This is a genomic window from Undibacterium sp. RuTC16W, from assembly GCF_049339445.1.
GTDB lineage: Bacteria > Pseudomonadota > Gammaproteobacteria > Burkholderiales > Burkholderiaceae_D > Undibacterium.
In genome coordinates, this window is record NZ_JBMPPE010000002.1 from 115,344 (window position 1) to 230,686 (window position 115,343).

The 115,343-nt window shown below is 49.9% G+C and carries 105 protein-coding genes (2 of these 105 cut by a window edge); 62 read left to right on the forward strand and 43 right to left on the reverse strand.

Annotated elements, in window-relative coordinates; translation table 11 throughout:
* Window positions 1–31, forward strand: partial view of a DUF3667 domain-containing protein gene (locus ACO0K4_RS04980; protein ID WP_422955520.1) — the 3' end only. The gene continues 1,337 nt to the left of window position 1, outside the view; 31 of the gene's 1,368 nt are visible here — the last part of the coding sequence; its start codon lies off the left edge, out of view; the stop codon is at window positions 29–31.
* A gap of 311 nt (window positions 32–342) precedes the next feature.
* Complete coding sequence (locus ACO0K4_RS04985; RefSeq protein WP_422955521.1) at window positions 343–1,767, forward strand: DHA2 family efflux MFS transporter permease subunit; 1,425 nt, start codon at window positions 343–345, stop codon at window positions 1,765–1,767.
* Window positions 1,768–1,800: 33 nt separating this feature from the next.
* Here the strand turns inward: ACO0K4_RS04985 and ACO0K4_RS04990 are convergent, their stop codons facing one another.
* Both ACO0K4_RS04990 and ACO0K4_RS04995 read right to left on the reverse strand, forming a co-directional pair.
* On the reverse strand, window positions 1,801–2,436 hold the full coding sequence (locus ACO0K4_RS04990) for a DUF7482 domain-containing protein (protein ID WP_422955522.1): 636 nt from the start codon (window positions 2,434–2,436) through the stop codon (window positions 1,801–1,803).
* Between the two features lie 404 nt (window positions 2,437–2,840).
* On the reverse strand, window positions 2,841–4,088 hold the full coding sequence (locus ACO0K4_RS04995; RefSeq protein WP_422955523.1) for a sensor domain-containing diguanylate cyclase: 1,248 nt from the start codon (window positions 4,086–4,088) through the stop codon (window positions 2,841–2,843).
* A 365-nt stretch (window positions 4,089–4,453) separates the two neighbouring features.
* Here ACO0K4_RS04995 and ACO0K4_RS05000 point away from each other — a divergent pair, with 365 nt between their 5' ends.
* The 3 genes from ACO0K4_RS05000 to ACO0K4_RS05010 all read left to right on the forward strand — a co-directional run bounded on the left by ACO0K4_RS05000 (window position 4,454) and on the right by ACO0K4_RS05010 (window position 9,242).
* Window positions 4,454–6,676 (forward strand): alpha/beta fold hydrolase, encoded by a 2,223-nt coding sequence (locus ACO0K4_RS05000; RefSeq protein ID WP_422955524.1) that lies wholly within the window; start codon window positions 4,454–4,456, stop codon window positions 6,674–6,676.
* Window positions 6,677–6,850: 174 nt separating this feature from the next.
* The gene (locus ACO0K4_RS05005; RefSeq protein WP_422955525.1) at window positions 6,851–8,584 is read left to right on the forward strand and encodes an alkaline phosphatase family protein; all 1,734 of its coding nucleotides are present in this window, start codon (window positions 6,851–6,853) and stop codon (window positions 8,582–8,584) included.
* A 148-nt stretch (window positions 8,585–8,732) separates the two neighbouring features.
* Window positions 8,733–9,242, forward strand: coding sequence for a DUF3016 domain-containing protein (locus ACO0K4_RS05010; RefSeq protein WP_422955526.1), 510 nt, complete (start codon window positions 8,733–8,735; stop codon window positions 9,240–9,242).
* Window positions 9,243–9,344: 102 nt separating this feature from the next.
* Here ACO0K4_RS05010 and ACO0K4_RS05015 read toward each other — a convergent pair whose 3' ends face one another.
* Both ACO0K4_RS05015 and ACO0K4_RS05020 read right to left on the reverse strand, forming a co-directional pair.
* Window positions 9,345–12,545 (reverse strand): efflux RND transporter permease subunit, encoded by a 3,201-nt coding sequence (locus ACO0K4_RS05015; RefSeq protein WP_422955527.1) that lies wholly within the window; start codon window positions 12,543–12,545, stop codon window positions 9,345–9,347.
* A 2-nt stretch (window positions 12,546–12,547) separates the two neighbouring features.
* Complete coding sequence (locus tag ACO0K4_RS05020) at window positions 12,548–13,741, reverse strand: efflux RND transporter periplasmic adaptor subunit (protein ID WP_422955528.1); 1,194 nt, start codon at window positions 13,739–13,741, stop codon at window positions 12,548–12,550.
* 389 nt (window positions 13,742–14,130) lie between these two features.
* On the opposite strand from ACO0K4_RS05020, the gene ACO0K4_RS05025 reads away from it, so the two are divergent.
* Window positions 14,131–14,733: a hypothetical protein gene (locus ACO0K4_RS05025; RefSeq protein ID WP_422955529.1), complete on the forward strand. Its 603-nt coding sequence runs from the start codon at window positions 14,131–14,133 to the stop codon at window positions 14,731–14,733.
* Window positions 14,734–14,832: 99 nt separating this feature from the next.
* Here ACO0K4_RS05025 and ACO0K4_RS05030 read toward each other — a convergent pair whose 3' ends face one another.
* Complete coding sequence (locus ACO0K4_RS05030; protein WP_422955530.1) at window positions 14,833–15,468, reverse strand: 3'-5' exonuclease; 636 nt, start codon at window positions 15,466–15,468, stop codon at window positions 14,833–14,835.
* 323 nt (window positions 15,469–15,791) lie between these two features.
* Between ACO0K4_RS05030 and ACO0K4_RS05035 the strand changes: the two genes are divergently transcribed.
* Complete coding sequence (locus ACO0K4_RS05035) at window positions 15,792–16,823, forward strand: Leu/Phe/Val dehydrogenase (RefSeq protein ID WP_422955531.1); 1,032 nt, start codon at window positions 15,792–15,794, stop codon at window positions 16,821–16,823.
* 168 nt (window positions 16,824–16,991) lie between these two features.
* Here ACO0K4_RS05035 and ACO0K4_RS05040 read toward each other — a convergent pair whose 3' ends face one another.
* The 7 genes from ACO0K4_RS05040 to ACO0K4_RS05070 form a co-directional block, all read right to left on the reverse strand.
* Window positions 16,992–17,321, reverse strand: a complete 330-nt coding sequence (locus ACO0K4_RS05040; protein WP_422955532.1) for a DUF2322 family protein — start codon at window positions 17,319–17,321, stop codon at window positions 16,992–16,994.
* Window positions 17,322–17,483: 162 nt separating this feature from the next.
* Complete coding sequence (locus ACO0K4_RS05045) at window positions 17,484–18,665, reverse strand: serine hydrolase domain-containing protein (RefSeq protein WP_422955533.1); 1,182 nt, start codon at window positions 18,663–18,665, stop codon at window positions 17,484–17,486.
* Window positions 18,666–18,841: 176 nt separating this feature from the next.
* The gene (locus ACO0K4_RS05050; protein WP_422955534.1) at window positions 18,842–20,275 is read right to left on the reverse strand and encodes an L-cystine transporter; all 1,434 of its coding nucleotides are present in this window, start codon (window positions 20,273–20,275) and stop codon (window positions 18,842–18,844) included.
* Between the two features lie 258 nt (window positions 20,276–20,533).
* Window positions 20,534–20,929: a VOC family protein gene (locus ACO0K4_RS05055; protein WP_422955535.1), complete on the reverse strand. Its 396-nt coding sequence runs from the start codon at window positions 20,927–20,929 to the stop codon at window positions 20,534–20,536.
* A 303-nt stretch (window positions 20,930–21,232) separates the two neighbouring features.
* Entirely contained in the window at window positions 21,233–22,177 is a 945-nt protein-coding gene (locus ACO0K4_RS05060; protein ID WP_422955536.1) for a polysaccharide deacetylase family protein, read from the reverse strand.
* Window positions 22,178–22,385: 208 nt separating this feature from the next.
* Window positions 22,386–23,720: a cyanophycinase gene (locus ACO0K4_RS05065; RefSeq protein ID WP_422955537.1), complete on the reverse strand. Its 1,335-nt coding sequence runs from the start codon at window positions 23,718–23,720 to the stop codon at window positions 22,386–22,388.
* An 833-nt stretch (window positions 23,721–24,553) separates the two neighbouring features.
* On the reverse strand, window positions 24,554–25,243 hold the full coding sequence (locus ACO0K4_RS05070) for a hypothetical protein (protein WP_422955538.1): 690 nt from the start codon (window positions 25,241–25,243) through the stop codon (window positions 24,554–24,556).
* 566 nt (window positions 25,244–25,809) lie between these two features.
* On the opposite strand from ACO0K4_RS05070, the gene ACO0K4_RS05075 reads away from it, so the two are divergent.
* From ACO0K4_RS05075 to gloA, 8 genes are all read left to right on the forward strand, one after another.
* On the forward strand, window positions 25,810–26,073 hold the full coding sequence (locus ACO0K4_RS05075; protein ID WP_422955539.1) for a TM2 domain-containing protein: 264 nt from the start codon (window positions 25,810–25,812) through the stop codon (window positions 26,071–26,073).
* 124 nt (window positions 26,074–26,197) lie between these two features.
* Window positions 26,198–26,701: a DUF805 domain-containing protein gene (locus ACO0K4_RS05080; protein WP_422955540.1), complete on the forward strand. Its 504-nt coding sequence runs from the start codon at window positions 26,198–26,200 to the stop codon at window positions 26,699–26,701.
* Between the two features lie 225 nt (window positions 26,702–26,926).
* The gene (gene glyQ / locus ACO0K4_RS05085; protein WP_422955541.1) at window positions 26,927–27,868 is read left to right on the forward strand and encodes a glycine--tRNA ligase subunit alpha; all 942 of its coding nucleotides are present in this window, start codon (window positions 26,927–26,929) and stop codon (window positions 27,866–27,868) included.
* A gap of 150 nt (window positions 27,869–28,018) precedes the next feature.
* Window positions 28,019–30,157 carry a glycine--tRNA ligase subunit beta gene (gene glyS, locus ACO0K4_RS05090; RefSeq protein ID WP_422955542.1) on the forward strand — a complete coding sequence of 713 codons (2,139 nt, stop codon included), beginning with the start codon at window positions 28,019–28,021 and terminating at the stop codon, window positions 30,155–30,157.
* Between the two features lie 150 nt (window positions 30,158–30,307).
* Window positions 30,308–30,871 (forward strand): D-glycero-beta-D-manno-heptose 1,7-bisphosphate 7-phosphatase, encoded by a 564-nt coding sequence (gmhB, locus tag ACO0K4_RS05095; RefSeq protein ID WP_422955858.1) that lies wholly within the window; start codon window positions 30,308–30,310, stop codon window positions 30,869–30,871.
* Between the two features lie 164 nt (window positions 30,872–31,035).
* Window positions 31,036–31,776, forward strand: a complete 741-nt coding sequence (locus ACO0K4_RS05100; protein WP_422955543.1) for a lysophospholipid acyltransferase family protein — start codon at window positions 31,036–31,038, stop codon at window positions 31,774–31,776.
* Window positions 31,777–31,857: 81 nt separating this feature from the next.
* Window positions 31,858–32,739, forward strand: coding sequence for a M48 family metallopeptidase (locus ACO0K4_RS05105; RefSeq protein ID WP_422955859.1), 882 nt, complete (start codon window positions 31,858–31,860; stop codon window positions 32,737–32,739).
* A 112-nt stretch (window positions 32,740–32,851) separates the two neighbouring features.
* Window positions 32,852–33,259, forward strand: coding sequence for a lactoylglutathione lyase (gene gloA, locus ACO0K4_RS05110; protein ID WP_422955544.1), 408 nt, complete (start codon window positions 32,852–32,854; stop codon window positions 33,257–33,259).
* 125 nt (window positions 33,260–33,384) lie between these two features.
* On the opposite strand, the gene ACO0K4_RS05115 is transcribed toward gloA, so the two are convergent.
* The 7 genes from ACO0K4_RS05115 to ACO0K4_RS05145 form a co-directional block, all read right to left on the reverse strand.
* Window positions 33,385–33,675 (reverse strand): hypothetical protein, encoded by a 291-nt coding sequence (locus ACO0K4_RS05115; RefSeq protein ID WP_422955545.1) that lies wholly within the window; start codon window positions 33,673–33,675, stop codon window positions 33,385–33,387.
* 38 nt (window positions 33,676–33,713) lie between these two features.
* Window positions 33,714–33,836 carry a hypothetical protein gene (locus ACO0K4_RS05120; protein WP_422955546.1) on the reverse strand — a complete coding sequence of 41 codons (123 nt, stop codon included), beginning with the start codon at window positions 33,834–33,836 and terminating at the stop codon, window positions 33,714–33,716.
* Window positions 33,837–34,003: 167 nt separating this feature from the next.
* Window positions 34,004–35,650, reverse strand: a complete 1,647-nt coding sequence (gene pgi, locus ACO0K4_RS05125; protein ID WP_422955547.1) for a glucose-6-phosphate isomerase — start codon at window positions 35,648–35,650, stop codon at window positions 34,004–34,006.
* 108 nt (window positions 35,651–35,758) lie between these two features.
* A complete protein-coding gene (gene rsmA, locus ACO0K4_RS05130) occupies window positions 35,759–36,547 on the reverse strand; it encodes a 16S rRNA (adenine(1518)-N(6)/adenine(1519)-N(6))-dimethyltransferase RsmA (RefSeq protein ID WP_422955548.1) in 789 nt (262 codons plus the stop codon).
* Window positions 36,548–36,696: 149 nt separating this feature from the next.
* Window positions 36,697–37,764: a 4-hydroxythreonine-4-phosphate dehydrogenase PdxA gene (gene pdxA, locus ACO0K4_RS05135; protein WP_422955549.1), complete on the reverse strand. Its 1,068-nt coding sequence runs from the start codon at window positions 37,762–37,764 to the stop codon at window positions 36,697–36,699.
* On the reverse strand, window positions 37,761–39,146 hold the full coding sequence (locus ACO0K4_RS05140) for a peptidylprolyl isomerase (RefSeq protein WP_422955550.1): 1,386 nt from the start codon (window positions 39,144–39,146) through the stop codon (window positions 37,761–37,763). The genes pdxA and ACO0K4_RS05140 overlap by 4 nt, the downstream gene beginning before the upstream one ends.
* A 141-nt stretch (window positions 39,147–39,287) precedes the next feature.
* Window positions 39,288–41,582 carry an LPS-assembly protein LptD gene (locus tag ACO0K4_RS05145; RefSeq protein ID WP_422955551.1) on the reverse strand — a complete coding sequence of 765 codons (2,295 nt, stop codon included), beginning with the start codon at window positions 41,580–41,582 and terminating at the stop codon, window positions 39,288–39,290.
* Window positions 41,583–41,871: 289 nt separating this feature from the next.
* Here ACO0K4_RS05145 and ACO0K4_RS05150 point away from each other — a divergent pair, with 289 nt between their 5' ends.
* The 4 genes from ACO0K4_RS05150 (at window position 41,872) to ACO0K4_RS05165 (ending at window position 46,435) form a co-directional block, all read left to right on the forward strand.
* Window positions 41,872–42,894, forward strand: a complete 1,023-nt coding sequence (locus ACO0K4_RS05150; RefSeq protein WP_422955552.1) for an aminoglycoside phosphotransferase family protein — start codon at window positions 41,872–41,874, stop codon at window positions 42,892–42,894.
* Between the two features lie 202 nt (window positions 42,895–43,096).
* Entirely contained in the window at window positions 43,097–43,825 is a 729-nt protein-coding gene (gene murU, locus ACO0K4_RS05155; protein ID WP_422955553.1) for an N-acetylmuramate alpha-1-phosphate uridylyltransferase MurU, read from the forward strand.
* Between the two features lie 22 nt (window positions 43,826–43,847).
* Complete coding sequence (locus tag ACO0K4_RS05160) at window positions 43,848–45,218, forward strand: aminopeptidase P N-terminal domain-containing protein (protein WP_422955554.1); 1,371 nt, start codon at window positions 43,848–43,850, stop codon at window positions 45,216–45,218.
* Window positions 45,215–46,435, forward strand: coding sequence for an FAD-dependent monooxygenase (locus ACO0K4_RS05165; RefSeq protein WP_422955555.1), 1,221 nt, complete (start codon window positions 45,215–45,217; stop codon window positions 46,433–46,435). Before ACO0K4_RS05160 ends, ACO0K4_RS05165 begins: the two co-directional genes overlap by 4 nt.
* Before the next feature lie 239 nt (window positions 46,436–46,674).
* On the opposite strand, the gene ACO0K4_RS05170 is transcribed toward ACO0K4_RS05165, so the two are convergent.
* Window positions 46,675–47,130: an Lrp/AsnC family transcriptional regulator gene (locus ACO0K4_RS05170; RefSeq protein WP_422955556.1), complete on the reverse strand. Its 456-nt coding sequence runs from the start codon at window positions 47,128–47,130 to the stop codon at window positions 46,675–46,677.
* A gap of 231 nt (window positions 47,131–47,361) precedes the next feature.
* Here ACO0K4_RS05170 and ACO0K4_RS05175 point away from each other — a divergent pair, with 231 nt between their 5' ends.
* The 5 genes from ACO0K4_RS05175 to ACO0K4_RS05195 all read left to right on the forward strand — a co-directional run bounded on the left by ACO0K4_RS05175 (window position 47,362) and on the right by ACO0K4_RS05195 (window position 52,451).
* Window positions 47,362–48,435: an ornithine cyclodeaminase gene (locus ACO0K4_RS05175; RefSeq protein WP_422955557.1), complete on the forward strand. Its 1,074-nt coding sequence runs from the start codon at window positions 47,362–47,364 to the stop codon at window positions 48,433–48,435.
* 18 nt (window positions 48,436–48,453) lie between these two features.
* Window positions 48,454–49,365: an arginase gene (gene rocF, locus ACO0K4_RS05180; protein WP_422955558.1), complete on the forward strand. Its 912-nt coding sequence runs from the start codon at window positions 48,454–48,456 to the stop codon at window positions 49,363–49,365.
* 259 nt (window positions 49,366–49,624) lie between these two features.
* Window positions 49,625–51,154 carry a serine/threonine protein kinase gene (locus ACO0K4_RS05185; RefSeq protein WP_422955559.1) on the forward strand — a complete coding sequence of 510 codons (1,530 nt, stop codon included), beginning with the start codon at window positions 49,625–49,627 and terminating at the stop codon, window positions 51,152–51,154.
* Window positions 51,138–51,644, forward strand: coding sequence for a TssQ family T6SS-associated lipoprotein (locus ACO0K4_RS05190; RefSeq protein ID WP_422955560.1), 507 nt, complete (start codon window positions 51,138–51,140; stop codon window positions 51,642–51,644). The genes ACO0K4_RS05185 and ACO0K4_RS05190 overlap by 17 nt, the downstream gene beginning before the upstream one ends.
* Before the next feature lie 66 nt (window positions 51,645–51,710).
* Window positions 51,711–52,451, forward strand: coding sequence for a hypothetical protein (locus tag ACO0K4_RS05195; protein ID WP_422955561.1), 741 nt, complete (start codon window positions 51,711–51,713; stop codon window positions 52,449–52,451).
* 155 nt (window positions 52,452–52,606) lie between these two features.
* Here ACO0K4_RS05195 and ACO0K4_RS05200 read toward each other — a convergent pair whose 3' ends face one another.
* The 4 genes from ACO0K4_RS05200 to ACO0K4_RS05215 form a co-directional block, all read right to left on the reverse strand.
* Window positions 52,607–54,052, reverse strand: coding sequence for an NAD(P)(+) transhydrogenase (Re/Si-specific) subunit beta (locus tag ACO0K4_RS05200; protein WP_422955562.1), 1,446 nt, complete (start codon window positions 54,050–54,052; stop codon window positions 52,607–52,609).
* Window positions 54,052–54,375, reverse strand: coding sequence for an NAD(P) transhydrogenase subunit alpha (locus tag ACO0K4_RS05205; protein WP_422955563.1), 324 nt, complete (start codon window positions 54,373–54,375; stop codon window positions 54,052–54,054). Before ACO0K4_RS05205 ends, ACO0K4_RS05200 begins: the two co-directional genes overlap by 1 nt.
* Window positions 54,376–54,428: 53 nt before the next feature.
* The gene (gene panD, locus ACO0K4_RS05210) at window positions 54,429–54,791 is read right to left on the reverse strand and encodes an aspartate 1-decarboxylase (protein WP_262835309.1); all 363 of its coding nucleotides are present in this window, start codon (window positions 54,789–54,791) and stop codon (window positions 54,429–54,431) included.
* 95 nt (window positions 54,792–54,886) lie between these two features.
* A complete protein-coding gene (locus tag ACO0K4_RS05215) occupies window positions 54,887–56,002 on the reverse strand; it encodes a Re/Si-specific NAD(P)(+) transhydrogenase subunit alpha (protein ID WP_422955564.1) in 1,116 nt (371 codons plus the stop codon).
* A gap of 479 nt (window positions 56,003–56,481) precedes the next feature.
* Here ACO0K4_RS05215 and ACO0K4_RS05220 point away from each other — a divergent pair, with 479 nt between their 5' ends.
* The 8 genes from ACO0K4_RS05220 to ACO0K4_RS05255 all read left to right on the forward strand — a co-directional run bounded on the left by ACO0K4_RS05220 (window position 56,482) and on the right by ACO0K4_RS05255 (window position 66,031).
* The gene (locus ACO0K4_RS05220) at window positions 56,482–56,988 is read left to right on the forward strand and encodes an NUDIX hydrolase (RefSeq protein ID WP_422955565.1); all 507 of its coding nucleotides are present in this window, start codon (window positions 56,482–56,484) and stop codon (window positions 56,986–56,988) included.
* Between the two features lie 39 nt (window positions 56,989–57,027).
* Window positions 57,028–58,128, forward strand: coding sequence for a tRNA 2-thiouridine(34) synthase MnmA (gene mnmA, locus ACO0K4_RS05225; protein ID WP_422955566.1), 1,101 nt, complete (start codon window positions 57,028–57,030; stop codon window positions 58,126–58,128).
* A 120-nt stretch (window positions 58,129–58,248) separates the two neighbouring features.
* Window positions 58,249–60,480 carry a TonB-dependent receptor plug domain-containing protein gene (locus ACO0K4_RS05230; protein WP_422955567.1) on the forward strand — a complete coding sequence of 744 codons (2,232 nt, stop codon included), beginning with the start codon at window positions 58,249–58,251 and terminating at the stop codon, window positions 60,478–60,480.
* A gap of 791 nt (window positions 60,481–61,271) precedes the next feature.
* Window positions 61,272–61,586, forward strand: coding sequence for a collagen-like protein (locus ACO0K4_RS05235; protein ID WP_422955568.1), 315 nt, complete (start codon window positions 61,272–61,274; stop codon window positions 61,584–61,586).
* Between the two features lie 182 nt (window positions 61,587–61,768).
* A complete protein-coding gene (locus ACO0K4_RS05240; RefSeq protein ID WP_422955569.1) occupies window positions 61,769–61,960 on the forward strand; it encodes a Thivi_2564 family membrane protein in 192 nt (63 codons plus the stop codon).
* Between the two features lie 117 nt (window positions 61,961–62,077).
* The gene (locus tag ACO0K4_RS05245) at window positions 62,078–63,697 is read left to right on the forward strand and encodes an FMN-binding glutamate synthase family protein (RefSeq protein WP_422955570.1); all 1,620 of its coding nucleotides are present in this window, start codon (window positions 62,078–62,080) and stop codon (window positions 63,695–63,697) included.
* Window positions 63,698–64,074: 377 nt separating this feature from the next.
* Entirely contained in the window at window positions 64,075–65,025 is a 951-nt protein-coding gene (locus ACO0K4_RS05250) for a MurR/RpiR family transcriptional regulator (protein WP_422955571.1), read from the forward strand.
* A gap of 196 nt (window positions 65,026–65,221) precedes the next feature.
* Window positions 65,222–66,031, forward strand: coding sequence for a prohibitin family protein (locus ACO0K4_RS05255; RefSeq protein ID WP_422955572.1), 810 nt, complete (start codon window positions 65,222–65,224; stop codon window positions 66,029–66,031).
* Window positions 66,032–66,165: 134 nt separating this feature from the next.
* Here ACO0K4_RS05255 and ACO0K4_RS05260 read toward each other — a convergent pair whose 3' ends face one another.
* Entirely contained in the window at window positions 66,166–66,684 is a 519-nt protein-coding gene (locus tag ACO0K4_RS05260; protein ID WP_422955573.1) for a carboxymuconolactone decarboxylase family protein, read from the reverse strand.
* Window positions 66,685–66,772: 88 nt separating this feature from the next.
* Window positions 66,773–67,321 (reverse strand): peroxiredoxin, encoded by a 549-nt coding sequence (locus ACO0K4_RS05265; protein ID WP_422955574.1) that lies wholly within the window; start codon window positions 67,319–67,321, stop codon window positions 66,773–66,775.
* Between the two features lie 445 nt (window positions 67,322–67,766).
* Between ACO0K4_RS05265 and asd the strand changes: the two genes are divergently transcribed.
* Window positions 67,767–68,627 carry an archaetidylserine decarboxylase gene (gene asd, locus ACO0K4_RS05270; RefSeq protein ID WP_422955575.1) on the forward strand — a complete coding sequence of 287 codons (861 nt, stop codon included), beginning with the start codon at window positions 67,767–67,769 and terminating at the stop codon, window positions 68,625–68,627.
* A gap of 105 nt (window positions 68,628–68,732) precedes the next feature.
* Here the strand turns inward: asd and ACO0K4_RS05275 are convergent, their stop codons facing one another.
* Window positions 68,733–69,395 (reverse strand): hypothetical protein, encoded by a 663-nt coding sequence (locus tag ACO0K4_RS05275; protein WP_422955576.1) that lies wholly within the window; start codon window positions 69,393–69,395, stop codon window positions 68,733–68,735.
* A 321-nt stretch (window positions 69,396–69,716) separates the two neighbouring features.
* Between ACO0K4_RS05275 and hemP the strand changes: the two genes are divergently transcribed.
* The 5 genes from hemP (at window position 69,717) to bfr (ending at window position 72,084) form a co-directional block, all read left to right on the forward strand.
* Window positions 69,717–69,956, forward strand: a complete 240-nt coding sequence (hemP, locus tag ACO0K4_RS05280; RefSeq protein WP_422955577.1) for a hemin uptake protein HemP — start codon at window positions 69,717–69,719, stop codon at window positions 69,954–69,956.
* A 109-nt stretch (window positions 69,957–70,065) separates the two neighbouring features.
* Entirely contained in the window at window positions 70,066–70,383 is a 318-nt protein-coding gene (locus ACO0K4_RS05285; RefSeq protein WP_422955578.1) for a hypothetical protein, read from the forward strand.
* A gap of 85 nt (window positions 70,384–70,468) precedes the next feature.
* Entirely contained in the window at window positions 70,469–70,735 is a 267-nt protein-coding gene (locus tag ACO0K4_RS05290) for a (2Fe-2S)-binding protein (RefSeq protein ID WP_422955579.1), read from the forward strand.
* Between the two features lie 2 nt (window positions 70,736–70,737).
* Window positions 70,738–71,439 (forward strand): energy transducer TonB, encoded by a 702-nt coding sequence (locus ACO0K4_RS05295; RefSeq protein WP_422955580.1) that lies wholly within the window; start codon window positions 70,738–70,740, stop codon window positions 71,437–71,439.
* A gap of 168 nt (window positions 71,440–71,607) precedes the next feature.
* On the forward strand, window positions 71,608–72,084 hold the full coding sequence (gene bfr, locus ACO0K4_RS05300; protein ID WP_422955581.1) for a bacterioferritin: 477 nt from the start codon (window positions 71,608–71,610) through the stop codon (window positions 72,082–72,084).
* Window positions 72,085–72,326: 242 nt separating this feature from the next.
* Here bfr and ACO0K4_RS05305 read toward each other — a convergent pair whose 3' ends face one another.
* Entirely contained in the window at window positions 72,327–72,935 is a 609-nt protein-coding gene (locus ACO0K4_RS05305) for a glutathione S-transferase N-terminal domain-containing protein (protein ID WP_422955582.1), read from the reverse strand.
* Window positions 72,936–73,317: 382 nt separating this feature from the next.
* On the opposite strand from ACO0K4_RS05305, the gene purB reads away from it, so the two are divergent.
* The 5 genes from purB (at window position 73,318) to ACO0K4_RS05330 (ending at window position 77,471) form a co-directional block, all read left to right on the forward strand.
* Window positions 73,318–74,745, forward strand: coding sequence for an adenylosuccinate lyase (gene purB, locus ACO0K4_RS05310; RefSeq protein WP_422955583.1), 1,428 nt, complete (start codon window positions 73,318–73,320; stop codon window positions 74,743–74,745).
* Window positions 74,746–75,149: 404 nt separating this feature from the next.
* Complete coding sequence (locus ACO0K4_RS05315) at window positions 75,150–75,686, forward strand: cytochrome b (RefSeq protein WP_422955584.1); 537 nt, start codon at window positions 75,150–75,152, stop codon at window positions 75,684–75,686.
* 41 nt (window positions 75,687–75,727) lie between these two features.
* Window positions 75,728–76,333 carry a YceI family protein gene (locus ACO0K4_RS05320; RefSeq protein WP_422955585.1) on the forward strand — a complete coding sequence of 202 codons (606 nt, stop codon included), beginning with the start codon at window positions 75,728–75,730 and terminating at the stop codon, window positions 76,331–76,333.
* A gap of 39 nt (window positions 76,334–76,372) precedes the next feature.
* A complete protein-coding gene (locus tag ACO0K4_RS05325; RefSeq protein ID WP_422955586.1) occupies window positions 76,373–76,945 on the forward strand; it encodes a YceI family protein in 573 nt (190 codons plus the stop codon).
* A gap of 85 nt (window positions 76,946–77,030) precedes the next feature.
* Window positions 77,031–77,471 carry a MarR family winged helix-turn-helix transcriptional regulator gene (locus tag ACO0K4_RS05330; protein ID WP_422955587.1) on the forward strand — a complete coding sequence of 147 codons (441 nt, stop codon included), beginning with the start codon at window positions 77,031–77,033 and terminating at the stop codon, window positions 77,469–77,471.
* 304 nt (window positions 77,472–77,775) lie between these two features.
* Here ACO0K4_RS05330 and ACO0K4_RS05335 read toward each other — a convergent pair whose 3' ends face one another.
* From ACO0K4_RS05335 to yajC, 5 genes are all read right to left on the reverse strand, one after another.
* A complete protein-coding gene (locus ACO0K4_RS05335; RefSeq protein WP_422955588.1) occupies window positions 77,776–80,862 on the reverse strand; it encodes an efflux RND transporter permease subunit in 3,087 nt (1,028 codons plus the stop codon).
* Window positions 80,859–82,178: an efflux RND transporter periplasmic adaptor subunit gene (locus ACO0K4_RS05340; protein ID WP_422955589.1), complete on the reverse strand. Its 1,320-nt coding sequence runs from the start codon at window positions 82,176–82,178 to the stop codon at window positions 80,859–80,861. Before ACO0K4_RS05340 ends, ACO0K4_RS05335 begins: the two co-directional genes overlap by 4 nt.
* Window positions 82,179–82,577: 399 nt before the next feature.
* Window positions 82,578–83,516, reverse strand: a complete 939-nt coding sequence (gene secF, locus ACO0K4_RS05345; protein WP_422955590.1) for a protein translocase subunit SecF — start codon at window positions 83,514–83,516, stop codon at window positions 82,578–82,580.
* A 38-nt stretch (window positions 83,517–83,554) separates the two neighbouring features.
* A complete protein-coding gene (secD, locus tag ACO0K4_RS05350) occupies window positions 83,555–85,420 on the reverse strand; it encodes a protein translocase subunit SecD (RefSeq protein WP_422955591.1) in 1,866 nt (621 codons plus the stop codon).
* A gap of 75 nt (window positions 85,421–85,495) precedes the next feature.
* On the reverse strand, window positions 85,496–85,762 hold the full coding sequence (gene yajC / locus ACO0K4_RS05355) for a preprotein translocase subunit YajC (RefSeq protein WP_422955860.1): 267 nt from the start codon (window positions 85,760–85,762) through the stop codon (window positions 85,496–85,498).
* Between the two features lie 429 nt (window positions 85,763–86,191).
* Here yajC and ACO0K4_RS05360 point away from each other — a divergent pair, with 429 nt between their 5' ends.
* The 3 genes from ACO0K4_RS05360 (at window position 86,192) to ACO0K4_RS05370 (ending at window position 90,073) form a co-directional block, all read left to right on the forward strand.
* The gene (locus ACO0K4_RS05360; RefSeq protein WP_422955592.1) at window positions 86,192–87,553 is read left to right on the forward strand and encodes a S1 family peptidase; all 1,362 of its coding nucleotides are present in this window, start codon (window positions 86,192–86,194) and stop codon (window positions 87,551–87,553) included.
* Window positions 87,550–88,527 (forward strand): FHA domain-containing protein, encoded by a 978-nt coding sequence (locus tag ACO0K4_RS05365; protein WP_422955593.1) that lies wholly within the window; start codon window positions 87,550–87,552, stop codon window positions 88,525–88,527. Before ACO0K4_RS05360 ends, ACO0K4_RS05365 begins: the two co-directional genes overlap by 4 nt.
* An 85-nt stretch (window positions 88,528–88,612) precedes the next feature.
* The gene (locus ACO0K4_RS05370; protein WP_422955594.1) at window positions 88,613–90,073 is read left to right on the forward strand and encodes a DUF2867 domain-containing protein; all 1,461 of its coding nucleotides are present in this window, start codon (window positions 88,613–88,615) and stop codon (window positions 90,071–90,073) included.
* On the opposite strand, the gene ACO0K4_RS05375 is transcribed toward ACO0K4_RS05370, so the two are convergent.
* From ACO0K4_RS05375 to queA, 3 genes are all read right to left on the reverse strand, one after another.
* Window positions 90,036–90,983 (reverse strand): TraB/GumN family protein, encoded by a 948-nt coding sequence (locus ACO0K4_RS05375; RefSeq protein WP_422955595.1) that lies wholly within the window; start codon window positions 90,981–90,983, stop codon window positions 90,036–90,038. The two genes, ACO0K4_RS05370 and ACO0K4_RS05375, sit on opposite strands and share 38 nt — an antisense overlap.
* Window positions 90,983–92,116 (reverse strand): tRNA guanosine(34) transglycosylase Tgt, encoded by a 1,134-nt coding sequence (tgt, locus tag ACO0K4_RS05380; protein ID WP_422955596.1) that lies wholly within the window; start codon window positions 92,114–92,116, stop codon window positions 90,983–90,985. The genes ACO0K4_RS05375 and tgt overlap by 1 nt, the downstream gene beginning before the upstream one ends.
* A 124-nt stretch (window positions 92,117–92,240) precedes the next feature.
* On the reverse strand, window positions 92,241–93,311 hold the full coding sequence (queA, locus tag ACO0K4_RS05385) for a tRNA preQ1(34) S-adenosylmethionine ribosyltransferase-isomerase QueA (protein WP_422955597.1): 1,071 nt from the start codon (window positions 93,309–93,311) through the stop codon (window positions 92,241–92,243).
* 367 nt (window positions 93,312–93,678) lie between these two features.
* Here queA and recG point away from each other — a divergent pair, with 367 nt between their 5' ends.
* From recG to ACO0K4_RS05420, 7 genes are all read left to right on the forward strand, one after another.
* Window positions 93,679–95,796: an ATP-dependent DNA helicase RecG gene (gene recG / locus ACO0K4_RS05390; RefSeq protein WP_422955861.1), complete on the forward strand. Its 2,118-nt coding sequence runs from the start codon at window positions 93,679–93,681 to the stop codon at window positions 95,794–95,796.
* A gap of 134 nt (window positions 95,797–95,930) precedes the next feature.
* Window positions 95,931–96,416 (forward strand): GNAT family N-acetyltransferase, encoded by a 486-nt coding sequence (locus ACO0K4_RS05395; protein ID WP_422955598.1) that lies wholly within the window; start codon window positions 95,931–95,933, stop codon window positions 96,414–96,416.
* Between the two features lie 99 nt (window positions 96,417–96,515).
* Entirely contained in the window at window positions 96,516–97,421 is a 906-nt protein-coding gene (locus tag ACO0K4_RS05400; protein ID WP_422955599.1) for an SDR family NAD(P)-dependent oxidoreductase, read from the forward strand.
* A 480-nt stretch (window positions 97,422–97,901) separates the two neighbouring features.
* Entirely contained in the window at window positions 97,902–98,846 is a 945-nt protein-coding gene (locus ACO0K4_RS05405; protein WP_422955600.1) for a hydrogen peroxide-inducible genes activator, read from the forward strand.
* Window positions 98,847–99,054: 208 nt separating this feature from the next.
* Entirely contained in the window at window positions 99,055–99,366 is a 312-nt protein-coding gene (sugE, locus tag ACO0K4_RS05410) for a quaternary ammonium compound efflux SMR transporter SugE (RefSeq protein ID WP_422955601.1), read from the forward strand.
* Between the two features lie 22 nt (window positions 99,367–99,388).
* Window positions 99,389–99,943, forward strand: a complete 555-nt coding sequence (gene rimJ, locus ACO0K4_RS05415; protein ID WP_422955602.1) for a ribosomal protein S5-alanine N-acetyltransferase — start codon at window positions 99,389–99,391, stop codon at window positions 99,941–99,943.
* A gap of 149 nt (window positions 99,944–100,092) precedes the next feature.
* The gene (locus tag ACO0K4_RS05420; protein WP_422955603.1) at window positions 100,093–102,360 is read left to right on the forward strand and encodes a patatin-like phospholipase family protein; all 2,268 of its coding nucleotides are present in this window, start codon (window positions 100,093–100,095) and stop codon (window positions 102,358–102,360) included.
* Between the two features lie 27 nt (window positions 102,361–102,387).
* Here ACO0K4_RS05420 and ACO0K4_RS05425 read toward each other — a convergent pair whose 3' ends face one another.
* Window positions 102,388–103,179 carry a helix-turn-helix domain-containing protein gene (locus ACO0K4_RS05425; protein ID WP_422955604.1) on the reverse strand — a complete coding sequence of 264 codons (792 nt, stop codon included), beginning with the start codon at window positions 103,177–103,179 and terminating at the stop codon, window positions 102,388–102,390.
* 218 nt (window positions 103,180–103,397) lie between these two features.
* Here ACO0K4_RS05425 and ACO0K4_RS05430 point away from each other — a divergent pair, with 218 nt between their 5' ends.
* Together ACO0K4_RS05430 and ACO0K4_RS05435 are read left to right on the forward strand one after the other, a co-directional pair.
* Entirely contained in the window at window positions 103,398–104,033 is a 636-nt protein-coding gene (locus ACO0K4_RS05430; RefSeq protein ID WP_422955605.1) for an outer membrane beta-barrel protein, read from the forward strand.
* Between the two features lie 181 nt (window positions 104,034–104,214).
* A complete protein-coding gene (locus tag ACO0K4_RS05435) occupies window positions 104,215–104,427 on the forward strand; it encodes a hypothetical protein (RefSeq protein WP_422955606.1) in 213 nt (70 codons plus the stop codon).
* Window positions 104,428–104,447: 20 nt separating this feature from the next.
* Here ACO0K4_RS05435 and ACO0K4_RS05440 read toward each other — a convergent pair whose 3' ends face one another.
* From ACO0K4_RS05440 to ugpB, 4 genes are all read right to left on the reverse strand, one after another.
* Entirely contained in the window at window positions 104,448–105,527 is a 1,080-nt protein-coding gene (locus ACO0K4_RS05440; RefSeq protein ID WP_422955607.1) for a sn-glycerol-3-phosphate import ATP-binding protein UgpC, read from the reverse strand.
* Window positions 105,528–105,614: 87 nt separating this feature from the next.
* Window positions 105,615–106,466, reverse strand: coding sequence for a sn-glycerol-3-phosphate ABC transporter permease UgpE (ugpE, locus tag ACO0K4_RS05445; RefSeq protein ID WP_422955608.1), 852 nt, complete (start codon window positions 106,464–106,466; stop codon window positions 105,615–105,617).
* Window positions 106,463–107,347 (reverse strand): sn-glycerol-3-phosphate ABC transporter permease UgpA, encoded by an 885-nt coding sequence (ugpA, locus tag ACO0K4_RS05450; protein WP_422955609.1) that lies wholly within the window; start codon window positions 107,345–107,347, stop codon window positions 106,463–106,465. Before ugpA ends, ugpE begins: the two co-directional genes overlap by 4 nt.
* Window positions 107,348–107,651: 304 nt before the next feature.
* Window positions 107,652–108,989: a sn-glycerol-3-phosphate ABC transporter substrate-binding protein UgpB gene (ugpB, locus tag ACO0K4_RS05455; RefSeq protein ID WP_422955610.1), complete on the reverse strand. Its 1,338-nt coding sequence runs from the start codon at window positions 108,987–108,989 to the stop codon at window positions 107,652–107,654.
* Window positions 108,990–109,222: 233 nt separating this feature from the next.
* Here ugpB and ubiA point away from each other — a divergent pair, with 233 nt between their 5' ends.
* From ubiA to ACO0K4_RS05475, 4 genes are all read left to right on the forward strand, one after another.
* Window positions 109,223–110,083 (forward strand): 4-hydroxybenzoate octaprenyltransferase, encoded by an 861-nt coding sequence (gene ubiA, locus ACO0K4_RS05460; RefSeq protein WP_422955611.1) that lies wholly within the window; start codon window positions 109,223–109,225, stop codon window positions 110,081–110,083.
* A 131-nt stretch (window positions 110,084–110,214) separates the two neighbouring features.
* The gene (locus ACO0K4_RS05465; protein ID WP_422955612.1) at window positions 110,215–110,523 is read left to right on the forward strand and encodes a DUF883 family protein; all 309 of its coding nucleotides are present in this window, start codon (window positions 110,215–110,217) and stop codon (window positions 110,521–110,523) included.
* 3 nt (window positions 110,524–110,526) lie between these two features.
* Window positions 110,527–110,910: a phage holin family protein gene (locus ACO0K4_RS05470; protein WP_422955613.1), complete on the forward strand. Its 384-nt coding sequence runs from the start codon at window positions 110,527–110,529 to the stop codon at window positions 110,908–110,910.
* Between the two features lie 5 nt (window positions 110,911–110,915).
* Window positions 110,916–111,224 (forward strand): YqjK-like family protein, encoded by a 309-nt coding sequence (locus tag ACO0K4_RS05475; RefSeq protein WP_422955614.1) that lies wholly within the window; start codon window positions 110,916–110,918, stop codon window positions 111,222–111,224.
* A 13-nt stretch (window positions 111,225–111,237) separates the two neighbouring features.
* On the opposite strand, the gene proC is transcribed toward ACO0K4_RS05475, so the two are convergent.
* Window positions 111,238–112,065, reverse strand: coding sequence for a pyrroline-5-carboxylate reductase (gene proC, locus ACO0K4_RS05480; protein ID WP_422955615.1), 828 nt, complete (start codon window positions 112,063–112,065; stop codon window positions 111,238–111,240).
* Window positions 112,055–112,771 carry a YggS family pyridoxal phosphate-dependent enzyme gene (locus ACO0K4_RS05485; RefSeq protein WP_422955616.1) on the reverse strand — a complete coding sequence of 239 codons (717 nt, stop codon included), beginning with the start codon at window positions 112,769–112,771 and terminating at the stop codon, window positions 112,055–112,057. The genes proC and ACO0K4_RS05485 overlap by 11 nt, the downstream gene beginning before the upstream one ends.
* A gap of 147 nt (window positions 112,772–112,918) precedes the next feature.
* Between ACO0K4_RS05485 and ACO0K4_RS05490 the strand changes: the two genes are divergently transcribed.
* The 3 genes in view from ACO0K4_RS05490 to ACO0K4_RS05500 are tightly spaced (at most 50 nt apart) and all read left to right on the forward strand, a layout consistent with a single transcriptional unit that may run on beyond the window.
* A complete protein-coding gene (locus tag ACO0K4_RS05490; protein ID WP_422955617.1) occupies window positions 112,919–113,962 on the forward strand; it encodes a type IV pilus twitching motility protein PilT in 1,044 nt (347 codons plus the stop codon).
* 50 nt (window positions 113,963–114,012) lie between these two features.
* Window positions 114,013–115,149 (forward strand): PilT/PilU family type 4a pilus ATPase, encoded by a 1,137-nt coding sequence (locus tag ACO0K4_RS05495; RefSeq protein ID WP_422955618.1) that lies wholly within the window; start codon window positions 114,013–114,015, stop codon window positions 115,147–115,149.
* Window positions 115,146–115,343, forward strand: the beginning of a protein-coding gene (locus tag ACO0K4_RS05500) for a glutathione peroxidase (protein ID WP_422955619.1). 285 nt of this gene lie beyond the right edge of the window; only the first 198 of its 483 coding nucleotides appear in the window; the start codon lies at window positions 115,146–115,148; the stop codon falls past the right edge of the window. Before ACO0K4_RS05495 ends, ACO0K4_RS05500 begins: the two co-directional genes overlap by 4 nt.

Below are 115,343 nucleotides of genomic sequence, written 5' to 3' on the forward strand. Positions count from 1 at the left end.
CGCGATCATTGTGACGGGGATGAGTATTTGATCATTCGATTCTTATAAAATATCTGATCGTCTTATTCACTCACTCCTCACTGAAAAAGAAGAGTGAGTGCATCAGCTCATTGATGCCCATTGATGCCCATTGATGCTCATTGATGCTCATTGATGCTCATTGATGCCTACTAATGCCGCCCAGACTAGAAATCAATAGCATCTCTGCGCAGGTCATCAAACGATCATTGCCATATCACGTGTACCACCGGGTATCACGACCTGATCAGTCTAACCTCGAAGAACTCCATTTTCAGCTGAGTGCTATCATCGCTTCCTTGTGCCACGCTCTCTCATCGCACCATGTCATCCATATCAGAAACAACGGATCACGCCGCTACTGTCAAACGCTATTTACCCTGGGTCGTTGCGACGGCGCTGTTTATGGAGCAGCTTGACTCGACGATTATTAATACTGCAGTACCGTCAATGGCAGCGAGTTTGCAGGTGTCACCGCTGAGCCTGAAGGCTGTGGTCACGAGTTATATCCTGAGCCTGGCTGTCGGCATCCCGATTAGCGGCTGGATTGCTGATCGCTATGGTACACGGCGGGTATTCAGTATTGCCGTGGCGATTTTTACTTTGTCGTCTGTGCTATGTGGTTTGTCTCTGAACTTGCCAATGCTGATCGCCTCACGCATCTTGCAGGGAATGGGGGCTGCGATGATGATGCCGGTGGGGCGACTGACGATCATCCGTACATTTGCCAAATCAGAATTGCTGATGGCAATGAACTTTGTGATTATCCCCGCGCTGATCGGTCCTTTATTGGGTCCGACTATCGGTGGTCTGATCGTGCACTGGATGTCATGGCGGGTAATCTTCTTTATCAACGTACCGGTCGGCCTGGCGGCGCAATATCTGATTCATCGTCATATGCCGGATTATTACGGCGACAAACCAAGACCGCTTGATGTGATTGGCCTGGTGCTGTTTGGCACTGGCACAGCGCTGCTATCGTGGTTGCTTGAAATCTTTGGCGAACACACGATTGATGTGACGTCAACGATGGTGCTGTTTGCTTTATCTCTCAGCTTGCTGGCGGCATATGGCTGGCATTCGCGACAAATTCCTTTTCCTTTATTGCGCCTGAATTTATTTCAGGTAAGGACTTTCCGTGTCTCGGTGGTTGGCGGTTTTATTACGCGACTGGGATTGGGTGGTTTGCCATTTTTACTGCCGCTGTTGTATCAAATAGGATTGGGGCTGCCGGCATGGCAATCAGGTTTATTAATGATGCCTGCTGCATTTGCTGCGATGGGGATGAAACTGATTGCCAGTAAAGTGCTGAGACGTTTTGGCTACCGGCAGGTATTGATTGTGAATACCCTGATGATAGGGATAACGATCTGTTTGTTTTCGACGGTTTCACCGGGTACGCCGCTGGCACTGATTGTGTTATTGGGATTGACGCAGGGATTTTTTAATTCTCTGCAATTCTCAAGTATGAATTCGATGGCATTTGCCGATGTCAAAACGGAGGATTCCAGCATGGCGAGTACGATCGCCAGCACGCTGCAACAACTGTCGATGAGCTTTGGACTGGCTTGCGGCTCACTTGTCACTGGCTGGTATCTGAGCGGCCTGCCTCAGTCGGATCAGCTCGCGGTGGCCAGCGCCTTGCATCATGCATTCATCACGCTGGGTGTGATGACGATGCTGTCGTCCATTACCTTCTGGAGCCTGCGTCCGGAAGATGGCGAGAGCGTGAGTAAAGGAACGGTCTGATTCTGCGGCAAGCGATTGCATTCATCTGCGTGCTCATCTGCGTTCGTTGGTTTTTTGCTGCTTCACATGGATTGTTGCGCCACCCAATAGACCATCTTTAGCAGAATAAATGATAGGGCAATTTACAACGACCGTTGTCGGCGTGAGCTGGATTTCATGCTTGTCGGCGGCGCTCAGGACCTCTTCTTCAGAACGTAAAGTCCGTGGACTTGTACCTGCTTGCCAGGTTACCAGATAGACCACCCATAAAGGCGTGTAAGCCTCGCTGGTGTTTTGGTAGCCGATTTTTTGCGGTGCCGACGGGAACACGCTGCCCTGATTGAAATTGGTGAATTTAAACACACGGTCTACCGCTGTTGGCTGTCCCGGCAGTGGTGCACGTAATGCATACGACAGACGTGACACATAATTGGTACCCGTTTGCTGCGACATTGCCTGATCCGACATATCGGTTGAGATGTAGTGCACGAGTTGCCCTTCGTACCAACCTGCCAGAAGGGGAAGCTCGACCGTCGCCACCGAGTTCTCGTTCAGTTGATGGAGTTGCCTGGCCGGACTGTCAGCGGCCAGCACGCTGACACCACACAGGCTAGCGCACAGCAAGACCACTGCGGACGCTGTAGCGACCATCGTGAATCGGGGCTGCTTGAGTTGAATGACAGACAGCATAGAATTCTTCCCAAAAAAAGATGGCTTACTCGTGACAGAAAAAAATACTTATGCTGAATCTCAGAGCATGAAATTTTTAGAGACTCCCTAAGGGAATTTCTAAAACCGCTGCATTAAGTAATCACATTGATAGGGCTGACGCACAAACCAGGTCCTCTCAACACAGAGAAAAGGCAGAAGTAAGCGATTCCATGAAATATGGCTTAAAGGGTTTTTAAAAGCTTCCATCAAGGCTCGCCTATATTCTATGCGCCCTCCAGGCCTCTTTTGGCCTGAAAGGCGCATGCAGTATGCGGGATCTGTATTGAATTTTAAAAAAATCAGCCATACGCGATTACATCATCTTGATGAGTCGACTGGCAGCTGCATACCTTACAGTCTTTGTCGTGATCAATACAAAATACTTAATCTTTCCAGACCACGCGGTTTCTGCCGCTGTGTTTTGCCTCATACAAAGCTTTATCAGCGCGCTCCAGTAGTTTACCTAAGCGCTCATCATCTTCACGGTTGGTCGATACACCAATGCTGACGGTCAAAGAAAACAGCTCGCCGTTCGGTGCGTTAAACACCAGTTCCTGCACACGTTCACGGATACGCCCGGCAGCAGTCATCGCGTCTTCACGCGGTGCCTGCTGTAACAGAATACAAAACTCCTCACCACCCAGACGCCCGAATAAATCCGATTCGCGCAGCTCTTGCCCTACCGTCTGTGTAAATTTGATCAGCACGTTATCACCGCCCAAGTGACCGTAGCGATCATTAATCGCTTTGAAGAAATCCAGATCCAGCATCAGTAAGGTAATGCCCGTGGTATAGCGCTGGCTGCTTTTAAATAACTGCTCGGCATTTTCTAAAAATGCGCGCCGGTTCTGAATGCCGGTCAGTGTGTCGATAGTTGCCAGACGCTGCAACTCTCGCTCCAGCATTTTGCGCTGAGTCACGTCGCGGTAAATACCTTCGACACCAGCAAATGCGCCTTGCTCATCATAAATTGCCTGACTGCTGATAGAGATGTCGATGATGCGGCCATCCCTGCGTACCATCTGCCCGCCAAAATCGCTGACCTTGCCATCCCTGACGATCGCCTGTTTGAGTGCATCACGGTCCGCCAGGTTCGGGTAATACGACTCGGCTGTTTTGCCGACGATCTCTTCAGGCTCATATCCCAGCACCGTGCGGACACCGGGTCCGACCATCAGCACGACACCTTTGGCATCGGTGCGGTAATACACATCTTGCATATTATCGAAGAGACGACGGAAATTTTGCTCACTGATACGCAGCTGTTCCGAGATTTCACTTTGTGCAGTCATGTCCATGCCGACTAACAAAATGGCGCTTTTATTCTCGAATTCGATAGTCAGGCTAGCGACTAAAAGCATGCGCAAATTACCCTTGACGCTGCGCAAACGAAATTGCTGAGGCGCGTTAGACCATTCTTTACTCTGACGATGCAAGCGGTTATTTGAGCGGGTAATATCGAGCGGATGTACAAAATCACTGACCGGACGCCCGATCAGGACGCTGGCGTTATCGGCTTCCAATAAAATTGCCGCAGCATTGTTGGCGTACGTGATCTGGTTATCCGTCAACACCACCATCGATACCGGCATGATGTCGATCAGATAACGTGAAAATCCGTCTGTAAGCATGCGACCTCATTTCCTTATTTTCATTGTGCTCTGGAGAAAAAATCTGATGCTGAGGTTATTGCCAGGTTTGCTTTTTTTGCGTTAATTTAGAGAGTAACGGGGAACAAATTCAAATAAATTCTACTCGAATAGCGTCAAAAACTTTCTATCCATCGAAAAGATTTTTTCATACTGGTTTTTACCTCAGTTTTTATCACAGCTTTCATCACCTCAGGGGGCTACATAAGGATTCACCAAAACTAGCCATAATTTGGTATCGTGTTGCTCTCTGGATATCCTCCGAACACCCCAAGACTACCCTCCGGTTCAGTCTCATCATGAGTGTGACTGGCGGTGATGTAATACTTAAACCTTCTGGTATTTTTATGCGAATATTGTTGTTTACTCTACTGGCCGCTATGTCATTCTCCACTTCTGCAGAACGTCTCACCATCGACCGCATTTACGACAATGCGAATCTGTCCGGCAGCGCACCGCGCAAACTTCAGGTATCTCCCGATGGCAGCCGCGTGACATTTTTACGCGGTCGCGACAATGACCAGTTCCAGCTTGATCTGTGGGAATTCAATGTCAAAGATCAAAGCATGCGCAGGCTGGTCGATAGCAAAATTCTGCAAGCCGAAGAAAATATCTCTGATCAGGAAAAAGCCCGTCGTGAACGCGAACGCATCGCCAATCTGCGCGGCATCGTCGATTACAGCTGGTCACCTGACGGCAAACAACTCCTGGTACCACTGGCTGGCGATCTGTATCTGATCGATCTGTCGAATACAGACAAAGCGCGCAAGATCGCTTCCGGCCAGGTCATGTCAGCACAAATTTCACCGGGAGGCCGCTATGTCTCTTATGTCCGCGACCAGAATTTATTTGTGTTCGAACTCAGCAGCGGAATTGAGCGCCAGCTGACCAAAGATGGCGGCGGCACAACTCACAATGCCGAAGCAGAATTCGTCGCCCAGGAAGAAATGGCGCAGACCAGTGGCTACTGGTGGGCACCGGATGACTCACGCATTGCGTTTAAACGCTTTGACGAAAGTCCGGTCCCCGTCGCCCGTCGTTTTGAAATTTATGCAAACCGGACCGAAGTCGTTGAACAGCGCTACCCATATGCTGGCGCATCCAATGTCCTGGTCGGCCTGGCGCTGGTGAATCCTGAGAGCGGTACGATACAAGCCATCGATCTGGGCAAAGAGAAAGATATTTATCTCGTCAGAGCGGACTGGAGTGCAGACGCCAGCACCCTGGTATTCCAGCGCCAGAGCCGCAACCAGAAACAGCTAGACCTGATCGCCGTCGATAAGCACAGTCTGGCGCAGCGTAGCATGATTACCGAAACAGCAAGTACCTGGGTCAGCATTCTGGACAAACCTTATTTTCTGAAAAAGACGCAACAATTTTTGTGGATGTCAGAACGTAGCGGTCGTAAGCATTTATACCTGTATGACCTGCAAGGCAAGCTGGTGCATGCCATCAGCCAGGGAGAGTGGGGAATTGACGGCTTGCTCGCCGTTGACGAGCAATCGCAAACGGTCTATGTCGCCTCTAACCGTGATGCCGTATCCGACAAACAGGTCTATGCACTCAAACTCGATGGCAGCACGGCTAATCAACCGCAACGTGTCACCAAAAACGATGGCTGGCACGAAACCCGTTTCTCAGCCAAGGCCGAAATTTTTATCGACACCTGGTCCGACGACAATACACCGCCGCAAGTCAGCTTACGCAAACCGGACGATACATTGATCACCTGGATAGAGCATAACGAACTCAATGCAAGCCATCCTTACGCACGATACAAAGAAGCGCATGTTCCGACTGAATACGGCAGCTTGAAGGCAGAAGATGGTCAGACCCTGTATTACTCTATCAAGAAACCGCTGAACTTTAATCCGGCCAAGCGTTATCCGGTATTTCTGCAAGTGTATGGCGGTCCCGGCGCGCAGACGGTGCAAAGACACTGGGGCAGCCTGTTTGAGCAATACATGGCACAGCAAGGGTATATCGTGTTCAAACTCGACAACCGCGGCTCAGCCCGTCGTGAGCGGCAATTCACCAATACCATCTATAACACGCTGGGGAAACATGAAGTCGCTGACCAGCTTGTGGGTATCAACTGGTTAAGTCAGCAAGGCTTTGTCGATGCAAAACGTATCGGCGTATTTGGCTGGAGTTATGGCGGCTTCATGAGCTTGCGCTTATTGTCGGCCGCATCTGACAAGATCGCGGCGGGGGTCTCCGTTGCGCCAGTCACCGATTGGGCACTGTACGACACGCACTATGTCGAGCAATTCATCAATCAGCCGAAAGACAATGCCGAAGGCTATCGTCAGAGCAGCGTGTTTGCCCACCTCGACGGTTTAAAATCTCCGCTACTACTCATGCATGGCATGGCAGATGACAATGTGCTGTTCACCAATACCACCAAACTGATTGATGATCTGACGACCCGTGGCGTGCTATTCGACCTGATGACCTACCCGGGAGGCAAGCACGGCATTGCCGGTGCGGCGAAGCAGAAGCATGTATTTCATACGATAGAAGCCTTCTTCGCCAAGCATTTGAATAATCCTGTCGGTGGCAAACCTTAAGGATAGTTACTGACCAATGTGCCATAGCGAATTTCGGTTATCTATGGCACATGATGAAGCTGCATAAGGAAATGATTCACAATGCAATGATATTGATCTGCATTCATTTGTAATGGTTTTCTACTTCCGCCGTATTGATTGCTTTATCTCCTCTTCTCCTTCTTCCCTTAAATCATGATGACTCCATTTAATCCGAAAAAATCTGACTTCGCAGCGCGTCGCCGCCTGCTGTCGGGTCTGATCACGACCTGTATCGCCGCCAGCACAGCCTTGTCTTTATCAGCTGGCGCAGCATCGCTGTCCGCCAATACCGTAGCGACCACGCCAAAATTGCTTGTCGTATTGGTTGTCGATGGCTTGCCGCAAGAACAGGTGCAGCGTTATCGCGATCAGTTCGGTCAGGGCGGTTTCCGTCGATTGCTGGATCAGGGTGCCTGGTTTAGCGACAGTCATCAGGCGCATGGCGTCACCGTTACAGCGGTTGGCCATGCAGCGGTACTGACTGGTGCCTACCCATATCAGCACGGCATCATCGGCAATGATTGGGTAGACCGCAACACAATGACATCGACGTACTGCACGGAGGATACCGCGCATACCTATCTCAATGAGAGCACCAAATCCAGCGATGGCACGTCGCCGGCCAATCTGCGCGTCAGTACCGTCGGCGATGAACTCCGTTATAGCAACGGCGGCCAGTCCAAAGTGGTGACAGTCTCTGGTAAAGACCGTGGGGCGATTCTGCTGGCGGGTAAATCCGGCACGGCCTATATGTACATGAGTAAATCCGGCCATTTTGCGAGCAGCACTTACTACATGCAAGATTATCCCGGCTGGTACAACAGCTTTAATGCCGCTAAACCCGAAGATAAATTTTATGGCAAAAAATGGGAATTATTGTTACCGGAAAAAGCCTATCAGAGTGATGCGCCGGATGGTTCGCCGGGAATGGGCAAGCTTGATAATCAGGCCGGGTTCCCGTTTGTGTATGACAGCAAATCCGGCAAACCCGACGCGGAATACTACGGCCGGATTTTTACCGGCCCGTATCTCGATGAACTGACACTCGACTTCGCACGTGCTGCGATTGATGGTGAACAGCTTGGTCATAATCCGGCCGGCGTCACTGATGTAATCGGTATCAGCTTGTCCAGTCACGATTACATCAATCATAGTTTTGGTCCGGAGAGTCGTATGTCGCATGACCATCTGCAACGTCTTGACCGCTTGCTGGCAAAGTTTTTTGACGATCTGGAAAAACGCGTGGGCCTTGATAAGACTCTGGTAGTGCTGACGGCAGATCACGGTTTCCCGAATGTGCCGGAATTTTCACAACGCCGAAAAATCGATGCACAGCGCCTGAACACCAAAAAATTGATGGATGATGTCAACACGCATCTCGCACAAAAATTTGGCATCGCTAATCTGGCCGCTAAATGGTCATCTCCTGCGGTCATGCTCGACTATCCGGCAATAGACCAAAAGGGACTCAAGCGCGACGACGTAGAAAATGCCGTGGCGCGTTTCTTGTCAGCATATCCAGGCGTAGCTCGCACCTATACCCGCACCCAGCTTGAATCAGGTACGCTGCCAGATACCCGTCAGGGCAAGTTAATGCAACGCGGCTGGAACCAGCAATTATCCGGTGATGTCATGGTCGTGACGAAACCTTTCTGGTATTTCGGTAGCGGCACGACAGGTACCTCCCACGGCTCACCATATGCATATGACACCAATGTGCCGCTGATCATGATGGGCAAAAACTGGATCAAACCGGGTGCTTACGGGCAATATGCGGAAGTGGTGGATATCGCCCCGACGCTGGCGCATCTGTTGCACGTACGTCCACCGAGTGCCAGCGAAGGACGGGTACTCACCGAAATCATCAAGGCAGACTCAGTACGCTGATATATATTGTTGAGTAAATCGCTTTGTGTCCTTATGTAACAAAAAAGAGCAGCGCAAAGCGATTTCGCATCCGTTTGTAAGACCTCTTTGACAAATGACAAAACTGACTAAAATGGTGGGGTAGCTGGTCCACAAGTAAGGAGTCAATATGATGCGACGTTCACTGATCACCGCGCTTTTTTGCGCAGCCACTCTCCCCGCCTTTGCAGGCGAAGCTAAAGTTGATTTCGTTCAGCCAGAAAAGTTCACCGATATCCGTAATGTGAACGACAGTTTGGAAGATGCACAAATTCGGGTAAGCAAGGAATTTAGTCTGTATTTTTCCGACCTGGCGAAGACACTTCCCGACGGATACATTCTGGAAGTACAGATCACCGATATCGACCTCGCAGGCAGGATCGAGTACAACTATGCTAGGACTATGCGCGACATCCGCGTACTAAAAGACATCGACTGGCCAAAAATGTCCCTGTCCTATACGCTCAAGAATCCTCAGCAAGAAATCGTCGCTTCCGGTAAAGAAGAGATTCGCGATATGTATTATTTATCGAAAGCAAACTTAAGCAGCAGCGATTACAAGTATGAGGAGCAAATGTTGAAAGAATGGTTCAGGCATCTGCAACGCAATAAGGTATTTCCAACCAGGGAAAAATCCTGATATCTCGCTAAGTGACGTTCACCGATAGCAAATCTACCTGCATACAAAGTAAAAAGCCGCTCAGATCATCTGAGCGGCTTTTTATTTCGCTAGCAATACTCGCTAGGCAGCACGGCGACCACGTCTGAATATAAATGATCCCAGACGTACGATACGGCGATACGTAAAGCGCAGCAAAGTGACCGTCAACAGGGCTTCAATCAAGGTCGTCACGAACGCAAATAAGGTATTCCAGCGGGCATCGCGTGCCAGGAACTTAGCAAACATCCGGTCTCTGGCGATCTCTATACTGTCATAAAAAGTCGGCACTACCAGCAAGGTCAGCAAAGTCGAGGTAATCGTACCGCCGATGATGGCGACTGCCAGCGGACGATAAAATTCTCCCCCCTCACCCAGGCCGATCGCGACCGGCATCATACCAGCGATCAGGGCGAACGTCGTCATCAAAATCGGGCGCAAACGCATGCGACCAGCATACATCAGCGACTCTTCGCGACCAAAACCTTCCGTTTCGCGCTTGCGGGCACAGTCAAGTAACAGAATCGCATTTTTAGCGACTAATCCCATCAGCATAATGACCCCGATGAAGCTCATCAGGTTCAGGGTGCCACGCGTCAGCAGCAACGCCAGAACCACACCAATCAGACTCAGAGGCAAGGACAGCATCACTGCAATCGGTGCCGTAAAAGAACCGAACTGCATGACCAGGATCAGGTACATCAGGCCGATACCTGAGATCAGCGCAATACCCATCTCGGTGAACAATTCCTTCTGATCACGTGCAGCACCGCCAAGCTCAATCCCGTAGCCGGTAGGAAAATCAATCGCGTTCGCGATCTTCATGGCATCTGCCGTGACTTCACCTGGCGAGCGTCCCTGAGCATTGGCAGACACGGCGATCATGCGCTTACCGTCAGAGTGCTGAATCTGCGCCGGACCTTTACCCATCGTGATTTTTGCGATCTGATCAAGGGGAACCATCTTATCGGTACCGCTGACGGCAATAGGTAAATGTTCTATGTTCTCTGCATTGACCCGGTCTTCCGGCTGCAAGCGCACTGCAACGTCACGTGCTTCGCCGGTAGGATCCACCCAGTCACCGACCTCAACACCGGCAAATGCAACGCGCAGAGATTGCGCCGCGTCACCGACGGAAATACCCAGTGAATTCGCCAGTCCGCGATCCAGCTCGATCTGTAGTTCATCAATCGGATCCTGCTCGGATAATCCGACATCAACCGCACCCGGAACCGCACGTAATTTCTCCATATACGCCGTGGTGATCGCCATTAACTTGCGCGAATCAGGGCCAGAGAACTGGATCTGCACTGGCTTACGTGCGCCATTATTCAAGTCGTCCAGCACAACATATTCAGCACCGATGACACCAGCAACTTTTTTGCGCAGATCGACTGCAATTTTTTCAGCAGATCGCTGGCGCTTGGTACTCTTACCCAAGTCCACATAGACCCGGCCACCGCTGGCATTCACATTACTATTCGTTGCCACGGTCTCTGGCAAGGTACGGGCAATCTCTGCCGCTTTTTCTACCTTCAACCGTGCGTAATCCAGACTGGAGCTTGAGGGTGTGCGGATATCAATAATGATGGTACCGTTATCCGCAGCCGGCAAGAAACTCGAACCGCCAAACATCACATGCAGCGTCAGCGCACCGATCAGGCTGACTACCGCAATAATCGCCATCCAGATGCGGTGATGCAGCGCCCAGGCGATTACTTTACTGTAGCGGTCTGCTTGATGATCGAACCAGTGATTAAACTTGGACAGCAATAAACTGATGCCCGTTTTTTTCTCCAGATGATGTCCGACCGGATCACCCCAGTACGCCGACAACATAGGATCCAGCGTAAATGAGATGAACAGGCTGACCAGGACCGAACTGGCAACCGTCAAAGCGAATGGGCGGAACCATTCACCCGCACCGCCCGGCATAAACGCGACAGGAATAAACACGGCAATAATCGAGAACGTAGTAGCGGCAACTGCCAGACCAATTTCACGCGTACCGTTACTGGCTGCAGTGCGACGATCCGAGCCCATTTCCATGTGACGCACAATATTCTCACGCACCACGATCGCATCATCGATCAGCACACCAATTGCCAGCGACAGACCGAGCAAGGTCATGAAGTTCAGTGTAAAACCACAGAGCCAGACAGAGATAAATGCGGCAATCACAGATGTCGGCAAACTCAGTGCCGTAATCAGCGTCGAGCGCCAGGAATTAAGGAAAACGTACACAACAAAAATCGTCAGCACCGCACCGAACATCAGCGACTCGATCACGTTATTCAGACTGCTCTCGGCATCCTTACCACCATCCTGCGTGACTTCGAGCTTGGTTCCTTCCGGCAGTGTTTTGTTGATCTCCTCAACTAAAGTACGGATCTTATTTGCCACCGATACCGTACTCGCATCGCGTGAGCGGGTAATCGAAATACCGACGTTAGGATTACCGTTGCGCATACTAAAACTGTTCAGCTCTGCGAATCCATCGGCAATCTTCGCGACCTGCGCCAGACGAATGACTTCCGTGCCGCGGCGCTTGATGACGATTTGCTCGAACTCAGCAGGCGACTCAATCCGGCCAACCAGACGAATACTTTGCTGATCCAGAATGCCACGTACTTTGCCGACAGGTGCCGTCGTATTCTGGCTGCGCAGGGCATTCACGACTTCGGTGACGGAGACATTGTATTCACGTAATTTTTGCGCATTCAGCAGTACGCTCAGTTCACGACGTAAAGAACCATTGACACTGACAACCGCCACGCCATCGACCGCACGAAACTTATCGGACAGCTCGTCTTCCGCCTTGCGTGAAATTTCTGCATGCGACATGGTTTTAGACGACAAGGCCAGTTGCATGATCGGTTGCGCTGCGGGATCAATCCGCTGCAAAATCGGTTCACGCATTTCTGCCGGTAATTTGTAACGTACCGAAGCGATTGAATTCCGGATCTCATCCGAAGCCTCGATCATATTCTTCTTAAAGTTGAAGATGATCACGATGCTGGCATTGCCTTCGCTGGCAGTCGCGCGGATTTGGTATACACCGGTAATACTTTGCAGCGATTTTTCTACGCGGTTGATAATCTCGCGTTCCACCGTATCGGGTGAGGCACCCGGATAAGGGATATTGATCACCATCACCGGCTGCTCCACATCGGGAATCTGATTCACACGGAGTTTTTTGAGCGCGAGTAAACCCAGACACATCATCGCGATAATAATCACGATGGTCGCAATGGGACGCTTAATACTAAAGTCGGATAGGAACATAATTATTTCCCCGTTGCTGAGCTGGCAGGCGCAGCCATGACGGCGGCCGCTTTCGCTGCACCGGCTGCACCAGCTGAATCGACCAATGCGACTTTCTGACCATCTTTGAGAGTCGATACCGGATTACGCACGACCTTGTCGCCATCCGACAAACCGGTACGGACGACATAATCACCACGGCGCGGATCACGCTCACCTAAAGTAATGCTGACTTTTCTCAGGAGACTATCCTTGACACGCCAGGCATACGCCTTGTCACCGTCACGCACCAGCGCACTGCTCTTGATCATCAGGTTTTGCGTACTGCCTGCCTCGATACGACCTTCGGCATACAGACCAGATACTTTCGGCTGATTGCTGTCAACGAAGTCCACCAGCACCTCGACCTGACGCGTAGTCGCATTCGCGGCAGGATCAACGCGACGCACCTTGCCGATAAAATCTTGTTCGCCATAGCCGTTGACACGGAAACTGACGGGCATACCTGATTTGACATCCTTCACACGGTCTGCGGACACCAGGCCTTGCAGGCGCATGCTGTTCGGATCAATCACTTTAACCAGCTCTTTGCCGATCTGCGCGGTGTCGCCTGCAGATACTTTACGCTCACTGATAATGCCGTCGAACGGTGCGCGGACTTCGGTGCGCTGCAATGTCTGACGGGCTTGCGCAGAACGTGCTTTGGCTGCGACCAGATCGCTTTGGGAGTTATTACGGCGAATCTCGGCATCTTCTAATTGCTGGGTCGACGTCATGCCAGAGGCGCGCAAGGTTTTTAAACGCTGGAATTGGCGCTCCGCCTGATCAAACGATTGCCCGGCAGCACGCACGGCTTCTTCTGCGGAGGTCAGACTGTCACGAATCGAAGTATCGTCCAGGCGCACCAGCAGATCACCACGCTTGACGACATCGCCGTTTTCTTTAAGTACCTGCAAAACAATCGAGGAAATTTCTGCACGCAAATCTGCGCGGCGCTCAGGCTGCACAGAACCGGTAATCACAGGACCAGATGCCAGCGAATTACTTTGCACAGTAATCAGATCTTCGGCTGTGATCTGCAAGGTCACCTCTTCCGAAGCGCTGGCCTTCTTGCTGGCGGAGGCATTGTTTTTGTCGCTTTTATCACCCTGCGCACTCTTGCTACAGGCAACAAGTGTGGTTGCAATGGCGAGGACAAGTAAAGTACGACGCAACATAGACGATCTCCGGAAATATTTAAATTTGAACAAAGCGTTGAGACAAAATAATTGATGCAGGAGCGGCAATGCAAGCTGACATCCGATCTGAAATCCGAGCTAACGATACAAGTCTGATACACGATCTTGTAACAAGTTCTTACAATCTTCACGCGCCAGAGTATCGCCAGCTTGTTGCTTGATGTCAATCACATAATGTAGATCAGGAATATGATTGATTCCTGTCGGTTCTCCAAACAAGCAGCCTCTTCATCTGGATTGCAGATCAAACATCAGGAATCGCTTGAAGTTTGCGTCCAACTCCAGTAGTCTCCGCCCTCTTTCTTGTTTTACCTTGCAATTGCTGAATTGACCGCCCGTGTTGCCGCTGGCGGGTCCGCGCTTTATCTATGACCGTCATTATCGCCACCGATGTATTTGGAAACACCCCGGCTGTCGCCAGCCTGGTTCGCAGTTTGGAACATCCCTGCCTGATCGTCTCACCGCATGACGAACAGGATCACAGCGGCGTCCACTACCGCTCCGAGCAAAGCGCCTATCAAGCCTTTATCTCCCGAGGCGGGCTTGCGCGCTATAGAGACAAACTTGACCGTGTCATACAAAAGCAACAGACAGAGCATCGCAACATTCCCTGCATCACCATTGGCTTTAGCGCTGGCGCCAGCGCCCTCTGGCTGCTGGCCGCGACGGAGACCGCATATCACATCGATCAGATGGTGTTGTTCTATGGTTCACGTATCCGCGATTACACCCATCTGCAACCACGATGCCCCGCAAGGCTGATCTTTGCAGCACACGAAGCCGCCTTTGATCCGCTTACGCTCACGCAACAATTGCGCCAGCAAGGCCAGCCTGCCGAGCTGATTGCGAATACCTCGCATGGATTTATGAATCCTTACTCAGGCGGATTTTGTGTCAAAACGCAGTCATTGTTTTTAGAGGAACTCGCACGGCTAATCCGGCTGGCACATCCATGCGCGTTAGCCGCATGAAACAAAGAACGCTGGCAATACGTTTGAGGATGGACGAGCATCAACCACTGAAGATATCCGCCAACCACCAGACTGGTTACCGCAATCTGGTTCGATAACTTATTTTTTCTGCGCCAGCCAACGACGGTAAGTCAGTAAAGCGACATGCGCATCATCCGCCGCATAGCGGATTTGCCGCTCCGTCAATGGCGCCAGCGACCAGTTTGAAGTCGACGTCTTTTTAGATTTTTGTAAGGCCATTCCCAAAAACCGTGCTGCGGCAGTTTTCGCACCCATATCGCTACCTTTACGCTCGCGCATGGCTCTCGCCAGATCAAGAATCTGTGCAGGATGGATCCCCAAACGCGCACGCAATCGGCTCTGATCATCACCCAGACCAAAACCCACCTTCAATATATGCGGTGCCTCCAGCGCCGCCTTGGCCGGAGCCAGATACGCAGAATCGATGACCGGAAACAGAAACACCTGATCATCCGTGGCAAGTTGAATCAAATGCGGCCCGCCCGAATTCTGCCCTTTGACAAAAGTCGGTCGCGACTCTGTATCAAATCCCAGCACATCCGCTGCCAGCAAAGCCTGCTGCGCCTTCCCGGCCAATTCAGCATTTGTGACTATATGAATAAATGCGGCACTCACACCCTGATAGGCCGGCAAGGAAGGAAGTACGACACCCGACACATCCTCGTCGGGTTCTGCGCTGAGGGATTCTTGCTGATTGGTCAATGTTGAGCTCATTTGTCGAATGATACAGGGCATCTTTAGAAATAAACACTAGCGCAACTAGCGCAGTGCCACAGCGGCAGCGTTCTTTCCCTATGCAAATACTTGTATCAGCGGTGTGAGCAAATCGTCCTGCGAATTTGAGTTTCCTCCCCCTATCGCCTATACTCGTACCCGCGTGACACAATCACCGCCCCGTTGTCGGCAGCACCACACCGCTGCCCATGACTAGTAAGACCTTGTTGTACTGACAGACTATTTTTAACATAACTTTTTTTGCGGCACGTCATCATTCGCCTTATCGGGACGCATGATCACCACCGCGCGGAGCCATAAGCATGACCGCTTTTGTATTTAACGAAATCAATTTTGACGACCACGAACAAGTCGTTTTTGCCTCAGAAGCCAAATCCGGCCTCAAAGCCATCATCGCTGTCCACAATACCCGCCTTGGCCCGGCCATGGGTGGATGCCGCATGTGGAATTACGCCAGCGAAGCCGAAGCCGTACGTGACGTACTGCGCCTCTCACGCGGCATGACCTACAAAAACGCTGTAGCAGGCCTGCCTATCGGTGGCGGCAAAAGCGTCATTATCGGTAACCCGAAAACGGACAAAACACCTGCCTTGTTTGAAGCCCTCGGCGAAGCACTGGAGCGCCTCGGTGGCCGTTATGTCACCGCAGAAGATGTCGGCACCAGCCCTGCAGACATGGCCAATGTCGCGAACAAAACCAAATTCGTCGCCGGTCTCGGTGATCGTGGCGATCCATCACCATTCACCGCGCTCGGCTGCTTCGTCGGCGCACAAGCAGCAGTAAAGCACTTGCTGAAACGCGACAGCTTCGACGGCCTGACCGTCGCGCTGCAAGGCCTGGGCCACGTCGGCTACGACTACGCACGTCGACTGCATGAAGCCGGCGCTAAACTCGTTGTTGCGGATATCGATCAGGCAGCACTCAAGCGTGCACAGGAAGAACTAGGCGCAACGGTTGTCGGTATCGACGCAATCTACGATGTACAAGCCGACATCTACGCTCCTTGCGCCCTCGGTGCGACCTTGAACCCAGATACACTCTCACGTCTGAAAGCCAGGATCGTTGCAGGTGCCGCAAACAATCAGTTAGCCACTGCCGATATCGGTGAAGCCTGCCGTCAAAAAGGTATCTTGTACGCGCCGGATTTCGTTATCAATGCGGGCGGTATTATCAAAGTCTGCTACGAATACCTGAACACGCCGGAAGACGGCATGGACGCGCATGTACGCCGTATCGGTGAGACACTGACAGAAGTATTTATCCGTGCTGATGCAGAAGGCTTGCCAACCAGTGTGGTAGCGGACCGGATTGCTGAGGCAAAGTTTAAGCACTAAGCAAACCAAAAGGCGCTCTGATTCATCAGAGCGCTACATCATCACAGCACTCATATCAGAGCCACCTGAATGCGATTCAGGTGGCTTTTTTATTCTCTGGTGAAGTCGTGAAGATGATCCGGCAAGCGAACGCCATTGTGTGGCATCGACATGCGCCACGCTGACAGATCAACGAGTGATCAACGTCACGGTCAGATTCTGGCTGTCTGCACCGTCAGATGCGCTGGCGATCAAGGTCAGTAGTCGGTCAATATTCGGATGCTTACCCGGAAAAGCTCTGGCATCCGTCGTGTGCTCTGCATACATCGCCAACCCCTCCGTAGCGGCCGCCGCATTGATCTCGCCAAATTTTTGCATCAATGCATGATAGACACGCACACTACCGGCTGTGCCAGGTTTATTCTCCAGGTGAGCGACCAGCGTATCACCATCAAACAATTCCAGCGCCGTGACGTGATCAATGGTGGGCAGGGTGACTAAGATCTCACTGAATTGCATGCAACGTTCTTTCTAAAAAAATAAAATAGTGTACTGTTGATATGCAGCATTTGTGGGGTGCTTTTGGGCGATGAATCGGATGTCAGGCCAGAGATGGGCAATGACTTGTCATGACTCATCTAACTGGCTTAAGCAAGGTATTCATGTGAAAAGCAGCGCAACTTATTTAGCTTCCGCCTGCACCAGCAATGCCTCCAGTTGTGAAGGTAAATACCCTGTGGAATCATAATTAGACAACACAATAACGGTATATCCACTATCGATATACATCGCAAGCTCACCAGAAACACCTTGTAAACTACCCGTGTGCCCCGTAACTTTCCCTATATCACTACTCCAGATCTGAAAACCTAAACCGTATGGCCGGCCGCCAACATTTTGGCCCTTGCTTTCATCAATCCAAAGCGATTGAAGCGTCTCATTTTTAATCAATTTCCCCGCTCGTAATGCAGACGTGAATCGCCACAAATCATGGACGGTCGAATATCCCACTCCAAACGGTGAACCACGGAGAGGAATATAAAAATTATTTTCTTTTGAAAAATTCGGTGCCTGCGGCGTAGAAAAATAACCCGTAGCGATATTCTCAACCGGCTCGTCCCTGAAATAACTATCAGAATTCACCATGCCAGCAGGCTGATAGATATGCTCGCGAATATAGCTGAAAAAATTTTGTCCCGACGCTTTCTCAATTACCAGGCCCAATAAAAAATACCCCGTGTTGCTATATAAAAATTTACTATCTGGTTCGAATTTCAGTTTATCGTTTTTCAACAAGGGCTTGTAATCTGCCAACTCCCGCAGAAAGATCAGTTTGATATAGGGGGCATAAACAATATGCTCAGAAAGGATATCGCCAAAACCCGCACGATGCGACACCAGTTGACGTATCGTGACCTGATCAAGGATATTTTTAGGATACCAACTCGTATCCACATAACGACTCAATTTGTCATCGTAAGAAAGCTTGCCTGCCTCGGCCAGTTGCGCAATAGCGACGGCTGTAAACATTTTCCCTATCGACGCAATATTAAATTTAGTCTCCATCGTATTGGCAACGTGGTAGCGTTTATTCGCCTGACCGCACACGCCGTCAGTGATGAGCTGATCTCCTTTAGCAACTAATATTGCGCCGGAAAATTGATCCTGATCACATTTTGCTTGAAGCAGTGCATGAATTTTTTCTGTCAATTGTGTTTTCGGCTGATTCGGCTGACTTTGTATCACTTTATTTGGAGGCTGCGACGATCCGGCTTGACCTGCCGATTGCGCGAATGAAGCAGATATTTCGCTGAAAAACATAGTGACTACTGTACAAAGGATTAGCCATTTTTTTATTTGCATACGATCACCTTATTTGTATTCGCCATTCATGAGATTGTGATTTTTCAATGTAAATTCAATTCAGTAAAACGACAAAGCCGCCTGAAAATTATGTCAGGCGGCCTCATCTTCATCATATCGCTTTTAACGCGGTCCATCAACAGAGTCGAAGCAGCAGATCTAACATCTGTTTCTAATCAAACAGGCTTCTCTGCCCCATCCAAGTTTACTTCTGCGTCATTATTAAAAACATCCATATTGGTCTCGCCTAATACCCGGCTAGTAATAGTACCGGCTGTGATAGCGCCGCTGACGTTGAGGGCGGTACGTCCCATATCGATCAAAGGCTCCACCGAGATCAGCAAGCCTGCCAAAGCCACGGGCAAATTCATCGTCGAGAGTACGATCAGTGCGGCGAAGGTCGCACCGCCACCGACACCGGCAACACCAATCGAACCGACGGTGACGATTGCCAGCAATTGGGCGATGAAGCTAAAGGTAAATGGATCGATCCCGACGGTCGGCGCAATCATAATCGCCAGCATCGCGGGATAAATTCCGGCACAACCATTCTGACCAATGGTAGCGCCAAACGATGCCGCAAAATTGGCGATACCTTCAGGCGTACCAAGGCGCTGCGTCTGGGTTTGTACATTCATCGGGATTGCTCCCATGCTGGTACGCGATGTAAAGGCAAATGCCAGTACCGGAAAAATCTTTTTAGCAAAGCGGACTGGATTCAGGCCAGCGCCTGCGATCAGGCACAAATGAACAGCAAACATCAGTAACAGCGCGCTATATGACGCCACCACAAAGTTAATTAATTTCAGGATATCTGCATAACTCGACTCTGCAACAACCATCGTCATTAACGCAAATACGCCATATGGAGTGAGACGAAGCACCAGCGTGACCATACGCATGATGATCGCCTGCGCAACGCTGACAAACTGGGTAAATGATGCAAACAGCAAAGGTTTAGCACCCGCAATACCTGTTGCTGACAAACCGATCAAAATCGAAAAAATCACCACGGCAATCGTAGAGGTTTTACGCGCACCGGTTAAATCCAGAAACGGATTAGTCGGAATAAAGCTCAATAGCAAACTCGGTAAGCTTATCGCCTTGGCGCTGGCCAGTGTGCCTTGCAAATACTCGCCACGCGCGACTTCAACCGCAGAGAAACTTAATCCAATCGCAGTCAGACCAAATAATTTCGCCATCAAAATACCTATGCCTGCCCCCACCATGGTAGTGGCCAGCAGCGTGCCGATAGTCAGCGCACTAATTTTACCGACGGAGCTGGCACCTTTCAGTTTAAGAATGGCACCAACAATCGACACCATAATCAGCGGCATCACGATCATCTGCAACAGCTTGACATAGCCCGTACCAACGATGTCAATGTAAGCATTCGTCATAGTGATCACTGCCACCGTGGCAGTATCGCCGCCATACAGCAAATGCATCGCTGACCCCAAACCCACACCCAGCCCGAGACCAGTCAGCACCCTCACCGTAAAAGTCACCTCACTGCGCTGTTGCCGGTACATAAAACCACCAATCGCCAGCGCGACCGCCAGATTAATCAGAACATAGATGGTGGAATAAGATGCGATCGAACTGATCATGGACTTACCTCTATCGAAATGGAATGAATGCGGTGACGGATAAGTCACTATGAATGCGGGGTTTTTTCGGTAAAAAAATTCAATTGCCTTCGTTATTATACGTGGCAACGATTACCCATTGTCAGGGTAAAAATCGCAATTTTTTTAATGTGTATTGAAGTAAAAAATTCAAACAACAGGCTACTAAAATCAAAACCAGCAAAGTCAACATATGATAAATTTTTTCAATGCGGCATCTGACCAAAGATTGAGTACAACTCACTCAACGTTCTGCCAACCAGCATTTTGCAACACCACACGATATCCGTCGTGATCAGCGAAGGTTTTTCCGTTTACATCCCAATATGGATTGAATGCGGCCACTTGCGTGAAACCTGCCGCTGCAATTTGCAGGCAACTTGCTTCCCATTCCTGATGATCGGGTAGATAAAACACGACGAGGTCTTCTGCTACCGGTTGCGGATAAACCGGATGTGATTTGCACTGCGTGAATTCGAAGTGGTAGTGCATGCCGGCACGACCGAGCATGATGCCATCAAATCCCTGATGATCCTCAAATGCCCCGATGATACTAAGCTGCAATCCCGCTTGGTACATCAATTTTGTTCGCTGCAAGTCACTGACTGGGCGGGTGATTCTTAGATGGGCGTGCATATAATCTCCTGCAGATAACTTATTGACGACGATGAACTGACATAGGATTAGTGGTGACAGAACATACTCAGTCAGTAGAGATTCTGTCATTTAAAGCAGATTATCCAATCTAAAAATAACATACTACCTACCTGTATTTTTAAAATCGCTATATAAAAATTGCGGATCAAGACTATTTATTTAAAAAATAAGGGGAGTATATGCATATCGCCAAGCTTTATGCCACTGTCTAAGCCACATCAAAAATACAGTGATACCGAAAGAAAAATCGCTGCGATCAGCGGAATTTTTCTCTCAGTCCCCTTACAAACCCTGAACTTTCAGCGCCTCAATCTCAGCATCACCATCATCGACCAGTCGTGTCCAGCCATCGAACTTCGCGACACCTAGCGACCGCGCCATGGATAGCAGCAGACTTTGACCGGGAGCTGGACGGTCTGGTACAAGTTGATAGACCGGATCTGCAAATGCACTCGCTGGCGTGACGATATTCCAGCCCATATCTTTAAATTGGGCAATCACATCATCAAGCCATAAGGCATTGATCAGGTTGTGATGGAGCAGGATAATTTGCGGAATGTCGCGACCTTGCAATTGCTGCGACAGAGCACGATAGGCAATAGCTCGCTGGCGTATGTGGCTGAGGTAGGCGAGCTTGATTGGACTGAGATCTGCTTGCGGATTTTTTGCCAGAACCTCAGTGAGTTTTTCATCGAGCCGCCAATCGCTGGTATCGAGACTGACATAGGCATTACGATAATCGAGCTGTTTTAGAAAATTGCGCATACCGTCGCGCTTTTCTGCTGTATTGCCTTCTCGCAGATAGGTGTAACGAAACCATTTCTGGTAACCGGGTAGCGTGCGGATGATGCGGTCACAATCGAGTATCTCTTGCTGATATTGCGCAAGACTGAGCTTGTCATTATGCAGATCGGGATGGGTCATAGTGTGATTGCCGATCGCATGTCCGGCATCGCCCCAGGCCTTGGCGAGCGCATATCCAGCGGGCTGAGTTGCTCCATTCGCGGCGGTAACAAACAGCGCTGCTCTGACCTGATGTTTGGTTAGCGCATCGAGCATCGCCTGGTTGCGCGCCTGCGCCGACATTAGCGGTGTACTGGCAACACTGGGGCCATCATCGAAGGTAAAAGCAAGGGACTGTGCCTGAACGGATGGCACGAAAATCAGGTAAATACTCAGCAGCATTGTTGCCGGAAAAACCGGACGTATCGCAAAAATTTGACGCATGAATAGAGGCATTTAAAATCAGGAAACACCTACCTTAACAAATCACGCAGGGAATTGCTCGTCAATTTCCGGTCAATCCTGATCAATTGCTCATGAGTTGTTCAGGAATTGCTAATTGATAGAAAAAAATTTCATGGCCCAATAAAAAACGCGAAGACCTGCTTCGCGTTTTTTATTCATAGAACGACGGATATCATCATTCATCTGCTCAATAGATGTCGACCAGAACCCGGACGGCACTATATTTACCGCTGCTGTAATAGCCTTTGGTATTACTGTCTTTATAGAATTTTATTTTGTAGGCAAGTGCACTGGAAGGATACGTCGCACCGGAAGTGTACACAGGTGTTGGCGCGGTACCTACGTTGTAAGTGGTGGTACTGTCGACGATCCAGGTCAGCGATTTAGTGATTTCATTCGCGCCGAGTATTGCGGCAGAATCATAGTAAGTCGCGTAATACGGGCGGGTAATCAGGCTCTTGCTGCTAGTCGCTGTTTTAGTCGACAAGTTATAGCTATCGCCACTGGTCAGGTAGGTCACTTGCGCACCAGTGACTTTAAAATACGATGCCGTCGGGAAGGTGGCTGTTGCGGTGTCGGCAATGCTGACTCCGTTGGTACCAAATACGGATGCGGCGCTACCATTCAAATAAATCGCCGTATCTTCATCCACACAGATGCCTTGCGTTTTTGCGGTATTCCTCATCCCTGCCAGTAACCGGGCGACACGTCCGCGGGCATTGCAATGTGTATCGACGGCGACATTCGCACCAGCAAATCCAAAGCCTTTCATGGTGCCAGCGTTCTCTGCATAGGCAAGTGAGCTGGTGCCGCTGCGGTCATCTTTAAGTCCGGTCGAACTACCGACTGGTTTTGACGCAAAATTCGCATTGAAATACAAGACACCATAAGCCACACCCTCACCTATCATAGGATTAGCCTGAATCATGGTACCTGCTGAGGTACCGGCAATCACCAGGCTGCCGTTGTTGACACGGGCACGCAAAGCCGCCATCAATGGCGTATCCGCACCGCTATTACTAAGAAAAGTACGTGCAGCACGCGACTGGTCACCACCGTTAAAGAATACGACGTCGGCTTGATTGATGATCGCAATATTGGCGTCACCGGCAGCATTACCTGAGTAAGAGTCGCTACTGTAATTATCGGCATGGGCCGTGATGTGCTTGGGCGCGAAACCATGCTTCTGAAATAGCTTGATGTAACTCAGTGCACCCGTAGTTGCATCATCATTGTTGTACACGTTATCGCCATAAGCAGCAGTATCTGCCGAGGCGGTAACAACGGCAACACGTGGACAGCTCGTAGTGGCCCAGTCGGTTACGCAGTTGGTATAGATGCTGGTATTCGGGGTCCAGTTGCGTGAGGTCGCCGCACGCAAACCAGCGTAGATTTCATTATTGGCCTCAGCCGTCGCACCGCCCATCATAAATACCTTGGCGGCATACGCACTAAAAGGACTGGTCAGCAATCCGGTACAAATGAGCATTCTGACGGTAAAGCTATTCAACATCTTATTCATTATTCGTTCCCTCAAAGAGTAGATGACGACAGATCGTCATGGTGTGCATAAATATGAATTCAATTGCTTTTGCGGATAGCTCAACCGGTCAAAAATGCCTCAGACAACAAAGCGACGACATGAACATCTCCGCACAGATCCAGTGATTGCCTCCCCAGACCAACTTGGAAGAAACACTGTGGAATCATCATAATTATGGAAAATAATTTACACAATTAATATTTATGTAAATTATTTTACTAATACGGCAAGTAGTTTTTCATCTAATTGCCGCATCAGTGCCACCTATCTGTGTTTGCTTATTTGAGAAACGTCTATTGATCCTTGAAAAACGAGTATCAATAAATCACTAAAACCGAGGCGAAAGAAAATAGATTTCTTTAAAAATCAGGTGAAAATTTTCAAAGAAAATGACTTTTTAAAAATAAATAATCTTTAGCCGGGATAAAAATGACGCGCAAATGCGACAGCTTTAGCGCCACCGACGAAATTCGAGGAAGAATTTTAGGAGTAAGTTAAAAGTAAATGTAAGAGTAAATGTAAAAGTAAGTTTAGAAGTTAAGTTTGAAAGTAACGGCAGGATTGGCAATATCCGTGTCAACCAGAACGCATGCCGTTATGCAGGCGCGCAAGTGTTGATCGGCAAAAGGAGCGTGGTCTGCAAACAATGCTACTAAGAGCCACAGAAATCAGCATCTTTCGCTGATCAAACAGTGCTACTGGAGCTCCCGCTGAACTTCCATCGCTGAAAGAGGGCCCTGTTCCCTGCTATGCCCTGAGGATTTACACATCTTGTTTGTGCGTTTTAATTGCTGGCTCAGGTACATCCAAACTCAGGACTGTAATTGCAGTGTCTTGATAATCCGCGACTCCCCCTTTTCGCCTGCACCGGATCCGCTACTCTTACTTTCTTTGCGCGTCGTGATCAGACGTTCACCGACCTGTGCATAGACTTGCTCGTCATCATTCGTTGATTCAAAACTGATCACAACGAAGGCGCGACCGGATACCGTTTCATGCTGGCGGCTGGCGAGCGGCGTGCCGTCTGGGGCGACCCAGATGTCGAGTTTGCCTTCGTATTTTTTAACGTATTTACGGTCTTTTTCGCTGATCTTGTCGATCGACAGATCAAAGCTCAGCAGGCGTGCAGGTTTGCCATTGAAGGTATCGGCTTTTTCACTTTTAAAATTCGCTTTTTCAACGGCACGCGACAAGCTACCTGCCGCATAGATCAGCGGGCGTACTTCACTGGAATTGATTTCTTTCAGAGCGGACAGTGTCGGTGTTTTAACCTTGGCATCTTTCTCTTTGGCGAGCTCCTCGGTGTCGAGCTTTGTCAGCAATTCTTTGCTGTAGTGAATATGCAGACCGCGCTGTCCTTCTTCGATGAAGACATTCGCAACACCATTTTTCTCCTCTGCGTCTTTACCCTCACCCTGCTTGCTCCAGGTCTTGGCCTCCAGCGTTGCCTTGACTGCGGCGGGGCCTTGCAGTCTGGCGAGCGCGGCCTTGAGATCGCTCAAACCATCAGCATGTGCAAATAGTGGACTGAATGCACAGGCGCTCAATAGACAGATACGGGATAAAACGTTTGGGACAGGGTTTAGACGCATTTTTACCTCAATATAAACATTCGTTATTTACAGTGCCAATTCATCACACGCATCAAATTCAAAGCAGTAACTTATCTCATCAAATTCGCACCAAATTCGCATCAAATCAATACTCACGCCATCGAATTTCTTGGAAGACCTACTTCAAACCCAAAGCGATATCGCAAGTTCAACTTTGCATAAAGACCTGGTGCCGCAAGCCCAGCGCAAAATCCTTACCGCCTCGGGTTAAAGTGAATTCCGTAGAAAAAAGCAACGGATAGTGCGACATGACTGTTTCAATGTTACAAGTTCTCTCGTAGAATTGTCAGCATAGAAAGATTAATTAGCAATATAACGGATGTTATGTGCACTCTTTTTACAAACACACACTAAGGATTGTGCATCAACATTCTTTAGCCACTATTACCAGACCAGGAGAGAACATGGGCATGGTCTTTTGCCGCGGTTGCGGAAAAGAAATACATGAGACAGCGATGAGCTGCCCTCAATGCGGCGCTCAGCAATTAGCGCCACAACATCAGACGACCACAAACAAGCGGATCTTACCTGCTGCATTGTTTTGCTTTTTCTTTGGCTTTCTGGGAGTGCACCGTTTTTATGTCGGAAAAATCGGAACGGGCATTCTGCAAATTTTGACACTAGGCGGTCTCGGCATCTGGGTACTGATTGATTTTATTATGATCGTTGTCGGTAGCTTTACGGACAGCGACGGCAATAAAATTAATCTCTGGACCTGATATAGATCATCTGTAGAGTCGTGGACGAAAGTTCACCACGATACCCTGAAAACGGCTCATACAACTTGCACGGCTTTTACAACCCATAAATCAGCAGCACATTGAAGAATTCAAGGGAGATCAAATGAACATGGTATTTTGTCGAGGCTGCGGTAAGGAAATCCACGAAACCGCTGTCACCTGCCCGCACTGCGACGCGACGCAAACCACAAGCGCAGCAACATCAACGACGTCCACCATAGCAGATGACACGGGCAATGCCTTTGATTGGTATATCCTGGCATTACAAAAATATGCAGTATTTACCGGTCGCTCACGTCGTAAGGAATACTGGTTTTTCTTCTTGTTTACGATATTGATTTCAATGGGACTGGCGATTGTTGATCGCATCACAGGCACGGCAAGTTTTGGATCGAATACGGGCTTGCTCGGCGGTCTGTACTCATTAGCTACTTTTATCCCTAGTTTAGCTGTCATGGCGAGACGTCTGCACGATACGGGTCGCAGTGCATGGTGGATGTTAATTGCGTTCATTCCTGTTATTGGCTGGATCATCCTGATCGTATTTTTGGCCTCAGAAAGCCATCGTGCGGAGAATGAGTACGGCGCATGCCCGAAAATGATGTAACTCAGACTGGAGCCTGCTGCATTTAGGCAATATCTAATCCGGGTATCGGGATCAGACGAGGTGACATCCGAATGCGATTGTCGCCTCTTTTGTTTTTATTGCCCCCCGCTGGGCAGACCAGACTGAAGCAAATTCGCCTCTGACGCCTAAAACCCGCTAAAATCTAAGGCTGTGCAAACTTTACTCTGCGTCATCCAACGCCATCATCCAGAGCGGAACACCAACATGCTGACATTTCAACAAATCATCCTCACACTGCAAGACTACTGGGACAAACAAGGCTGTGCCTTGCTGCAACCCTATGACATGGAAGTCGGTGCGGGTACCTCGCATACCGGCACCTTCTTGCGCGCGATCGGGCCGGAACCATGGCGTGCTGCCTATGTGCAGCCGTCACGCCGTCCTAAGGATGGTCGTTATGGTGAGAATCCCAACCGCCTGCAGCATTATTACCAGTATCAGGTCGTCTTAAAACCGGCGCCGGACAATATTCTCGACCTCTACCTCGGCTCCTTAAAAGCTCTGGGTCTGGATTTGCAGCAAAACGATATCCGCTTTGTCGAAGACGATTGGGAAAACCCAACGCTGGGCGCATGGGGACTGGGCTGGGAAGTTTGGCTCAATGGCATGGAAGTCACACAATTCACGTACTTTCAGCAAGTTGGCGGCCTGGATTGCAAACCGATTCTCGGCGAAATCACCTACGGTATCGAACGTCTGGCGATGTATTTGCAAGGTGTAGAAAATGTGTATGACCTGGTCTGGACCGAACGTGAAGAAAACGGCAAAACCGTGCGCCTGTCCTACGGCGATGTCTTCCATCAAAACGAGGTTGAACAATCGACCTTCAATTTTGAATATTCAAATACCGATTTCCTGTTCTCACTATTCACCAACTACGAAGCCGAAGCCAAGCGCCTGCTGGATGTCACTGAAAAATCTTTAGCTTTGCCTGCCTACGAGATGATTCTGAAAGCTGGACACACTTTCAATTTGCTCGATGCTCGCGGAGCGATTTCGGTGACAGAACGCGCTGCGTATATCGGCCGCATCCGCAACCTGTCACGTGCGGTTGCAGCAGCCTACTACGCTTCGCGTGAAAAGTTAGGCTTCCCTATGTGCGCTGAGGATGATCAGCATAAACCAGTTCCTGTATTGGCAGATTAAACGCAAATAGGTGAGAAGTACGTAGGGTGCGCCATGCGCACCACCTCGCAAACCTGTAGTTATTAGCCGATGAACTGGTGCGCATGGCGCACCCTACATAAGCGAGTTTGGTCGTATCGGACAAAGTTAGAATCGATAGAGATAGAAAAAATGAACAACACACTCTTAGTTGAATTATTTACAGAAGAACTGCCACCTAAAGCACTCGCCAAACTCGGCGACGCATTTGCTACCGGCATCGTCAATGGTTTGAAAGCACGCGACTTCTTAGAGAGCGATTCTGTTGCCACCAGCTACGCGTCACCACGCCGTCTGGCTGTGAGCATCACAAATGTGCGTTCTACATCACCGGATAAAGTATTGCGCGAAAAAGTTTTGCCGGTATCCGTCGCACTCGATGCAGCAGGCAATGCCACCGCACCGCTGGCAAAAAAACTGGCGGCACTGGGCTTCCCTGATCTGCAAATCAGTCAGCTCGAACGTGCGGTCGATGGCAAGGCTGAGAGTTTTTTCTACAGCTATACGGCAGCAGGTTCTGCCTTAGCAGGTAGTTTGCAAACGACATTGGAAGAAGCGGTCAGTAAATTACCGATCCCAAAAGTCATGAGCTATCAGCGCCCTGACGGCGAAACCGTGCATTTTGTACGCCCTGTACATCGCATCATCGCGCTGCACGGCGCCGACATCGTGCCACTTTCTCTGCTCGGTTTGAAGAGTGATCGCGTGACCTTGGGGCACCGCTTTTTGACAACGGGTCAGATCAGCATCGCGCATGCAGATGACTACGCCGCCAATCTGGCAAGTCAAGGCAAAGTCATCGCCAGCGTCACCGAGCGCAAAGAAAAAATTCTTGCTGCCTTGTTAGCGCAAGCAGGTAACGATCTGGTATTGAGGCCAGAATCTCTGCTCGATGAAGTCACTGCGCTGGTCGAATGGCCGGTGATTTACGAATGCAAATTTGAAGATGAGTTCCTGGCTGTGCCGCAAGAATGTCTGATTCTGACCATGCAAACCAATCAGAAATATTTTGCCCTGACGGACGCCAATGGCAAATTGCGCTCGCGCTTTTTGATCGTCTCAAATCTGGAAACAGCAACACCGGAACACATCATTCAAGGCAATGAGCGCGTGGTGCGTCCACGCTTGTCGGATGCAAAGTTTTTCTTTGAGCAAGACAAGAAAAAAACTCTAGAAGCGCGCTTGCCTATGCTAGCGAATGTTGTATATCACAACAAACTCGGTAGTCAAAAAGAACGTACTAACCGCGTCCAGTCACTGGCAGGCAAAATTGCCCTGTCTCTGGGTACGGATGTCGCTTTGGCAGAACGTGGTGCTTTGCTGGCAAAAGCAGATTTGCTGACGGATATGGTTGGTGAATTCCCTGAATTGCAAGGCGTCATGGGCACGTATTACGCCCTGCATGATGGCGAGCATGCCGAAGTTGCCGCTGCGGCGTCCGAGCATTATCAGCCGCGCTTTGCCGGTGACGCATTGCCTGCAACAGCAACCGGCACTGCCGTCGCACTGGCCGACAAACTGGAAACACTAGTCGGTATCTGGGGCATAGGTTTGCAACCGACTGGCGACCGCGATCCGTTTGCGCTGCGTCGTCATGCTATCGGCATATTGCGGATTCTTTTAGATAAAGAATTACCTCTCTCTATAAAAGATCTTGTTGAACAGACTGCCGTGTTATTTGGCAATAACAGTCACTTCAAAACGCCGTCGGAAGAAGTCACAGATTTTCTTTATGAGCGTTTGCGCGGATTATTGCGGGGATATGATGGGAATGATGATGTAATTAAGTCAGGCGGACAGATTGCACAGTCGCTTCAGTCCAGAGTTCCAAATGCAGTAGAGGCAATCGTTTCTCAACGCCCTGAATATTTAGGCGATATTCCCGACCGTTTGCAAGCTGTACTTGAGTTCGCCGCCTTACCAGAATCAGCCTCACTCGCTGCCGCCAATAAGCGCATCACCAATATTCTGAAAAAATCAGAGGCTACGCCAAGTGCCGTGCAAACGAATTTGTTACAGGAAGCAGCAGAGCAAGCTTTGTACAACGCGATGACTAAGGTCAAGCCAGAAGTGAATGCCGCATTTGCCAAAGGTGATTTCGCCGCAGCGTTAAAAACTCTGGCGGCATTACGTGCTGAGGTTGATAGTTTCTTCAACGATGTGATGGTGAATGCTGACGACCTGGCTTTACGAAATAATCGCCTGGCTTTGCTGAATGAGTTACATGGCATGTTAAATCAGGTAGCGGATATTTCTAAACTGGCTGCATAGCGACTGTAGTTGATCGCAGTCGCTAATGCTGGCAATTGTTGCATGGCAGGCGCACTCTCCTCACTCTCGCCCGCTCGCGGATGAGAGTGAGTAAAACCAGAACTAGCTTAGATCAAGCTAATCAGAAAAGGAATGCTCATGGAAAAACCAATGAAGCTGATCATCCTTGATCGCGATGGCGTCATCAATCACGACTCCGATGCTTTTATCAAATCACCGGACGAGTGGCATCCTATCCCTGGGTCATTGCAAGCAATTGCGAAGCTTAATCAGGCAGGTTATCTGGTGGTCGTCGCTACCAATCAATCCGGCGTGGGGCGCAAGTTATTTGAAATGTCGACGCTGAATGCGATTCATCAAAAAATGCATACTGCCGCACAGCAGGTCGGTGCTGAAATCGATGCTGTATTTTTTTGTCCGCATATCGCCGATGATAATTGCGATTGCCGTAAACCGAAGCCGGGCATGCTGCGGGAGATCGCGCAACGCTACGATATTAGCCTGAAAGGTGTACATAGCGTCGGTGATTCGCTGCGTGATTTACAGGCAGGATTTGTTGAGGGCTGCGCACCTCATCTGGTGTTAACTGGCAAAGGTAAAAAAACCTTCGACAAGGGCGGCCTGCCTCCCGGAACACAAATTTATCCGGATCTGGCATCGATGGTAGACATCCTGCTAAAGAACACACCGGCAGAATTTTTTGTGGCGGTTTAGTCGCCATTTAGTAAGGATTTAGTATCAATTTAAATGACTCTGACTCCTCGAGCCAAAGATAATTTTAACAGTCTCTATACTGCTTTTTTATAGCTCTTATTTTTCATAATCAGCACTTCCTTTATTGACGATAATCACTTCCCGGTTATCTTGTTGGAGATACGATGCTTCGTTTTACCTATTTTTTACGCTCTGTATTATTTGTCAGTCTGATGGCTGTTGCGACGATGGTCTGGGCAATGGCCTGTCTGTTATTCGCGCCTCTGCCTTACAACAAACGTTATTACTGGACGGCGCGCTGGAATGTTTTTGTGATCTGGCTGGCGAAGGTAGTGTGTGGCATTCGCTATGAAATCAAAGGACTGGAAAATCTGCCTGACCAACCAGTGATTTTATTATCCAAGCATCAGTCCGCATGGGAAACCATTTTTTATATGACCTGTATGCCACGTCCTTTGGTGTACGTATTTAAAAAAGAGATTACTTATATTCCCTTCTTCGGCTGGGGTATTTCTCTGATGCGTATGATCCCGATTGATCGCAGCAAAGGCAAGGATGCTTTCGCCCAGGTCGTAGAGCATGGACGCCGCCGGCTCGCAGACGGACAATGGGTTATTATGTTCCCTGAAGGCACGCGAATTCGTGTTGGTGAAAAAGGCAACTATAAACTCGGCGGCACTCGCCTGGCGACAGAGACCAACACAGCCGTTGTTCCTATCGCCATGAATTCCGGCGAATGCTGGGGCAAAAATTCTTTCATCAAGACGCCCGGGCTGATCACCGTCTCAATCGGCAAGCCAATCGCACCGGATGGTTTGAGTTCATCGGAATTGATGCAAAAAGTTGAGGCCTGGGTAGAAGGCGAAATGCGTGTTATCTCGCCGCAGATATACAAAAAAAACTGATCAAGATTCTCTTGGTCAATCAGGAGAGTTGAAGCGTTGAAATCATGTTTGTCATTATTGACCAAGCCTTTGCAGTTTCTGATGCAACTGGACTTATTTTCGGATCATCGTACAGATGATGCAGAATCGTCAGGTTCTGCATCATCCGGCTCACCTTATGCCGATCGCGCGCCGCGGTTTAAAAAAACACCGCCGCCCAAGCTAGAATCTCCCCCCTCTCCCCCGCCCGCCAAATCGCCTAATAAGCGTCAGATTCGTCTGGCCGAGCGATGGCTGGAATACACGCTGCTCCGTTCAAAGCGCCGCACCATCGGCTTCCTGATCAATGAGGACGGACTGAGAATTACCGCCCCGCGCTGGGTCACGATTGCTGATATTGAGCAGGCGATTCATGAGAAACAACGCTGGATTGTGACCAAGCTCAATGAACGCCGCGAACGCGACGCTCGCCAGCTACAACCACAGATGCAATGGGTGGACGGCGGCAAATTACCTTATCTGGGCAAGCAATTGACCCTGCGTATTCTGGCGAACCAGGCGATGGGGATTACACTGGATGACGCCAGCGATGAGCTCAGGATCAGTCTGCCGGCAGATGCGGGTGAACAGCAATTGAAAGACCGTGTACAAGCCTGGATGCAGCAAGAAGCACGCCGGGTATTTTTAGAACGATTACCGGTCTATGCGGAGAAACTTGATGTCAGCTATCACTCAATGTCTCTGTCGGCTGCGACCACGCGCTGGGGTTCATGTACCTCGCAAGGCAAGATACGCTTAAACTGGCGCCTGATCCATTTTTCTCCGGCCTTGATCGACTATGTGATTGCGCATGAGCTGGCGCATTTACGCGAGATGAACCATGGTCCGCAATTCTGGGCGACGGTGCAATCGGTGTTCCCGGAATTCGAGCAGGCCAAACACGCCTTACGGCATCACGCCATTCATGACATTCCTGTATTTTAGGGGAGTATTTGATTTACATGACTGATCCCGCAGTATCGGCCTGATCATTTAGTTTATTTACCCATATACTCATTCCCAGTATATTTATTAACCAAACAAGGAAAAACTCATCATGCGTATTTTGCACACCATGCTGCGCGTTGGAAATTTGCAGGCTTCCATCGACTTCTACACTAAAATTTTAGGCATGAGCTTACTGCGTCAGCCTGACAATCCCGAGTACAAATATACGCTGGCATTTTTAGGTTATGGCAGTAATCCTGAACATGCAGAACTGGAACTGACCTATAACTATGGCGTGGACAGCTACGATCTGGGTAGTGCCTACGGCCATATCGCAATTGCCGTACCTGATGCTTACCAAGCTTGTGCCGATGTCAAGGCCAATGGCGGTAACGTCACGCGCGAAGCCGGTCCTGTCAAGGGCGGCAAAACCGTGATTGCATTTGTGCAGGATCCTGATGGTTATAAGATTGAACTGATTGAACGCAAAACAGCCGATCAGGCCACCAGCCTTTAACCGATAGCAAGATATACGGCATGAGATGTCGCGCTGTATGCTCACTATACGAATAACAAAAAAGGAGCCGTCTGGCTCCTTTTTTTATTATTCATACATTATTCTGACCAGTTCAAAAACACTGTTCAGGAATGAGATTCACGCATGCTGTGTGATGATTTTTCGATCGAAGCGTGTTGAGACTCTTGTGAATGGTGCTGGTCGGTTTTGATCTCTGCCTGTTTATTGGCAATCGCATATCCTGTCGCGACCGGTAAGACAAAATATAAGAACCAGTGATCCAGCAATGCCAGAAACATCATGCCGTAAGAATCGTCGTAAGAGGCATGTCCGCTCTCAATACCCTTCAAAGTAACGACGATAAACAGCAAGGCAAGCATCAGGTAATTGAAATGAATAGAGGTTGCGGCTTTCATTTTGAGACTGTCAGAGTGAATAATTAAAAAACCGCGACTCAGGATTGGTGGTCTGATGCTTGCTCAGACTGCTGCTCTGCGATTTTATTCATGACTTTAACCAGACCGACAAGACCAGCGATTAAAGCAACGGTTAATACACCGATAATTCCGTCTAACATGATGACTCCGATCAGGAAAAATTTCCATAAACCAATAATTTCTACAAGTAAATTATATGGATATTTTCCCGAAGGAAACACCTAGATTGTGTCAAATGTTGTTAAATCTTTTTACGTTTTAAGTGAGGGATATTGCGACGACCAATTACTGTGGTCTCAGCAATGAATCAAACATGTCCATGGCGACGAAAATACGCGATCAGGCCACTGGTTGATGTATCGAGTTGTGCGTCATAGGCCTGATCACCCTTGATCGCTGGCAGCAAGCGATTCGCCAGTTGTTTGCCCAGCTCGACGCCCCATTGATCGAAGGAATTGATTCCCCAGATCACCCCCTGCACAAACACTTTGTGCTCATATAAGGCAAGCAACATACCGAGCTGAAAAGGATCTAGATTCGGCATCAAGATCGTTGTCGACGGTTGGTTGCCTGCGAACACTTTGTGCGGTAACAAGGCGGCAATTTTTGCCTCACTCAGTCCTGCCGCAGATAATTCTGCCCGCGCCTGCTCTTCGGTTTTGCCGAATGCCAGCGCCGCGCTCTGCGCAAGACAATTTGCCAGCAAAGGTGCCTGGTGTCCGGGTAAAGGATAATCGCTGGACGCCGCCACCACGAAATCACAAGGGATCAGCCAGCCCCCCTGATGCAACAATTGGAAAAAAGCATGCTGACCATTGACGCCAATCTCGCCCCACACAATCGGGTTGGCACGGCACGTCAGCGGCTCACCATCAAGACCAACAGTTTTACCATTCGACTCCATCTCCAATTGCTGCAAGAACGCAGGCAAATGACGGATCGATTCGTTATACGGCAAGATCGCGGTAGTTTCAGCGCCTAGGAAATTCGTATTCCAGATCGAAATCAAAGCCAGCAGCACGGGCAAATTATGCTCCAGCGGCGCACTGCAAAAATGCTGATCCATGGTCTCGGCACCTTCCAGCAAGCGCTCAAACCCGTTCATGCCGATCGCCAGCGCAACTGATAATCCGACCGCCGACCACAGAGAATAACGCCCGCCGACCCAGTCCCAGATTTGTAAAATATTGGCATCGGGAATACCGAACTCATGTGCTTTATCGGGACTAGATGTGACCGCAATAAAATGTTTGGCAACCGCCCATTCTTCCATCGCTGCCGCCATCAGCCAGGTACGCGCGGTATGGGCGTTGATGCTGGTTTCCTGCGTGGTGAAGGTTTTGGAGGCCACGATGAACAAGGTCGTACGCGGATCAAGCTTTTCGAGCAGCGGCGCAAGATGAGCACTGTCCAAATTCGACACGTAATAAAAAGTCAGGCCGGGATGCTGGAGCGCAGATAGTGCGCGGGTTGCCAGCTTAGGCCCAAGATCCGAACCGCCGATACCGATGTTCACGACGTTTTGAATCGCATCGCCTTTAAAGCCGCGCCACAGGCCGCTGCGGACGCGCTCAACGATATCGCGCATCTGCTTGCGTACACCGCGCACCAGAGGCATCACATCGTTTTCAGCAGAAGGAAATGGGGTGAAAGTCGTATGACGAAGTGCGGTATGCAAGACGGCACGATCTTCGCTGAAATTAATTTTTTCACCCGCAAACATGCGGTCACGCCAGTCCTCAACCTTAGCAAGTCTGGCTAGCTCGATCAGGCTTTGCAAAGCATTCGCATCAATTCTTTGCTTGGAATAATCGACCAGCAAGCCATCCAGCTCGGCAGAAAAATGCTGAAAGCGCGCCGGATCCGCTGCGAATAAATCACGCAAATGCAGTGCATCGAGCCTGGCCTTATGGCCCAGTAATGTCTGCCATTCTGAAGTACGGGTGATGTCCATATTGACCTAACTTATACGAGATTCGTTAAACGGGATGCGTTATTTGGAACCAGATTTGGAAACAGATTTGGAGGCAAATATTATCAAGACACGGCAGTTACTGCCCCCTTATACGCCAGATGTTTGCTTCTCTAACAAACGTGCCAGTGCCACATAGTGCTCCAGAGAGATGGTCTCAGGGCGCATTTGCGGATTGACTCCGGTGTCAATTAATTGCTGCTCGGTGAACATGCCGGCAACACAGTTGCGTACCACTTTACGCCGTTGAGAAAACGCTTTGGTCACAACCTGTTCCAGCATTTTGACCTTGCATTCCAGAGGCGCCGCTTTAGGAATCATGCGCACAATCGCTGAGTCCACTTTAGGCGGCGGATCGAATGCCGTTGGCGGCACAACAAATAATAAGTCCATGTGATAGCGCCATTGCAGCATCACCGATAAACGACCATAGGCTTTGCTACCTGGCTCAGCTACCATGCGCTCAACCACTTCTTTTTGCAGCATGAAATGCTGATCTTCCACCAACGCTGCAATCTCGGCCAGATGAAATAATAAAGGGCTGGAAATGTTGTACGGAAGATTGCCGACGACACGTAATTTTTTTCCGGCAGGAACCGGAATCGTCGAAAAATCAAACTGCAAGGCATCGCCTTCATGGATGATCAATTTAGCCGGGTCGAAGGTTTTCTTCAAGCGTGCGACCAGATCGCGGTCCAGTTCAACGACGTGCAACTGGCTTAAGCCCTCAAGCAGTAATTTTGTCATCGCTGCCAGGCCGGGACCAATCTCGACCATGGTCTGGTCAGGCTGGGGTTTGATCGCGCTGGTGATGTCACCGAGGACAAGCTGGTCCGTCAAAAAATTCTGACCGAAGCGCTTACGGGGTATGTGTTTCATAGTGTGTCGATAGGTTGAATGTCACGATTGTAAGACATACGTGAGCTATTGCATGAGCAATCAGCGCAGAATTCTCAGCAGCTGTTGCAAATGATGTTGTTCAGGGAATAGTCTGGTTCAGAGAAATAAACTTCAGGCAGGGCTGCCGTTTATACCTGTGCCGGTGTCTGCACTGCTGTGTTTGCCACTATCTTTGCCATCGTATTTACCATATCGGCAGCAACGCGAACCGCAACCAGCATACTACCGGCATCTGCATGCCCTACTCCCTGTGCAGCCAGATCCAGCGCGGTGCCATGATCGACCGAAGTACGTATAAGAGGCAAGCCCAGAGTGATATTCACCCCCATGCCAAAGCTTGCATGCTTCAGCACCGGTAAGCCCTGATCGTGATACATCGCCAGCACGCAGTCTGCTTCTTGCAGATATTTTTGCTGAAACAAAGTATCCGCCGGATACGGTCCCTGGACATCCATCCCCAAACTTTGCGCCTGCTGGATAACTGGCATGATCACGTCAATTTCTTCTCGTCCGAGATATCCATTTTCACCCGCATGCGGATTCAGGCCAGCAACCAGTATTTTCGGCTGCGGCAAACCAAATTTAGTTTGTAAGTCGCGGTGAAGAATCTGGATGGTAGTCAGTAAATGAGCCGGCTCGATCGCTGCGGCGACGTCTTTAAGCGGCAGATGCGTGGTTGCCAGTGCCACCCGCAAAGGCTGCGGTAAGTGGGCAGACGCTTCGCAGGCCAGCATCATGACAACCTGAGCAGTATGGGTTTTTTCTGCGAAATATTCGGTATGTCCACTGAACGGCACACCGGCATCATTGATCGTGCTTTTTTGCAAGGGAGCGGTAACGATGGCATCACACCAGCCTTGCTGCACACTTTCAATGGCCACATCCAGGGTATGCAAAACGGAGCGGCCATTGCGCGCATCTAACTGACCCGCGATCACATGTGCGGCTAGCGGACAATCAATCACCGTGATCTGATCTGCACCACAGCCGGGCAAGCCGCTGTAACGCAGCGCTTCCAGAGAGACGCCCATCAGTTTAATATCAGGATCAACCTCGCCAGCCAGCATTGCCATATAGGCTGCATCCCCAATCAGGACGGGACGGATTTCGTGACGTAATTGCCATGCAGCGCGGAGTGAAATTTCCGGGCCTATGCCGGCGGGTTCTCCCACCGTGATGGCAATTTTCTTACTCAATTATCGTCCAGGCGGAACTCGACATAAGCGCGATCACGCAATTGACGCAACCAGTCTTGCAAAGCTTCATCCGCTTTACGATCACGCACAGCCTGACGAGCAACCAGACGCTGACGTTCTTTGGAGACATCATCGGCTTTACGCTCGGTGACCTGAATCAAATGCAAGCCAAACGAGGATTCAACCGGCTCACTGACCTCATTGATCGCAAGTTTATTCATTGCCTGTTCAAATTCCGGTACAGTATCACCAGGATAAATCCAGCCCAGATCCCCCCCCTTAGATGCCGTCGCATCGTTCGAGAACAACTTCGCCAGCTCCTCAAATGTGGCGGCCTTATTGTCGAGACGCTGTTTCAATTCGATCAGCTTGCGGCGCGCTTCAGCTGCAGTCACGATCTGGCTAGGCTTGATCAAGATATGGCGTACATGCGTTTGCTGAACGACGGTACCGTCGGCTTTAGTTTTCGCTATGTCACGTTTGCCGGTCAGTTTCAGGATGTGGAAGCCGTTCGGACTACGAACGATTTCTGTGACTTCGCCGACTTTAATTTTATTCAGGGAGTCGATAAACAATTGTGGCAAACGATCCTGTTCACGCCAGCCGATATCGCCACCTTTGATGCCCTCAGTGGCATCAGAATAAGTTACAGCGAGTTTGGCAAAGTCTTCGCCTGCACGCAGTTTTTTCGCTACTTCTTCGGCGCGCAAACGACGCTGATTGATTTGCTCAGCGGAAGCGTTTTCCGGGATCAGAACCAGAATATGCGACAAACTCAATTCTTGCGGAACTTTGCCCGGTGCCGCTTCTATCGCGAGATAGTTATCGACTTCTGATTCAGACACCTGGATTTTGCTATCGACTTCGCGCTCGCGTATGCGCTGCATCATGATGTCGTCACGAACCTCTTCGCGGAAACGCGCATAGGACGTGCCTTCGCGTTCGACCTGATTACGGAATTCCTGTATCGACATTTTGTTTTGTTCGGCCAGACGCACCATGGCGCGGTCTAACATGATGTCATCGACACGCATGCCGTTCTCTTTTGCCAGTTGCAATTGAGCGCGATCAACAATCATGCGCTCAAGCAATTGCTTTTGCAGATCTGCACGGTTTGGCAAGGCGGTACCTTGCGCGGCGAGCCGCTTCTCAACTGAACGCAGGCGTTCGTTTAACTCCTGGCTGGTGATCACATCTTCATTCACAACGACAACGATCTTATTGACCAGTTGCCCTTTTTCATTCGGATTATTCGCTTGATTCACTGGCAGAATCGGCGCGATCGGAGAAATCGCTGGTGCCACTTTTTGCGCCCACACCGGAGCGGCGGTGACCATCGTGACTGAAACAGCCAGAGCAGAGAGAAGAGTACGTTGTGTCATGTGCAAGTTGTGTCGCATAGTGATCCAAATTCATATTAAAACTGACAGAAAATCGCACATCTTGTGCGTCTTCTGCCACTACTTAGCGCTGCCTCGCGCTTAAGAAACATTAAGCGAATTAAGCAAAAGCTGAAATATACGCTAATTTATCGGCTGATAACCTGAAATATTCTTTTTCAGGACCTCTATCGGGTTCGATCCCAATCTGGCCAGTCCGTTCAATTCCAACTGAATAAAAAACGCCGTTGTACTCGCCAGTGTCGTCGTAGAAAAACGCTGACCAACCATGCGGAACGACCAGCAATTGCAAGGATCTTTGTATTCAAACCCCGCCAGACCATCAACCAGCTTTTTATCTGGCAGAGAATAATTACTTCTGCCCACCACAAACCAGCGATTCGCGATCGGCAGTTGCGTGGATAAATCAAGCTGCTCCAGACTGTCGCGCTGATAGCGGTATTCGAGATTCAATACCGTTTGCTGAGCGGGTTGCCAGCGTATGCCGTAATTCGAACGCACCGAATGCCGGTCTGTCTGACTGATCTGTAAAGCGGTATCAGCACTGATCTTGTCAGAGATTTTGCCCGAGGCGGCCAGTAACAAATCCGAACGGCTCTGGCTATTGCTGGTGCTGTCGAGCGCTACCTTCTGGGTATTGAAGTAGAAACGCTGGCCAATCGCCACTTTGAAACGCTCTTCGCCATTACCCTCAATAAAACGTGAGATCAATGCGGCGGTAATCTGATTCGCATCACCGACACGATCTTGTCCTGTAAAGCGGTTCTCGCTAAAAATCTGGGCGAAGTTGAAATCGGCAGTAGCGCTGTCAAAATTCGGAAACTGGCTTTGATCGCGATAAGGCGTATTGACGTAAAACAGACGCGGCTCCAGCGTCTGCGTCACCGGCCTGCCCAGCAAACTCGACTGGCGCTCGAATACCAGTCCGCTATCGACCGAGAAGGTTGGCAAGGTCCGGTGAAAATCGGTGTCCTGACCGACACCTGGATTGGTCAGGTGGTAGTTGCTGGCATTGATCGACAGCTTAGGCACGATGAAAAAACCAGGCTGGACAATAGGATAAGAGATCTGAGGATTAATCACGGCACGATCACCTCGCACCAGAGTCGGGTGCCAGAAGCGCGTAACAATCGTATCAACCGACCAGTCAAATCCCAGCACATCATGCTGCTCTGCATGCAAATTCAGTTGCGGCAAACGGTCATACGGTCGAGTAATCGGCGCTGTCAAATCCTGCAAGACCTGATAATTCGATGCCCGTAAGGCCGCATAACCAAGCCAGCCAGAATAAGTCAGGCTCACATCTCGCAGTAATAAACGCTGGGCCGTCTTGGTAATTGAACTCGAGAAATCACTGGCATAGTCATCGTCAGACGCCGTATTCACATTCCAGGCGAAGTCGAGTTGCGGCAACAGTTTTTGTTGGTGCACCGATGCCAGCGCATAACGATTGGTACCTGTCTGACGGTCATTCGCCAGTCCCTCTATCGTGGTAGTACCGGAAAAATCATCATCCAGGTAACGCGCCTCAGCACCTAGTTGCAAACCGCGCCGGGTAATCAGCTTGGGATACAGAGTTAAATCCCGGTTTGGCGCGATATTGAAGTAGTAAGGTAAGGTCAGTTCCGGACCACCTTTGGATGATCCGCCCCAGATCGGTGGCAACAAGCCAGAATGACGCGCGCCAGACAAAGGGAACGTCAACGACGGGGTCGCCAGAATTGGTACGCCTTTGAAATACACGATCGTCTTACCCGCGATACCGCGGTCCAGTCCGGTATCGAGTTTCAGTGTGTCCGACTGCAAATACCAGTCAGGATCATCACTGCTGCACGTGCTGTAGGTACCGTTAATTACCGTCGACTGCTCGTCGTTCTCAAACTCGATACGCTCTGCTTTACCCTGTGCATTACTTCTCGTTAGTTTGTATTTTGGCTTCAGCACAAATCCGATACCGGAATCGAGCTGCAATCGCATTGCCTCGCCGGTGTAGTTATCGCCACCTTTTTGCATACGCACCTTACCCGTCGCTTTAACTTCATCATCGAGGTTGGTATAGGTCGCTTTATCTGCGTTTAGCTTGGTGTCACCACGAGTGACCTCGACATCATCGTCGAAGTCGACATATCGTTCAGGGCGCCCCGATATTTTTTCTGCACGCAATACCGTAGGCTGCTCTTTATCCCCCTTGATCACGACCTCGGACGGCTTGCTGTTGTTGGTCTGCGTGTCAGAATGAGGCACCGTGGCAGGCGCTGAGGCGGAATTTGTACTGGCAGAGTTGATTGGCGCGCTGGTCGCTGGCGTTTGAATGACAGCCTGTGCAATAGCGTGGAGCGGAAACAGCGCCGACACAGCAATCGCAGAGATAGTAGGAAACAAATGCTGTGGGTGAGATAATACGGGTTTCCGGCGCATGTAATGTAAGTTCTAAGGAGCTTGTTTGGCGTTTATACGGATGCACACTAACAGTCAAATTTGCAACAATACATTGCAGATTCTTTGTGACTGCTTAGCAGTAATGCGCTGCTGTAATTGTGTTGCACCCGAAATCAATCGCCTATTATAGGGGAAATGGCTGAAACCTCCGCACATTGTGCTGCCAAGATCCACTTAGCTGAAGAAAGTCAGCAAGGCTAAGGCCCTTCGGATTCAATTTGTATTCAAACTGCATTCAATAATTATCTAAAATTTACTTAATTTCACCATGTCTACAAGCTCTGAAAACCAACGCATGTCCGATATTCATACCTGGCTTGCCAGTATTACCCATCCCGGCCTGAACGTTGATAGCCTGCGCCCAGCCTCCGCTGATGCCAGTTTTCGCCGTTATTTCCGCATTGACGGTCAGGATGGCAAAACATATATCGTCATGGATGCGCCACAGCCAACCGAAGACGTGCGTCCTTTTATCCGAATTGCAGAGTTATTGACTAAAATGAACTTGTCTGTCCCAGACATTCTTGCTCAGGATGCGGAACAAGGCCTGTTGCTGCTGACCGATCTGGGAACCACAACGTATTTCAATGCGCTGAATCACGATACCGCACACAAGCTGTATATGGATGCCGTTGACAGCCTGATTTTGCTGCAAACCCAAAGCCAGCCGGACGTATTGCCCGAGTACGACAGAGAATTTATGCTGCGCGAGCTAATGATTTTTCCGGAATGGTACATCGCCAAACACCTGGGTGTGACGCTCAGCGCGGCACAGACAGAGAGCCTGCATAAAGTATTTGACGCGCTGTTGGCTAATATCATGGCGCAGCCGCAAGTCTATGTCCATCGCGACTACCACTCACGCAATCTGATGGTACTGGACAAAGGCAATCCGGGGATACTGGATTTCCAAGGTGCACTGTATGGGCCGCTGACCTACGATCTGGTTTCGCTGTTACGTGATGCCTACGTCCAGTGGGATGAAGAAATGGTGCTGGACTGGGCCATCCGTTACTGGGAAAAAGCCCGCCGTGCCGGATTGCCGGTCAATACCGATGTCGACAGCTTCTACCGTGACTTTGAGTTCATGGGGCTGCAACGTCATCTGAAAGTGCTAGGCATCTTTGCGCGTCTGTCGCACCGTGATGGCAAGGACAACTATCTGGCCGATATGCCACTGGTGATGGACTATGTGCGTAAAACCGCCAACCGCTATCATGTGCTGATTCCTCTGCTGCGTCTGCTTGACGAAATTCAGGAGACTGCGCCGACATTCGGTTATACGTTTTAAATCCAGCAGGTCAAAGTAAACGGACAGGACTGACGCAAAATCATTACTGCAAAAAACGCAATGACAGAGGCAAAGGCAATGCGGCCAGCCACGACGCGCGGCAGTGCTGCCAGAGCGATTTTGCGCAGTCACAGTCCAAAATTTGTATCGCAGCAATCTGCACGAAGCTGCATCACTTGTTACCAGAATAGATGACACGCCCATGAAAGCCATGTTATTAGCAGCAGGTCGCGGCGAGCGTATGCGACCACTCACCGACACCTGCCCTAAACCTTTACTCAAAGTGCGGGGGCGTCCACTGATCGTCTGGCATATCCTGAATCTGGTAAAAGCCGGGATCACCGAGATCGTCATCAACCATGCCCATCTGGGTCATATGATTGTTGACGCCATTGGCGATGGGAGCAAGTTTGGTGCGCACGTCACATACTCAGCCGAGGCAACGGCGCTTGAGACGGCAGGCGGCATCGCGCAAGCGCTGCACCTGCTGGGCGACGAGCCGTTTCTGGTGGTGTCGTCGGATATTTATATTCCCCATTTCAACTTCGAGGAATGTAAAAATACGCTGGAAGACAATGATATGTGGGGCAATCCGCATCCGCTGGATCAGCGCGACGTGGCCTGGTTATACATGGTCAAAAATCCTGACTTTCATCCCGAAGGCGATTTTGCGATGAACCTGATGGGCTTGTCGAATGACAGTACCGAGGGTTCGACACGATATACATTCGGAAATATCGGCGTCTACCGGCCAGAGATTTTTGCCGAGATCAAACCCGGCAGTCATGCCAAACTAGGACCTCTCTTGCGCGAAATCGCGGATAAGGGACAGCTCGGCGGAGAACTGTATCGCGGCGACTGGCACAACCTCGGCACGCCAGAACAACTCGCAGCATTGAATGCTCCGCTCAACCCACAAGCCTGTATTTAGCCGAACCGATGGAGATCTGCCTATGAGTTCTTCTACTTGTTTTAGTGATTTCGCTGACTTCACTCAGTATCAAACACGCCGTCAGCAAGTGCTGGCACAGATGCAGGCGCAAGGTGGCGGCATTGCCATTATCCCTACCGCGTATGAGATGACGCGTAACAGCGATAATTTTTTTCCGTTCCGGCATGATAGTTACTTCTATTATTTATCTGGCTTTACCGAGCCGGAGGCCATCATTGTATTGATTGCGAACGCCCGTGAGCAGCGCAGCATCCTGTTCTGTCGTGAAAAAAATCCTGAGCGCGAAATCTGGGACGGCTTTCGCTTTGGTCCGGTAGCGGCAAGCGAACACTTTGGCTTCGACAGCGCGTTTGCAATCGACGCACTCGACAGCACAATGCCGGATTTGCTCGGTGATGCGCGCACACTGTTCTACAGCGTTGGCCGCGATCCGCAACTCGATGCCCGCCTGCACGGCTGGATGGAGGCAGTACGTGCAAAATCCCGCAGCGGCATCAGCGTACCGGCAACGACTGTCGACATACGCGAGCTGCTGGATGAAATGCGCCTGCGTAAAGATACATCCGAAATCGCCCTATTGCAAAAAGCCGCCAGCATCTCGGGTATCGCCCACACCAGAGCGATGCAGATCGCATTACCTGGCCGTTACGAATATGAACTCGAAGCCGAACTACTGCATGAGTTCCGCCGCCAGGGTTCGCAAGCGCCCGCGTATGGATCCATCGTAGCAACCGGTGCCAATGCCTGCATCCTGCATTACAGCAGTAATAATGCTCAAATCAACGATGGTGATCTGATCCTGATCGATGCAGGCTGCGAGTACGATAGCTACGCATCCGACATCACACGCACCTTTCCTGCCAACGGCAAGTTCAGCGAAGCACAAAAAACCTTGTATGACATCGTCCTCGCCGCCCAACAAGCTGCACTGGATTGCGCCCGTCCCGGCTCACGCTATATGGACGGTCATCATGCAGCAGTGCGTGTGTTGACACAAGGTATGCTCGATACCGGGCTGCTTGATAAAAATAAAACTGGCAATGTCGATGACGCGATTGCCAGCGGGGCTTTCCGCCAGTTTTATATGCATGGAACAGGTCATTGGCTAGGACTCGATGTCCATGACGCAGGCTCTTATCGCGAAGCAGAAAAAGTGGGCGATGAAAAACCTTATCGCCAGTTAGAAGCCGGCATGGTCATCACGATAGAACCTGGCATCTACGTCCGCCCTGCGGAGGATGTGCCAGAGCAATTCTGGAACATCGGTATTCGTATAGAAGACGATATTCTGATCACAGCAGACGGGCATCTGAATCTGAGCCGGGACACACCAAAAACCGTCGCCGACATTGAAAACGTGATGAAGCGATGAACTCAGCAGATACGGCAGATAAAGCAGTCACGGCAAGTGCAGCAGATCCGGTCGACTTCCACATCGCCATCTGTGGCGCAGGCCCTGTCGGGCAAGCATTTGCCCTGCTACTTTGCAAACAAGGCGTTGCGCCCGAAAGTATCGTTTTATTTGATGCCAAAACTAGCAGTCAGTCTGAGCAGGATGTGCGCTCAATTGCCTTATCTTACGGCAGTCAGCAGATACTTAGCGCTGCCAGCGCATGGCCAGTCAAAGCGACCAGCATCCAGCAAATCCACGTCTCCCGGCGAGGTCATTTGGGTCGCAGTCTGATCGACTGCAAGGATTATCAGATACCGGCGCTGGGCTATGTCGCCCGCTATGGAGACATCATGATGCCATTGCAACGTGCGCTCGCACAAAGCGGCATTCACATCCGGCGACCGGTCAAAGTAAGCACATTAGAAGAAACCGATGATAGCGTCACGCTGCGCTTACAGGATGGCAGCGCCATTACTGCCGGTGTAGTGGTGCAGGCAGAAGGTGGCAGCTTTGCCGATCAGAGGCAAAAGACGCAGCATCACGATTATCGGCAAACCGCCATTATTTCTCACATTACGGTCAGTCAGCCCGTCGCCGAGCGCGCATTTGAACGTTTTACAGAACAAGGGCCGCTGGCCTTACTCCCGCAAGAAGATGGCTATGCCTTGGTATGGTGTGTGCGTCCAAAGGTGGCTGAACAGCTTTCAGAACTGGATGATGTCGCGTTTAAACAGGCTCTGCAACACGCATTTGGCGAGCGCCTCGGCACCATCCTGACCGCCTCAGCGCGTCACTCCTACCCATTGGGCCTCAATGCCCAGGCGCATGCTACCAAGCGCACGGTAACGATCGGCAATGCAGCGCAGACCTTGCATCCCGTCGCAGGCCAGGGATTGAATCTGGGCTTACGTGATGCCAGCATACTGGCGCCGCTTTTAACAAATTGTATGCAGCCAACACAGCTGCGAGCGGCGTCCGGTGATCTGCTCAGCGCGCAATTGCAGTTATTCCTCCAACAACGGCGAAGCGACCGCCAGGCCACGATCAGGCTCACCGATACCATGGCGAGAATTTTCGCCAGCGCCCCGGATGGCGCACTGACGCAATCTGTGCTGGGTCTGGGTTTGGGTCTTCTGGACATCATCAAGCCAGCAAAAAAAATCCTGGCAGAGCAGATGATGTTTGGCTGGCGCTAGAGAAAAATCTAGCTAAAATCAGGCAAAACCTGTCTGTAGCAACAACTATGTTGCCCGCACATCCGGTCAGCGGAGGAGCTGATCAACTGGCTGCGTCAACAACCTGTGCCAACAATAAAATTATTAGTTCAATTGGGGGAGTATATTAAAAAATATGCCTTAATCCGCCGATATTTAAAGGCAATCAAAAGTATACTCAAGGCAGTATAAGAGCGTAACAAGTATCAAAATGTCGCGATTCAACCGATCGGCAAGCTACTCACTGGCTTGATTTCTTCCATACAAATCATCGAACGCAACGACGCCACTCCCGGCACCTGCATCAAGCGATCAGTCAAGAACTGCGACAAACTTTTCAGATCAGGTGCGACTACTTTCAGGATGTAGTCGAAATCGCCGGTAATCGTATGGCACTCGATAATGTCCGGAAAGGCCATGATATTGCGCTCTACCTCGCGCACATTACGAAACTGCTCCCTATCCAGCGACAAATTCACAAAAGCCGTGACGCCAAGACCAATTGCCTCAGCCGACACCTGCGCGACATAGCCGCGGATGACCTTCTTCTCCTCAAGCGTACGAACCCGCCGCAGCGTTTGCGGCGGCGATAAATGGATATGCTCTGCCAGTTGCAGATTACTCATGCGACCATCATCTTGCAGATGCTTCAAAATACTGCGGTCATAGTTATCCATGTCATCCTCAAAAATTTAATAATTTTATGATTTAATTAAATTTAGAAACTAAAATCACTAAATCAATCTAATTAGAAATTATATTTCATTAAATCTGTTTTATATATTCTATTTAGAAATCTAATTTCCGGCCGATTCGCTACAATTTATAGCAGAACATCTAGCGATTCAGGCGTACAAATTCTCTTGAATCCGTTCTGGCACTACCCCCAAAAATCAACGGAGAACATCATGGTGACCTTCATCGGCACACAGGAAATGCAAACCCACCTGAAAAAAGTCAGCGTAGAAACAGCGATTGCACGCTTAGCTGACATGATCAAGGAAGATTATTTACGTTGGAGTCAATTCGACAAATGCGCACGCGTTGCCAGCCACTCAGATGTTGGCGTGATCGAATTAATGCCTATCTCTGACGGTACTCAATATTCATTCAAATACGTCAACGGACATCCAAAAAATACACAAGAAGGCTTGCTGACAGTAACAGCATTCGGTGTATTGGCAGATGTGGATACAGGCTATCCCAAGCTCTTGTCGGAATTAACATTGACTACCGCCATCCGGACCGCCGCTACCTCGGTACTTGCAGCAAAATACATGGCTCGTCCCGACTGCCGCAGCATGGCACTGATCGGCAATGGTGCGCAAAGCGAATTCCAGGCGATTGCCTTCCACTGCATCCTTGGTATACAAGAATTGCGTGTGTATGACGTTGATCCGGCCGCCACCGATAAATTGATCAAGAACCTGCGCGCGTATCCAAATTTGCGTATCATTCGCGCTGGGTCCACAGCAGAGGCTGTCAAAGGCGCAGATATCGTCACGACAGTGACGGCGGATAAAACCAATGCGCTGATTTTGCTGCCGGACATGATAGGCGATGGCGTGCATATCAATGGTGTTGGCGGCGATTGTCCGGGCAAGACAGAATTGCATGCTGACATTCTGAAAAACGCCAACGTGGTTGTCGAATACGAGCCGCAAAGCCGTATCGAAGGTGAGCTGCAACAGATGCCGGCAGATTTTGCTGTCACCGAATTGTGGCAAGTATTAGAAGGTCGCGTTGCGGGACGTCATAACGAAAAACAGGTCACCGTATTTGATTCCGTTGGCTTCGCTTTAGAAGATTTTTCCGCAATGCGTTATCTGGAAAAATACGTGATGCAAAAGAGTTCACCTATCCTGGATCTGGTACCTGAGTTACTCAATCCTAAAGATTTGTTTGGTATGGCCGTGGATGAAAAATCGACGTCCGTATCAAGCATCATTGCAACAGAAACAGCAGTACCGATAAACGCTTAAATTTTAACAAATAACCGAATGAAAACCATTTCCTTAATTGGAGCTCCAACCGATGTTGGAGCAAGTGTCAAAGGTGCAGGCATGGGTCCCGACGCGCTGCGCGTCGCTGGTTTAGTAGAAGCACTGGAGGCCAGGCAATTGCGCGTCGTTGACCGCGGCAATTTGCATGGCCCTGCCAATCCCTGGCAACAACCGGTAAATGGTTTGCGTCATTTAAAAGAAGCGATTGACTGGAATCAGGCCGTATTTGATGCCGTCGATCAGGCACTCAACGATGGTCACATGCCCATGATGCTGGGTGGTGATCATTGCCTGGCTATCGGCTCAATCAGCGCGATTGCCAAACACTGTAAAAAGAACGGTAAAAAACTCCGTGTCCTGTGGTTTGACGCTCACGCTGACAGCAATTTGTCGACGATTAGCCCGACCGGCAACATCCATGGCATGCCCGTCGCTTGTCTGATGGGTCATGGTCCTGAGCAATTAATTCATTATGCCGGTCACTCACCGGCAATGTCACCCGACCAGATTCGCATGATCGGCATACGCAGTGTGGATGCAGGCGAGAAAAAATTCATTCACGAAATGGGCATGCAGGTGTTCGATATGCGCTATATCGATGAACACGGTATGCGCAGCGTCATGAATAGCGCACTCCAAGGTATCGATGACAACACACATCTGCATGTGAGTTTCGATATGGACTGCCTCGATCCCGATATCGCTCCCGGTGTGGGAACTGCAGTATTGGGCGGCCCAACTTATCGGGAAGCACAATTGTGCATGGAAATGATCGCTGACAGCGGTCATCTTGCCTCACTCGATCTGGTGGAACTGAATCCCGCTCTTGATATACGTAACCAGACTGCCGTATTGGCCGTTGATCTGATCGAGAGTCTGTTTGGTAAATCGACGCTGGTCAGGATGTAATGCTAAAGCGGGTGTAGCGAAGCCCCGCAGCCCTGCAAATTTTCGTGGACGGATCACGAAAATTTTACGAATAAGCAGAGTTAGCCGCATGTTATTGCATGCGGCTTTTTTTATTCGTCTTCGCCTGTCTCAGTATTAAGTTTTGATCGATGACACGCAGATCGCAAAAAGTTTCAGAAGCTTACAAATTAAGCCACAAATCCCCGGCATATTTCGCTTCATCGCTGGAAGTAAAGTTGTTTTAGCGTTATGCTAAGGCATGACCGCCGACACGCTACGCACCCACCTGCCGCATACCAATCCAATCCCCAAAGGGCGTATTGGCCGCTTTGTATATGAGAGTGAAATCGGGCAAGGCTCGGTTGGTATTGTATATCTGTTTCGCGATCCCCTGATCGGCCGCAAAGTTGCGATCAAGATTCTGAATCCGCAACTACCTTCAAATCAACGTCAATTATTTGAAAAGCACTTTATTCAGGAGGCGCGCGCTGCCGGTCGCCTGAATCACTCGAATATCGTGACTGTCTATGACGCCGATAAAGAAGGCGATTTGCTGTATATCGTCATGGAGTACCTCGAAGGAAAAGAACTCCGTGATTTAATGATGGGGGGCCATCAATTCAGCTACAAACAGATTGCTGACATGATCGCCCGCACCGCCAATGCACTGGATTACGCACATGAGCATGGTGTAATCCATCGCGATATCAAACCCGCCAATATATTTATCACCGGTACAGCGACACCGAAGGTATTGGATTTTGGTATTGCCAGCGCCTCTCGTCAGTTATCTGATGGTGATGCAACACTGGGACAAGATCATCTGTCTGAACAACGCTTACTTGGCACACCCAACTACATGTCACCGGAGCAAACGCGCGGGGAATTAGTAGATGCGCGCACAGATATTTTTTCTCTGGGCGTTGTTCTGTACCAACTGCTGTGCGGTCAGTTGCCATTCAAGGGCGATAGCATCAAGCAGATTTTGCATGCGATTGCACATGATCCGGCGATCCCGCCACAAGAAATACGCACCGATGTTCCTTTGCGTCTGGCGCGGATTGCTGCCAAAGCATTAGCTAAAAAACCGGCAGACCGTTACGCCCGCGCCTCGGATATGGCGAACGATTTAAATCGCTTTTTATCCAAAGAAAGAGCCGAACGCATCATCGCCAAGATTCAGCAGCCCGCGACAGAAAAAGATGCCGCCGACACTACAGGTGACCGGCGCAGAAAAAGTGATCAGAAAAAATGGGGCATCAATCATTTGCTAATCGCTGCCGGCTTATCCATGGTGGTCGCGGTAGGTGTCTGGTCCTGGATGCATCCGGCGCCGCAAACGCTGGCTCCCGTTATCGCACAGACCGACGCGAGTAATCCGTCGTCCCTAGCAACGTCCGCAGAAAAAACCTCTGCCGTTCCAGCCAGCAGTTCGGTCAAAGAAGGCTCTGAAGAAATCGTCAATTTGCCACTGGCAACGACTGCAGCACCGGAAAAAATCACTAAAACGGATCCGGCAACGACAAAGTCTCAGCAAAAAAACAAGGCATCTGCAACCACGGTCGCGGCGCCACCAGTGCCTGTCGTGCTCGGTGCAGTACAATTGGCCGTCTCCCCCTGGGGTGAGGTGTATGTGGACGGAGAGGCCAAAGGGGTAGCACCGCCACTCACCAAATTAAATCTGGCAGTGGGTAAGCATAAAATTGAGTTCCGCAATGGTGACGATAGCTATGCCGTCAATATCGAAGTCAGTGCAGACAAGGAGAATAAAGTTGGCCACAGATTTTAAGCAGTCGTTACTGCACACAACAACACCTGATACCCGCAATAATATCCGCGATCTGGATTCGTCCACAAAACTATTCGGTAAGCGGATTATTCAACGGACAAACGACTTCACTGGCATAGCGAGTGCGCTAGGATTAGCGCTCGTTCTGGCGGGCTGCGCCGCACCGGAAGCACAGGTCGGATTATCCGACCTATCCGCCCGTCCCGGCGAAAAAGCTCTGTTATCAGGCATCCGTTCTTATGAAGACGCCCAATATGCCGAAGCAGAAAAATCGCTGACGCTGGCACTCGGCTCTGGTTTTACCGTTAAAAAAGATGCGGCGCTTGCGCACAAATATCTCGCGTTTATTTTCTGCACCAGCGCACGGATTGACGCATGCAAACAGGCGTTCCGCTCGGCACGTATGGCGGATCCGGGATTTGAGCTCACTAAAAGTGAAGTAGGCCATCCGCAATGGGGACCTGTCTATAAACAAGTCATGGCTGAATAAACTCAGACCAGATCCGCTCTTAGCTTCCTTCTCATATCCTCTGCCACAGAGATTGCCTGGACATTCATGATACGCAGCCTGCTGAAATGGCTGATAATTGCCAGCCTTGTTTTGTTAGGCGTTTCGCTATGGCGCATGCATGCCTTGCCTCCGGCTACGGAACTCTCTTCGTCATTGCTAGAAGAACCCATTCAAATACCGCTGAAACAAGCGGCGTTTTCCGTAGAATCACATGGCATCGCTTATCAGGTTCAGCCGCTGTATCAATATGATTTAACTGGTCTGGTCGTCAGTAAACACGATGCCAATACCTGGTGGGATTACTTGCATCGGGAGTGGAATGATAGCCTGAATATCGTTGATCTCTGCGTCGTCTGGGGCAATAACGTCCGTAGCGGCTCATACGCAGATATCGATTTTTCCAGTGGTCAGTTTACCTGTAATTTCAGTACGAACTCGAATGAGGCGTTTGCTGCTTTCGATCAGACGGCAATTTCAAACAATCACTTGCTAACCGATAACCCGCAACTCGCCAAGCTCATGCGCAGCGTACAAGTGGGCGACCAGATCCACTTTCGCGGTCAGCTTGCGGAGTACTCACATCATCACGGTTTTGCATTTAAGCGCGGCACCAGCATCACCCGCACTGACACAGGCAACGGTGCTTGCGAAACGGTATTTATTGAAAGTTTTGATATCCTCAGAACAGGCGGAAAACCCTGGCGCAGCCTGTGCTGGATCGCAGGGTTGATGCTGCTCTTCAGCCTGATCGCGTGGTTTATGCAACCGGTCAGGTTTAATGACTAAGTAAGTGAAAAGCAGTGAGTAATTACATACCAATCTGCTGATGTCTGCATGCATACCTGAATACCTGCTGTACATACCGGATACAATCAACAGAGCGGCAATAAAAAACCACCCTGATGTTGAGGGTGGTTTTTTGTATGGCCTGAAGCTAGTCGCTATTCAACCGCTTTCACCATATCTTCGATCACTTTTTTCGCATCACCGAACACCATCATGGTTTTATCCATGTAGAACAATTCATTGTCCAGACCGGCATAACCAGAGGCCATGGAGCGCTTGTTGACGATGACGGTTTTCGCTTTGTAAGCCTCCAGAATCGGCATGCCGGCAATCGGTGACTTGGGATCTTTGGCCGCTGGATTGACCACGTCATTCGCCCCCAATACCAGCACCACATCAGCCTGACCAAATTCGCTGTTGATATCTTCCATCTCAAAAACCTGGTCATACGGTACTTCAGCTTCTGCCAGCAAGACGTTCATATGACCAGGCATACGCCCTGCCACGGGATGAATCGCATATTTGACGGTGATCCCTTTGTGCGTGAGCTTTTCAGTTAATTCTTTCAGCGCATGTTGAGCACGTGCCACCGCCAGGCCATAACCCGGAACGATGATGACCGTCTCAGCATTACCCAACAAGAAAGCGACGTCGTCGGCAGAACCGGACTTGACATTGCGTTGCGCCTGCCCTGCGGCTGCCGCTTCGGTCGGTGCACCGCCAAAACCACCCAGCAAGACATTGAAGAAAGACCGGTTCATCGCCTTACACATAATGTAAGACAGAATCGCTCCCGATGAGCCAACCAGAGAACCCGCGATAATCAGCATCGAATTGTTTAGCGAAAAACCGATGCCCGCAGCCGCCCAGCCCGAATAACTATTTAGCATCGACACAACGACCGGCATATCCGCGCCACCGATAGGGATGATGATCAATACGCCAAGGATAAAAGCAATCGCTGTCATCAAGACAAATGGCAACCATGCAGGTGCATTACCAGGCGCGAAGCAAAAAATTAAACCCAGACCAAGCATAGCAATCGCCAGTATCAGGTTCAGAAAATGCTGGCCCTGAAAACTGACCGGTGCGCCCTGAAACAAACGGAATTTGTATTTACCCGATAATTTACCAAACGCAATCACCGAACCCGAGAACGTAATCGCACCGACAAACGTACCGATAAACAATTCCAGACGGTTACCAAAAGGGATTGCTGCGTCACGCGTGGTGATATTAAAAATCCATGGCTCCGCCACTACCGATACCGCGATACACACGGCTGCCAGGCCGATCAGCGAATGCATCGCAGCGACCAGCTCAGGCATCTTGGTCATCTCAACGCGTTTCGCCAGGGTTGCGCCAATACCGCCACCGACGACGACGCCAAGAACTACCAGCCCATAACCGAGACCAGAGCCAGCAGATTCATTTTTTAGCTTAACGATCAGCGCAACCGTGGTGGCAACCGCAATCGCCATACCGATCATGCCGAAAGCATTACCACGTCGTGCCGTCGACGGATGCGACAAGCCCTTGAGCGCCTGGATGAAACACACCGAGGCGATCAGGTACAACATCGTGACCAGATTCATGCTCATTATTTGTGCTCCTTAGCGCTGTTTGCATTGGCCTTGGGTTCTTTTTTCTTGAACATTTCCAGCATGCGCTGAGTGACCAGAAACCCGCCAAATACATTGACCGCCGCCAGTGCAACTGCCGCCGTACCCATGACTTGTGCCAGCAGGCCTTCGGTCAGGCCAGCAGCCAGCATCGCGCCAACAATAATGATGGCGGAGATGGCATTGGTCACAGCCATTAACGGTGTGTGCAATGCCGGTGTAACCGTCCAGACCACGTGGTAACCGACATAAATCGCCAGTACAAAAATGATCAGGTTGGTGAGGGTGTGACTAACTTCCATGATGTCCTCTCTTTTCTTTATTGGGGTGAGACATGCAAAGTAAACCGTCGGGATTAATATTCTTTAAGACTGGTCATTTGATTCTTGCCATCGACGAAAACGACTTTCGGCTTAAAGTTACTCGCCTCTTCATCGCTCATCGGAGCATAAGTGCAGATGATCATCAAATCACCGAGTTGTACCCGACGCGCTGCTGCGCCGTTCAACGAGATTTCGCCACTACCGCGTTTGCCTTTAATGACATAAGTGGAGAAGCGTTCGCCGTTGTTAACGTTATAAAGCTCAATCTGTTCGTGCTCCTTGATATCGGCAGCATCGAGCAGATTTTCATCGATACCACACGAACCTTCGTAGTGGAGATCGCACTGGGTCACAGATGCGCGATGAATTTTGGCGCGGAGCATATTTCTTTGCATGGTCGTTCTTCTTTCAATTACATTTACTAAAAAATTCTGGCTAAATTTCTTTAGCTGCACTACGTCACATAATGGCTGATGACGAGTGTCTGGCCTTATTTTCTTAAAACTTCACCGCCTGCGCACACCAAGGTTGCAACGACGATTTCATCTTCTTTATTGATCGCCAGAGCGGCGTCTTTATCAATAATCAGTTTTAAAAAATCCAGTACGTTGCGGGCATATAAGGCAGATGCATCGGCCGCAACCAGTGTGGCCAGATTAGGCTCGCCGATAATATGTACACCGTATTTGGTGACGGTTTTATTCAGTTCGGACAATGGACAATTGCCACCCTGCTCGACTGCCATATCGACAATCACGGAACCGGGCTTCATCGCTTTGACCGTATCTTCGGAAATCAAAACCGGTGCCTTGCGGCCAGGGATCAGCGCAGTCGTAATGATGATATCGGCTTGCTTGGCGCGCTCATGCACCAGAGCAGCCTGACGCTCCATCCATGCGGCGGGCATCGAACGTGCATAGCCGCCGGCGCCTTTAGCGATTTCGCGCTCTTCATCCGTCTCGTAAGGGACGTCGATAAATTTTGCCCCCAGAGATTCAACTTGCTCTTTCACCGGCGGGCGCACATCCGATGCCTCAATCACAGCTCCCAGACGTTTTGCCGTCGCGATTGCCTGCAAACCCGCAACGCCGACACCCATGATCAGGACGCGAGCGGCTTTGACGGTTCCGGCAGCGGTCATCAGCATTGGCATGAATCGCTGATAGGTATTCGCGGCCAGCATGACTGCTTTGTAGCCAGCGATATTTGCTTGCGAAGAGAGCACGTCCAGCGACTGCGCGCGGGTAATGCGCGGCGCGGCCTCAAGTGCAAATGCAGAAATTCCGTGTGCGGCCATCGCTGCAATATTCTCTGTATCAAACGGATTGAGCATGCCGACCAGTACCGTGCCGGATTTGATCATGACGCGCTCATCTGCACTTGGCGCCCTGACTTTCAACACCAGCTCGGCACCGAATGCCTCAGCCGCAGTACCGATCTGCGCACCAGCTGCCTGATAAGCCTCGTCGGTAATACTCGCTGCAATACCGGCACCGGATTGCACGATGACCTGATGTTTGGCCGTCACATATTTCTTAATGGTCTCTGGGGTCGCCGCTACACGCGTCTCGCCCGGCCGTGACTCGGCGGGGATGCCGATTCTCATAGGTTTGCTCCTTGGTTGCTTGTTTTAAATTAGTCGCACGGGCTCAAGATTCGACCCTCAATAATTTTTCACCAGACTACGCAAAACTCAGGCAATTCCATCGCTCTCACTGCTTGTTCAAGCTACCGGAATCCTTACCCGAATCTTACATTTGATATTCGACAACGATATTACACGCAAAATGTTTTTTAGCACAACCGTTCTATTTTCTGCTTTTTCTGACAAAGAATGCCTTGCATTTGCACCAATAGCGGGCAAATTGCGTTTGCTACACTAGCATGAAAACCCTCTTGAAATAAGGCTTTATCCATAAAACAGCCAAATTTAATACGTCTTTTCCGGCAAAACTGTTTGCTGTCAATTCATCATAAAAACCGCCCATAGATAAATTTCGCATTAGCTAATTCGGCATCAGATTTGCTGCTTTGCCACACAATATTTGATGGCAAAGTAAAATACCGGACTTATTGAAAGAAGCTATGTCCACAATTTGGAAACCCTCGGTCACGGTTGCAGCCATTATTGCGCGTGACGACCAATTTTTAATGATAGAAGAAGAGACCGAAGACGGCGTAAGGATCAACCAGCCGGCCGGTCATCTTGATCCCGACGAAACCCTGCAACAAGCTGTGATCCGTGAAACGCTCGAAGAAACCGCGCACGATTTCACACCGACAGAGTTAATCGGGACGTATCTGTCACGCTACGTGTCGCCGAAAACCGGTGAACAGGTCACCTACTTACGTTTTGCTTTTAGTGGCGAGCTGGGTCCACTGCATCAGCGCGCGCTGGATCATGGAATTTTGCGTACGGTCTGGATGAGTCATGCAGAATTGCTCGCATCACAGGAGCGCCATCGCAGCCCTCTGGTGATGCAATGTGTGAATGACTATCTGGCAGGTCAACGTGCGCCGCTGTCCCTGCTCTACACACATCCGTCTGCGTTGGAGGTCAGCATCACTAAACCTAATTCTGAACACAATTGAGCAAGACCACGAACAAGAAATAAGAAAGAGAAGTACAGCATGGCAAAGAAACGCGTAGTAATAGGTATGTCCGGTGGCGTCGACTCGTCCGTCTCTGCATGGCTGCTCAAAGAACAGGGTTATGAAGTCATCGGTCTCTTCATGAAGAACTGGGAAGATGACGATGACTCCGAATACTGCTCGACCCGCGAAGACTGGATTGATGCCGTCAGCGTGGCCGACGTGGTCGGCGTCGATATCGAAGCAGTGAATTTTGCGGCGGAGTATAAAGACCGCGTATTCGCCGAGTTCCTGCGCGAGTATCAGGCAGGTCGTACCCCGAACCCGGACGTGCTGTGTAACGCAGAAATTAAGTTCAAAGCCTTCCTCGACCATGCGATGAAGCTCGGCGCCGATTACATCGCCACCGGTCATTACGCACGCGTTCGTGAGATCAATGGTGAGTTCCAATTACTCAAAGCCCTCGACGCCAGCAAAGATCAAAGCTATTTCCTGCATCGCCTGAATCAGGCGCAATTGTGCAAGACACTCTTCCCATTAGGTGAGATTCAAAAAACCGACGTGCGTAAAATTGCAGAACAACTGCAACTGCCGAATGCCAAGAAAAAAGATTCTACCGGGATCTGCTTCATCGGCGAGCGCCCTTTCCGTGAATTTTTAAACCGCTATCTGTCGTATCAACCCGGCGACATGAAAACTCCGGAAGGCGAGATCGTAGGCCAACATGTCGGCTTGAGTTTTTACACTTTGGGTCAGCGTAAAGGGATAGGTATCGGCGGCATCAAATCACACCAAAACGCCGATGGCAGCAGTGATGCCTGGTATGTCGCAAGAAAAGATATCGCCAGCAATACGCTGTACGTAGTACAAGGTCATGATCATCCATGGTTGCTGTCCTCCGCATTAGAGGCCGGGCAAAATAGCTGGATCGCCGGACGTGCGCCAGACCAGATCCAGCTTTCGGCAAAAACTCGCTACCGCCAGGCAGACATCGCCTGCGCCCTACAAACACAAAGCGACAGCTTCGCCTTACATTTCGACGTCGCCCAATGGGCGGTGACGCCAGGTCAATCGGCGGTTTTATATGATGGCGATGTGTGTCTGGGTGGCGGGATTATCAGTGGTGCGACGGCTAGTTAGGCAGCGAGTCAAATGAAGGGACTATGCGGCTCGTAGCGAGCTGGCATGCTTGTTTATTTTGACACTGCCCGGCACTTTTTCGCTATAGTGCCGCATCTCAAAAAAAATCAGCCTGCTCGTATGCCATCCGTTCTGTCATCGTCTTCGTCATCTCTGCTCCCCCTTCGTTCGATATTTACCTTTTCCCGTTTAGTGCTGTGCGCACTGACATCATCCAGCATATTGAGCGCAAGCGCAGCGGACGAGAACAGCACGGCCAATACCAGTAAAGAACCTTTACACAGCGTCGAGGTGCGCGGTGCGCATAGCGTGCTGGATGAGCGCAAGCAGGCAACTGCCAGCAAGGCCATCGTCAATCAGGAAGATATCGCGCGCTATGGTGACAGTAATCTCAGTGATGTGCTTAAACGGGTTCCCGGTTTAAGTTTCAGCAGCACAGGTGCTTTACAGATGCGGGGGCTGGGAAATGGCTATACCCAAATTTTGCTGAACGGCGAAGCGACGCCGCAAGGCTTTTTAGTAGATAGTATCGCGCCCGATTTGATTGAGCGGATTGAAGTCTTGCGCAGTGCGACAGCAGAATTCAGCACGCAGGCAATTGCAGGGACGATCAATATTATCCTGAAAAGTAACGTCAAAAAACCACAGCACGATCTCAAAATCGGCGTCACCAGCAGCAATGGTAAATTTTCACCAACTGCGTCACTGCAATTGGCAGATCGACGAGGGGCGCTGGCCTACACCATTGCCGGAACATTGCAACATCAGCAGCGCACAACACCGTCCACTCAGGACGAAACAGGTAGCGGTCAGATCGCGCCGATGAATCTGCAACGACACGCCAATCTGGAAGAGCGCTTTACCAAGGATGAATTGAGTATTGCACCACGTCTGGTCTGGACGTTTTCAGAGGACGACACCCTGACCTCCCAAAGTTTTCTTAGCAGCAGCCGCATCAATAATATCAAAGAGCGGCATGAGACCAGCGCAATCGGCACGCTGTCTGAATTCCCGAACAATACCGGTAGTTGGGATGCCTATACCAATGCCTTACGCAGCAACCTGAACTGGCGACGTAAGTTATCCGACAGCGCCAGGATAGAAACGAGCGTCGGACTCAACATCAGTCACCGGCACACCTATTTTGATTTTAAAGGCATGTCGACACAGCAGGCTTTGTTAGAGCGACACGAAGTCGTTTCCGGTATTGATGACCAGACCGCGACGTTCAGCGGTAAATACACCGCACCGTATATTGATCATCATGCCTTGGTATTGGGCTGGGATGGCAGTCTGATACGTCGCGACGAAAATCGTATTGAGCACATGAGCGATGCGCTGGGCCAAGGTACTGCGGATAGTAATGAAGCCTATCAGTCAAATGTCAGACGCCTCGCCTTATTTGTGCAGGATGAATGGGAAATCAGTCGCCAGTTAAGTGCTGCCCTGGGCTTACGCTGGGAAGGATTGCAGACCACAACCGCTGGCAATGTACTGAGTCAGGTACATAATCAGTCCAGCGTCTTCAGCCCTTTGCTGCAAAGTGTATGGAAGCTCAATGATGACACTGCCAACGCAAAACAGACGCAACAATTCCGGCTGGCTCTGACGCGCACCTATAAAGCACCGACGACCACGAGCCTGATCCCGCGTCGCTATACCGTCGATAATAATAACAGCGCAATCAATCCTGACAACCAGGGCAATCCGCAGTTGCGCCCGGAACTTGCGTGGGGTCTGGACGCCGCGTTTGAACAGTACTTCGGACAAGGCGGCTTGTTCAGCGTGAGCATGTTTGTTCGTAAAATTGATGATGTGATTCTGGATAAAGTAACGCAACAAAACACCGTCTGGACCAGTACCCCGACCAATAGCGGCAAAGCACAAGTCCACGGCATCGAGCTGGAAATCAAATTGCCACTACAGAGCGTCATTAGCAAGGCGCCTGCTATTGATCTGCGTGCCAATCTGAATCGTAACTGGTCCAGCGTCGATCAAATCCCAGGCCCCGACAATCGCCTCGACCAGCAAACACCGCTCAGCGCCAACCTCGCACTCGATTACAAATGGGATCATCAACTCACGCTCGGCGGCAATCTCAGCTATCAGCGCGGCGGCAATGTCCGCAACTCATCTACCCTGAGCGGCATGACAGGCAATAACCGGACACTGGATTTATATGCGGCATGGAGTCTGGCAAAACAAACGCAACTGCGATTGTCGCTGACGAATCTATTCCCCCAAAATAAACTGGAAATTGCCCGCTATCAGGATATGCAGACGGCTCGACAATCAACGACGACGACATCGGGATTGAGTAGTATTAAGTTAATGCTGGAACAGGCGTTTTAGCCTGTCACCGAATAAGGGGTACAAGCGGCAAGTGCGATCAAACACTTCTGCAAAAATGGCATCAAGAACACGATACAGCTAGCACCAGGAGCAGCGTATCAGGATGCAATTTAATATACCTCCCTTATTTTTTATGGAAGTAGCCTTACTCCGCAATGCTTATGCAGGCGTACAAAATATACTCCAGATAAGTATGTTTAATATATGGCTATATATGCAGATGTATGCAGATATATGTAGATATCAACGCCGTTTTCAGGCAATAACAAATCCACGCCAAGTCTAAATCCCGTTGAGTGAAGCACCAAAGCTAAAGTCGTGATCCTTATGCAGGCAAGGATCCTACGTCTTGTGGGAATGATTCCGCGATATTCCGGCATTCGCAGGAACGATGAAGCGAAGGGTACGGCTTAACTGAACAGCTCCAACTTGCAGCCTTCCCTCCAAGCTTTCTCTCCAAAAAAATATATCTATCCGTGCTTAAGCAATTTCGTCCGATCCCGTCTGAGCGGAATCCAAGGTCGGTTAACCTTGAAATGGTAAGTGGCAATCTGTGCGCTAGCAAACAGATCACCACAAATGAAGCAGGCATGATGCGATGTGTTTGTATGACCGGATCGGCTGAGTAATGCATCGAATACACCTACTACACCTGGTGCAGCGCAACCATGCGATCCGGCGATCTGCTGACACTCACGTTAGTCAATCAATTCCGTTACAGTCCAGGCTTTTTCTCAATGCCAACGCGGGAATGCTTGCTTCTTATCTATTTTCACATTGAGGTACTCATCATGAAATATCCGATTTTATTATTGGCCCTGCTTGGCACCGTGACCTTATCTGCTTGCGAACGTCAGGCTCCGCCGGTTGTCGTTCAGGTTCCGGTCGCAGTCCCTGGCCCTACTGGTGCAACGGGTGCAACAGGTTCCACTGGCGCGGCAGGTCAGGCTGGAGCGCCCGCGTCTGTCGGTGCGACGGGCGCTACCGGTGCCAGCGGCGCTCAAGGCATGCCTGGCTACGATGGCAATAAAGGTGATGCGGGTGCCAAAGGTGAGCCAGGAACGCCCGGCAAACCCGGCGATACCGTCATCGTCGTACCTAAATAAATCCGGTCAGATTGTCAGATGATCATAGGCGAGAAATCCTCTCCGGAGGATTTCTGAAAAACCCTTCCATGCCATTACGTTACACGCAAAGACAAAAATACTACGGAACAACACGAACAATACAAATGACATAAACAGCACAGTACCTTGTCGTGCTATTACAAAATCACAAAGGAAATCCTATGACGATTCTCATCAATCTTATTATTTATCTGGTGGTATTCGGTCTAATCTGGTGGCTGGTTGGCTTACTTCCCTTACCCTCACCGGTGGCACAAGTCGTACGCGTACTATTTATCATCTTATTAATTGTGATTATTCTGTCCGCATCCGGCATTTTGCCCGGCATTCATTTGCCGAGCTTATCAGGCTGATTCCACCCAAGCTCATGTCAGCCATCAGAGACAGTCGTGATCATCATACTAGCTTGATCCGCGCGCACCGTTGTACACTCAGGGAATACCATCACCCGCTTATCAACGGAGAACACCATGCATGTTGCGCGCTACCTGACTTTGATCATTGCCAGCTTCGTATTTTTGTTGTCGATGTTCATTGCCTATCTATTTCATGCAGGCTGGTGGCTGGTCGCACTCTCTGGCGGTATTACGGCAATCGGTGTTGCCGACCTGCTGCAAACCAAACGCTCCATTTTGCGCAACTATCCCATCATTGCGCATTTTCGTTTTTTCTTTGAATCGATCCGCCCTGAAATACGCCAGTATTTTTTAGAGGAAGATACCGCTGCTAATCCTTTTTCCCGCAATCAGCGCTCAATCGTGTATCAGCGTGCCAAGCAAGAGTTGGATAAGCGCCCTTTCGGTACGCAGCTTGATGTCTATCAATCGGGCTATGAATGGATCAATCATTCGATCACTCCCAGCAAAATAGATAGCCACGATTTCCGGATCACGATCGGCGCGGATCGCCCGCAGCCCTACTCTGCCAGCGTGTTTAATATCTCGGCAATGAGCTTTGGCGCCTTGTCGGCGAATGCCATCCGCGCACTGAATCAGGGGGCGCAAAAAGGCCGCTTCATGCATGACACGGGCGAAGGCAGTATCAGCCGTTACCACAAGCCTGAGAGCGGCGATGAGCCAGGTGGCGATCTGGTATGGGAAATTGGTTCCGGCTATTTTGGCTGTCGCACTATAGACGGTAGTTTTTCTGAAGAGCGCTTCGTCGCCAGCGCCTCTTTACCTCAAGTCAAAATGATAGAACTGAAATTGTCGCAGGGTGCTAAACCCGGCCACGGCGGCTTGCTACCGGGCGCCAAAGTGACGATAGAAATCGCTGAAGCTCGCGGCGTCCCGGCAGGTACCGATTGCGTATCACCGGCATCGCACTCGGCATTTTCTACTCCGGTAGAAATGCTGCAATTTATCGATAAACTACGCACACTGTCCGGCGGCAAACCGACGGGCTTTAAATTTGCCGTCGGTCATCCATGGGAGTTTTTCGGGATTGTCAAAGCCATGCTGGCAACCGGTATCACGCCAGACTTTATCGTGGTTGACGGCGGAGAAGGCGGCACCGGTGCTGCCCCTGTCGAGTTCACCGATCACGTCGGCGTGCCTTTGCAAGAAGCCTTGCTGCTAGTACATAACACGCTGGTCGGCACAAACCTGCGCGACAAAGTAAAAATCGGCGCTTCCGGCAAAATCATTACCGCCTTCGATATCGCCCGCACGATCGCGCTCGGCGCCGACTGGTGCAATTCGGCACGCGGATTCATGTTTGCGCTCGGCTGCATTCAGTCACAAAGTTGCCATACCGGCAAATGCCCGACCGGTGTCGCAACCCAGGATCCGCTACGTCAACGTGCCCTGTTCATTCCCGACAAGGCAGAACGTGTTGCGCATTTCCATCAAAATACCCTGAAAGCGCTGGCAGAACTGATCGCCGCAACAGGCTTACATCATCCGGCAGAACTCAAACCCTATCATCTGGTACGCCGCGTTTCGGGCAATCAAGTCAAACTGGTATCTAGTCTGCTGCCTTATCTGGACGCCGGCGAGCTGTTGGATCCCAGTCAGCTTAGCCGCATGCCGGAAGTGTTCGCCACCTACTGGCCACTGGCTCAGGCAGAATCCTTTCATCCCATCAAATAAATATACTCCCCACTTTTTATATAAAACCTAGCTTATTCCGCACGTCTTTATTAGGAATAAAAAATATACTAGGGCAAGTATATAAACAACAGCGATCTTATGCGACATCGCCTGAGATTGCATTTCTTCATCTTTTTACTAACAAAATTGAGTAACAAGATGATATTTCAAAATAAAACTCGATAGAAACGCGATATTCTTGGCAGTCACCCAATTTCATTCAAATTTGATGAGATAAAATAGCAAATACCATGCTGCATAAAATTTCAGCATTTTTTTGATGCGTTTTATTTCTTTACAATTTAAAACGATGAAATTATATTTACATTTTACTTGCCGATTAATCCTTACTTATCTCCTTTAGATTGCCACCGATCATGAATCGATTCGATAACCAAGCACTAGGTGGTACGGTTAATACCCGCATCGGCAAGGTGTACATGCACCTGTCCAAAGCGCACAGAAAAACTGCCGATTACGTGTTATCGAATGTCTTCCGTTCAGCGACCATGTCGATTGATGAACTGGCCAATGCCGTCGGGATCTCGGTTGCCACCGCCAACCGCTTTGCCCGCGCACTGGGCTTTGAAGGCTATCCACAATTCCGCGCAGAACTGGTCTGCGGTTTTGAAGCGATGCTGGCACCGATTGATAAATTACGCAGCGAAGTACAACGTCCCGCAAGCAGCACCGAAATCATTGCAGGCTCGCTGAATGAAGATCTGAATAATCTGGAGGCGACACGTCGCTCCCTGGTGCCCGATGTCTGCAATCAGGCAGTCAAAATGATTTTGAATGCCGAGCGCATCTATATCGTTGGTTATGGCGCGAGTGCTTTTCTCGGTGGACTGATGGCGCATGGACTGGATCCATTTTGTCAGACCATACAATCCACGATAGGCTCGGGGGGACCATCGCATGTGGCACGTCAGTTATTCAAGTACACCGAACGTGATCTGGTGATTGGCATTACCTTTCCGCGTTATGCCGAAGATGTGATCACGCTGTTACAGCAGGTTCGGGAAAAAGGTGTACCGATTCTGGCGCTGACCGATGCTCCCAGCTCGCCGCTGGCATCGATTGCAAATCTGACCTTGTACGCGCAAACCCGTCGTCAGCTATCGCCGAATTCCGAAGGTGCGGCTCTCTGTCTGATCGAAGCTATTTGCAGCGCCGTCGCACATCAAGCCAAATCACCGGTGCACGCTGCATCAGAGATGACAAAATTCATGCTGCCATGGATGTATCAGGAACCAAATTCAGGCACACGCAGATCAACGCCCGTCGAAGATGCGACGAAAAAATCACCATCTGATCATCCTGTCTGATAATCCCGTTTGATTCGCACTTATACATCCATGTTGCACTGTGTTTTATCTCATTCCCGTCGAACAATACCGGAGTAAATCACCGTCAGCATGATGGTGAATTTCATCATCGATTACCGCAGGATTTCACTGGCACAAACGCCGGCCAGCTACTACACTTGCCTTGTTTTCATTCAAACAACAAGGTAAACCCATCATGCTTGCACAAAAGCTGCCAAAATTTATTGCGCTGATCATCGTTCTCATCCTGCTGTTTTCGCTATCACCTTTCGCCACGATCCCGGCAGGTTATCGCGGGGTATTGACGACCTTCGGCAAGCCGTCGGACGAAGTGTATAGCGAAGGCATACACTTCGTCTGGCCGATAGCACAGAGCATGCACCGCGTCTCTGTCGCGATCCAGAAAGGCGAAGGCGACGGCGATGCTGCTTCCAAAGATTTGCAAACCGTGCACACCAAGATTGCGATCAATTATCACATCCGTCCGGACGCTGTCGTATCGGTGTATCGCGATCTCGGCAATGAGGCAGGTGAGCGCATCATTATCCCTAGCGTGCAAGAAGCGGTGAAAGCCGTTACCGCACGCTTCACCGCCGAAGAGCTGATCTCTCGCCGCTCACAAGTCCGCGACGAAATCATCCTCGCATTACGCGAACGGATGGCACGCCACGGCCTGGTCGTTGATGAGTTCTCCATCGTCAATTTTAACTTTAGCAAAACCTTTAACGAGGCGATCGAGGCAAAGACAACGGCAGATCAATTGAAGATGAAAGCGGAACGCGACCTGCAAAGAATCGAAGTCGAAGCGAAACAAAAAATCTCCCGCGCCCGCGCTGAAGCAGAAGCCTTAGCTCTGCAACGTCAGCAGGTTACGCCAGAATTGCTACGTTTGCGCGAGACCGAGAATCAGGCAAAAGCGATAGAAAAATGGGATGGTCGTTTACCGACAACCACTGGTGGCGCGATCCCCTTCCTGAACATTGGCAATCGTGGTGATAACAAATAAGAGATGCGCAAGAACTCAGTCACCCAGCGTCTGACATGTCGAAGTCGAATATAGAATATCGGATGTAGTAAGCAAAACGGCAGCTTCACTGGCTGCCGTTTTTATGTACTTCTACTAAAAGAAACAAAGAATAATTACTCTGCCGCGATCACCTGCGCTGCCGCATTCACTACGGCAGCGATACGGCCAACGTCACGCAACTGCACGGTGGACATTCCCTCTTTTTTCAGCAATTCGAAATGCGATTTCACACAGAAATGGCATTTACCAACGATCGATGCCGCAAGTGCATACATCTCAAAACGACGCTTATCAACACCACCGTTTGTCGCGTAAGCGTTCATGCGCAATTGCGCCGCCTGAGTTTTGAGATCGGCATCGTCTGCCATTTCAACGAATGGATACCAGACGTTGTTCATTCCCATCAAAGCGGATGCCGTCAAGGCTGCATGAATTTCTTCGGGCGAGATCGCGCCGCTGCCTTTGATTGCATCGATGATGACCTTACTTTTTGCAGCGAATGCCGCAGCCAGCGCAACGCCGACGGCATCATTGCCTTCGAGACTAGAGCGAGCAATCGTGCCATCGATATTCAGGCGGATATCTTTCGCGTAATCAGGGATAAGATCTTTAATTGAATTTAAGAATTCCATAGCATTTTCCTATCATTTGGTGATTTTAAAACCCGCCTAGGCGGGTTTTCGTCATTGATGTGGACATGACACGATGTCCGCATCAAATTTACAGTGTAGAACCACCCACTGTACGATTGCAAGGGCACAGTTCGTCTGTTTGCAAACCATCCAGAATACGCAGGATTTCAGTCGGGTTACGGCCGACGTTCAGGTTGTTCACAGAAACGTGTTGAATGACATTGTCCGGATCAACGATGAAAGTCGCACGCAAAGCTACGCCTGCGTTCACATCACGAACACCCAGCATATCAACCAAAGAGCCTGTAGCGTCACCGAACGCGTGATGATTCAGCTTGTCCAGATCTTTGTGTTCACGGCGCCATGCCAATTTGCAGAATTCGTTGTCAGTAGAGCCGCCTAACAAAATAGCGTCGCGATCAGCAAAATCTTTTGTCAATTTAGCGAATTCAACGATTTCTGTCGGGCAAACAAACGTGAAATCTTTTGGATAGAAGTAAATGATTTTCCATTTACCTGGAAAAGAGGCTTCAGTGATTGTTTCGAAAGCGGATACGCCGTTTTCTTCATGATGATTAAAACCTGGCTTAGCGGCTGGTACGCTGAATGCGTCGAGTTTTTGACCTACAGTTTTCATAACTTTCTCCTGAATGGTGGTGTAAAGAGTGGCTAAAACAATCCTGTTTAGTCACATTGGGTCGAAGCATATCACTATGAATTTTAAATATCCAATAGATTTTAGCTAAAAACCAATTAGCCAAAACATATGTGCATGGTGATGCACTCCTGATCAGCGGCTATCGGTGCACATCAATACCCCTCGACAGCATCATGCAGCAGATCTAATACAAACGTGTGACATTGATCGCAGACATTAGGTAAAGGATTGATTGCACGCGTCAGCCGTTGTAGCGCTTACACGTAAATCGCGATGGTCTTATTCCTTCAAGCATCGCATGCTAATTACGTTTCCACGAAGTGATAGCGGTCTGATGGAAAATCCAGGTTAACTCCTGATTAAGCTCACATTCTGCTCAGTCACCGTTATAATCCTTGCACTTCTTTATTTGGAATGATTTATCGTGTCTGATCGCCTCGCTGTATTACCCCAATACTTAATGCCGAAAAAGGCGCTCACTGAATTTGGCAGCCTGATTGCTGATGCTAAAGCAGGCAATCTGACAACCAAGCTCATACGCTGGTTCGTCGGCAAATATCAGGTCGATATGAACGAGGCAGCGAATCCAGACATCGCCAGCTACGCCAGCTTCAACGAATTCTTTACCCGTGCACTGCGCCCGGATGCCCGCCCATTAGCAAACGCCGATATGGTCTGCCCTGTAGATGGCGCGATCAGTCAGTTTGGCCCGGTTGCGCAAGGCCAGATCTTTCAGGCGAAAGGTCATGATTATTCTGCTATCGCCCTGGTCGGTGGCGATAAGGAACTGGCAGCCCATTTCCATAAAGGTAGTTTTGCAACCATCTATCTGAGTCCACGTGATTACCACCGTATTCACATGCCTTGTGATGGTCGCCTGACCAGAATGATCTATGTTCCAGGTGATCTGTTCTCCGTCAATCCGACTACCGCTCGCGGTGTTCCCGGCTTATTTGCGCGTAATGAGCGTGTCGTTTGTGTGTTTGAGTCAGCGAACGGCCCGTTTGTACTGGCGCTGGTGGGTGCGACGATCGTTGGCAGCATGGCGACAGTCTGGCACGGCATTGTCAATCCGCCGCGCACCAAACACATCCGGGAATGGCACTATAAGGATCAGGACATCGTTCTTAAAAAGGGCGAAGAAATGGGGCGCTTTTTATTAGGCTCGACCGTCGTCCTGCTATTCCCAGAAAACACGGTAGATTTCAACCCTGCGTGGCAAGCTGCCGGCCCTGTCCGCATGGGCGAGATGATGGGCAACATACCTCAGCCACTGAATCCTTAAAAAAATCGCGGACAAGCATTACATCCGGTAATGCAATCATTGCTTGTTCGCGATCTCGATACTACCGGTAGTAGAAATTACTCTTTGGCATAGGTAACGTCGCTGTTATATAGCGGTCGCTTTACCAGCACTGACTGCCTCTTGCAAAATACTGCGTATGGCAGGTTCTGCACTGAGTGCGCTGGATTCTTGTTGCTTACCCAAAGCATCCATCTTCTTGCCACGCTCATCCATTTGCTTGCCCATTTCATCCATTTTTTTACCGAGCGCATCCATTTTTTTGGCGGTCTCGCTTTGGAATACAGTGGCTGCCATTTTGATCCCTAGCGCTCCCATGCTGACGCCATCGGCTCCCATTTCCAGCCCCAGTTGATTCATCTGACGACTGGTCTGATCCAGCTCTTTGAGCGCCTCATTCGCCTTGCCGACCAAGATGCTGTCCTGGATCAAATAACTTTTGCCATTTTGCTTAAACCATAAAAAATCTGTGCTGCGCCCGGATCTCAGCTTATCCACACTGCGGATCTCAGCCGATGCGCAGTAAAAAATAGAATCAGCACCGGCAGCCGTGCGTACCAGAGCGTAGGTCAAATCGCTTTTCCTGTTTTCGATCTGCACATTCTTTGATAGCAGCTCTTTACTGATACTGATATTAATTGAGGACGTTGATGAAGCATCACCTGAACCCGCCCAACTTGTCATTGGCGTACTTAACAGGCCTAAGCAGCACAGACTGATTGCCGTGACACACACTAATTGACGATGCATAAGATTCTCCGCAAATGAATAAATGGCGCCTGACTCATCTGCATCAGGCCATGTAGAAATCATACTGCGTGCTAAAAATTCCCTAAGTCGCTTTCCGACAAACTGCCAAAACAAGCGACTGGAATGACAGATCATGAGATAAGCAGCCCGCCAGGCCTAGATTTGGTTCCTCTTATCCGTTGTGTCACACCATACGTTGCCGCTTCACCCTGGCTGATATACAGGCCTACCCAGAATTTGATCAAAAAAAGCTTGCAAAGCAAAAGATTTTGCACAATAATCTAAATAAGAATTGTTCTCATTAATATTTAAGAGGTAGATATGGCTGAATTGATGTCGGAATTTTCTACTCAGGAAAAGACTGCAAGCACTTCCACAGACAGCGCTACTCCACTGACATCCATTAGCATGACTCACAAAATAGCCATCGACGGAAAACAGATACCGCGCCTGAAAAGTCGGGAACTGATGCGCGAAACGCGTGAGGTTGAGATTGATCATGAGGGGAAAATTTATCGCCTGCGCGTTACGCAACTGAATAAATTGATCCTCACTGCGTAGCCGGTAATCCCGGCATAGCAGGAATCATCAGAATTGTGTTTGATTGAATACTGTAGCCAGCAAAGCGGAATTCATGCGAAGCGAGCCAGACACCCACCAGGAGAGTTTGATGCTTAGCACGAATCCGGAGTTTTTTGAAACGCCCGCCAAAGCGAATCAACCAGAATTACTAGTTTCAGCAGTCCTGCATCTGATGTCGCACTACACCGTGAGCACAGGACAAAATAAAGATGAAGGTGCTTGTTTAAAACTCGCTTCCGTGATTGAACGGCACTTAAAAATTTTAGCCGAACTGCCTGAGCTAGGGCCTGTGCTTAAAGCAACATGCCTGCAATTATCCGAGCAGTGGGCAATTTTGGTCGAGCACAGCTTGTCCAGGCAAGGACGAGTCAGTCTGTTTGAGCGCCTGGTCTCAGGTAACCGTTAGTACGTGACCAAGCAAATTCAGCGGATGAAGTAGGTTAGTAAAATCAGCCTGAATTGGCGTCATTGAATTGATTTAGAGGAATTGTATGATTGTCTGTGTTTGCAACAATGTCTCAGAAAAAAAGCTGCGTCATGCGGTCGCATCGGGTTTAAACACGATGGCAGACTTGCGCACTCACCTCGACGTCGGCACTTGCTGCGGCAAATGTGCTAGCTGCGCGCGCAGCATTCTGCGCGAATGCCAGAATGCTAGCCAAAGCGCTCATCACGCAGTCATGGCATCGGTAACGCCAATGACTTTTCAACGCCAGCCAGCTACGCCTCATTTTCACAATAATGCGCTAGCAGCATGAGTATGAATATCGTTCTGAATCCTGCCATGTTAAGTCCCGCTAAATTAAGTCTTGATTACCCGGCTTTTTCTGCTCGCCCGACTACACGCTTACTACCGATCCTGGGTATCGTACTCGCGCATATTGCACTGATCTATGCATTGGCCAATGGATTGCTGGTTAAAGCCGTACAAATTATCCCTAAAGAAATCATGGTCAGTATGGTACAGATTTCTGAACCGCCTCCGGTGATCAAGCCAAGTGCTATCCTGCCCAAGCTAAACAACGCACCGACTGTATTTGTACCAACACCCGAAGTTACCGTCCCTGTCGTCAATACAACGAACATCCAGACCAGCAGCACACCGCCAGTGACGCAGCCAATCGCCGCCTCAGCTGAAAGCGCGCCTTCAGCACAAGCGCCGGCCCACCAGATTGCGACGCCAAAGCTGGTGACGGGCGTCGAATACATTCAGCCTCCGCAAGCAGACTATCCGCCTCTGTCACGCCGTATGGGTGAAGAAGGGAAAGTCACCTTACGCGTACTCGTCAATGAAAAAGGCCGTGCAGAAAAAGTAGAAATCCAGAAATCATCCGGATCGAATCGCCTCGATGAAGCAGCTCGAATCGCCATTTTGCGCGCCCTCTTTAAGCCGCATATTGAAGACGGCCGTCCCTTAATGATGCTGGCGACAGCAACAATCAGTTTTTCGCTGAATAGCTGACAGACACTGCGTACTTATTGTTTCTTGATCACCGATTGATCACCTGCATCGCGCCTGAGTGACCGGTAAAACGGCACTCGGGCGATTTTGTTTGGTTTTCATTTCCCATAAGCTCTTACCGCATCTATACTAGAACATTAATCTTCCCACAACATATCCGAGGTTCCCATGAAAGGTGACGCAAAAGTAATCAAGTTACTCAATGCGCAGCTCACAAATGAGTTAAGTGCAATCAATCAATACTTTTTGCATGCCCGTATGTACAAGCATTGGGGCTTTGAAAAAATCGCCAAAAAGGAGTATCAGGAATCCATCGGCGAAATGAAGCATGCCGATAAACTGATCGATCGCATCCTCATGCTGGGCGGCCTGCCTAATCTGCAAGCTCTGCACAAACTGATGATAGGCGAAGATACGCCGGAGATGTTGCATTGCGATTTAAAACTCGAAAGTGCTGCGCAAAAAACTGTAAAAGAAGGCATTGCGACCTGCGAGGCTGCCGGTGACTATGTATCACGCGATTTGTTTCAACTGATACTCGACGATACTGAAGAACATATCGACTGGCTGGAAACGCAACTCGACTTAATAGAAAAAATCGGTCTGCAAAACTATCTGCAAGCGCAAATGCTGGATAACGAGTAACGGAAAAAAGTCATTTGAATTTATTCCAATTGACTAAGATCAATTCATGCTTGTTTGAATTGGTTCGAGTTAGTTTGAATTGAATTAATTTCATCCATAAGAGCGGGTTCAAAATAAAAGGGATGCAAGCCAATAAGCTTGCATCCCTTTTTTATCCATGTTTAAAACTTAGTAATTAAGTAACCAACAACTTAAGCACTAAGCAAAGTTGTTACCGTCTGAGGACTTACTACCAGTATAGTTTATTGAGGAGCCGTATCTTTAAACGACGGGCGCTCGGACAACTTATCGAGCAATTTCGCTAAATTTGGATAGTCACCACGCCACTCAATTTCAGGGAAGCGGAAAGACAACCAATCCAGGGTGCAGGCAACGCTGACATCCGCCAGTGTCAAATGCGTGCCGGAGCAAAAAGCCGTATCGCCCAAACCGCTGGACATAGCTTTTAAGCCCTCAGTGACCTTGCTCATCTGACGCGCTATCCAGGCAGCGCTTTGCTGCGCTTCAGGACGTTGATTTCGCTCCAGACGGATCAAAATAGCAGCATCGGCCACGCCATCTGCCAGAGCTTCCCAGCATTTGACTTCTGCACGTTCGCGGCCATTCACCGGGATCAGTTTGCCAACCGGGGTTAAGGTATCCAGATACTCGACAATTACGCGAGAATCGAACATGGCGCCGCCATCTTCCATTAGCAGACAAGGTACTTTACCCAGAGGGTTGGATTGCTGGATTGTGGTGTCTGGCACCCAGACATCTTCTAACACTAAGCTGTAGTCAAGCTTCTTTTCCGCCATAACGACGCGGACTTTTCTTACATAGGGACTTGCGAGGGAACCGATCAGTTTCATAGGCACTTTGTGAATTTATTCGTCCGAATTATAGCATCGCCACCCGTAAAACCCGTTTCCGGTCTTGCGCCAGAACAGGTGTAAGCGAGGCTGGCTAATGGTAAAATCGCGTATTCCACGCAAAAAACAGAATAAATCTGCCAGAAATACCTCGTTTTACCACCTGAATCGCTGTTTCAGATTATATCGGGAACCTGCGAATTTTGTTGTATTTTGCGCAATTTAACTATTTATTATAATTGCCGAAAAATTGTTAAGTCCTGGTGCAGCAATAAAGCAAATACGCTGGATACAGCGAGGAGCTGCCCCACCGCTTTAGCAGTTTTTGCACTAGTCCACTGTTTTTTGCTACTTTTTTTCCACTTATCACTGCCAGTACATCATGACACTCTCTACTCTCTCAGCACTATCCCCGCTTGATGGCCGCTACGCCAGCAAAGTTAATGCATTGCGCTCTACTTTGTCCGAAGCCGGTTTTATGCATCACCGCGTTAAAGTTGAGGTGTCCTGGTTGCAGGCGCTGTCTCAGGCAGGCTTTGCTGAGATCACGCCTTTTTCATCCGCCGCAAGTGCCTTGCTAGATAAAATCGTCAGCGATTTTTCTGAAGACGACGCAGCGCGGATCAAATCGATCGAAGCCGTCACCAATCATGATGTCAAAGCGGTCGAATACTGGCTGAAAGAATCCGTCGGCCTGCCTCTGCCAGACAGTTACGGACATTTGCCAGCGCGCCAGTTAGTCATAGACGCCGCGATCACAGAAGAGTTGAAATCAGCCGCAGAGTTTATTCACTTTGCCTGCACTTCCGAAGACATCAACAATACCTCGCACGGTATGATGCTGAAAAATGCGCGTGACGGCGTCATGCTGCCGGCGCTGCAAAACCTCATCGCACGCTTGACCGAACTTGCGCATAGCAATGCAGACATACCTATGCTGTCACGTACGCACGGTCAGGCCGCCAGTCCGACCACCTTGGGCAAAGAAATGGCGAACGTCGTCGCCCGTCTGCAACGTGCGGCAAAGCGTATCGCGGAGGTAGAAATCCTCGGCAAGATGAATGGTGCCGTCGGCAACTACAATGCGCATCTGTCCGCCTATCCACAGCATGACTGGGAAAGCTTCTCCAAAGCCGTGATCGAACAGCGCCTGGGCCTGACCTACAACCCATATACGATCCAGATTGAACCGCATGACTATATGGCAGAAATGTTCGACGCCTTTGCCCGCGCTAATACCATTTTGCTCGATCTCAACCGCGATATCTGGGGTTATATTTCGGTCGGTTATTTCAAACAAAAAACTAAGGCAGGTGAAATCGGCTCCTCGACCATGCCGCATAAAGTCAACCCGATCGACTTCGAAAACTCCGAAGGCAATCTTGGTTTGGCGAACGCCCTGCTCAAACATTTATCTGAAAAATTACCGGTGTCCCGCTGGCAGCGCGATCTGACGGACTCTACCGTCTTACGCAATATCGGTGTTGCGCTCGGTTACACCTTGCTCGCCTATGACAGTTGCCTGCGCGGCCTGAACAAGCTGGAAACCAATCCTGAGCGCCTGGCAGCAGATCTTGATGCGACATGGGAAGTATTGGCAGAACCGGTACAAACCGTGATGCGTCGCTATGGTATAGAAAACCCGTATGAACAGTTAAAAGAACTGACACGCGGCAAAGGCATCTCAAAAGACGCTCTGCGCGAATTCGTCTCTGGTCTGGCAATTCCGCAAGATGCCAAAGATTTGTTGCTGGCGATGACGCCCGCTAACTACATCGGCATCGCGGCGAAATTAGCCAAAGCAATTTAAAGATTACGCGACTGATCTGGCTATATAGACTAAGTCAGGTAAGTCGTAATGCCGTTCAGTTAAGTCTTAAATCTGAAGTCGTCGTCCCTGCCCAGGCAAGGGTCCAGCATCTTTTGGTAATGACGTCACTCGATTCCGGCCCTCGCCGGAATGAAAAAACAAAAGGCACGGTTTAACTGGACAGCATGACGGGCAAGCCGTGTTTTATGCCGCTGAAGGTCAAGGGGAAAACCTGAAATTTCCCTGGAAAAGTTCAAGTAAGCACACTATTCTAAAACCTTGTTTTGGGCAGTCTCTGCAAACTTGAACTTTTTTTGCTATATTAGTTCTAATGCGAACTAATTAATATGAAATCACTATTCAATTAATTAGTTTCATCACAACCTATTTTCACAGGAGTCGTCATGCCCACACCACAACGCTACCCGTTGGCAAGTATTGCGTTTCACTGGCTGATTGCGCTTTTGATTGTTGCTGCCTTTACTCTGGGCACCATCATGACAGATATGAAAATCAGTCCGACTAAATTGCAATACTACTCCTGGCACAAATGGCTGGGTGTCACCGTGCTCGGACTGGTTGCCTTGCGCTTGCTGACACGCTTGCTGAACCAGGCACCCGCCTATCCGAACAGCATGCCCGAATGGCAGAAAAAAGTAGCAAGCCTGACTCATGGCGTGCTGTATTTACTGATGTTTGCCGTACCGCTGTCGGGCTACTTCTACACGTCTGCTGCGGGATATCCAGTGGTATATCTGGGTCTGGTACAGCTCCCTACGATTATTGGCCCCAATCCTGAATTAAAGCCGGTATTAAAAGAACTGCATGAGCTGCTCACCAATGTGTTACTGGCGCTCGTTATACTGCACGTAGTCGCGGCACTCAAACATCATTTCATCGACAAAGACGGGCTGCTGCAACGCATGCTGCCTGGCCGATAACTCCATCCGATTACGTCGTTTACCTCATTTAAAGGAACAGCATGTTCACCACTAACTCATTATTCACACGTAAGACAGCAGCTCCATCGGGATCAAGATCGGGCACAGCCGCAGTGATCCTTGCGCTGGCGACTGCCATTGCTATTCCTGCCTATGCCGCACTGGTCAAACTCGACACGGCAAAAAGCGCCGTCACCATCATTTTTAAACAAATGAACGTACCGGTCGATGCAAAATTTAAAAAAATCAGCGCCAACATTGATTACGACGCGGCCAAACCAGAAGCCTCCAAAGCCAGTGTCGAAATCGACCTCACCAGCTTTGATCTCGGCGATCCTCAATACAATCAGGAAGTCTTGAAAAAAGAATGGTTTAACACGGCACAATTTCCGAAAGCAAGCTTTGTCTCCACTGCGATGAAGCAAAGCGCTGCCGGTAAATTAGATGTCAGCGGCAAACTCACGATCAAAGGACGCGTCCTCGATGTGACTTTTCCACTGACCGTAAAGAAAGAAGGAAGCAGCCAGGTATTTGATGGCAGCCTCCCGATTAAACGCCTTGCTTTCAACATCGGCGAAGGCGAATGGAAAGACACCGGCATGGTTGCCGATGAAGTAGTTATTAAGTTTCACGTTGTAACGCAATAAAACCAATTGAATCACATCCAAACCCACAAGGACTCCACCATGAAATTACGTCAAATTATCGCTGCTGTTTTACTTCTGAGCGCCGCTCCTGTATTCGCACAAAGCTACAACATTGATCCTAGCCACACCTACCCAAGTTTTGAAGCAGATCATTTCGGCGGTCTGTCCGTGTGGCGCGGCAAGTTCGACAAAAACAGCGGCAAAATCACATTGGATCGTGCGGCAAAAACCGGCACAGTCGACATCACTATCGATACGACATCGATCAATTTTGGTCATGAAAAAATGAATGATCATGCCAAGTCCAAAGATCTGTTCAATGTCGCTCAATTCCCGACAGCAACTTACAAAGGTACATCCATCAAGTTCAACGGTGACACACCGGTATCAGTACAAGGCGACTTCACTTTGCTGGGTGTGACCAAACCTTTGACATTGACGATCAATAAGTTCAAATGTATCCAGCATCCGATGTTGAAAAAAGAAGTCTGCGGCGCAGATGCGACAGCAGAATTCAAGCGTACAGACTTTGGCCTGAACTACGGTATCGCTTATGGCTTCGCACCAGAAGTTAAATTGTCAATCCAGGTTGAAGCCATCAAAGCTGACTAATATCAAGACAGCATAGCAACATCGCAGGCACTTTGACCGGGCCGAAACAGGTCCGGTCAACCAACACTCTTCTCGAATTGATTTTATGGGCAAACGTTTTCTGCGCAGCATACGACTACTGGCTGAATGCATGCAGGCGTTTGAACATTCTTCGACACTGAATGTTCGCCAGTTCGGATTAACGCATTCCCAGTTCGACATCATCGCCACGCTCGGCAACACCCCCGGCATGACCTGCAAAGAACTTGGTGAAAAAACCCTGATAACCAAAGGAACCCTGACCGGCGTTCTTGATCGTCTGGAACAAAAAGGCCTGATCCAGCGCGAACGTAATGGCGAAGATCGTCGCCAGCTTTTTATTAAATTAAGTCCGGCCGGAGAAGCCGTATTTGATGATGTGTTTCCGCAAGTTGTCGCTAATGGGGAAAAACGTTTTACTGCTTACAGCGAGCAGGATTTCGTCGCCCTGGAAAAAGAATTACTCAAACTGAAGACCAGCCTGACCCAGCATATCGAAAAAAAATAAACCCTGTCTGAACCCGCGCTGTACCCACTCAACACCACTTCTGCCGGTCACAGCGCAGCCATTGCCAGCAATAAACCCGTCAGCGATATTGAGCGCCACACTTGGACAGCAATGACGATCCGGCTTAACGTCATCGACTCTAAAAAATATATACTCCCTACCTGTATTTTACAACCCACACGATAAATGCGCGGGCTTAAGGTGATTTTAATAAAACAAAGGGGGAGTATATGATTGAATGACTATTCACTACAAGTACAACACAGCCAGACGCCAACAGCGACCGGCTGTACATGAGGACAGATTACAGCGTATCTCCGACGATAGGCCCCTTGCCGCTGAAACGATCCAGCGCCAGATAAATCACCGGCGTAATAAACAAGGTAATCGCTTGCGAGAAGATCAGACCACCGACAACAGCAAGACCCAGGGGCTGACGTAATTCGGCACCAGCACCCAAACCAAAAGCAATCGGTAACGCACCGACCAGAGCGGCCAGTGTCGTCATCATGATAGGCCGAAAACGCTGAATACACGCCTCGCGAATCGCCTCTGGCGGTGTCATGCCGTGATGGCGCTGAGCATCAAGCGCAAAGTCAATCATCATGATCGCGTTTTTCTTCACAATACCGATCAGCAGCAAGATACCGATCGTCGCAATCAAAGTCAGATCTTCTCCAAAAATCTGCAACATCAACAACGCGCCCACCGCTGCGGAAGGCAATCCAGCCAGAATCGTCAACGGATGAATATAGCTCTCGTACAAAACGCCAAGCAAAACATAGATCACCAGTAAAGCGGCGACAATCAGTACGACCTGCCCCGACTGAGAATCCTTGAACACCGCTGCATCGCCACCATACGAGGTAATAATTGATGCTGGTAATTTAATCTCGTCACGGTATTGCTCGATCTTCTTAGTCGCATCACCCAATGCGGATCCCGGCGAGAGGTTGAACGATACCGTCACCGCCTGCAACTGGCCGACGTGATTAATCGAGGTCGGGCCGACCGTACGCTTTATCGTCGCGAAACTCGACAAAGGCACTAAAGCGCCCGTATTGCTGCGTACATAAATGGCGTTGATCGCACTCTCATCTTTTTTCGCATCAGGTGCCAGTTCCATAATCACCTGATAGCTATCCACGTTGGTGTACATGGTAGATACCTGACGCTCACCGAATGCGCTATACAGACTCGACCGCACGCTATCCATCGCCACACCCAAGGCATTGGCACGATCACGGTCAATATTTAACGAGGCTTGCAAACCCTTGAGCTGGGAGTCGGTCGTCACGTCTTTAAATGCCGGATCGTTCCTCAGCTTGTCTTGTAATTTCAAGGACCAGTCGCTCAGCTCACCAGCCTCCACACTCTGCAAAATGTATTGGTATTGACTCTTGCTCGGACGTCCGCCTAACTGCAAGTTTTGAGTTGGCCGCAAAAAGACAGAAATACCGGCAACCTCACTCAGTTTTTTGCGCAAGCCGTCAACGACCTGCTTCATCGGCTTACGCTGATCGCGCGGCTTGAGGTTGATAAACATACGACCTGTGTTTTGTGAACCGCTGCCACCATTAAATGAGGTCGCGGTCAGGACATTCGGATCGTCGCGGATGATCTTGGCAACTTTATCCTGCAAGGTCACCATGGCCGGGAACGACGTATCCTCTGCCGCCTCCGTCGACACATTGATCTGCCCGATGTCCTCTTCAGGGAAGAAGCCTTTCGGGATCGCCGTGAACATATATGCAGTCGCAACGAAGGTCGCCAGAGCTACCAGCAAGACGGCGCCACGATGACGCAGCGCGATATCCAGACCACGGGTATAGGCGTTTAAGGAAGCGTTAAAACTGTTTTCAAACACTTGCAGCAAGGCTGCGATCAAACGTGGAGGTTCTTTCATTTCATGCTCGCTTTTCAAAAAGCGGCTCGCCAGCATCGGCACCAGCGTCAGCGACACAAACGCCGACGCCACAATCGCCAGCGACACGATGACAGCAAACTCATGAAACAACTGACCAATCACGCCAGGCATGAAGAAGATCGGAATAAACACCGCGATCAGAGAGGTCGAAATCGAAATAATCGTGAAACCCACTTCACGCGAACCTTGCAGCGCTGCTTTAAAAGGCGGCTCACCCGCCTCGACGTGACGCATGATATTTTCCAGCATTACAATCGCATCGTCGACCACCAGGCCGACCGCCAGAGTCAGGCCCAGCAAGGAAATATTATCGAGGGTATAACCAAAACCCCACAGCAAACTAATCGCACCGATCAGTGATACCGGCAAAGACAAGGTCGGAATAATCGTTGCAACCATACGGCGCAAGAATAAGAAAATCACGATCACGACCAAAAATATCGTCAGCAACAGCGTCAGATTCACGTCATGCAAAGCATCGCGAATAGACACAGAACGATCATTCACCTGATTGATTTTGACCGAGGCAGGCAACTGCGCCTGATAGCCTGGCAATGCGGCCTTGATCGCGTCGACTACTTTCACCGTATTGGCATCCGTCTGGCGCTGGATTGCCAATGTGATCGAGCTCTCGCCATTGAAGTTCGCTGCCGACTTTACAGTCTCAAAACTGTCTTCGATCTTGGCAACATCGCGTAAACGCACGACCTGCCCACCCTTGTTACTGACGATCAGATCGGCAAATTCCGCTGCGCTCTGTAACTGGCGATTCGCGAGCAACGTCAAGGTCTGTTTATCGCCTTCCAGCGTACCAACCGGCGTATTGGCGTTGGATGCACGGATGCTGGCGGACAATTCATCGAGTGAAATATTGCGTGATGCCAGCGCTTCTGGCATCACGCGTACACGCACGGCATACCGTTTGATACCAAAAATATTCACCTGCGCCACACCGTCCAGAGTGGACAAGCTAGGTGAAATCAGGTGCTCGGCATAACTCGTTAATTCCGACAAACTCAGGGAGGGTGAAGTCAGTGCCAAAAACAGAATCGGCGCGTCGGCGGGATTAACTTTGCGATAGGATGGCGGCGACGTCATGTCTTGCGGCAACGAGCGCTGAGCACGCAACAACGCGGCTTGCACGTCAACCGCGGCGGCATCAATTTTCCGGTTCTGATCAAACTCCAGCGTCAACGACGTCGAACCCAGCGTATTGCTGGAACTGATCACCGACAAGCCAGGGATCGTTGCAAATTGTTTTTCCAGCGGCAGCGCTACCGAAGTCGCCATGGTCTCGGGACTGGCACCAGGCAGGTTAGCATTGACGCTGATCACCGGGGTATCGTAACTAGGCAACGCGGCAATCGGAATATAGCGATATGCCAGCACACCGGCGACGATAATCGACAGGTTCAGCAATACCGTCATCACCGGACGACGGATAAACAGCTCCGACAAGTTCATGATGCGCTCGCTGATGCTGATGCAGCGGCTGGAACTGACACCGGAACCGATGCAGGAGCTAACACTGGCGCTACGCTGGCTGATGATGCTGATTTGCCGACAGCATCAGAAGAGGCCGCTGTAGCCGATTGCGCAACAGCCCCGGCGGATGCTTTAGCCATATTTTTATCCGCACCTTTGCTATCCACAGCACGCTCGCGAACTACACTGCCGGGCCGCAAATTTTGCTTGCCATCCACAATCACTTTCGCCCCCGCATCAATGCCTTTGACGACGGCTTCTGCACCTGCGGCATTCAATAAAGTGACGGGACGTAAGGCGGCCTTACCTTCTGCATCGACGATATAGACGATGGTGCCTTTAGGGCTGACGACCATCGCGTCCATCGGAATTACAATCGCATCTTTTAAGGTGCGTACGCTTAAGTCGACGTTCGCATAAGCGCCCGGCCATAACTTCAATCCTTTGTTATCAAAGACCGCTTTAGCCTTCACCGTTCCTGACGAGGCATCGACGGTATTGTCGACGAATTGCATACGGCCTTTGAACTGATCCGGACGATCTGGTAATTGTGCTGTCACCGCATTGCCGGCTTGTTGCATGCTCTCCAGTGCATCCTGCAAATTGCGCTGAGGCAGCGGGAAGCTGATGGCAATCGGATCCATCTGCGTGATCGTCACCAAGGGCGTCGCCGTGGTATTCGCCTGCACCAGCGATCCCGGATAAACGCTGATCACACCCGTGCGTCCGGCGGCCGGTGCAACGATACGGTTATAACTCAGTGCCACCTTGGCCGCATTCACAGCAGCGCGATCCGAGGCAATCACGGCAAGCTGAGCATCGACCTGGGTCTGACTGGTATCGAGCACACTTTGTGATACGAATTTTTTATCGAGCAAGTCCTTGCTGCGCGCTAACTGGCGTTGCAGATCGGCCAGCGATGCCTGATCCTTATCAAGTTGCGCTTGTGCCTTGGCCAGATTCACTTCATCAGGACGGCTATCGAGCGTGAACAATAACTCGCCCGCACGCACAAACTGACCCTCTTTAATATGCACCTTGGCAACGGTACTGGTAATTTGCGAACGAATATCGACAGTATTGAGTGCGGTCACAATACCGTTAGCGCTCAGGCGAACGGGATAATCACGTTGTTGCGCAATCGCGGTCGTCACACTGACCGGCCGATTACCGGCACCGGCTGCTTTTGCTGCTTTGTCAGCGGCATCTGCTTTACCGGCACTCCACTTGTAATAACCACCTGCTGCAATAGCGGCAATGCCCAATACGATAACGGTCGTTTTTAATTTACTCATACTTGTTTGCCTTGAGGGTATAACTGTGATGTCTTGCTCTGATGAGGATAATGAGGTCTTGTATCTGCGAATAAACGGCCAAAAGTGCTACAAGGTATGCGACAAGATGTTCAACAAAATACGCAATCAAATGAACGGCTAATCTGTCGTACGTGGTTAGGACAAAAATTTGATCGATTCGTTCTGTTGCATAACAAAATTTTTGTCGAACCCGCTCGTCTCAGGCACATCGGAATATGTAATGCTAACAAAGAAAAAGCCAGCATACAGGCTGGCTTTGACTTTTAATACTTTTCGTTACATGCAACTCGGTTCAGTTGCATGATTGATGAATCTGAATTAAGCCGACTTAGGCCAACTTCATCCTGCCTAATCAGGCCTAATCAAACTTACATCAATTTATACAACGGCGCCGTCGGTCTCGTCTTTTTCCTTGATTGGCTTGATCAGGTCTTCGCGTTTAACACCTAACCACATCGCAATCGCTGCCGCAACGAACACGGAAGAATAAATACCGAAGCAAATACCGATGGTCAGCGCAATAGCGAAATAATGCAAAGTAGGGCCACCGATAAACAGCATCGACAACACCATCATCTGAGTACAACCGTGAGTAATGACAGTACGCGAGATCGTGCTGGTAATCGCATTGTCAATCACTTCCGTTACCGACATCTTGCGTTGCTTACGGAAATTTTCACGGATACGATCAAAAATAACCACCGACTCATTGACCGAATAACCGAGCACGGCAAGTACCGCTGCCAATACCGACAGGTTAAATTCCCATTGGAAGAAAGCGAAGAATCCCAGAATGATGACCACGTCATGCAAGTTCGCAATGATCGCAGCAACCGCGAATTTCCATTCAAACCGGATTGCCAGATAAATGACGACACCTGCAATCACCATCAGCAAAGCCATCAGACCATCGTGAGCAAGCTCATCGCCGACTTGTGCGCCGACGAGCTCCGTACGTTGTAATTTCACTTCCGGATCTTGTGTTTTCAATGCTTGCAACACACGATCAGTTTGCTGCTGGAAATTACCATCTTTAGGTAAGGGCAAACGGATAACAACATCCTGTGCCTTACCAAACGTTTGCACCGGCGTATCGGTGAAGCCAAGGCTATCCACGGTTTTGCGAATCGCATCCACATTCGCCGCCTTTGGATACGTCACTTCCATGACAGTACCGCCAGTAAATTCGACGGAAAAATGCAAACCTTTGTGCAACAGGAAAAACACGGCAGCAACAAATGTGAGTGCCGAGATGACATTGAAGATCAGCGCATTGCGCATGAACGGTATGTCTTTTTTAATACGGAATAATTCCATGATGAATCCTTATATTCTGATCGCTGCTGAGTCGTTAACTATTCGGTCGGTTTCCAGATCTGACCGATCGCAATCGAGTTCAGTTTTTTCTTACGTCCGTACCAGAGATTAACGACACCGCGTGAGACAAATACCGCAGAAAACATTGACGTCACAATACCCAGACAATGCACAATCGCAAATGCCTTAATCGGACCGGAACCAAACATCAATAAGGCCAGACCAACAATCAGAGTCGTCACGTTGGAATCGAGAATCGTCGCCCATGCGCGATCAAAACCCGTGGCAATTGCCGCCTGCGGCGTGCTGCCGGCGCGCAACTCTTCGCGGATACGTTCATTAATCAACACGTTCGCATCAATCGCCATCCCCAAAGCCAGCGCAATCGCCGCCATACCCGGTAGTGTCAGTGTAGCCTGCAATAAGGACAAGATAGCAACCAGCAACAACAAGTTCACCGATAAAGCCAAGACGCTGAATACACCGAACAGCAAGTAATACGCCGCCATGAAAATACCGATAGCGATGAAACCATAAAGTGTTGAGTTCAGCCCTTTTTTGATGTTCTCAACACCTAGCTGAGGACCGACTGTACTCTCTTCAATTATGTCCATCGGTGCCGCCAGAGAACCGGCGCGTAATAGTAAGGCCAGATCCGATGAGGCGGAAGTGGAGCCCATGCCCGTAATATTGAAACGGGAACCGAGTTCATCCTGAATCGTCGCTACGGTCAATAGTTCGCCCTTACCTTTTTCAAATAAGACGATCGCCATTTTTTTACCGATCTTGCCACGCGTACCTTCACGCATCTTGCGGCCACCATCGCCGTTCAGATCAATGCTGACGGCTGGTTGCTGATGCTGATCGAAACTCGCCGATGCACCAGAAATATAATCTCCCGTGATCACAGGATCTTTGTACAGAATTGCCGGGCCACCGCGACCAACTTTAAACATCTCAGAACCAAAAGGCACCGCAGTACTGTCATCAACGATGCCAATCACGCTCTCATCAACCAGACGTACTTCCAGTGTCGCCTGACGACCAATAATTTCTTTCGCACGGGCGACATCCTGCACACCTGGCAACTCAACGACAATACGGTCTGCGCCTTGCTGCTGGATGATAGGTTCTGCTACACCGAGTTCATTCACGCGCTTGGAGAGGGCTGTGATGTTTTGTTTTACACCTTCGGTCATTGCTGCTTTTAATGCTTCGGGCTTCAGGCTGATCTGGAGATTAATTTCGGTGTTGTCGGCATTTTTGGTATCAACAAAATTCACATCCGACATCTGATTGCCGATGACATTGATTGCCTTCGTCATCGTTTCTGCATCACGGAATTTCACATTGATCACATCACCATCACGGGAGATACCTGCATGACGGACTTCTTTATCACGCAGCACCGTACGCACTGAAGATTGCAAACCTTGCAAGCGCTTGTTCAATACGGCTTTAGTATCAACCTGCATCAGAAAATGCACGCCACCGCGCAAATCAAGACCCAGATACATAGGGAAGGCATGCAAGCTTTGCAGCCATTTTGGCGTGTTTGGCGACAGATTAAACGCTACGCCATAAGTGGCTTCCGCCAAATCTGGATTCAATGCTTTTTCGATCACCGATTTCGCTTTGAACTGGTCGTCTGTGTCCTTGAAGCGTGCGCGAACTGTACCGGCAATACCGTTATTTTCGTAGGTCAGGCCAGTCGAAGTGATCGCTTCTTTTTTCAAGATCTGATCAACACGGTCGACCATACTACTGTCGATTTTTACCGTAGAACGGGTGCTGCTGATTTGTAAAGCGGGTGATTCACCAAAGAAGTTTGGCGCGGTGTACAGCGCACCAAATATCAGTGCGATGACAATGAGAAGATACTTCCAGAGAGGATAGCGATTCATATCGGTTCAGAATAAGAGTAAAGCTGGGCTGAATGAGCAACGCAGCCCGATTGCAGGCTGCGCCGGATCAGAGGATCAGATCGCTTTGATGGTGCCCTTAGGCAGCAACATGGTGACGGCCACTTTTTGCACAACGATTTCAGTGCCATTCGCGACTTCGATAGTGACATAGGCGTCAGTCACTTTAGTCACTTTGCCCAAAACACCGCCAGCGGTAACGACTTCATCGTTCTTCGCCAATGCTTCCATCATGGATTTTTGTTCTTTTTGACGCTTCATTTGCGGACGTATCATCAAGAAGTACAACACCACAAACATCAAAATGATAGGCAGAAAACTCATCAGATCGCCGCTACCGCCGAGAGGGGAAGACTGTGCATAAGCATTGGAAATAAACACGTTGAAATTCCTTAAATTTTAATAATTATCTGCAAGGCAAGAATAAATCGACATCAGGTCATCAAATGGTGACAAAAATACCAATTAAAAGAGTCTGCCAACGATCGCAAAGCGCCACATTCTAGCATTGGAGAGCGTGATTGCTAGGTTTTAGTATGGTGACGATGTTCGGCCAATCAAGATTTAAACTGCTGCCGGGCAGATTTTGTGGAAATCCTGCACAAATCAGGTAGTTAAGCGACATTTGTATGGCAGCATAATCCTGATTACCACACTGAATTTGACTGTAATTCACTCGACACCGCATACAGAAATGCTCAATTAAGTTATGCTAGCGGCAATATTAATGAAAATATATCAACGAAAGATAGCATGCGATTCATACAACCGGCAATGTGGTGTGCCTGCCTGATCAGTCTGGCGAGTTTGACGGCTTCACTACAGGTTTCGGCAGCACCTCAGGCAACACTATCGGCTCAGACTACCAGTGAGAGCGACGCAAGTCAGGTGCGTCAGCCCCCCTCTTCTGCCGCACAGAAACTATATTCCTCTGCCAAAGCCGATTTATTACAAATCCGCATGTTGTTAAAAAATGCGCGCAGCCAGTCCTCGGTCGGCTCCGGATTTTTGATTGGCACCAGCAATCTGGTGCTGACGAATTACCATGTGGTGTCGCAAATGGCACTCGACCCCGATGTGTACGTCGGTGAATACATCGATACTGAAGGTAAGCGTGGCCCTGTCGAATTATTGGCGGTCGATGTGCTGCATGATCTGGCTGTAGTCAGGATCAACCGCAACGGCACCGGCTTTTTCACGATTCCCGATGCGCTGGCCCCTCTGACGCAAGGACAGTATCTGTATTCACTCGGCAACCCTCTCGATCTGGGCTTTGCGATTTCAGAAGGCTCCTATAACGGCGTCATTACCCGTAGTTTTTATGACCAGCTGATGTTCACCGGCCCCATCAATTCCGGTATGAGCGGCGGTCCCAGTGTCAATGTCGATGGCGCGGTTGCTGGCGTCAATGTGTCCAAGCGCCTGGACGGCGAGCTGGTAAGTTTTTTGGTACCAATTAAATACGGACAAGAGTTATTAAGAAAAGTAGCGAAGCAGAGCAAGGCGCCCAAAGACTTCAATCCCCTGATCGGTGAGCAGTTGCTGGAACATCAGCGCGGCATGATCACCAGACTGCTCGATACCCCGTTCACACAAAAGACGATGGGGCCATATCAGGTCCCCGTCAGAGAATCAGATCAGGTACGCTGCTGGGGGCACTCCAACGTCAAAGACGAAGTGAGTTTTACTGTCGACAGCATCAACTGCAAAATGGAGTCGGCGATTTTTATCTCTGACTCGCAACAGACCGGCCATGTCTCCATGGGACATCAGTATGTCACCACCAAGACCCTGGACACATTGCGCTTCTCAGTTCTGGCAAGTCGTATGTTCAAAGCAAATAATATGGGCTCTCGCAAAGACAGCCAACTGACCAGCGCCTCGTGTACTGAACAGTTTGTCACGACCAAGACCCTGCCTTTGCGCGCGGTGCTTTGTGTCCGTGCCTACCGCAAGTTTGTCGGTTTATATAATTTCACTTTATTTACTGCCAGCACAGATGAAGCCAAAGCCAGCTTGCAGAGCCGCATCGATGTGACCGGCGTTTCCTTTGAAAACGGCTTAAAGACCACCCGCAGCTTCCTGGATGCGATGTCACGCGGGAGCAAAAAATGAGCGCCCCTTATTTCATCGAAATCCTGGCACACAATGGTGACGTCATACAGCGTCATAAGGTTCAGACACTGCCGATCCGCATCGGACGCGCTTACGACAACGATCTGATTTTGGATGATGCGCATATCGCGGCACACCACGCGATCATCGAACTCGACAGCGAAGCGCAATTATGTGTGCGTGATACCGGCAGCCTCAATGGCATTATCCAAGCGGGAAAACGTCAATCGACCATCACACTGAATGGCAATACCGTGATCCGTATCGGACACACAAGCTTACGAATTCGCGACACGAATTTTGCCGTCGCACCAGAAATACCCGACCGCACCCGGCACACCTGGGAAGGTTTTGTGCCGGGGATGATCGGTACGTTTCTGATCGCCTTGTTTGCGATTTACTCGACCTGGCAAACCGATACCAAACCATTACAGGCAATCAGTTATGTCCAGGCAATCGCCTATATCCTGGGCGGTGGCCTGGTGTGGAGCGGACTCTGGGCAATTGCGAATCGCTTATTTGCCCAGCACCCGCGCTTTGGCCGCCATCTGTTTATTTTCGGTGCTGGCATAACAGCGCTGACGCTGGTAGAACTCGGCATCAGCGTGATTGCTTACGCCTTTTCACTCGACTGGCTAAGCCGCTATATTGTGCATCTGTATGTACTGGCCGCATGCACCGCGCTGTTCTTCCACCTGCTCACGATCAAACCACATCATCCAAAACGCCTCGCGGGCGTATCAGTCTTGTTAATGCTATTAAGTTCCAGCATGATCCTGATGAGCAATGAACAAAAACTAGGCCGACTTTCCGGCGAAGCGTTTATGAGCGTGCTCCTGCCACCCGCAATACGCATCAGCCCCGATCACAGTACCGATGAACTCATGCAAAATGTCAGTGCAATGAAAGCGAAACTCGATATTGAGCGTACGAAAAAAGTGAAAGACGATGGTAGTGATTCTGAGGATGATTGATTAATAATCGCTGCGTAAAATAAATATTCAACGCAGTAGAACGGCAATATTCGCCACCTACTTATTTATTTGCAGGAAAAACACGATGTTGGAATTAAAGAAAATAACAGAAGCTTTTCCCTCTGCGCGCATCGCATCACAATCTGGTGGCCTACCCGTCGAGGTCTCGCTGATTGCACAACTAGGTCATGGCTCTGGCAATCATCTGCATGCCAGTGTACTAGCCAGACAAAGCGCGCATCAGGATTTCATCGATGAACTAGATGAACCATCTGCAAAATTAGCTGGGACTGATTTCGTGAAAGGCGATGCAACTTCACTCTATTCGTTCTCTGTCGGAGCAAAAGGGCATCCATTTCATCGTCACGGCGGACACAGAATATTTACTGCGATCTCTGGTAGCGGTGGCGCACAATTACGGTTCTCTACCGCCTCACCAGAACAAATAGAAACTGATGCCAAAAATTTTATCAAAGCGCTGCAATACATCAATATTCCACCAGACTGTCTTTTCACCGTACGTTTCGGTGGTGAAACCTGGCATCAATTTGCCCCGCTGAAAGAAAACTCGCAACACCCGGTATTCTTTGCTTTGTCTTGTCATACAAACGAATTAGGTGGGACGCTGTCCGAGACGCTACGTCAACAAGTTATCAATAATGAAGCGAGCATCCCGTCGCTGACAGAGTTACTTCCAGAAAAAATTCTCCGGCTATTGGAGCTGCCCGATTTTCAACAAACTCATATCCCAACCATTGCCCTTTCACTGGATGCACCGCCCGGAACACTACAACGTGCTGTGTGCGACACCACTCGCGGCAAGCTAGGAATAGTGCGTGGCGCCTGGGCAGCATGGCGCAGATCAAGCGGCTTTTTTTCAGACAATGGAAGAGGGCTCAAAGTAGTGGAATTAAATGGCCCACCAAATGAATCACTACTTACCAACGAACTTGAACAAGTACGTTTGCATCATGACGATACATTCAGCCTGACATTAGAGCTAAATGAAATCAGTTATTTGAAGGCAGATAAAATATTAAGCGTCGTACTTAAGGGTTTTCTGGAGAATCCTCCGAAAGGAGTGTCTCGCATGATGGCGTTCCGAAATATATTAGTACGTCCTATGGGATTGAGGACATCAAGCTTGGGATGTCCAGTCTCGTCTTTGCTCTCGCAACACAGCAACAGCTTATTCGACAAACGCTACCCTGTATTAAATCAACACATCAACGACAGTCATACGCGCGCGCAAGTAATTCTGGGCGCAAATGACAAACACTTGGTTTTCCGCTCATGTGTAAGCGTAGAAGTCATTAATCCACGTCGCATTGTGGTTACTCTGGGCACGAGGGTTCATTGTAAAAATCTTTTCGGACGTTTCTACATGGCGGTAATTAATCGTACTCACCGCTCCTACGTGACACCGACGATGCTGCGTTTCGCTGTAGAGCATGCTTTGCCATACATCAGTGGAAACAGCAGCATCCAACATGCTGATAGTACTAGTCTTACTCCACCTGACGTATTTGGAAATTTTTCTTCTTGAGAAATTCAAGTATGTTATTTTTACCAATCATATGACCCGCCCCCACAACCACAAAAACCGGCTGTCCGCCATTCATCAATTTAATGATTTTTTCACTCATGCCGACATTGCGGTCGTCGAGTAAACGTTTCATCATCTTGGCAGAGGCAGCGTCTTTGTTATTGAGGTCGTCGAGGATTTTTTCTAGGGCCGGTGCGTCCCCGGATCTCCAGGCGGCGACCATGTTTTCAGCTTCTTTGACCGCTTCGCCGCTCTGGATACCTTTGAGAGTAGACGCTAGCATTTCATCACCTTCTTTATCACTAAAGTCGGTCAATACTTTTATCTGGAACGCCAACGTTTCTAATTCCTGAATTTTCTTTTTATCTGCTTTCGCACGATTCAAAAAATACACATCAATACCGGCCTGCGGCTGATAGCCCTGCCCCATCATGACACCGACAACCAAGCCGGTACTCACCATGGCGGGCTTGAGCATTTGTAATTGTGTAATAGCGGGACCAGCGACCTTGTTCAGTTCTGCCCAGGTTTCAGCCGAGATATGTTTGTCTAACTGATCCGGCGCTTTATATACAACCTGCGGCATGACTTTAGCAATTGCTTTCTGATCCGTTGCATCGACCTCGACTGCCAGCACCTTCGAGTTGGCATACGCTTCTTCTACCGCCGGTGTCAGCGGATAGAAATCTGGTTTAGCCAAATGGATTGATCCCAGCAGATAAGCGGTTTTCTGACCTGCCTTGATTTCCCACATCAGACCTTTTGCCGGCGCGGACTGATTCGCATCGGTGATTTTGGCGACTTCAGCATCGGCATATGCCGACTGATGCGGTGCGAACAAGACGACTGCCGCGCTGAATAAAGCCGTTAGTGCGTGACGGTATTTATTTGTTTTGTGTAGGTACATCATTAGACTCCTCTAGCACGGTCAGCATGGAATTGCGCGACGAATTCCGGGAAACGTTCATCATCCAGAGACTGGCGAATTCCCTTCATCAGTTCCAGGTAGTAGTGCAAATTATGGATCGTATTCAGACGCGCGCCGAGGATTTCACCCGTGCGGTGCAGATGGTGCAAATAGGCGCGTGAGAAATTTTTGCACGCATAGCAGGTACAGGTTTCATCAAGCGGTGCTTTGTCTTCTTTATAGCGGGCATTCTTGATTTTGATATCGCCGTAACGGGTGAATATCCAGCCATTGCGTGCATTGCGGGTCGGCATGACGCAATCGAACATATCGATGCCGTTAGCAACACCAGCCACCAGATCTTCCGGCGTACCGACACCCATCAGGTAATGCGGTTTGTTCTCGGGTAAACGCGGGCCGACATGCGCCAGCACACGCAGCATATCTTCTTTTGGCTCACCAACCGACAGGCCACCAATCGCAATACCATGAAAATTCAAGTCATTCAAACCGGCCAATGATTCATCGCGCAGATGCTCAAACATGCCGCCCTGCACGATGCCGAATAAGGCATTCGGATTGCCGCCCTGATCAAATTCGTTTTTGGAGCGCTGCGCCCAACGCAGCGACATACGCATGGATTTTGCTGCTTCTTCTATGGTTGCCGGACGACCGTCGATTTCATACGGTGTGCATTCATCGAACTGCATGACGATGTCGGAATTCAGAGCGCGCTGAATTTGCATGGAAATTTCTGGCGACAAGAATAAGCGCTCGCCGCTAATTGGCGATGCAAACTTTACGCCCTCTTCGGTAATCTTGCGCATGGCACCCAGAGAAAAAACCTGAAAGCCGCCTGAGTCAGTCAATATCGGTTTGTCCCAGCCCATGAAGTCATGCAGACCGCCAAACTTGTTGATCACATCCAGACCCGGACGCAGCCACAGATGGAAGGTGTTGCCGAGAATGATGTGGGCATCAATCTCTTTCAGTTCCAGCGGTGACATCGCCTTCACAGAACCATAGGTACCGACAGGCATAAAGATCGGCGTTTCAACCACGCCATGATTGACGGTGACGCGACCGCGACGGGCAGCGGTGGTTTTGTCTTTTTTAATTAATTGAAATTCAAGCATAGGATTTACCGACCTAAAAATAAAAGTGTATCGTAGGGTGCGCCGCGCGCACCAAAAATTTGTATGAGCCAGTGATGCGCATGTTGTAGCTCACTGATTCTCAGTTTGTTCAACCTCAAACAATCTATTCCAGAGGGACTGTGATTGACTCTTCCTGCCAAGAGGTATTCGTCAACAACATCGCATCACCATAACTAAAAAAACGATAGCGACTGGCGATGGCATGAGCGTAAGTTGCGCGGATGCGATCATAGCCCGCAAACGCGGAGACCAGCATCAGCAGAGTTGATTTTGGTAAGTGAAAATTGGTGATAAGCCTGTCGACGGTTTTAAAGACATAGCCCGGCGTAATGAACAAGCGGGTGTCATCGCTTCCAGCCTGCAAACTGCCCGATTGCGAACCAGACTCCAGCGCACGCATGCTGGTGGTGCCGACAGCGACTACGGATTTACCGGCGGCCTTCGTGGCGTGCACCGCATCGACAGTAGCTTGTGAGATGGTGTACCACTCGCTGTGCATGGCATGATCCGCCAGATTCTCAGTACGTACGGGCTGAAATGTGCCGGCACCGACGTGCAAAGTCACATAGGCGAACTGAATACCTTTTTCCGCACAACGGTCAAGTAAAGCCTGGTCAAAATGCAGACCTGCTGTTGGTGCAGCAACCGCACCAGGCACGCGCGAGTACACCGTTTGATAGCGTTGCTCATCAAAGTCATCGGCTTCGTGATTGATGTAAGGAGGTAAAGGCAGACGACCATATTGCTCAATCAATTCAAATACATCGCCGGGAAAATGCAGGGTAAAAAATTCACCGGCACGCTCGCCGACCACCACGTCAAAGGCATCTGCCAGACGAATTTTTGCACCGGCCTGCGGCGACTTGGAAGCACGCAACTGGACGTGCACAATATGCTCGTCAGCCGTATTGCTGATCACGCGCTCGACCAGCATTTCGACCTTTCCGCCGGTTTCCTTGATGCCATGAAAACGCGCCTTGAGTACACGGGTATCGTTAAATACTAGCAAATCGCCTGCCGACAACTGCTCGACAATATCAGCAAAATGCCGGTCAACCAGACGGTCGCCATCAACATGCAGCAAACGCGATGCCGAGCGATCAGGCAAGGCGGTTTGTGCGATCAATTCTTCGGGCAGATCAAAATCAAAATCACTCAGGGTCAGGGTAGACATGCGATGCAATAAGTAAAAATGGTCAGGTAAAAAAGAAACGTCTGAAAGGAAATTAAAAAACAAACACACAGTATTCATGCGGCTTCGCAAGGCTTTTTGACTCAACATCCGCATTAATAGTGCGGATTCAGTTTGAGGAACTTCAAAAAAGCAGCTAAAACGACAACAATCTGACGCCTCAATGAAACTTCCCGCTAGACACTGTATAAAAAAACAGTAGAATGACGTCATTCCATTTCATGAAGCACGCCGTAGCAGTCTATAGCAGCAATGCGTAAGTCCTTGTGTCAAACCAATCAGACGAACAGAAAACCCAGCATTCTACCTTATGCCTGCTCCTTCTCCATTGAGTCCGCGCACTCCCGATATGTCCGAGATGCCCGATGCGTCTGGCAAGGCGCGTAAGCGATCCGCACCTGTTGCAGCCCCTGACGCCAAGCCCAAGAGCGCAGCCAGACTCGCTGTGAATAAGTTAGCTGACAAGTTCGCCAAACTCGGTCTACGCTCAGAGATGGATTTTGTCCTGCATCTGCCGATGCGCTATGAGGACGAGACGGCAATCACCAGCATGCATGACGCTAGTTTTCGCGGTGGCAGTATGGTACAAATTGAAGGCGTCGTGACGGACTGCGACATTCAATATCGGCCGCGCCGGCAATTGGTCGTCACGATTGCGGATGAGACAGCGCAAGTGGTACTGCGCTTTTTAAACTTCTATGGCAGCCAGACCAAGCAAATGGCGGTTGGCATGCGGGTACGGGCACGTGGCGAATTACGCCACGGCTTCTTCGGTGCCGAAATGGTGCATCCAAGCTACAAGATGGTCAACGAGGGCGCACCGCTGCCCACGGCGCTGACGCCGGTCTATCCTGCTGGTGAAGGCGTGTCGCAAACCATGCTGCGTAAGGCGATTGCAACTGCGCTGACCAAGGTGCAATGGCAAGACACACTGTCGCCCGCCTTGCTCGCAGAATTACAGCTGGAGGGCTTTGAGGCTTCCGTCCGCTTGCTACACAATCCCCCGCCCGATGCCGATCAGCATAGTTTGATCGAGCATGAGCATCCGGCCTGGCAGCGGATGAAGTTTGATGAACTGCTGGCGCAGCAACTCTCCTTAAAACGGGCACAGGCAACTCGCCGAGCAAAAGGCGCTACGGCATTGCCCGTAGTTGGTGAACTCTGCAATGCGTTTTTGATGACGCTGCCCTTCACACTCACCGGCGCCCAAGAACGCGTACTGGCAGAAATCCGCAGCGACCTGAAACAGAGTTTCCCTATGCAGCGCCTGCTGCAGGGTGATGTCGGCAGCGGCAAAACTATTGTCGCCGCGCTGGCTGCAGCGCAAGCGATTGATAGCGGTTATCAGGCCGCGTTGATGGCACCGACCGAGATTCTGGCGGATCAGCATTTTCGTAAGATCGCTGCGTGGCTAGAACCATTAGGCGTCAAAACTGCATGGCTGACCGGTAGCCTGAAGAAAAAAGACAAAGAAAAAGCCCAAGCCCTGATCGCCTCCGGAGAAGCGCAACTCGTGATCGGTACACATGCCCTGATTCAGGATGCGGTGCAATTTTTTAATCTCGGTCTGGCCATCGTCGATGAGCAACATCGCTTCGGTGTTGCACAGCGGCTCACGCTGCGCAATAAAGCACAGGCCGGAAAAATCCCGCATCAGCTCATGATGTCTGCCACGCCGATTCCGCGCACCCTGGCAATGACTTATTACGCAGATCTGGAAGTGTCGGTGATTGATGAGTTACCACCGGGACGCACACCGATCGTGACCCGTGTCGTCGATCAGAACCGGCGCGACGAAGTCATTGAGCGCGTACATGCAGCAGCGCAAGATGGCAAGCAAGTGTATTGGGTATGCCCGCTGATCGAAGAATCCGAAACCCTGCAATTGCAAACAGCCACCGATACCCATGCGATGCTGAGTGCCGCACTGCCCGATCTGCGGGTAGGCCTGGTACATGGCCGCTTAAAACAGACGGAGAAGCAGGCCGTGATGGATGCATTTACCAGGAATGAAGTGCAGGTGCTGGTCGCGACCACCGTGATTGAGGTCGGTGTCGATGTGCCGAACGCCAGCCTGATGGTAATTGAACATGCCGAGCGTTTCGGCCTGTCACAACTGCATCAATTACGTGGTCGTGTCGGTCGCGGCGCCGCCGCCAGCGTGTGTTTGCTGCTCTATCTGGGGCCACTTGGCGGCACGGCGAAACAACGCCTGATGACCATGCGCGAAAGTACCGATGGTTTTGAAATCGCCAGAAAAGATCTGGAGTTACGCGGCCCTGGAGAATTCCTCGGCGCACGCCAGTCGGGGGAGGCCATGCTACGCTTCGCCAATCTGGAAACCGATCAGTGGCTGGTCGAAAAAGCGCGCAATCTGGCCATCGATTTACTCCAGCACGACGCCGCGACGGTCGACGCCCATCTGCAACGCTGGATGGGGAATAAAGAAGAATTTTTACGGGTTTGATTGTTTATTTTCGGTGAAAACGCAACACATCACGTCCCTCTCATGCGCGCAGGAGAAAAGTGAAAAGCTAGTACTGATCAACCACTACCCACCAACAACTATTTTACAAACTACAAACACATAAAAAATTTGCCATGCATACCATCATCAACGCCGACCTGCACAATCCCCAGCATGCAAACGACCTCGTCATGCTGCTCAATGCCTATGCATCCGACCGCATGGGCGGCAGTGATCCGCTGTCAGCATTTGCTATCGCCAACTTGATTCCCGAGTTGCAAAAACGATCGAATGTGTATGCGGTACTTGCCTATGTCGACGGGCAAGCCGCTGGCTTCAGTATTTGTTTTGAAGGATTTTCGACTTTTGCGTGCAAGCCTTTGCTGAATATTCATGACCTCGGTGTACTGGATGAATTTCGCGGTCTGGGGTTATCCAAACTGATCCTGAACCACATCGAACAAATTGCCCTTGAGCGCGGATGTTGCAAAATGACACTGGAAGTCCTGGAAGGGAATCATCTGGCGAAAGGTATCTATCAAACGCTCGGTTTCGCCGGATATGAACTGGATCCGGCAATGGGAGGTGCAATCATGATGCAAAAAAAATTAGCGAGCTAAGCCATTTTAGTCATCAAATTAAAATAGAATAGTTGTACTTTTTTATTTCAACTTTACTTCTCTCACTCTTTCTTTTCACTCTTTCTTAATAGGTAAAACATGACGATCGACTTCAAAGGCCGTGTGGCCATCGTGACAGGTGCTGGTGGTGGTTTGGGTCGTGAACATGCGCTGGCTTTGGCCAAACGCGGCGCCAAAGTCGTGGTCAATGATCTCGGAGGCGCGCGCGACGGTTCTGGCGGCTCATCCGCCGCTGCAATGGCCGTGGTTGAAGAAATTATACAAGCCGGTGGGGAAGCGATTGCCAACGGCGCCTCCGTCACAGATTTCGTCGCGGTACAGGCCATGGTCAAACAAGCGATGGATACCTGGGGTCGGGTCGATATCCTGATTAATAATGCGGGCATCCTGCGCGATAAGAGTTTCGCCAAGATGGAACTGGATGATTTCAAAATGGTGGTCGATGTACATCTGATGGGGGCCGTCAATTGCTGCAAAGCTGTCTGGCCCATCATGACGGAACAAAAATACGGTCGCATTGTCATGACGACCTCCTCCTCCGGTTTGTACGGCAACTTCGGTCAATCAAATTACGGCGCGGCGAAACTGGCGCTGGTTGGCCTGATGCAAACCCTGTCATTAGAAGGTGCGAAAAACGATATTCGCGTCAACAGTCTGGCACCGACCGCCGCAACCCGCATGACAGAGAGCCTGTTCCCGGAAGCGATGCTGCAAGCCCTGCAACCGTCCGATGTCGTCCCGGCGATGCTGGTTCTGGCAGCAGAAAGTGCGCCGACCCGCACCATCCTGTGCGCCGGTGCAGGCAGCTTTGAGGCGGCACATATCACGCTGACACAAGGTGCATGGATCGGTCGTGGCGACGATGCACCAGAGCGTCTGGCAGCCCAACTGGCCGAGATCAAAAACCGCGACGGCGAAATCGTACCGGAAAGCGGCACAGCCCAAGGTCATGCAGAGCTCACTCGCGCAATGAGCAAAATGTAAGTCTGGATCGAGATCTTCTGACCGGGTACCGTCATGACATCATCCGGGATTGTCCGTAAGGACGTGAGAGGATGGCGGTGCGTTTGTCGAGCTGGTTCTTGGCGTGGTTGACGCGGCATGGCAAACCATACATAAAGAAACACATAAAAGTTTAACCAGCAATACACCGTCGATGCTCAGATAGCACCTTGGGTATGCATGATAGACAAATTCGGATAAGTGTTCATGCACTATCATGGGCACTTATTTCATTTGTTTCGGAACCGATCAACACCCATAATTGCGTAAAAAATCGCGGTATTTTTTGCCTTTTAAACAAGTTAAAAAATTTAATACTCCCCTGCAGTACTCATCAATTTATGCCTTTAGTCGCATTATTTGCATAGCGATTTTAAAATACTCCCCCTATTTTTACTGTTTTAGACAAAACATGATGATGCACTTGCTGACGCTGGCAAAAGTCTGTGCCACACTAGCAACATGACACTCACAGAATTAAAATACATCGTTGCAGTAGCCCGCCAAAAGCACTTTGGTCATGCGGCAGAAGCTTGTTTTGTCGCGCAGCCGACCTTGTCCGTCGCCATTAAAAAACTTGAAGAAGAACTGGGCGTCACTATTTTTGAACGCGGCGGCACTGAAGTGTCGACGACCCCGCTGGGGGCGCAGATTGTTGCCCAGGCCGAGCGCGTCCTGGAACAAACCGCGGCCATCAAAGAAATCGCCAAACAGAATAAAGATCCGCTGGCAGGTCCATTCCGCCTCGGTGTGATTTACACGATAGGACCGTATTTATTGCCCACGCTGGTCAAGACCATGATCAGGCAAGTGCCGCAAATGCCGCTGATATTGCAAGAAAATTTCACGGTCAAACTGATGGAACTATTGCGCCAAGGTGAACTGGACGCCGCGATCATGGCGTTGCCCTTACCTGATCAGGGCATGATGGTGCAAGCACTCTACGATGAGCCTTTTGTAGTTGCCACGCCACGCGATCATATCTGGGCCAACCGTACCGAAGTCTCTACCGAAGAGCTGAAATCCGAAACGATGCTGTTGCTCGGCAATGGCCATTGCTTCCGTGATCAAGTACTCGAAGTCTGTCCAGAAATGGCACGCTTCTCCACTGCGGGTGACGGCATTGCACGCAGCTTTGAAGGCTCATCTTTAGAAACAATCCGCCATATGGTCGCCTCAGGTATCGGCATCACCGTTCTGCCTATGGCGTCGGTACCTGATCTGGATACCAAAGACGGTATGCTGCGCTATCTCCCTTTCAGTGCGCCCGTGCCCAACCGTCGTGTGGTCATCGCGTGGCGCAAGAGCTTTACCCGTCAGGCAGCAATCGAGGCGATCCGGCAAGCCGTGCTGGCTTGCGATTTGCCAGGTGTGTCGATGCTTGACGAAGCTGCCAGCGCACAATAATCTCCGTATTAGATTGTCGATATTCGGTCTGTGTCCGCGCCTTAATCGTGCATTGACCGGGTATTGATCAAACACCGGTGAAGATTCATAAAATATGAATCAGCCATCTGGCACACAAAAACAAAATAGGCTCTGGCTAACTCAAGCATCAACGGCATTTGCTTAGCAGGAAATTTTCTTTTTTCTATTTCTTCAATATCTGAAACTCATGGCCTGGCTCATCTTATTCATCGCTGGTTTGCTTGAAGTCGTGTGGGCGATCGGACTGAAATACACGGACAATTTTTCTCGCCTGTGGCCATCAATAGGAACAGTTGCTGCAATGGCCGCCAGTGTCTGGCTTCTTTCCATCGCGATGAAAACTCTGCCGGTCGGAACCGCCTATGCCGTATGGACGGGCATTGGTGCAGTTGGCACTGTCATCCTGGGCATCATCCTGTTTGGCGATCCCGCAACAGCAACGCGTCTGATCTGCATGGGACTGATCATCGCCGGCATCGCTGGTCTGAAATTTTTGTAATATTCCGCAACGGATACCATCAATGTCATCGATTTTATTCAGCACTGCACGTCTGGACTTGCACACATTGACGCCTGAGGATGCTCCGGTGCTGAAAGATTTTTTGGTAAAAAACCGCGCGCACCTCGCGCCCTGGGAGCCGGTCAGAGAGGAAAGCTTTTTTAGCCTGGAACAATGTCAGCAAAGACTAACCAGCAACTGGCTCAGCATGGAATCAGGACAAGCCGTGTTCCTCGCCATTTTCAAAAAAAATGATTCCGCAATGATCGGCGCCTGTAACTTCAACAACATCGTGCGCGGTATTTTTCAAGCCTGTCATCTCGGCTACGCAATGGCAGCACAGTACGAAGGTCAGGGCTATATGACCGAGGCTTTGCAAGCAGCGATTCAACACATGTTCACCCAACAAGGTCTGCACCGCATCATGGCAAACCATATGCCGGAAAATAAGCGCAGCGCTGCCGTTCTGCAAAGATTAGGCTTCGAACGCGAGGGGCTAGCAAAATCGTATTTGAAAATCAATGGCGCCTGGCGCGACCATGTGTTGAATTCTCTGGTGAATAACCAGAATACATAAAATATCACTCTAATGATGGTGTAAGTGCCGACCGTCAACCTGACTTCTTCGATAATACGGCTATACTCGCTGCATTTTTGATTGATCAATCACAGAGACTTCTTTACCTAACCACTCTCTGCTCAATGCAAATGAAAGTCGCCTTCATCATGTTACTACCTCGTGGTTTAGCGCTATGTTGTGCGCTGTTTTTATTCGCCCCTCCATTTGCCGCAGCGGATACATCGTTTATATCAGACGATGTGGAATCACTTACGTCAGCATCGGACACCGGCATCCCACCATCGAGACCTAAAATAGCACTGGTCTTGTCTGGAGGCGGTGCACGTGGATTTGCACATATCGGCGTGCTGCGTGCTTTACGCGCACAACGTGTGCCGGTTGATATTATCGTCGGCACTAGTATGGGGGCGGTGGTTGGCGGTGCTTATGCCGCGGGACGCTCGGTCAGTGAGCTGGAGCAAATCGTCCGTGATACGGCTTGGGATCGAGTACTGGCTGACCGGCCAGCACGCTACGATCTGGATTTCCGCCGCAAAGAAGAAGACATATTATTGCCATCACGGATAGAACTCGCCGTTACAAAAAACGGCTTCTCTTTACCTCCCGCTGCTGCAGGTAATGCCGCACTGGAGCATGCATTGACCCGCCTGCTACCGCAAGGAATGCGTGACCGGCCTATTAATCAGCTTGGTCTGCCGTTTCGTTCAGTCGCTTCAGATTTGCTAACGGGAGAGTTAGTCGAGATGCGCGATACACCATTGTTCCTTAGCATGCGGGCCTCGCTGGCAGTACCGGGCGTATTTGCTCCCGTGCGCTTACATCAGCGTCTGGTCGTCGACGGCGGACTAGTCAGTAATTTGCCCGTGGAACTGGCGCGGGCGATGGGTGCCGATGTGGTGATCGCGGTCAACGTCGGCACGCCTTTAGCAAAAGAGAATGAGATCAGCAGCGCCTTCGGCGTTGCCCAACAAATGCTGCAAATCCTGACCGAGCAAAACGTACAGCGCTCGATCAAGGAATTATCCGGTAAAGATATTTTGATCGCACCGGATTTATCGGGTATCAGTTTTCTGGACTTTGGTCAGCATGACCGAGCGATCCAGGCAGGCGAAACTGCTGCGCTCACCATGTCAGATAAGCTGAAACATCTTAGCGTCAGTGCTGAGCAATACGCAGTGATAGATCAACACAGACTGGAAGCCAGCAATGATGAGCAAGGTAGCACGAAACCATTGCCCATCGCCAAAATCGACGTCCAGGGAAATCAATATATCAATCCGATTACCCTGATCACACAAACAGGATTGCAGGCAGGTCAGACACTGACATCCGACCAGATTCGCCAGGCCACAACACGTTTGTATGGTCGCGGCGATATTGATAATATCGAAACCGACATCACGGATATCGATGGCCAGAGAAATGTCGTGATCAAACCGACAGAATCGAAATCCAGTCGTAACCGTTTACGCTTTGGACTGGAATTAGCCAGTGATTTTGCGGATGACAATCGCTTTGCGCTAAGCATGATGCATGTCGCCTCTTCGCTGAATAGCTATGGAGCAGAATTACGTACTGTCGCAAAACTCGGCAGTCAACGACAGCTCGGCACACAGTTATGGCAACCGCTGGGGGATAGTTCGCCCTGGTACCTGGCGCCATCAATCGAATTTGGCGGTACAGCAATTGATCTGTTCCAGCAAGGCAAAAAGGTATTCCGTGTGAATGCACAGAACAGCAGCGGTACGATCGTCCTCGGGAGGCAATTTGATCACTGGGGCGATTTACAAATCGGTGTCAGCCGTCGTTTCGGTAAATACAATGTCATCCTTCCTGAGACTTCAGCAGCACCAAGCGCCCGCTATTATGATACGACGCAATTCGTACAGTTCCGCATCGACACACTCGATTCACTGGCCTTTCCTGTACGGGGCAATCTTGTCACCGCCTTGTGGGAGCGTTCGCCAAGCAAAGGCGTTGGCGAACCCTCACTGGCACGTTCATCTCTGACAGGTTTGTCGGCATTCCAGGCCGGAGACTGGGCTGGTCATATCTATGGCGAATGGTCACGCTCACAACGCGGCCTGGCACCTAGTAGTCTCGGTGGTTTTTTACGTTTATCAGGAACGACGGCGGATTCACTGGATGGCAATTCTGTCCTGCTGGGACGCGTGGTCGTCGCTCGCCGCGTCGGTGATATGCCAACGACTGTGGGTGGGGCCATTCGATTGGGATTTTCAGCGGAACTGGGCGGTGGATTTGGCACCGACCAAGCACTGCGATTCGGTAATCTGAAGCAGGCGGGCAGTGCCTTTATTTCCATGGATACCCGCTTTGGCCCTCTGTACTTTGGTGCCGGTGCAACACGCGGCGGCAACTCAACTGCCTACCTTTTCCTGGGACCGGTCTGGTAAAAAATATGGTGCATCTCTATCAAGCAGCTATTTAGCCGCGACTTTAGATGCAGCAATCGTATGAACACGGCCTGCGGTGCTTGCCTCCTGGCGACGCAGCGCCGTAAAGGCTGAGAACTCCCAGGACCGGAATCCGAGCAGCAGGGTAAAACCATCGCGCTCTTCCGCTTGCAGCCGGCGATCATCCTGATGCAAGCGCGCCAGCTCGGCAACCAGTTGCTGGATTTTTTGTACCACCTCTTGCGCGCTGCCAGATGATAAACGGGCCGGTACACAGAGCACGGTTTCACCGTGACCGTCAAACCGTCCGTCGAAAAAATCACTGACAACGTGTTCGCGGAAATACGCCTGCACCGGCCCGTCAGGACGCCAGTGAAAAGCGCTGGATACATTCAGGCGATAGCGATTATGCGGACGTAGTTCGATCAGCTCCAGTCGATCCAGTGCGACCAGATGCAACACACACTCGGCCTCTGACAAATGGTAAGTCTCGACAATTTGCTCCAGAGTCCAATGACCGAGACAACAAATCGCAACCAGCAATAACTTAGGATCCGCCATCAGAGAACGCTCTTGCGCCAGGCTCAGATTATCGGAATGCGGTGTGACATCTGCCGCTTGCCGCAACACGTCTTCCAGCGCGATCCCTGCTGCTTTGCAGATCGATGCGAGCCGAGATAACGCCATGTCCTTTTGCGCAAACATACGCTTCATGCTGGACTCGCTCATACCAATACGTTCCGCCAATACTTTGTAGGTGACACCGGCAGCACGTAATTCGGTACGCAGCACTTGCAAGACTAATTCTGGTGAACTCATGATCGCCCTATTTCAGTTCAATTTTGATAAATAGTACCGCAAATCAGTACCAAAAATTCCAACTATCAGGTCTTCGAACAATTTTCTGGTACGTCCACATAATCTTTGCAACACTGCGCTCCAAGGTCGGGCAGCACTCAATACGGCGACGACCGCGGTTCATTTTTTGGGTGCAGCATCAATCCTGCTCACCACATTTCACTTCTATTGAGGCTCTTATGTTCAAAATAAAATCTTTCCTGACAGCGGTAATTGCAACAGTGTTTGCGGGTGCTGCGGCGACCAGTGCAATGGCTGCCGACAATATTCCGGCCCAGGCAGAGACCTATGCAGGTATCAATTTCGCTGCGCAAGCCAAGTACGATCTCAGTTGTCTGGGTACCAGCAGCTGTGACACCAAGGCAAAATCCAGCGGCAAAATTTATGCAGGCTATATGACTGCACCAACGATGTTTGAAGGGGTCAATGTGTCTCAGGGGGCAGAGCTGATGTATTACAAAGTCGGCAGCGCGGTATCGACCTATCCGTCCACTTTATCAACCGCTAGCCCAGAGACTGTCTTACGCAGTACAGAAGGATTAGGCGCTTCCTATGTTCTGCAAGCGAACTTCAATGACTTCTCCCTGAACGGCCGTGCAGGTATTGCCTATACCCGCAACAAGACAAATTATTCTGATATCAGCGGCACCACAACGGACAAAGCATTCATCGTTCCGGTATTTGGTTTGGGTGTGCGTTACTCACTGGCGAAAAATATCACCTTGAACGCTGATTATGATCGCTTGCCAAATAAATTTGGCGGTGACAAGGGTGTCATCAACATGCTGTCGCTGGGCGTGGGCTACAAGTTCTAAACGTAACTTTACGATGTAAAAAACTATCCTGACTTCATCGACACTCAGATTAACCAGGTCGGGATAGTTTTGTTATCACACATTCTTTGCACAATTTTGCACTAAGTCACGATCATTAATCGTCTGTCATTCGTCTTTCGTTCACCTGACATTAATGAGCGCTGCTGATGGAGAGTATCTGATGCATACCATGACAAAATTCACACTGTACTCATTGATAGGCAGCGTCGCAGTTCTTGCCTTCGCAGTGGGATTATTCGCCGCCAAATTAAGCAGCCATCATCACGACAGCCGGACTAAAATCCAGGCCTCGTTTGATGTAACAGACAGTATTAAAACCGATGGCAAAGACAAAGAAAGCAAGTCAGTTCAGCGTTACAGAATTTTGACCTGAATACAATCAGGTCACCTAGACTAGCCAAGTCGCTTCTTTGTCGTCGCATCAAACCAATGCATGGTATCTGCGGCAAAGCCGGCACTAGTGCGCTGACCAGCCTGAACCGGTGTGCCAACGGGTGTACGGATAACGACAGCCTGTCCGCCACATTGACCGTGTACGAGCAAGTCAGCCCCCAGACTTTCTACCAGTTCAACATCGCATGGCAATCCCGGCATTCCTATAAACAAATGTTCAGGCCGTACTCCAAGAATTAATTCTCTGTTCGCAATCCGTTCTGCCTCAGCCTGCAATACCGGCAAATTGACAATCGTACTTCCCCACTGCATCTGACGGCCATCTTCACTGATGTTGCCCGTGATTAAATTCATCGGCGGCGACCCGATAAAACTGGCAACAAACGTGGTCGCGGGCTGGCTATACACTTCTGCGGGTGTCCCGATCTGCTCGGCGATGCCAGCATTCATCACGATCATGCGCTGACCTAAAGTCATTGCCTCGACCTGATCGTGTGTAACATACAAACTTGTCGTCCCCAGCGTGCGGTGGAGTTTCTGTATTTCTAAACGCATCTGCACACGCAACTTCGCGTCAAGATTCGACAAAGGTTCATCAAATAAAAATACTGCAGGCTCGCGTACAATCGCTCTCCCCATCGCAACTCGCTGACGCTGGCCGCCCGACAATTGGCGCGGAGTTCTTTGTAACAGTTCACCCAGCTCTAAAATCTTGGCGGCTTTTTGTACCCGCAACTCAATATCCGCCTTAGAAAAACCGCGTATCTTCAAACCGTATGCCATGTTTTGATACACCGTCATATGCGGATACAAAGCATAGTTCTGGAATACCATCGCGATATCTCTATCCTTCGGTTCCAGCTCATTCACGACTCGATCACCGATGATCACATCACCTTCAGAAATTTCCTCCAGACCAGCGACCATGCGCAGCAAGGTTGATTTACCACAGCCCGATGGTCCCACCATCACAATGAATTCGCCGTGCGCAATATCAATCGAAATACCGTGAATGACAGCAACCGATTTATCACCTTTCCCATAGGTCTTTTTAACGTTTTTTAAGTGAACTTGTGCCATATCTCGTTATTGTTAAATTATTCTCGAATTGTTTTTGACTAATTTCCGGCTTATTTTCGGTGCACTCACGACTATCACTCCGGACTTCTATTTTTCAGAATCAACCAGGCCTTTTACAAACCATTTTTGCATGATCACAATCACCAGGCCTGGCGGCAACATGGCGAGCAGCAAGGTCGCCATGACCAGATTCCATTCGACCGCCGCATCACCACCCGCAATCATACGTTTGATACCAATGCCAATCGGGTACATGCTCTGCTCTGTCGATACCAGTAACGGCCAAAGGTATTGATTCCAGCCATAGATAAACATAATGACAAACAAGGCAATCAGATTAGTTCGTGACAATGGCCATAACACGTCTTTAAAGAAGCGCAGCGGGCCTGCGCCGTCTATCCTTGCGGCTTCCGCCAGCTCTTCTGGCACTGTCAGAAAAAACTGCCGGAATAAAAAAGTCGCCGTCGCCGACGCAATTAAGGGAATCGTCAAACCTGCGTAAGAATTCAACATCGACAAATCCGACACGACTTTATAGGTAGGCGAAATACGCACTTCAACCGGCAACATTAAGGTGACGAAAATCATCCAAAAAAACAAAGTGCGTCCCGGAAAACGAAAATACACAAGTGCAAATGCAGACAACATCGAAATCGATATTTTGCCCAACGCAATCAGCAGCGCCGAGACCAGACTCACCCACATCATACGAGCGACGGGACTGGTCGCCACATTGCCGGACGCCCCCGAATTCAAGACCGCCGACAGGTTATGAAATAACTGATCACCGGGAATCAATGACATCGGTGCCAGGGCAGACTGCTCTGCTGTCTGACTACTCGCAACCAATGCAACATAAATAGGGAAAGCGACAAATGCCACACCCAATATCAGCACCAGATGGCTGAAGAAATCCAATAAAGGACGGCGCTCTATCATGAGTACTGCACTTTCTTTTCAACATATTTGAACTGAATGACCGTCAGGACGATCACAATCGTCATCAGTATCACGGATTGCGCGGCAGCGCTGCCAAGATCACCACCTTTAAAGCCATCATTGAAGACACGGTACACAAGAATTTCGGTATCTTTACCCGGTCCGCCTTGCGTCGTTGCCTCAACAATCGCGAAGGTATCAAAAAATGCATAAACGATATTCACCACGAGCAAAAAAAACGAAGTCGGCGACAACAGCGGGAACACGATCGTCGCAAACCGTTTCACTGGTCCGGCACCGTCAATGGCGGCAGCCTCAATCAAGGATTTAGGGATCGACTGCAGACCCGCCAGGAAGAACAGGAAGTTATAACTAATCTGTTTCCAGACCGCAGCGAGAACCACCAGAATCATCGCGTGCTGACCATTGAGGAGACTATCCCATTCGATCCCAAAATGACGCAGCGCATGGGCGAGTATGCCCAATGTCGGGTTCAGCAAAAACATCCAGAGTACGCCGACCACTACCGGAGAAACAGCATAGGGCCAGATCAGGAAGGTTTTATAAATCGCAGCGCCTTTGACGACACGATCAGCAAATACAGCCAGTACCAGGGAAATGCTCAGTCCCAGACTCGCAACGAGAACTGAGAACAGCGCAGTCGTTTTAAACGACGCCAGATAACTGGGATCTGCAAATAAAATATTGAAATTATCCAACCAGACAAATTGCGTAGACATGCCAAAGGCATCCTGGAGCAAAACAGACTGATATAAAGCCTGCACTGCTGGCCAGAAAAAAAATAAGATCGTAATAATGATCTGCGGCGCGACCAGCACATAAGGCAGCCAGGCGGAGCGAAATCGGGCGCGTTTTTCCAAACTGCTTCCTAAAAAAATTTTACTCAAATTAAAGTGTCGACTTACCACGACTCTGAAAACAGGAGTTTACTGATCTAGTTTCGGCCAAATCTTAGTGACGATGACCGGAATAAAAGTGAACAAGAGGCTAGGAATTCCTTGCATTGCTCCTAAAATAAGCAACACAGTAGCGAGTTCGGCTCGGATATTATGAACGGGTATAAATTCTCTTATAGACAAATAGCACGATACAGTCACAATGATTCCAATTGCGTGGATCGTTAATAAGAACCATTTTTTTGCTCTAATATCATTGAAACCCTTTTTATTTATTCGCTTTTTCGAAACGCTCTAACAAATCATTACCGCGTGCAACGGCAGTGTCCAGAGCATCCTTCGCGGTTTTTTTACCGGCCCAGACAGACTCCAGCTCTTCGTCCATGATGGTGCGGATCTGGACAAAATTACCGAGACGGATACCGCGCGATTTTTCTGTAGTTTTGACGATCATTTGCTGTACTGCGACATTCGGACCCGGTGTTTTATCATAAAAACCCGATTTTTTTGTCAGCTCGTAAGCGGCATTGGTAATGGGCAGATAGCCGGTTTCCTGATGCCATTTCGCCTGCACTTCCGGTTGCGACAGGAATTTATAAAACTTCGCAACCCCTTTGTATTCATCGTTCTTTTTACCGCTCATGGTCCATAGTGATGCGCCGCCGATGATGGTATTTTGCGGTGCACCTGTAGCATCTGAGTAGTACGGCAGCGGTGCGACTGCGAATTTGAATTTGGCGTTTTTGCTGACATTGCCATAAGCAGAACTCGATGAGGTCAGCATGCCACATTCGCCTGAATAGAATTTTGCTTCCGGCTCATTCTTGCGTCCGGCGTAGGTGAAGTAGCCTTGCTTCGCCCAATTTGCCATGTTCTCAATATGCTTCACATGTAAGGGACTATTGAATTTCAACCGCGCGTCCAGTCCGCCAAAACCATTGCCTTTTGATGCAAACTCTACATTGTGCCAGGCAGAGAAACTTTCCAGATGTACCCAGGTCTGCCAGCCCGTTGTAAAGCCACACTTCTCTCCGTTTGCCTTTAAGCGAGCCGCAGCAGCGACAACTTCCTGCCAGGTTGATGGCGCCTTGTTGGGATCCATGCCTGCTTTGGCGAACATATCCTTGTTGTAATAGAACACTGTCGTTGAACTATTAAATGGAAAGGACACCATCTCCCCTTTCGGCGAGGTGTAATAACCGGCAACGGCGGGAATGTATACCGAGGCGTCGAATTTTTCTCCCGCGAGTTTCATAACTTCCGAGACCGGCTTGATCGCCCCTTTGGAATACATCATGGTTGCAGTACCTACCTCAAATACTTGCAGGACATGTGGCGCATTACCGGCACGATAAGCCGCAATGGCAGCGGCCATTGCCTCGTCATAGCTACCTTTGTAGACCGCGACGACCTTATAGTCAGACTGACTTTTATTAAACTGCTCAGCTAGTCCGTTGACCCGCTCACCCAAAGCACCTGTCATCGAATGCCACCAGCTGATCTCAGTCACCGCATAGGCAGAACTGGAGAACGCACTCATTGCCAGGAGCGCCAAGGCCGCGCTGTATTTGACACTGCATGTTAATTTTGTAGAGGTGAATTTCATGGATATCTCACTTTATGATTATTCTGAACAGGCTGATCAATTTTTTAGAGCGTATAAGGCAGATGTAGCTGCTCTTATTTTACGGATGAATTATGACGACTGCGCTACGATAGCATTGTCAGTGTTGCCATGTATAGATAGCCCTTATAATTTCATTTTTTAGTACTGCTCTTTTAGCGTGTGAAAAATCTGCATCTGAGCAAAGGTACGCATAACCATAAAAATAGAACTGCATGATATTTCAACGAATCCAACTGTATTTCCAGCTAGTCCGCCTTGATAAGCCGATCGGTATCTTGCTATTGCTATGGCCAACACTCGCCGCGCTCTGGATTGCCTCGGATGGCAAACCGGACTGGCGCTTAGTGCTCGTTTTTAGCTTAGGCACGGTGCTGATGCGCTCTGCCGGATGCGCAATCAACGACTTTGCTGACCGTGATTTTGATAAATACGTCAAACGTACAGCCGAGCGCCCTATTACCAGCGGTAAAATTGCCGGATGGGAAGCCGTGATGGTAGCCGTGCTGCTGTCTCTGGTCTCTTTTTTTCTGATCCTGCCTTTGAATACGCTGACCAGACAACTTTCGGTATTGGCGGTACTGATCGCCGCTAGCTATCCGTATTTCAAACGGTTTTTTGCGATACCCCAGGCTTATCTCGGCATTGCGTTTGGCTTCGGTATTCCGATGGGATTTGCCGCAATTCAAAACACCGTACCGGCGATTGCCTGGATCTTGTTGATCGCGAATATTTTCTGGGCGGTTGCGTATGACACGGAATATGCGATGGTCGACAGAGATGATGATCTGAAGATCGGAATCCGCACTTCGGCCATTACTTTCGGTAGCTATGATGTGCTGGCAGTCATGCTGTGCTACCTGATTAGTTTTACCCTGATTCTGTTTGTCGGATGGCAGCAGGGACTGCGTTATTACTTTCTGACAGGATTGATCATTGCCTGCGCTTTCGCGGCATATCACTACACTTTAATCCGCAATAGAGAGCGCATGGCTTGTTTTAAGGCGTTTCGCCACAATAACTGGTTAGGAGCGGTTATTTTTGCTGGTATCGCACTGGACTATGCATTAAAGTAATTTACAGGATGCCAGCGCAACCACTCAGAAGCTTACTTAGCGATGATTTGATTTCTCGCAAGCCTAGGCCTAAAGCAATTCCCTAGACTGTCTTTAGCAATTGTTCCAATTCACTCTTGAAAGGAAACACCATGAGCTCAGCAGAACAACATAAAGAAAAATTGATGCACGATTTAAATCAGGTCATCAGGGATGCAGAAGATCTATTGAAAAATTCCGAGCAGCAAGCTGGTGAAGGCTACAAGTCAGCAAAAGCCCGGTTTGAGCACACCTTAAAAAATGCTAAAGCCGAAGTCACACGCTTAGAAGAAGCCGTCGTCACCAAGGCAAAAGACGCCGCCCACGCAACGGACGTCTATGTTAAAGAAAATCCATGGCAGTCTGCCGGTATCGCGGCAGGCGTAGGTTTGCTGGTCGGACTGCTTATCGGTCGTAAATAAGCAATGGCCATCGTTGATTCCGTCGCCCGTTTAGCCGCCACGCTGATTGGTATTCTGCATACCCGGCTGGAATTAATCTCGGTAGAGGTAGAGGAAGAACTTGCTCGTTTTTTCTCTTACTTATTATGGTCGCTGGTCGCTTTGTTTTGTGCAGGTGTTGCAGTTTTGTTGCTGATACTGCTCCTGATCGCCGCCTTCTGGGACAGCTACCGTATGGCGGTTCTGCTCTCCCTGCTGGCAGTATTTTCAGGTGCGGCGATTGGTCTTGGATGGTGGTTACGACAAAATATGCTGACCAAACCCAGATTATTAGCCAGCACCCTGGCAGAGCTGCGTAAAGATGCATCCGCTTTACGCGGTAGTAGCACAACAGATGAATCGCTCTGATCGCCATGCCTAAACTGAGTCAACAACTCGCAGAACGCCACCGGCAACTACTGGCGCAAACTCAGGTTCAGCGCGAAGTGATCGCCGGACATGGGCGACAGATCAAGCAATCCCTGCAATTTGCGGATCTCGGTCTGCAGGTTGCAAAGCAGATCAGAAAGCAGCCTGCGTTAGGGATTGGCTTTGCAGTTGCGACACTGATCGTCACGCCTCGCCGTATGTGGAGACTACTCAAAACAGGACTGATTGCCTGGAACATCTGGCAAAATCTTGCCCCTGTTTTGAAAAATTCGTCTCACCCTAAGCAAGATTAAAGCTGAGACATCATCAGCTCTGAGCCCCGAATTCATCCCCTAATTCCTTACCGCGGGCGGCAGCAGCTTTGACTGCCTGCATGATTGCGGCCTTCACGCCATGATCTTCCATACTGCTCAGTGCCGCATAGGTTGTACCGCCTTTAGATGTCACTCTCTCACGCAATACAGCAACTGGGTCTGTTGATTTCAAAGCGAGCTGAGTCGCACCGTCAAAGGTCGCCATTGCCAATTGCATCGCCTGCTCTGCCGGCAACCCCAATTCCAGCGCAGCCTGCTGCATCGCCTCGATAAAATAAAATACATAGGCCGGACCACTCCCCGAAACAGCAGTCACCGCATCAATCAAAGATTCATCGTCCAGCCACACCGTCGATCCCACGGCTTGCATAATGTGATCGGCAGCCTCTCTTTGCTCAGGCAAGACACTGCTGGTCGCATACAAACCTGTCACGCCTTTGCCAATCAGTGCAGGCGTATTCGGCATACTGCGGACAATTTTGTGATAGCCGTTTAACCAGCGAGCAATATCCACCGAACGGATACCTGCGGCGATAGACAGAATCAATTGGGCCGACACATAGGGCACAAGCGCTTCTGCAACTTGTCTGAGCTGCTGAGGCTTTACCGACAAAATGATGATGTCAGTCTTTTCAATACTGGCATCAATCTGCAATGCCGTACTGACACCGAACTGCTTAGCCAGTTTATCAAGCGATTCCTGATAAGGATCGACCACATGCACATACTCTGGCGCGGTTACTTCAGGTAATAAACCGCCGATCAGGGCGGTCGCCATATTGCCACCACCGATAAATGCTATTTTCAATTTACTTTGCATATGCTCTTTTTCCAAAAATTGCCGATCCTATTCGTACCATCGTGCTGCCTTCGGCAATCGCCGCGTGCCTGTCAGCGCTCATGCCCATCGATAATGTGTCTAACGTGATTCCTGACGGGAGCAAAGCAGTCTGAATTTTTTCCTGTAGTTCGCGCAATTCGCGAAACGGCTGGCTCTGGTGCAGCTCATCCTCCGTCGCCTCAGGTACCGCCATCAGCCCCCGCAAGCGCAAGTGCGGCAATTGTGCGATATGCTGCGCTAGTGCAAGCGCTTCATCTGGCATGACGCCGCTTTTACTGGATTCACAGCTAATATTCACTTGCAGGCAAATATTCAAGGGAGGTTTGCTCGCAGGACGCTGCTCGGACAGACGGTTGGCAATTTTATCCCGGTCAACAGAGTGTACCCAATCAAAATGCTCTGCAATCTGGCGAGTCTTGTTACTTTGAATCGGCCCGATAAAGTGCCATTCAAGCAACAAATCCGGTCTCAGGCTGTGCACTAGCTGCATTTTCTCAAGGGCTTCCTGCAGATAATTCTCGCCAAAGGCGCTCTGCCCGGTGCTGGCAGCATCAATAACCGCCTGAGCATCAAAAGTCTTAGAGACGGCGAGCAGCGCAATCCGTTGCGGGTCGCGACCGCAGGCTAAGGCAGCTGCACGTAAATCATCACGCACGGCTTGCAAGTTGCTTGATATTAAGGACATAATCGAGATACTTGATTTTGCAACCTAGCTGGGATCAGATTAAGGCAAAAAATCCCGCCAAGGTTACATAAGTTGTAGGTTCATCAGTGCGATTGCATCAGAGTTCTGTGCACGCCACCGCAAATTATTTCATCACCGGAATTATAAATGGACATTTCAGAACTCCTCGCGTTCTCAGTAAAGAACAATGCATCCGATTTACATCTGTCATCTGGCTTACCACCTATGATACGTGTGCATGGTGACGTGCGACGGATTAATTTGCCACCACTTGAGCATAAAGATGTCCATGGTTTGATCTACGACATTATGAATGACTCCCAGCGTAAAGCCTATGAAGAAACGCTGGAGTGCGATTTCTCGTTTTCCATCCCGGGCCTGGCACGCTTCCGGGTGAATGCATTTAATCAGGAACGTGGCGCGGCCGCTGTGATGCGTACCATTCCATCCAAGATTCTCAGTCTGGAACAGTTAAACACACCCCGCATCTTTGCTGAACTCTCGCTCAAGCCAAGAGGACTGGTGCTGGTAACAGGACCAACTGGCTCCGGTAAATCTACGACGCTGGCAGCGATGGTGAATCACGTCAATGAAAATGAATACGGTCATATTCTGACGGTCGAAGATCCTATCGAATTTGTCCATGAGTCAAAAAAATGCCTGATCAATCAACGTGAAGTCGGACCTCATACTATGTCATTCAACAATGCGCTGCGCTCAGCGCTGCGTGAAGATCCTGACGTTATTCTGGTCGGTGAGTTGCGTGATCTGGAAACGATCCGTCTCGCCCTGACTGCCGCCGAAACCGGTCACCTTGTATTCGGCACCTTGCACACCTCGTCCGCTGCTAAAACCATTGATCGTATCGTCGACGTATTCCCGGCAGAAGAAAAAGAAATGGTACGTTCGATGTTGTCTGAGTCACTGCAGGCTGTCATTTCGCAAACTCTGCTCAAGACCAAAGACGGTACAGGCCGGGTCGCAGCACATGAGATCATGCTAGGCACACCGGCGATCCGAAACCTGATCCGCGAAGCAAAAATTGCGCAGATGTATTCCGCCATCCAGACCGGTAGCAATATGGGAATGCAGACACTTGATCAAAATCTGACAGAACTGGTCAAGCGCAATGTGATCTCCGTCGGAACCGCAAGAGCCGCAGCAAAAACACCGGACAACTTCCCAGGCTAATAGCCAGAAAAGCCCTCCGGCTACCTAGTTTGAATTAAGGACGTACTACGATGGAACGCGATCAGGCTACCAAATTTATGCATGACTTACTGCGCTTGATGCTCAGTAAAAATGGCTCCGATTTATTTATCACGGCAGAGTTTCCTCCTGCGTTTAAAATCGATGGCAAGGTCACACCGGTATCGAATCAACCGCTGACATCGGCGCATACCATTGATCTGGCACGCGCGATCATGAACGACAAGCAAGCAGCCGAATTCGAATCAACCAAAGAATGTAACTTTGCGATCAATCCGGCCGGGATGGGACGTTTTCGTGTTTCCGCATTCATGCAACAAGGCCGGGTCGGTCTGGTACTGCGTACGATTACGACAGCAATTCCGAGCATGGAAGAACTTGGCTTGCCAGTTCATCTGAAAGATATCGCCATGACCAAGCGTGGTCTGGTCATCATGGTCGGTGCCACTGGCTCCGGCAAATCAACGTCGCTGGCGGCAATGCTGGGCTATCGCAATGCGAATAGCTACGGCCATATCATTACCATTGAAGATCCGATTGAATATGTGCATCCACATGGTAACTGTATCATCACCCAACGTGAAGTTGGCATCGATACCGAAGACTGGGGTGCCGCGCTGAAAAATTCGTTGCGTCAAGCACCGGATGTGATTCAGATCGGTGAGATCCGTGACCGTGAAACCATGGATTTTGCGATTGCATTTGCAGAGACCGGCCATCTTTGCCTGGCCACTCTGCATGCGAACAGCTCCAACCAGGCGCTGGATCGTATTATCAACTTCTTCCCGGAAGAACGTCGTGCGCAGTTACTGATGGATTTGTCGCTGAACTTAAAAGCGGTTATTTCTCAGCGCCTGATCCCGCTACGTGGCAAAAAGGGTCGCTGTGCAGCGATTGAAATCATGCTGAACTCACCCTTGGTCTCTGACCTGATTTTCAAGGGCGATGTCCACGAGATTAAAGAGATCATGAAAAAATCTCGCGAAATCGGTATGCAAACCTTTGACCAGGCGCTGTTTGATCTGCACGAAGCCGACCTGATCACCTACGAAGATGCTTTACGCAATGCCGACTCTGTCAATGAATTGCGTCTGGCAATTATGCTCAAAGGTAAAGAAGCGAAAAACCGTGACCTCAGCGCAGGCACATCACATTTAGGAATTGTATGAGCGTACTCGACTTTAATGCAGATAACCTGCAAGGCCAGCCTGTAGATCTGAAGCAATACCAGGGCAAAGTGCTGTTAATCGTGAATACGGCCAGTAATTGCGGCTTTACTCCGCAGTACAAAGGACTGGAAGCCGTCTATCAGCAGTTTCGCGACAAAGGTGTCGAAGTGCTTGGATTTCCCTGTAATCAGTTC

Excerpts from the sequence above, each read along its gene's own strand:
- ACO0K4_RS04985 (WP_422955521.1), top strand. The coding sequence starts at position 343 with ATGTCATCCATATCAGAAACAACGGATCACGCCGCTACTGTCAAACGC.
- ACO0K4_RS04990 (WP_422955522.1), bottom strand. The coding sequence starts at position 2,436 with ATGCTGTCTGTCATTCAACTCAAGCAGCCCCGATTCACGATGGTCGCT.
- ACO0K4_RS04995 (WP_422955523.1), bottom strand. The coding sequence starts at position 4,088 with ATGCTTACAGACGGATTTTCACGTTATCTGATCGACATCATGCCGGTA.
- ACO0K4_RS05000 (WP_422955524.1), top strand. The coding sequence starts at position 4,454 with ATGCGAATATTGTTGTTTACTCTACTGGCCGCTATGTCATTCTCCACT.
- ACO0K4_RS05005 (WP_422955525.1), top strand. The coding sequence starts at position 6,851 with ATGATGACTCCATTTAATCCGAAAAAATCTGACTTCGCAGCGCGTCGC.
- ACO0K4_RS05010 (WP_422955526.1), top strand. The coding sequence starts at position 8,733 with ATGATGCGACGTTCACTGATCACCGCGCTTTTTTGCGCAGCCACTCTC.
- ACO0K4_RS05015 (WP_422955527.1), bottom strand. The coding sequence starts at position 12,545 with ATGTTCCTATCCGACTTTAGTATTAAGCGTCCCATTGCGACCATCGTG.
- ACO0K4_RS05020 (WP_422955528.1), bottom strand. The coding sequence starts at position 13,741 with ATGTTGCGTCGTACTTTACTTGTCCTCGCCATTGCAACCACACTTGTT.
- ACO0K4_RS05025 (WP_422955529.1), top strand. The coding sequence starts at position 14,131 with ATGACCGTCATTATCGCCACCGATGTATTTGGAAACACCCCGGCTGTC.
- ACO0K4_RS05030 (WP_422955530.1), bottom strand. The coding sequence starts at position 15,468 with ATGAGCTCAACATTGACCAATCAGCAAGAATCCCTCAGCGCAGAACCC.
- ACO0K4_RS05035 (WP_422955531.1), top strand. The coding sequence starts at position 15,792 with ATGACCGCTTTTGTATTTAACGAAATCAATTTTGACGACCACGAACAA.
- ACO0K4_RS05040 (WP_422955532.1), bottom strand. The coding sequence starts at position 17,321 with ATGCAATTCAGTGAGATCTTAGTCACCCTGCCCACCATTGATCACGTC.
- ACO0K4_RS05045 (WP_422955533.1), bottom strand. The coding sequence starts at position 18,665 with ATGCAAATAAAAAAATGGCTAATCCTTTGTACAGTAGTCACTATGTTT.
- ACO0K4_RS05050 (WP_422955534.1), bottom strand. The coding sequence starts at position 20,275 with ATGATCAGTTCGATCGCATCTTATTCCACCATCTATGTTCTGATTAAT.
- ACO0K4_RS05055 (WP_422955535.1), bottom strand. The coding sequence starts at position 20,929 with ATGCACGCCCATCTAAGAATCACCCGCCCAGTCAGTGACTTGCAGCGA.
- ACO0K4_RS05060 (WP_422955536.1), bottom strand. The coding sequence starts at position 22,177 with ATGCGTCAAATTTTTGCGATACGTCCGGTTTTTCCGGCAACAATGCTG.
- ACO0K4_RS05065 (WP_422955537.1), bottom strand. The coding sequence starts at position 23,720 with ATGAATAAGATGTTGAATAGCTTTACCGTCAGAATGCTCATTTGTACC.
- ACO0K4_RS05075 (WP_422955539.1), top strand. The coding sequence starts at position 25,810 with ATGAGCTGCCCTCAATGCGGCGCTCAGCAATTAGCGCCACAACATCAG.
- ACO0K4_RS05080 (WP_422955540.1), top strand. The coding sequence starts at position 26,198 with ATGAACATGGTATTTTGTCGAGGCTGCGGTAAGGAAATCCACGAAACC.
- glyQ (WP_422955541.1), top strand. The coding sequence starts at position 26,927 with ATGCTGACATTTCAACAAATCATCCTCACACTGCAAGACTACTGGGAC.
- glyS (WP_422955542.1), top strand. The coding sequence starts at position 28,019 with ATGAACAACACACTCTTAGTTGAATTATTTACAGAAGAACTGCCACCT.
- gmhB (WP_422955858.1), top strand. The coding sequence starts at position 30,308 with ATGAAGCTGATCATCCTTGATCGCGATGGCGTCATCAATCACGACTCC.
- ACO0K4_RS05100 (WP_422955543.1), top strand. The coding sequence starts at position 31,036 with ATGCTTCGTTTTACCTATTTTTTACGCTCTGTATTATTTGTCAGTCTG.
- ACO0K4_RS05105 (WP_422955859.1), top strand. The coding sequence starts at position 31,858 with ATGCAACTGGACTTATTTTCGGATCATCGTACAGATGATGCAGAATCG.
- gloA (WP_422955544.1), top strand. The coding sequence starts at position 32,852 with ATGCGTATTTTGCACACCATGCTGCGCGTTGGAAATTTGCAGGCTTCC.
- ACO0K4_RS05115 (WP_422955545.1), bottom strand. The coding sequence starts at position 33,675 with ATGAAAGCCGCAACCTCTATTCATTTCAATTACCTGATGCTTGCCTTG.
- ACO0K4_RS05120 (WP_422955546.1), bottom strand. The coding sequence starts at position 33,836 with ATGTTAGACGGAATTATCGGTGTATTAACCGTTGCTTTAATCGCTGGT.
- pgi (WP_422955547.1), bottom strand. The coding sequence starts at position 35,650 with ATGGACATCACCCGTACTTCAGAATGGCAGACATTACTGGGCCATAAG.
- rsmA (WP_422955548.1), bottom strand. The coding sequence starts at position 36,547 with ATGAAACACATACCCCGTAAGCGCTTCGGTCAGAATTTTTTGACGGAC.
- ACO0K4_RS05140 (WP_422955550.1), bottom strand. The coding sequence starts at position 39,146 with ATGACACAACGTACTCTTCTCTCTGCTCTGGCTGTTTCAGTCACGATG.
- ACO0K4_RS05145 (WP_422955551.1), bottom strand. The coding sequence starts at position 41,582 with ATGCGCCGGAAACCCGTATTATCTCACCCACAGCATTTGTTTCCTACT.
- ACO0K4_RS05150 (WP_422955552.1), top strand. The coding sequence starts at position 41,872 with ATGTCTACAAGCTCTGAAAACCAACGCATGTCCGATATTCATACCTGG.
- murU (WP_422955553.1), top strand. The coding sequence starts at position 43,097 with ATGAAAGCCATGTTATTAGCAGCAGGTCGCGGCGAGCGTATGCGACCA.
- ACO0K4_RS05160 (WP_422955554.1), top strand. The coding sequence starts at position 43,848 with ATGAGTTCTTCTACTTGTTTTAGTGATTTCGCTGACTTCACTCAGTAT.
- ACO0K4_RS05165 (WP_422955555.1), top strand. The coding sequence starts at position 45,215 with ATGAACTCAGCAGATACGGCAGATAAAGCAGTCACGGCAAGTGCAGCA.
- ACO0K4_RS05170 (WP_422955556.1), bottom strand. The coding sequence starts at position 47,130 with ATGGATAACTATGACCGCAGTATTTTGAAGCATCTGCAAGATGATGGT.
- ACO0K4_RS05175 (WP_422955557.1), top strand. The coding sequence starts at position 47,362 with ATGGTGACCTTCATCGGCACACAGGAAATGCAAACCCACCTGAAAAAA.
- rocF (WP_422955558.1), top strand. The coding sequence starts at position 48,454 with ATGAAAACCATTTCCTTAATTGGAGCTCCAACCGATGTTGGAGCAAGT.
- ACO0K4_RS05185 (WP_422955559.1), top strand. The coding sequence starts at position 49,625 with ATGACCGCCGACACGCTACGCACCCACCTGCCGCATACCAATCCAATC.
- ACO0K4_RS05195 (WP_422955561.1), top strand. The coding sequence starts at position 51,711 with ATGATACGCAGCCTGCTGAAATGGCTGATAATTGCCAGCCTTGTTTTG.
- ACO0K4_RS05200 (WP_422955562.1), bottom strand. The coding sequence starts at position 54,052 with ATGAGCATGAATCTGGTCACGATGTTGTACCTGATCGCCTCGGTGTGT.
- ACO0K4_RS05205 (WP_422955563.1), bottom strand. The coding sequence starts at position 54,375 with ATGGAAGTTAGTCACACCCTCACCAACCTGATCATTTTTGTACTGGCG.
- panD (WP_262835309.1), bottom strand. The coding sequence starts at position 54,791 with ATGCAAAGAAATATGCTCCGCGCCAAAATTCATCGCGCATCTGTGACC.
- ACO0K4_RS05215 (WP_422955564.1), bottom strand. The coding sequence starts at position 56,002 with ATGAGAATCGGCATCCCCGCCGAGTCACGGCCGGGCGAGACGCGTGTA.
- ACO0K4_RS05220 (WP_422955565.1), top strand. The coding sequence starts at position 56,482 with ATGTCCACAATTTGGAAACCCTCGGTCACGGTTGCAGCCATTATTGCG.
- mnmA (WP_422955566.1), top strand. The coding sequence starts at position 57,028 with ATGGCAAAGAAACGCGTAGTAATAGGTATGTCCGGTGGCGTCGACTCG.
- ACO0K4_RS05230 (WP_422955567.1), top strand. The coding sequence starts at position 58,249 with ATGCCATCCGTTCTGTCATCGTCTTCGTCATCTCTGCTCCCCCTTCGT.
- ACO0K4_RS05235 (WP_422955568.1), top strand. The coding sequence starts at position 61,272 with ATGAAATATCCGATTTTATTATTGGCCCTGCTTGGCACCGTGACCTTA.
- ACO0K4_RS05240 (WP_422955569.1), top strand. The coding sequence starts at position 61,769 with ATGACGATTCTCATCAATCTTATTATTTATCTGGTGGTATTCGGTCTA.
- ACO0K4_RS05245 (WP_422955570.1), top strand. The coding sequence starts at position 62,078 with ATGCATGTTGCGCGCTACCTGACTTTGATCATTGCCAGCTTCGTATTT.
- ACO0K4_RS05250 (WP_422955571.1), top strand. The coding sequence starts at position 64,075 with ATGAATCGATTCGATAACCAAGCACTAGGTGGTACGGTTAATACCCGC.
- ACO0K4_RS05255 (WP_422955572.1), top strand. The coding sequence starts at position 65,222 with ATGCTTGCACAAAAGCTGCCAAAATTTATTGCGCTGATCATCGTTCTC.
- ACO0K4_RS05260 (WP_422955573.1), bottom strand. The coding sequence starts at position 66,684 with ATGGAATTCTTAAATTCAATTAAAGATCTTATCCCTGATTACGCGAAA.
- ACO0K4_RS05265 (WP_422955574.1), bottom strand. The coding sequence starts at position 67,321 with ATGAAAACTGTAGGTCAAAAACTCGACGCATTCAGCGTACCAGCCGCT.
- ACO0K4_RS05275 (WP_422955576.1), bottom strand. The coding sequence starts at position 69,395 with ATGCATCGTCAATTAGTGTGTGTCACGGCAATCAGTCTGTGCTGCTTA.
- hemP (WP_422955577.1), top strand. The coding sequence starts at position 69,717 with ATGGCTGAATTGATGTCGGAATTTTCTACTCAGGAAAAGACTGCAAGC.
- ACO0K4_RS05285 (WP_422955578.1), top strand. The coding sequence starts at position 70,066 with ATGCTTAGCACGAATCCGGAGTTTTTTGAAACGCCCGCCAAAGCGAAT.
- ACO0K4_RS05290 (WP_422955579.1), top strand. The coding sequence starts at position 70,469 with ATGATTGTCTGTGTTTGCAACAATGTCTCAGAAAAAAAGCTGCGTCAT.
- ACO0K4_RS05295 (WP_422955580.1), top strand. The coding sequence starts at position 70,738 with ATGAATATCGTTCTGAATCCTGCCATGTTAAGTCCCGCTAAATTAAGT.
- bfr (WP_422955581.1), top strand. The coding sequence starts at position 71,608 with ATGAAAGGTGACGCAAAAGTAATCAAGTTACTCAATGCGCAGCTCACA.
- ACO0K4_RS05305 (WP_422955582.1), bottom strand. The coding sequence starts at position 72,935 with ATGAAACTGATCGGTTCCCTCGCAAGTCCCTATGTAAGAAAAGTCCGC.
- purB (WP_422955583.1), top strand. The coding sequence starts at position 73,318 with ATGACACTCTCTACTCTCTCAGCACTATCCCCGCTTGATGGCCGCTAC.
- ACO0K4_RS05315 (WP_422955584.1), top strand. The coding sequence starts at position 75,150 with ATGCCCACACCACAACGCTACCCGTTGGCAAGTATTGCGTTTCACTGG.
- ACO0K4_RS05320 (WP_422955585.1), top strand. The coding sequence starts at position 75,728 with ATGTTCACCACTAACTCATTATTCACACGTAAGACAGCAGCTCCATCG.
- ACO0K4_RS05325 (WP_422955586.1), top strand. The coding sequence starts at position 76,373 with ATGAAATTACGTCAAATTATCGCTGCTGTTTTACTTCTGAGCGCCGCT.
- ACO0K4_RS05330 (WP_422955587.1), top strand. The coding sequence starts at position 77,031 with ATGGGCAAACGTTTTCTGCGCAGCATACGACTACTGGCTGAATGCATG.
- ACO0K4_RS05335 (WP_422955588.1), bottom strand. The coding sequence starts at position 80,862 with ATGAACTTGTCGGAGCTGTTTATCCGTCGTCCGGTGATGACGGTATTG.
- ACO0K4_RS05340 (WP_422955589.1), bottom strand. The coding sequence starts at position 82,178 with ATGAGTAAATTAAAAACGACCGTTATCGTATTGGGCATTGCCGCTATT.
- secF (WP_422955590.1), bottom strand. The coding sequence starts at position 83,516 with ATGGAATTATTCCGTATTAAAAAAGACATACCGTTCATGCGCAATGCG.
- secD (WP_422955591.1), bottom strand. The coding sequence starts at position 85,420 with ATGAATCGCTATCCTCTCTGGAAGTATCTTCTCATTGTCATCGCACTG.
- yajC (WP_422955860.1), bottom strand. The coding sequence starts at position 85,762 with ATGAGTTTTCTGCCTATCATTTTGATGTTTGTGGTGTTGTACTTCTTG.
- ACO0K4_RS05360 (WP_422955592.1), top strand. The coding sequence starts at position 86,192 with ATGCGATTCATACAACCGGCAATGTGGTGTGCCTGCCTGATCAGTCTG.
- ACO0K4_RS05365 (WP_422955593.1), top strand. The coding sequence starts at position 87,550 with ATGAGCGCCCCTTATTTCATCGAAATCCTGGCACACAATGGTGACGTC.
- ACO0K4_RS05370 (WP_422955594.1), top strand. The coding sequence starts at position 88,613 with ATGTTGGAATTAAAGAAAATAACAGAAGCTTTTCCCTCTGCGCGCATC.
- ACO0K4_RS05375 (WP_422955595.1), bottom strand. The coding sequence starts at position 90,983 with ATGATGTACCTACACAAAACAAATAAATACCGTCACGCACTAACGGCT.
- tgt (WP_422955596.1), bottom strand. The coding sequence starts at position 92,116 with ATGCTTGAATTTCAATTAATTAAAAAAGACAAAACCACCGCTGCCCGT.
- queA (WP_422955597.1), bottom strand. The coding sequence starts at position 93,311 with ATGTCTACCCTGACCCTGAGTGATTTTGATTTTGATCTGCCCGAAGAA.
- recG (WP_422955861.1), top strand. The coding sequence starts at position 93,679 with ATGTCCGAGATGCCCGATGCGTCTGGCAAGGCGCGTAAGCGATCCGCA.
- ACO0K4_RS05395 (WP_422955598.1), top strand. The coding sequence starts at position 95,931 with ATGCATACCATCATCAACGCCGACCTGCACAATCCCCAGCATGCAAAC.
- ACO0K4_RS05400 (WP_422955599.1), top strand. The coding sequence starts at position 96,516 with ATGACGATCGACTTCAAAGGCCGTGTGGCCATCGTGACAGGTGCTGGT.
- ACO0K4_RS05405 (WP_422955600.1), top strand. The coding sequence starts at position 97,902 with ATGACACTCACAGAATTAAAATACATCGTTGCAGTAGCCCGCCAAAAG.
- sugE (WP_422955601.1), top strand. The coding sequence starts at position 99,055 with ATGGCCTGGCTCATCTTATTCATCGCTGGTTTGCTTGAAGTCGTGTGG.
- rimJ (WP_422955602.1), top strand. The coding sequence starts at position 99,389 with ATGTCATCGATTTTATTCAGCACTGCACGTCTGGACTTGCACACATTG.
- ACO0K4_RS05420 (WP_422955603.1), top strand. The coding sequence starts at position 100,093 with ATGTTACTACCTCGTGGTTTAGCGCTATGTTGTGCGCTGTTTTTATTC.
- ACO0K4_RS05425 (WP_422955604.1), bottom strand. The coding sequence starts at position 103,179 with ATGAGTTCACCAGAATTAGTCTTGCAAGTGCTGCGTACCGAATTACGT.
- ACO0K4_RS05430 (WP_422955605.1), top strand. The coding sequence starts at position 103,398 with ATGTTCAAAATAAAATCTTTCCTGACAGCGGTAATTGCAACAGTGTTT.
- ACO0K4_RS05435 (WP_422955606.1), top strand. The coding sequence starts at position 104,215 with ATGCATACCATGACAAAATTCACACTGTACTCATTGATAGGCAGCGTC.
- ACO0K4_RS05440 (WP_422955607.1), bottom strand. The coding sequence starts at position 105,527 with ATGGCACAAGTTCACTTAAAAAACGTTAAAAAGACCTATGGGAAAGGT.
- ugpE (WP_422955608.1), bottom strand. The coding sequence starts at position 106,466 with ATGATAGAGCGCCGTCCTTTATTGGATTTCTTCAGCCATCTGGTGCTG.
- ugpB (WP_422955610.1), bottom strand. The coding sequence starts at position 108,989 with ATGAAATTCACCTCTACAAAATTAACATGCAGTGTCAAATACAGCGCG.
- ubiA (WP_422955611.1), top strand. The coding sequence starts at position 109,223 with ATGATATTTCAACGAATCCAACTGTATTTCCAGCTAGTCCGCCTTGAT.
- ACO0K4_RS05465 (WP_422955612.1), top strand. The coding sequence starts at position 110,215 with ATGAGCTCAGCAGAACAACATAAAGAAAAATTGATGCACGATTTAAAT.
- ACO0K4_RS05470 (WP_422955613.1), top strand. The coding sequence starts at position 110,527 with ATGGCCATCGTTGATTCCGTCGCCCGTTTAGCCGCCACGCTGATTGGT.
- ACO0K4_RS05475 (WP_422955614.1), top strand. The coding sequence starts at position 110,916 with ATGCCTAAACTGAGTCAACAACTCGCAGAACGCCACCGGCAACTACTG.
- proC (WP_422955615.1), bottom strand. The coding sequence starts at position 112,065 with ATGCAAAGTAAATTGAAAATAGCATTTATCGGTGGTGGCAATATGGCG.
- ACO0K4_RS05485 (WP_422955616.1), bottom strand. The coding sequence starts at position 112,771 with ATGTCCTTAATATCAAGCAACTTGCAAGCCGTGCGTGATGATTTACGT.
- ACO0K4_RS05490 (WP_422955617.1), top strand. The coding sequence starts at position 112,919 with ATGGACATTTCAGAACTCCTCGCGTTCTCAGTAAAGAACAATGCATCC.
- ACO0K4_RS05495 (WP_422955618.1), top strand. The coding sequence starts at position 114,013 with ATGGAACGCGATCAGGCTACCAAATTTATGCATGACTTACTGCGCTTG.